The organism is Pseudomonas sp. RIT-PI-q (assembly GCF_001297125.1).
Classification (GTDB): domain Bacteria; phylum Pseudomonadota; class Gammaproteobacteria; order Pseudomonadales; family Pseudomonadaceae; genus Aquipseudomonas.
The window spans coordinates 1-115,343 of sequence record NZ_LHPC01000022.1; the positions used below are offsets into that span (position 1 = coordinate 1).

A 115,343-nucleotide genomic window follows, 5' to 3' on the forward strand; every position below is an offset into this window, starting at 1 on the left:
GGCGCTTGGGTGAAAGGAGGAGAGGCGAAATCTCCCACGGATCTGTACTGCGTCAACAGTCAGAATCGGGCTTTGTCCCTCCTCCTCCCTTCAAGTCCTACCATACAAGCGGGCTTGCCCGCGATGACGTCGGCTCAGGCACTATAAAACCCGGATCAGTCAGCCTCGTTCAAAATCAAACTCCGGTAATGCCCAGGATTGGACCCCGACCACTTGCGAAACGCCTTGTAGAACGAACTCGTATCAGCAAACCCCAACCGCGTAGCAATGTCGGCAAAACTAATGGCAGGCTCGGCCAGCCACACGATGGCCAATTCCTTGCGCACGCTGTCCTTGAGCCCTTGATACGTCTGCCCTTCCTCGGCCAGCCGTCGGCGCAAAGTCGACGCTGACATGCACAGTTTTTGCGCCAGGGCTTCGGTTTCCGGCCAGAGCTCGGCGGGCAGATGCCGCAAATCGTGCTTGATCCGGCTGGCCAGGCTCTCCGGGTCGCGGTATTTGACCAGAATGTTCGCCGGCGCATGGGCGAGGAAACGCTTGAGTTCCTCCTGACTGCGCTTGATCGGCAAATCCAGGCACTCGGCGGAGAAAATCATCCGCGTGCGTGGCCGGTCGAAACGCAGGTTCTCGGAGAACATCACTTGATAGTCGTCGCAAAAATCCGGCTTCGCACAGCGCAATTCGATGGCCAGGATCGGTATCCGCCGCCCCGCCAGCCAGCAGGCGACGCCGTGAACGATCATCCAGTAGGTGAAATACGTGAAGGCGCGACGTGGCTCCTGGTCGTCCTCCAGCAAGACGATTTCCGCCAGGCTTTGCTGGCGAACCAGTTGCGCCGGCAGGTGTTCCAGCATCAATGACAGGAAGCTCAGGCCCGAGGTCAGGCCGGCCGCCAGGCTCGGCTGGACCATGGAACAGCGACAGAGAAATTCCAGGCTGCCGGATTTGAGCTTGCGCGAATCCATGCCGAAAAACTCATCGTCCCCGCGTCGCGCCAGCAATCGCCACAGACGCGCATAAGCAGTGGCCGGGACGCGTGCATCGCTGCTTTCGAGCAGTAACGGGTCGATGCCGACCTTGCTCAACACCTCTACGGTGGCGGCTCCCGGGGCGCAGCTTTGCAACAGCGCTTCACGCACCAGTTGAATGGAGATGGTGTCTTTTTCCGACATTGAGCGAGGCAAACCCTGTTCTTGTTTGAGTGCTGGGCATATTAGCGCACAGCGACGTGGTTCCGTAGGAGCGAGGCTTGCCCGCGAAGAACGATGACGCGGTTTTACTGGAAACACTGCGTCATCGTTCTTCGCGGGCAAGCCTCGCTCCTACAGGGGACGGGGTGATCTTCAGGGTTGTTCAGGTTAGGTTCAGGTAAATGTCAATGCCTGACATTTGAGAATGAGTGTCATTATGTTACAAATTAGCACCCCATCTGATGACGCCACGGTGCTGAATGCTTGTCCCTTTTCTGATCATGCTGCGCGAAGGCATTGAAGCTGCGCTGATCGTTGGCATCATCGCCAGCTACCTCCAGCAGACCGGCCGTGGCCAGTGGATGCCTGCTGTGTGGATCGGCGTATTCCTCGCGGTCGCCCTGGCGCTGCTGGTCGGCGGTGGCCTGGAACTGGTCAGCGCTGAGTTCCCGCAGAAGCAACAGGAACTCTTCGAAGGCGTGGTCGGCCTGGTGGCCGTCGGCATCCTCAGCTCCATGGTGTTCTGGATGCGCAAGGTTGCGCGTTCGATCAAGCATTCGCTGCACGTTTCCCTCGACCACGCGCTGACCGGTTCCAGACATCAGGTGACCGCGCTGATCGCCATGGTGTTTTTCGCCGTCGCTCGCGAAGGCCTGGAAACCGTGTTCTTCCTGCTCGCGGTGTTCCAGCAAAGCGAAGGCCCGGCGGCACCGATCGGCGCCCTGCTCGGCCTGATCCTGGCGATCATCGTCGGCTTCCTGATCTACAGCGGCAGCATGCGCTTGAACCTCGGTGCGTTCTTCCGCTGGACCGGGTTGTTCATCCTGGTCGTCGCGGCCGGGATCCTCGCCAATTCCGTGCAAGCGCTGCATGAAGCCGGGGTCTGGAATCACCTGCAGACCGTGCTCTTCGACTTCAGCGCCGCGCTACCGATGGACGGCCCGCTCGGCTCGGTGCTGGCCGGAATGTTCGGTTACCAGGATGCGCCGACCGTCAGCACCCTCGGGGCGTATCTGATTTATCTGCTGGTGGCGTTGGTGATGTTCTTTCTCCCCGCGCCGCCTCCCCGTAGGAGCGAGCTCGCTCGCGATGATCGTTAACGATGACGCTGCAGGCCTGATGCGCAGTGGCGGGCTCGGGTTTCTCGCGAGCAAGCTCGCTCCTACAGGGGCCGTGTGCGTTGAAATTTTTCCAGTCAGTAAGGGCACCCATGCCAAATCAAGTCCCTCCCCAGGCTTCCCCTCCCCGTGCCTTGCGCTGGGCGGTGGCCGGCTCGGTGATCGTGATGATCGCCGCCGGTGGCCTGTTCTACTACGCCTCGAAAATGGCCGCGGCCAAGCGCCAGACCAACCATGACGAAGTGACAGTGACCATTCACCCGCACAGCTGCGAACCGAATGCCCTGACGGTGCCCGCCGGCCGTGCCGGTTTCCGCATCGTCAACCGCTCGGACCGTGCCGTTGAATGGGAAATCCTCGACGGCGTGCTGGTGCTCGAAGAACGGGAAAACATTGCGCCCGGCTTGAGTCAGGTGATCAACGCCAACCTGTTGCCCGGCGACTACGCCATCACCTGCGGCCTGCTGAGCAACCCGCGCGGCACCTTGCATGTCACCCCGACAGCGGCGTCTGATGCGGCGGCCAAGGCTATGCCTTCGATGGTGGCTTTTGTCGGCCCGTTGTCGGAGTTCCGCGTTTACCTCAGCACACAGAGCACCGCACTGATCAAAGCCGTGACCGCGCTTGAGCAAGCCATCGAAGCTGGTGACCTGAGCCAGGCCCAGGCGCTTTATGTGCCAGCCCGCGCGGCTTATCAACGCGTCGCGCCGGCCGCCCAGCGCCTGGCCGAACTGGACAACAGCATCAACGCCCGTGCCGATTATTTCGAGAAACGCGAGCAGGATCCGGACTTCGTCGGCTTCCACCGGATCGAATATGCACTGTTCCAGCAGCGCAATCTCGACGGCCTGGTGCCGGTTGCCCAGCGCCTTGTCGCCGACGTCACCACGCTGAAGCAGCAACTAATGGCCCAGTCTCTGCCGCCGGAGCAACTGGTGAGCATTCTGGTGCGCAACCTCAACACCCTCGGTGATGTCCGCGCCAGCAGCGGAGAAGAAGAACGCTACAGCCACACCGACCTGAATGGCTTCGCCGCCAACCTCTTCGCCACCCGCAAAGTGGTCGATCTGTTGCGGCCGCTGCTGACCAAGTCCGCCGCCGATTTGCTGCCGACCATCGACAGCGCTATCGCCGCCCTGGACGCCCAACTCAACGGTTTCAAAGTCAACGATGGCTACGCCAGCTACGACACGCTCAGCGCCGATCAGCGTAAACAGATCGCCGACAAGGCCAAGGTGCTGGCCGACGCACTCGATGGAATTGATCCCGCCCTTGGCCTTTCCGGCCTGTAAGCAGAAGACGACTTTTACATGAACGATTCAGAGCAGTTTTCAGCACAACGCCGTCGCGTATTGATGGGCATGGGAGCCGCTGGCGTCGCCCTGGCCGGTTCGGCACTGAGTTGCCCGGCCATGGCCGCCAGCCCCGCGCAAGTGACCGAAGCACCGAGCAGCGAAAAAACCGGCGACCGTCACGCGTTCCATGGCAAACACCAGACCGGCATCGTCACGCCGCGCCCGGCCTCGGGCATGCTGGTGTCCTTCGATGTGCTGGCCAGCGACCGCGAAGACCTGGAGCGCCTGTTCCGCACGCTCAACGAACGCATCGCGTTCCTGATGAAGGGCGGCCCGGTGGCTCAGGTCGATCCGAAACTGCCGCCGGTAGATTCGGGAATTCTTGGCCCGGTGGTGACGCCGGACAACCTGACCATCACGGTGTCGGTCGGTGAATCCTTGTTCGACGAACGCTTCGGCCTGGCCGACGTCAAGCCCAAGCGTTTGATCCGCATGGTCGGCTTCCCCAACGACGCACTGGAAGCCGATTGCTGCCATGGCGACCTCAGTCTGCAGTTCTGCTCCAACACCACCGACACCAACATCCATGCCCTGCGCGACATCGTGAAAAACCTGCCGGACTTGCTCCTGGTGCGCTGGAAACAGGAAGGCAGCGTGCCGCCTCAAGCCCCGGCGAAACCCGGCGTTCCGGCGCAGAGTGCGCGCAACTTCCTGGGCTTTCGCGACGGCTCGGCCAACCCCGATTCCAACGATGCCAAGACCATGGACAGCCTCGTCTGGGTCCAGCCCGGCAGCGACGAACCGGCCTGGGCGGCCAATGGCAGCTATCAGGCGGTGCGGATTATCCGCAACTTCGTCGAGCGCTGGGACCGTACGCCGCTGCAAGAGCAGGAAAGCATTCTCGGCCGGGTCAAAAGCACCGGCGCGCCCATGGGCGGCGAGCATGAAACCCAGGTGCCGGACTACGCCAAGGACCCGCACGGCAAGCTGACCAAACTCGACGCGCACATCCGCTTGGCCAACCCGCGCACCGCCGCCACCCAGGCCAACCTGATCCTGCGTCGGCCGTTCAACTACTCCAACGGCGTGAACAAGAATGGTCAACTCGACATGGGCTTGCTGTTCATCTGCTACCAGGCCGATTTGCACAAAGGCTTCATCGCCGTGCAGACCCGACTCAACGGCGAACCGCTGGAGGAATACCTCAAACCAGTCGGCGGTGGGTACTTCTTCACCCTGCCCGGTGTCACGGGCGACACGGACTTCATCGGTCGCTCACTGCTTGACGCTACACAACCTGCTGTTCAATCAAAAACAACTGCATAACACCCCACACGGAACCGTCCCATGAAAAAGTCGCCACTCGCTTTATTGCTGACCCTTGGCTTGCTCAACACCCCGTTTTCGGCGTTCGCGGCGACAGCGCCGCTGGATCTGGTGGGGCCGGTCTCGGACTACAAGATCTACGTCACCGAACAACTGGATGAGCTGGCCAGCCACACCCAACAGTTCACTGAAGCGGTGAAAAAAGGTGACCTGGCCACCGCGCAAAAGCTCTATGCACCGACCCGCGTCTACTATGAGTCGATCGAGCCGATTGCCGAGCTGTTCAGTGACCTCGACGCGTCCATCGACTCGCGTGTCGACGACCACGAAAAAGGCGTGAAAGCCGAAGACTTCACCGGCTTCCACCGCATCGAATACACGTTGTTCTCGGAAAAGAGCACCCAGGGCCTGGGCGAACTGGCCGACGGCCTGGACAAAGACGTCAAAGACTTGCAAAGCCGCGTGGCCGGCCTGACCTTCCCACCGGAAAAAGTCGTCGGCGGTGCCGCCGCGCTGCTGGAAGAAGTCGCTGCGACCAAGATCTCCGGGGAGGAAGATCGCTACAGCCACACCGACCTATATGACTTCCAGGGCAACATCGACGGCGCGAAGAAAATCGTCGACCTGTTCCGTCCGCAGATCCAGAAACAAGACGCGGCATTCATTGCCAAAGTCGACAAGAACTTCGCTTCAGTGAACAAGATCCTGGCCAAGTACAAAACCCAGGATGGCGGTTTCGAGACCTACGACAAGGTCAAGGAAAACGACCGCAAGGCGCTGGTCGGGCCGGTAAATACGTTGGCTGAGGATTTGTCGACGTTGCGTGGGAAATTGGGTTTGAACTGAGGTTTGGCAATACAACCGGCCTGCGACTGACATCAACAGTCAGTCGCAGGCTTTCCGCTTGGCGGATGGCATCTCCTCAAGGTTTTTCCAAGGACTCCTAAGCCGTCAGCACTATGAAGTTATCGAGTGCCCGGCCAATAGGGCTACCGGTTTTATCCAGCGCATACCATTTTCCATTGTCTCGAATGGCTGTTATCTCGGAACCGTCGACAGTACCGGAGACCTGATTGATAACAGTGTTCATCCGATTGGGTTGCACGGCACCAGCGGCTCCACTGGCAAAACCTCCAAACCATCCCCTGAGACGGTCCAGACTTGTCTGCAGACGTCCAATACCCGTTCCCGTCAATGTAAACATCCCACTCTTGCAGAGCTTGGCGAAACCGCCCACGGTTCTTGCGCCGCCTGCGACAAGGCCTGAAACCCCGTCCAGCGGGTTAACCAATGAAACCGTGGTCTGCCCGGCAAGTTTGATGACCTCAAAGGCCTTGGCTTTGATTGGAGTGATGGACTTCAACACTGTCGACAGTTTGCCCACACCACCGGCCACCGTGCTCAGGCTGGAAATCAGGTCTGTAAAACAACCGAAGGCACCGTTGATGAAACGCATCCGATCCCCCGACCGCAAATCTTCCGTACACCCCACGAACGGAATGAGCTGCAACAGGAAATTCGAGACTTTTTCCCGGTACGCCCGATTCTCTTCTTCGCTGGTGGAGCCTTTTGCTTTTTTTAATAAAAAGTCCCGCTCTCCTTGAAGAAGATTGTCGTTAATGACTCTGTCGACAATGTCCGAGGTCCTCTGTGAGAAGTAACTGTTCGGCACGGCCCCACGGATATTCACTTGCGCTGTGCTGGCGGGAAGGCTTCCACCCAGTTCTTCGATAATCAGCTTGTTTGATTTAGCACCGTCTATCGGCTCGGAACCTTTTGCATAGGCATCAAAGTCAAACCGCAATTCGGTTCCACGTTGTATGTCAGCGTTGACCGACCCTCTTCCGCTCACGTTGACCTTTTTGATTTTCATTTTGCCATTTAGCGGCAAGTCATCCGGTAAATCCGTGCGTTTGATGATTAACATCCGCCCAGGAAACACTTCGAAGTAGCTGACTTTTCTCCGCTCGCCGTCCTGGTATTCAGTGCGCAATAGCGTTCCTTGGCGACCGCGAAAATCTGCCCGGTCCGTTGATGTTTCATCTTCTTTAAGCTTCCCCGTTTCTTCGCGCAACGTAAAAAACCTTACTTCCCCAAATTCAAGGCTCTGACGATCTTCCAGCGGCAAGGTCGCAATCAGGGATTTGGTCGCGGTAATGAAACTTTGCTTTCGTGCATTAAAAAAATCATCCACGGATTTATTGAAAGCGACCTCTAGAGACCCCTCCTTGGGCCAGCCGGAGTCAAAGTCCATATTCGTCTTCTGTACACCACACATTTCCCAACTTCCAGAAGTATAGTCGTTCATATAAGCATCGATGATCGATATCGTGTCCCCCTTATACTCTGTGCCTTTGTCTTCGTGCTGCCGAGGCCCGAGTATTATTTCCTCGATGGGGACCTGAACTACCGCCGGCAGGGATTGCATTTCCGACTCTGCCTCCGTTAGTGCCTTGAATGTTTCTGGAAAGGCAATCCGAAGCTCTAGAGCTGCAACTTCCCTACGCGTATGCAGTTCGAGCTTAAATCCATTCAGCGCCTCAGAAAGATACTTTCTTTGAGTCGCAAAATTCAGCGCTGCTGTCTCGTAGTCCTGGGAAGAGTAAGCGCAATCTGCACGACGTTGTATAACGCCATTCATGACGGCCCATATAATTGAAATATCGGCGGCAAGGCTCTTGAACAACAGTTCCTGCTCGGATGTCGTGGGTTCAAGCAGCGCAAGCGTCATCAACTGGTCAGGGGTCATAATTCTCGAACACCCGGGAGCCAGAACCTCAGCAATGGCGATCCCCAGGCTCAGGGCCATCCAGGCCGCACTGCCCACCTGAATGCCCTCATTGAGATCCTGCGCGAGAAACTCTGGGGCGACATCTGCCAGAAACAAATGCGCAATCAGCGGTGCCGCCAGCGAACTTACGCCCTTGTGTTCGATCAGGTGCTGTTCAATCTCTGTCCGTACCACCGTGAGATCACGCCCCAGGTTTTCTGCCTGGTAAACGTCGTAACCTGCGATGACTCCGGGTTTACCGCAGGCGTCGGGATCGACCACCAGTTTGATCGCCGCCAGCAACAATTTTTGATAGTGCTCGGGCGCAGCCGTTTGCCCGGAACCATACCAGTTCAGTTCCTGGAGCAATTGCTGCCCCCAGGAATCGGCTTGGTCCTTTGCAAACATCTTGCTCAACAACTCATCGGCATTGTTGCGCCTGAATTCAACGGATGTACCGGGCAACAAGTCAGCGCCCAATTCATCAATAATCGAGCTGCCATCGAGCAAAAAATCGTTCGCCTCATAATTGATTTTCGCTCGTTCGGCCGCAGTTAGTCGTACCGGTGACGGGGAGTTCGCCAGCAACTCAGCACCGTAGTCGCCCAGTGGGGTTGCCTGTGGTAATGAAGCTTGTAGCCATCGGATGATGTTGCGGACTTCACCCGCGGTGGTTACAGCGCCAAATCCACTGAAAGACAATATTTGTTTAAAGTCGAAGCGCAATGGAGCGTACAGCGCATTGCCCGTATCACTGACCCTGCTCAGCAAGTTGTTGAACGGTGCAACCAATGAGCGTTGGCGGGTGACCAGGGCCGTCAAATCATGCCATTTTGGAGCATGAACCAAGACCTCGATTTTGTTTTCACTAATCCTGACAGGCAAGGAGTTGAAGTCGATGCGTTCGCGCCCAGAAAGCGCAATCATTTCCGGCAGCGCGAAAAAATCATTCAAATGACGAACAATGGCCAAGCTCTTGTGCGCCAGCGGAGAGTCACTGGCACTTTCACTGTAGTGATCGGACAACGAGAGGTTTCCGTTGTCAGCCTGATCCTTCACCAAACTACCCAATTCATTGATCAGCGTTTCTCGTGCCTTCGCCTCTCTGATCGACTCCTTGGCGCATTGGCATTCTTTATCCAGCTCGACCTTTTCATCGGCAGTGATCTCAGGCCATCCCTGCAGTTTCAGGCGGCTGGCAAGTGCACTGGCTTCCTCGTCTGAAGTCGGCGGCACCACCCCATAAAAATCCAGCATTACGTTACACGGAACAAGTTTCCGATCATCACTCACATACGGTAAACCGAAGTTACCCGGATCAAGCACTTGCCGGGCGGCTAGAACTTGCGCTGATACCCGCCACCATCCTGAGTTATCCCATACGGTAAACGTTTCTGTGGTGCTCACGCCGTTAAGGGTAACGTTGGCTGATATAGAGCATTCTTGAATGTTCAATGTACTCAGTGTCACGCCCTTGGCTTCGAACCATGCAAGCACTTTTGGATCGTTCAAGGCTTGTTTGTAGAGATCCAATGGCTTGTCAATCAAGCTGCCTGGCGTGGCAAGTAAAGGAATATTTTGATTGGCCTCCAATTGTCCGAGCATGAGTGCTTGTAGCGCTCGATCCGCCGGTGCAGTGACATCTGAATCACTCGTGAGGTCGGGCACCCTGGCCGCGCGTTCTTCAGCACGCGTCGTGTGCGGGTTCGATGGAACGCGCTGTAGGTGACGTGGGCTGCTTTGGGTGCCCGAGAGCGACCTGGACACACGGGTTTGTGCTAGAGGATTACGTTCGGATTGAGAGGATGCGATGAAAGAGGTGGTGCTTGCAGCGGCAGATGACGTGACCATCTTTTCAAATTCCTTTTACATGAGTGCATGGCGTCAGCCTAAAACGCACACCTGAAAGGAACTATAAAATTACGCTCTGCCGCTAATGACCCCTGTGCCTGGTTCTCTCGGGCCCTACCCCGTATACGTTTACAAAATCCGATAAAGCAAACGTTCAATCCGCACCCGACTGACGCGCCGGAGAAACTTGGCCACCGCCGCCGGATAATCCAGGAGCGTTTCCAGGTCCTGATAACGCTCGATGCGGCTGGTGTGCTGGAAAATCTGCGCCAGTTCGGTCCGGCGCGGTTCCAGCAGTTCGCCTTTGGGGTCATCGAGCAGCAAGGCGTTTTCCAGGTCGAGACGAAAGGCGCGCGGATTGAGGTTGTTGCCGGTCAGCAAGGTGTAGCGCTGATCGATCCACATGCCTTTGAGGTGATAGGTATTGTCGCCGTCTTTCCACAGGTGCAGGTTCAACTGCCCGCTTTCGATGCTGCGATGATGACGCTTGGCGAAGCGCCGCAAGCTGATCTCATAGAGATACGGCAGTGCCGCGATCACCTTGAACGGTTCACTGGGCGGAATGTAGAAGTCGTTGGCGGTCTTGTCGCCGACGATGATGTCGATTTTCACACCTCGCGCCAGCGCCCGGTTGATTTCCCGGGTCACCGCCAGCGGCAGGTTGAAGTACGGGGTGCAGATCGTCAGTTGATGCTGGGCACTGGCGATCAGTTCGCCAATCACCCGGCTCAACGGGTTGTTCTTGCACACGCCGAGTAACGGACTGACCGACAGACCACTCTTGTCGGTGGTGCCCGTTGTGGTGTCGTAGGCCGCGTACTTGAGGCGGCTGCGCAGGTCGCCAATGTCGTTGCGCAGGCTGCGGGTGGTCGGCGGGTTCGGCAAGTCGAGACGATGCACCGCCTTGGAGGTAATCAGACCATGCTGAACCAGGTGATGCATCGAATCGGCCAGCGCGCGGTTCTGCAGCAGGTGATAACGGTCATAGCGGTACTTGTCGAACTTGTGCAGATAGACGTTGTTCAGGCTCGCGCCGCTGTAGATCACGCAGTCGTCGATCACAAAGCCTTTGAGATGCAACACGCCGAACAATTCGCGAGTCTGTACCGGAACGCCGTACACCGGGACTTCACTGGCATGCGTGCGGGTCATTTCCTGATACCAGGCCGAATTGCCCGGCTGCTTGCCGGCGCCGATCAAGCCGCGTTGGGCACGCAACCAGTCAACGATCACTACCACGTCCAGTTCAGGGCGTGCCAGTTTGGCCGCGTGCAAGGCATCGAGGATTTCCTGGCCGGCCTCATCCTGTTGCAGATAGAGCGCAACGATGTAGATGCGCCGGGTTGCGCTGGCGATTTTTTCCAGCAGGCAACGACGAAACCCGGCAGCGCCAGACAGGATGGTGACGGCATCGGCGGTCAGCGGAAAACTGCGCAGTTTAGGCAGCAGAGGGCGTTTGAAAAGCGACGGCATAGGGCTCGCAAAGGGTCGAATCCGAAGAACCCGAGAGCTTACACCATGGATTGCTTTGGGTCTTGTAGCTGTCCGCTCCGGCCCCATCGCGGGCAAGCCCGCTCCCACAAGGATAGCGCTGTACCTGTGGGAGCGGGCTTGCTCGCGAAGGCAATTTAACAGGCGCTACAAATATCTACTTGACCAAGGAGAACGACCGTTCTACTGTTAGCCACATGAACAAAATTACTAGCAACGACACACGCGACATCATTCTGGATGTCACCGAAAAGTTGATCTATAAAAGTGGCATCGCCGCCACCGGCATGGACCTCCTGGTGAAAACCGCCGGCGTCTCCAGAAAGAGTATTTACCGCTACTTCACCAACAAGGAGGAGCTCACCGTCGCGGCCCTGCAACGCCGCGATGTGCGCTGGATGCACTGGTACAGAAGCGCCGTCGACCAGGCCGAAACCCCGGCCGACCGGCTGCTCAACCTGTTTACCGTGCTCAAGGCCTGGTTCGCCTCCGAAGGCTTCCGTGGCTGCGCATTCATCAACACCAGCGGCGAAACCGGCGACCCGCAAGACCCGGTTCGCCTGGTCGCCAAAGAGCATAAACAGAAGCTGCTCGACTACCTGCGCGAGCTGTGTACCGAACAGGGCGCTGAAGATCCGGAAACGCTGGCCAAACAGCTGCTGATCCTGATTGACGGTGCCATAACCGTGGCGCTTGTAATGGGTGATCTCAGTGCTGCCGATAATGCGCAATGCATGGCGCGAAAGTTATTGGACCTGTAATAACTTGACCAAGCCCGACAATGTGCTTGAACTTTAATTTGAGAGGGAGACTGTCAATGTCTAACGCTGAAGTTCGTCCACCACTGCCGCCATTCACTCGTGAATCGGCTATTGAAAAAATCCGCCTGGCCGAAGACGGCTGGAATTCACGCGACCCGGAACGGGTGTCGCTGGCCTACACCCTGGACACCAAATGGCGTAATCGCGCGGAATTCGCCTACAACCGCGAAGAAGCCAAAGGTTTCCTCACCCGTAAATGGGCGAAAGAGCTGGACTACCGGCTGATCAAGGAACTGTGGGCGTTCACCGGTAACCGCATCGCCGTGCGTTATGCCTACGAATGGCACGACGATTCGGGCAACTGGTTCCGTTCCTACGGCAACGAGAACTGGGAGTTTGACGAGAACGGTTTGATGGCCAACCGGTTTGCCTGCATCAACGACCTGCCGATCAAGGAAAGCGAGCGCAAGTTCCACTGGCCGCTGGGGCGTCGCCCGGATGATCATCCGGGCCTGTCCGACCTGGGCCTGTAAACACCGCCCCTTGTAGGAGCTGGCTCGCCAGCGAAGGCGCCCGCACATTCAACAACGATGGCGAGATAGCCTTCGCCGGCAAGCCGGCTCCTACAGGTTTTTGCGGTGCTTAGGCTACGGCGGTTTGTTTCTGAACGGCCTTGGCTTCCAGCTCACGCACCAGCGGCAAGACCCGCTTGCCGAAGTATTCCACTTCTTCCTGAAAGTGCAGGAACCCCGCCAGCACCAGGTCCACGCCCACCGCTTTGAGCGCCACGATCCTTTCGGCAATCTGCTGCGGCGTGCCGATCAGGTTGGTCTTGAAACCGTCGTTGTACTGCACCAGGTCCTCGAACGTGGACTTCGCCCAGTTACCCTCACCTTCCGGCGACGACCTGCCCGCCTGCTTCGCCGCATCGCCAAAGGCATTCACCGCTTCCGGATCGGCCTGATCGATAATCTGCGCCAGCACCGCGTGGGCTTCTTCTTCGGTGTCGCGAGCAATGACAAACGCGTTCACGCCCACCTTCACCGAATGATTGTTCACTGCAGCCTTGGCGCGGATGTCATCGACCTGAGCCTTGATGCCTTCCGGGGTGTTGCCGTTGGTGAAGTACCAGTCCGAGACCCGCGCTGCCATGTCCCGGGCTGCGCGGGAACTGCCACCCTGGAAGATTTCTGGCTGACCCAGCGGTTTCGGTTTGAGGCTGTAGTTGTCGAAGCGGTAGAAGTCACCGCGAAAGGTGAAGTTGTCCTGGGACCAGATGCCCTTCAATGAGCGGATGAACTCTTCGGAACGGCGATAGCGCTCGTCGTGCTCAAGCCAGTGTTCGCCGATGGCCTGGAACTCACCCTTGAACCAGCCGCTGACGATGTTCCCGGCCACCCGGCCGTTAGTCAGTTGATCGATGGTCGCCAGTTGCTTGGCCGCCAGCGCCGGTTGCCACGGACCTGGCAGAATCGCGGCGATCACTTTCAATTTCGTAGTCGCGGCCAGCAGCGCATGGCTGAAGGCGACCGATTCATGCTGGTATTCGGCACCGTAACCGGCGGTGAAGCGGATCTGGGTCAGGGCGTATTCAAACCCTGCCTCTTCGGCCAGTTGTGCCAGTTTGCGGTTGTAGTCGATGCCCCAGTGGGTGCGTTGCTCGATCTTGCTGACCACCAGCCCGCCGCTGACGTTCGGAACCCAGTAGGCAAATTTGACGGCTTGCTGACTCATTGGCGTGTCCTCTGGACGTATGGGAAGTCTTTGGACAAGAGCAGCAACCGTGCCAGCGCTGAGTCGGGCGTGTGACACGAGTATTTGAAACCGACTGAGAACCCTGTGGGAGCGGGCTTGCCCGCGAAAGCGGTGTGCCAGCCAATACATATGTTGAATGTAAAACCGCTATCGCGAGCAAGCCCGCTCCCACATTTTATTCGTGCGTGTCTGAGGCAATTTGCTGCTGTGCTGTTGGCGCAGCAACAGTTCAAGCCACTTCGAAATCCAGACTCCCCCGTAAATCCTGGCGGCCCTCTCCGGCATGGACTGTGCAATCCCCTTTGGCACTCACTGCCGATCGAAGGAACTGCCCCATGACCGAACACCAGGTAATCAACCCGCTGTCTATTGGTACTGACTATGAAGCATTGGCCGGCAAGTTCCGGCCGATTTTCCAGCGCATCGCCGCCGGTGCCGTTGAACGTGAACAAACCCGCAGCCTGCCCCACGAACCGATTCAGTGGCTCAAGGAGGCCGGTTTTGGCGCCGTGCGGGTGCCGCTTGAATACGGTGGCGGCGGCGCCTCGCTGCCACAACTGTTTGAATTGCTGATCGAGCTGGCCGAGGCCGATTCCAATGTGCCGCAAGCCTTGCGCGGGCATTTCGCCTTTGCCGAGGATCGCTTGAACTCGCCACCGGGGCCGGCCCGCGATCGGTGGTTCAAACGTTTCGTCGACGGCGACATCGTCGGCAACGCCTGGACCGAGATTGGCAGCGTGGCGATTGGCGACGTCATCACCAAAGTCTCGCCGCACGGCAATCAGTGGCGGCTCAACGGTGAGAAGTTCTACAGCACCGGCAGCCTGTTTTCCGACTGGATCGACGTCTACGCCCAGCGCAGCGACACCGGTGGCGACGTGATTGCGGCAGTCCGCACCCGCCAGCCCGGCATCGTCCAAAGTGACGACTGGGACGGGTTCGGCCAGCGCACCACCGGCAGCGGCACCTCGCGGTTTACCGATGCCGAGGTGGAGGCAGAGAACATCATCGACTTCGCTACCCGCTTCAAATACCAGACGGCGTTTTATCAGTTGGTGCTGCTGGCCACCCTGGCCGGGATTGGTCGTGCGGCATTGCGCGATGTGGCGCATCAGGTGCGTGAACGCAAACGCATCTACAGCCATGGCAATGCGCAGCATGTCAGCCAGGATGCGCAAGTGCAGCAAGTGGTCGGTGACATTGCCGCGTGGGTGTATGCGGCCGAGGCCAGCGCATTGAAAGCGGCACAACCGGCGCAGCGGGCCTATCTGGCGCGGTTTTCGGGTGATGAAGAACTGGAGCGCGCGGCCAACGTGGCGGCGGAAATTGAATCGGCCAAGGCTCAGGTGGTGGTGTCGGCATTGATTTTGCGGGCGACCACTGAGCTGTTCAATGCACTGGGGGCGTCGGACATTCGTGAAGGCAAGTCGCTGGATCGGCATTGGCGTAATGCGCGGACGGTGTCTTCGCATAATCCGCTGATCTACAAGGCACGGATTGTCGGTGACTGGGTGATCAACGGGACGGAGCCGCCGTTTGTGTGGCAGATCGGCAATGGGCCTGAGGGTAAGTGATGTAGCGCCTGTCAGTACGCCTTCGCGGGCAAGCCTCGCTCCTACAGGAGCAACGCATAACCTGTAGGAGCGAGGCTTGCCCGCGAAGGCGCCAGACCAGTCGCCGCAGATGTTGGATATCGGTAAGATACCGGCCCTTCCCCGCAGCCCTTTCCTGCGCCCCGCCGAATAAGCCGATTCCATGCCTTTCGAACTCAGCGTTGCCCTCACCACCCTGGCCATTCTGGCCTTCGTCGCTTTCATTGCCGGTTTCATCGACGCCATCGCTGGCGGTGGCGGCCTGTTGACCACCCCGGCGCTGTTGACCGCCGGCCTGCCACCGCACCTGGTGCTGGGCACCAACAAACTCAGTTCGACCTTCGGCTCGGCCACCGCCAGTTTTACCTTCTACCGGCGCAAACTGTTCCATCCCAAGCAATGGATGCACGCCATCGTCGGCACCCTGGTCGGCGCACTGACCGGGGCCGTGGTCGCGCATTACCTGCCGGCAGAATGGTTGAACAAGATGCTGCCAGTGATCGTTTTCGCCTGCGGCGTCTACCTGTTGTTTGGCGGCACGCCGAAAGCGCCGTTGGACAGCGACGCGCCGATCAAGAAAAAGTGGCAATCGACCCAAGGCTTCACCCTGGGTTTTTATGATGGCGTGGCCGGTCCGGGCACTGGCGCGTTCTGGACCGTCAGCAGCCTGCTGATGTACCCCATCGACCTGGTCAAGGCCAGCGGCGTGGCGCGCAGCATGAGCTTCGTCAGCAACATTGCGGCGCTGTCGGTGTTTGTGTTTTCCGGGCAAGTGGACTGGATCATCGGCCTGAGCATGGGCCTGTCGGTGATGGTCGGCGCCTTCTTCGGCGCACGCACCGCCATCAGCGGCGGTGCGAAGTTCATTCGTCCGGTGTTCATCACCGTGGTGCTGGGCTTGACCGTGCGGTTAGCCTGGCAACACTGGTTCAGCGTGGCCTAAGCGCCGCGCCACGTAGACGTCGATCAGGTAACGGGCAATCGATTTTGACGCCGGCAATGGCGGCAGCTCGTGCACGTTGAACCACTGGGCGTCTTCGATTTCGTCCTCCTGACAGACAATCTCGCCACCGGCGTATTCGGCATGAAAACCAAGCATCATCGAGTGCGGGAACGGCCAGCACTGGCTGCCCAGGTACTGGATGTTCTTGACCTCAATCTGCACCTCTTCGCGGACCTCGCGAATCAGGCATTGCTCAGCCGACTCTCCCGGCTCGGCGAAACCCGCCAACGTGCTGTAGACCCCGGTGACAAATCGCGGTGAGCGCGCCAGCAAAACCTCATCGCCACGGGTGATCAGTACGATCATGCTCGGCGAGATGCGCGGGTAATAACGCAAATCGCACGGCTCGCAGTACATCGCCCGCTCACGCGGAACCTGATGGGTCGCCTGCCCGCAGTTCCCGCAAAAGCGGTGCTCGCGCGCCCAGGTGCCGATCTGCGCGGCATACCCCAGCACCTTGTACACCGTGTGATCGCCTTCGAGCATGAACGCGCGCAAGCCTTTCCAGTTGCAGCCCGGCACGTCGCTGTGGCTGCGCAGCTCCAGCAGATACACCGGTTCGCCATCCAGATGACCGATGCCATGTTCAGAGATCACCGACAGGTCCTGACGCTTGAGCCATTCGCGCGGGAACAGCGCGCCATTGTCATCGAACAGAAAACCTTCGGGGCTGCGCGCCACGGCCCAGCCGCCAGGTTGCTCGGTATCCAGTACTGCTGTGGTCCAGCGTGAAGTCATGTTCATTCAATCCAGAAATTCGGGTTTCTGTTTGCTCATATGGGCGGCCAAGGCCACGCGCAAATCGGTGGATTGCAGCATGGCGGCGTTCCAGGTGGCGACGTATTCGAGGCCGTCGTCGATGCGATGGTCACGCATATAGCTGATCATCTCTTTGGTGCCTGTGACGGCAATCGGCGACTTGCTGGCGATTTCGCGGGCAATCCCCATGACGCCGTCGAGCAGGCTGGCGGTGTCGCTATAGACGCGATTGACCAGGCCCATGCCACGCGCTTCTTCGGCGCCGAAGGTGCGACCAGTGTAAGCCAGTTCACGCAGCATGCCGTCACCGATGATCCGCGGCAAGCGTTGCAAGGTGCCGACGTCGGCGGCCATGCCGATATCGATTTCCTTGATCGAGAATTGCGCGTCTTCGGCGGCATAGCGCATGTCGCACGCCGAGATCAAATCAATGGCACCGCCCAGGCAATAACCCTGAATCGCCGCCAGCACCGGTTTGCGGCAATTGTCGACCGCATTGAACGAAGCCTGAAGGGCGAGGATCTTGCGGCGCAGCAGGCGCGCATTGCGCCCTACGTCCTTGCCCAGTTCATTGGCCACGCCGGCCAGCATCATCAGGTCGATGCCGGACGAAAAGTGCTTGCCCGCACCACTGAGGACCACCACCCGGACTTCGTCGGTGTCGTCGACCCACTGGAAAATCTCGATGATTTCGTTCCAGAACGCGGCGTTCATGGCGTTGATCTTTTCGGGTCGATTGATCTGCACATGAGCGATTTTATCGGCGAGTTCGACGGTGAACGCGGTGTACTGAGACATGGTAGTGATCCTTTACCTGGGCAAAAATGAGGCCCGAACTATAACAAGGCATCACACCGGGCAGTAAGGCAGTGGTTCGGCCAAAAGCGGGACTTGGCATGCGCGCACCACAACAGTGCGCAGACCTGATTGGGCATCGCACATTTATATGACGGGCCGAATACTTTTTGAGGCAAAAAGCTAAAAAAACCTGCACTTCGTCGGTGCGTTTTGCCCTTCATTCGGTACGTCCGTACCTCTTTAAACCGATTGTCGAACAATTTTGCCATTTGGTCTCCCCCGCTCTAACTTCTGGCCTAGACTGATTTTCGCGAGTTGAAACCGGTCGGTCACAAAGTGGAAAAAAAGTCGGAACGTTTGCTAGTCGCGACGGGTCACCTAAAAGGAAGGTCCGTTGCGACTGGTGCAATCCTTGCAATGGCTACTCCACCCATACTGCTTCAACGCATTGGGCAGCGCTTGCTAACCAACGCGTAGCGCGTTTGCGCCCGGCCACGGAATTGGCCACGGAACACCGTTTGCCAGACCTAAGAATTAGATCAACAACACGGGAGATTCATATGATCAGTACGGCTTTAGATATTCAGGGAGAACGTGCTCATCAGCAGGTCGGCGAATCGAGCGCCGTGAGTGCTCCAAGTGCTCAAACGATCAGCGTCCCCGGCACCAAGACGCTGGCACCGGTCACCAGTCAGAACCCCAACCGCAAGAAAGTGTTGTTCGTCACCTCGGAAATCGCCGATCTGGTGAAGACCGGTGGTTTGGGCGACGTCTCCGCAGCGCTGCCGAGGGCCATGGCCCAATTGCACGATGTGCGCGTGTTGATTCCCGGTTACCCGCAAGTGCTGCACAGCGAAAACCCGATTCATATCATTGGTGAACTGGGTGGTCATGCCGCATTGCCGCCCTGCAAGATCGGGCGCATGGACATGCCCGACGGCCTGGTCATTTACGTGTTGATCTGCCCTGAACTCTACGAGCGCGAAGGTTCGCCCTACGGCGCCAACAATGGTCGCGACTGGCCGGACAACCACATCCGTTTCGCCCGCCTCGGCCTGGCGGCTGCCGATATTGCCGCCAACCTCGCGCAAATCCACTGGTGCCCGGATCTGGTGCATGCCCATGACTGGCCTGCCGGTCTAGCGCCGGCGTATATGCACTGGCGTGGCCAGCGCACCGCGACGCTGTTCACCATCCATAATCTGGCCTATCAGGGCGTGACCAGTCTGGGCTCTTGCCCGGAGCTGGGCATCCCGATGCACGCCCTGCAACAGGAAGGCATGGAGTTCTACGGCAAGATGTCGTTCCTCAAGGCCGGCATGGCCTATTCGAGCCACATCACCACGGTCAGCGCCACCTATGCGCAGGAAATCACCACCCCGGCCTTCGGCTGCGGCCTCGACGGTTTTCTCGCCGCCAAGACCCAGCAAGGTTTGCTCAGTGGTATTCCCAACGGCATCGATGAAAGCTGGGACGCGGCCACCGATCCGCACCTGTTCTGCCCGTTCAGCATCGGCGACTGGGAAGGCAAAGCGGTCAACGCCGCTCACGTGCGTGATCTGTTTGGCCTGGAAGACTCCGAAGGTCCACTGTTTGCCGTGGTGTCGCGACTGGTCTATCAAAAAGGCCTGGACCTGACCGAAGCCGTCTCCGAATACATCGTCAAATCGGGCGGCCAGATCGCGATCATCGGTCGTGGCGAGCCGGAAGAAGAACAAGCGATGCGCGAGCTGGCCCTGCGTTTCCCTGGCCAGATCGGTGTGCGCATCGGCTTCAATGAAACCGACGCCCGGCGCATGTTCGCCGGCAGCGATTTCCTGCTGATGCCTTCGCGTTACGAGCCTTGCGGCCTGAGCCAGATGTACGCCCAACGCTTCGGTTCGCTGCCGGTGGCACGCAATACCGGTGGCCTGGCCGACACCATTGAAAACGGCGTGACCGGTTTCCTCTTCGACGAATCCACGGCAGAAAGTTATCAAGAAGCGCTGAGCCGCGCGTTCAAGGTATTCGCCTACCCCGACCTGCTCAATGCCATGCGCTGCCGCGCCATGGCGGCACCGTTCAACTGGTGCAAGGCGGTCGAACCCTACGCCGAACTCTACGAGCAACTAGTGACTAAAGCCCTGGGTAAATCGGGCCATAAATAACAAGAGGTTTTCATCGATGCCGTTACGGACCCTTGAGACCTGGCCCCACGGCGCAATCATGCTGGACGCAGAGCACACGCGTTTTGCTTTGTGGGCGCCAGATGCGTTTTTCGTCAGTGTCGAACTGAACAATGGACAATCCTTGCCACTGCTGCCTCAAGCTGATGGCTGGTTCGTGATCAACACCCGCTGCCCCGCAGGCACGCGTTACCGCTACAACATCGACGGCGAGCTGGAAGTGCCCGACCCGGCCTCCCGCGCGCAGGCCGGTGATCTGGATCAGCACAGCCTAGTGGTCGATCCCCTCGCCTACCCGTGGCAACACAGCACTTGGCTGGGTCGGCCATGGAATGAGGCGGTCATCTACGAATTGCATGTCGGTGTGCTCGGCGGCTTCAGGGCTGTCGAGCAGCACCTGGCACGCCTCGTCGAGCTGGGCGTCACTGCGATCGAACTGATGCCGCTGGCGCAGTTTCCCGGCGATCGCAATTGGGGCTACGACGGGGTGCTGCCCTACGCGCCCCAAGCCTCTTACGGCACTCCCGAGCAACTCAAGCACTTGATCGACACTGCCCACGGCCACGGCCTGGCGGTGATTCTCGACGTGGTCTACAACCACTTCGGCCCGGACGGCAATTACCTGCATCGCTACGCCAAGGGTTTTTTCCGCGAAGACAAGCACACCCCGTGGGGTGCAGCCATCGACTTTCGCCGGCGCGAGGTGCGCGACTTCTTTATCGAAAACGCGCTGATGTGGTTGCTGGAGTACCGCTTCGACGGCTTGCGCCTGGACGCGGTGCACGCCATCGAATCCCCGGACTTTCTCCAGGAGCTGGCACAACGGGTTCGCCAGCAGACCGACCCGGCGCGGCATGTGTGGCTCAATGTCGAGAACGAGCACAACCAGGCCAGCCTGTTGGAAGAAGGTTTCGACGCGCAGTGGAACGACGACGGCCACAACGCCTTGCACGTGCTGCTGACCGGCGAGACCGACGCCTATTACGCCGACTATGCCGACAACCCCACCGAACAATTGGCGCGCTGCCTGAGCCAGGGTTTCGTGTTTCAAGGCCACATCAATCGCCATGGCGAAGCCCGTGGCGAGCCCAGCGGTCACCTGCCGCCCAGTGCGTTCGTGCTGTTTCTGCAAAACCACGATCAGATCGGCAATCGCGCCTTTGGCGAGCGCCTGCATCAACTGGCCAACCCCGCCGCGTTAAACGCCGCGACCGCGCTGTTGCTGCTGTCGCCGATGATCCCGCTGATGTTCATGGGCGACGAGTTTTCCGCCGAAGAACCCTTCCTGTTCTTCACCAGTCACCATGGTGAATTGGCGGAACTGGTGCGCGAAGGACGGCGTAACGAGTTTGCAGCGTTCAGCGCGTTTACTGATCCGCACAAACGCGAACGGATTCCCGACCCCAACGCGCCACAAACCTTTGAGGCGTCGCGGCCCAAACTGACCGCCACCCGCCAATCGGCGATGCAAGGGCTGTATCACCAACTGCTGAAAATCCGCCATCGGCAGATTATTCCGCGCTTGCCCGGTGCCCAGGCCTTGGGGGCCGACGTGCTGGCCGAGGGCGCGGTGTCGGCGCGCTGGCTGCTGGGCGATGGCAGTCAACTGCGCATTGACCTGAACCTCAGCGACACGCCTGTGGTCCACACCCCACAGGCCGACGCGTTGCTGTTGTTCGAAACCCCGTCACAGTCGGCCGGCCTGTTGGAACAGGGCACGCTTGCCCCGTATTGCGCGCTAGTCAGCCTCAAGGCCGCAGCCCCTTTGCTACCCCCGGATGGAGAGCGCCAATGAGCGATGCGCAACTGGAAACACTGGCCACTCGAGCAGGCCTGGCCGTCGACTGGATCGACGCCAATGGCCGCCCACAGAAAGTCGCTCCATCGGTGTTACGCGCCGTGCTGACCGGCCTTGGCCACCCGGCCGGCAGCGCCCAGGAAATCGATGCCAGCCTGCAAGAGCTGCAACAGGTGCAAGAGACCCGGCACCTGCCGCCGCTGTTGACCGCGGACTTCGGCGTCGGCCTCAAACTGGCGCATTTTTTTGATCCCGAAACGCCCTGCGAAATCCACCTTGAAGATGGCTCGCGGCTCAATCTGAAACTGGACGCCCAAGCGACGCTGCCCGGGTTGATCCCGGTCGGTTATCAGCACGTCAGCATCGACGGCCAGGAATTCACTCTGGCCGTCGCCCCTACTCGCTGCTACAGCGTTGGCGATGCTGTCGACAGCCCGATCCCGCGCACCTGGGGCCTGAGCGTGCAGTTGTACTCGCTGCGCCGTCCCGGCGATGGCGGTTTCGGCGATACCCAGGCACTGGAAGATCTGGCCCGGGTGGCCGGTGAACGCGGTGCCGAAGCGCTGGCGATCAGCCCGCTGCACGCCATGTTCGCCAGCGACACCCACCGTTACAGCCCTTATTCGCCGTCCAGCCGTTTGTTCCTCAACAGTCTTTACGCCGCGCCGGGCGCCATTCTTGGCGAACGCGCGATGCGCACCGCGATTGATTCGACCGGCCTGGCCGTGGAGCTGAAACGCCTCGAAGAGCTGCCATTGATTGACTGGCCGGTCGCCGCCGAGGCCAAACACCGTCTGTTGCAGGCGTTGTACGAAGGCTTCGTTCAGGGTGAGCATCCGTTGCATGCCGACTTCAGCAGCTACCGCCATGCCGCGGGTGAAGCCCTGGAAAATCATTGCCGCTTCGAAGCCATCCAGGAAGCCCGCGCCACCAAAGGTGAAAGCCTCGACTGGCGCGAGTGGCCCGAGCAATGGCGCGACCCGCGCAGCGCTGCGCTGGCCGATTTTGCCGAAGAGAACGCCACACGTATTGGCTTCTTCGCCTTCTGCCAATGGTTGATCACCCGCTGCCTGGAGCGCGCGCAAACCGCCGCCCGCAGCAGCGGCATGAACATTGGACTGATCGCCGATCTGGCGGTCGGGGCCGACGGCGGCGGCAGCCAGGCCTGGAGTCGTCAGGACGAATTGCTCGCCTCGCTGACCGTCGGCGCACCACCGGACATTCTCAACCGCACCGGTCAGGGCTGGGGCATTTCCGCGTTCTCTCCGGAAGGTTTGGTGCGCCACGGTTTCCGCGCCTTCATTGAAATGCTCCGGGCCAATTTCGCCCATGCCGGTGGCCTGCGCATCGACCACGTCATGGGCCTGCAACGGCTGTGGGTGATCCCCAACGGCGCGTCACCGGCCGACGGTGCCTACCTCTATTACCCGGTGGACGACCTGCTGCGCTTGCTGACCCTCGAGTCCCATCGCCATCAGGCCATCGTCCTCGGCGAAGACCTCGGCACCGTGGCCGACGGCTTGCGGGAAAAACTCATCGCCCGTTCGATCCTCGGCATGCGGGTTCTGCTGTTCGAACAGGACAATACGCACTTCAAGCCGATTCTCGACTGGCCGGACAACGCCCTGGCGACCACCAGCACCCACGATTTGCCCACCCTCAATGGCTGGTGGCATGGCCACGATATCGACTGGAACTCGCGACTCGGCCTGGTCGACGCCACGGGCGAAATCGAATGGCGCCAGCACCGGGAACGGGAACGCGAAGGCTTGCGCCGGGTGTTAACCGAAGACCCGCAAAACTTCCGCGAAGAGTCCCATGAAACCGATCAGGTGCTCGACGCCGCGATTCGCTTCCTCGGTCATACCCGTGCACCACTGGTCTTGCTGCCGCTGGAAGATGCCCTGGGTATCGAACAGCAGGCGAACCTGCCCGGCACCACCGATACCCATCCCAACTGGTCGCGACGCTTGCCCGGCAACAGCGAAGCCTTGCTCGATGACCCGGACGCCGCCCGGCGCCTGGAGCTGCTGGCCTGTGCGCGACTCCAGGCGGCCGAGCGTGACCAATGAATCAAGCGCTCATCCAACCGCTGCGGGCGACCCTGCGGCTGCAGTTTCATAAAGACTTCACGCTGGACGATGCGGTGCCGCTGGTGCCGTATTTCGCCAGCCTCGGCATCAGCCATGTCTACGCCTCGCCACTGCTGAGCGCCCGCGCCGGGTCCATGCACGGCTACGACGTGGTGGACCCGACCACGGTCAACCCGGAGCTCGGCGGTGAAGCCGCATTGCGCCGTTTGGTCAGTGCTTTGCGCGAGCAAAAGATGGGACTGATCCTCGACATCGTTTCCAACCACATGGCGGTTGGCGGTGGCGACAATCCATGGTGGCTGGACCTGCTGGAATGGGGCCGCCTGAGCCCATACGGCGAGTTCTTCGATATACAGTGGCATTCGCCCGATCCGTTGATGGAAGGTCAGTTGCTGCTGCCCTTCCTCGGCAGCGACTACGGCGTCGCCCTGCAGGACGGCACCCTGCCCCTGCGTTTCGATGCCCGGCGCGGCGCGTTTTATGTCGAGCACTATGACCATCACTTCCCGATCTGCCCGACAAGTTACGGCGAATTGCTCAAGGCTGACGAGCAACTGAATGACGAACAGGCCGAGCAGCTCAAACTATTGGCCGACCGTTTCAGCGCGTTGAGCTACCAGACGGATGCCCATAGCCTGGCCAAGCCATTGCAAGCGGAACTGCGCGAACTGGCAAGCGAGCCTGCGATTCTTCAAGCCGTCCAGCGCAACCTGCAAGCGTACGACTCGCTCACCGCGGAAGGTTTTCAGCGCCTGCACGCCTTGCTTGAGCGCCAGAGTTATCGACTGGCGAGTTGGCGCACGGCGGCGGACGACATCAACTGGCGGCGCTTTTTCGATGTCAACGAACTCGGAGGCCTGCGGGTCGAACGCCCGGCGGTGTTCGAAGCCACCCATGCAAAAATCTTCGAACTGGTGGCCGAAGGCCTGGTCGACGGCTTGCGCATCGACCACATCGACGGCCTCGCCGACCCACGGGGTTATTGCCGCAAACTGCGGCGTCGGGTCGATAGCCTGTCACCGGATCGGCACTTGCCGATCTACGTCGAAAAGATTCTCGGCGAAGGCGAAACCCTGCACCGCGACTGGTCCGTGGACGGCACCACCGGTTACGAATTCATGAATCAATTGTCGCTGCTGCAACACGCTCCCGAAGGCGCGCAGGTCTTGGGTGAACTCTGGAGTCGCTACAGCGAACGGCCCGCCGATTTCCGCCAGGAAGCACAACTGGCGCGCCAGCAGATCCTCAACGGCTCCCTCGCCGGGGATTTCGAAAGCGTCGCCCAGGCCTTGCTGCAAGTGGCCCGGGACGACCTGATGACCCGCGACCTGACCCTCGGCGCAATTCGTCGGGCGTTGCAGGAACTGATCGTGCATTTCCCGGTGTACCGCACCTACATCAGCCCCCGTGGGCGCTCCGCTGAAGACGATGTGTTTTTTCAGCAAGCCATGGACGGCGCGCGGCAGACCCTCGGTGAAGCCGATTGGCCGGTGCTCGATTGCCTGGCCGGCTGGCTTGGTGGTGAACCTTGGCGCAAACGCCCGGTGGGTCGTCCGCGCAAGATGCTCAAGCATGCCTGCGTACGCTTTCAGCAGTTGACCTCGCCGGCAGCGGCCAAGGCCGTCGAAGACACCGCGTTCTATCGCTCGGCAGTGTTGCTGTCGCGCAATGATGTCGGCTTCAGCACCGAGCAGTTCAGTGCACCGGTGGCCGACTTCCATGCTGCGTGCAGCAATCGCCTCGAACAGTTCCCGGACAACTTGCTGGCCACCGCCACCCACGATCACAAACGCGGCGAAGACACCCGCGCGCGCCTGGCGGTGTTGAGCGAGCGCAGCGCCTGGTTTGCCGAACAGGTGCCACTCTGGCGGACTCTCGCTCGGCCACTGCGCAGTGACGACCAGATGCCCACGGCGGGTGATGAGTTGATTCTGTATCAAGCGCTCCTCGGCAGTTGGCCGCTCGACTTGCGCAGTGACGATCAATCGGCGCTCGAGAACTACACTCAACGTGTGTGGCAGTGGCAACAAAAAGCCCTGCGCGAAGCCAAGTTGCAAAGCAGTTGGAGCGCGCCCAACGACGCTTACGAACAAGCGGTCCAGCGCTTCCTGCAACAGATGCTGCTGAGCCCCGAAGGCGAACTGTTGCGCAGCGCCCTTGGCAAAGCCGCGAGGACCATCGCGATCCCCGGCGCACTCAACGGTTTGGCGCAAACCTTGCTGCGAATGACCGTGCCGGGGGTGCCGGACCTTTATCAGGGCAACGACTACTGGGACTTTACGCTGGTCGATCCGGACAACCGTCGGCCGGTGGATTACGCCAATCGCCAGCAGGCCATGCAGCGGCCTTTGGACCTGCCCGATCTGTTGGCGAACTGGCGTGACGGGCGTATCAAGCAAACCCTGATTGCGCACGCGTTGAACCTGCGTGCCGAGCATGCCGAGCTGTTTCGGCGCGGCACTTACCAGGCGCTTGAAGTGGTCGGCAGTCAGGCTCACCGGGTGCTGGGGTTTGTTCGAGAGCATGAGGGAAAACGGGCCATCGTGATCGTACCGATACGCTGCGCACACCTGCTGGAAAACAGTGCCGAGCCCAGGATCGGCGCGCTGCAGTGGGGCGATACACGGATCAAATTACCGTTCGCCGCCCCTGACGAAAATCTAAAGGGACTTTTTTCCAGCGTCGCAGTCACACATCACAAGGAACTGATGATCAGTGCCGCGCTGGGGGATTTCCCGGTCAATCTCTTTATCCAAACGACTAACACTTGAGTTCAGTTCAGGAGCATTGCGATGAGTACCGACGATAAACGCGTCCGAGAATTTGCCTATCAGATCTGGGAGTCGGAAGGAAAACCCGAGGGTCAGGAAGCTCGTCATTGGGAGATGGCGCGCAAGCTGGCAGAAGCTGAAGCCCTGGCGCCGAGCAAGTCGCCGAAAGCGCCTGGCAGCAAACCTGCCGCGCCCAAGGCCCCGGTCAGCAAAACCGCGAACGGCAAGGCTGGCGAGCCGAAAACCAAAGCCAAGGCGAAACCAGCCGCGGCTTCAAAAGTGATTCCGCCGGGCGAAAAAGCCGCCGAGAAGAAGCCTCGCGCAGCGCGTAAACCGCCCGCTGTCTGACGCCGCACTTGTTTGCCCTGATTCACTTCGTGGCGAGCCCGCTCGCCACCGAGGACTCGCTCGCCCTGAATTACTGAATCTGTAGGAGCCAGGCTTGCCGGCGAAAGCGCCCGCCAAATCGCCTTCGCCGGCAAGCCTGGCTCCTACAAAAAGAACGACGCGACACCCGTACAAAAGAACGACGCGACACCCGTACCCCTTTTTGCAGGAGCACCTATGACCAGTCCAAAGAATGCCGCGCCAGAACCTCAAGCCGAGGCCTCGCGAATCCGTGAAGGCCTACCCTTCCCGCTAGGCGCGACCTGGGATGGCCTGGGGGTCAACTTCGCCTTGTTTTCCGCCAACGCCACCAAGGTCGAGTTGTGCATCTTCGATGATGCCGGCGAGGTTGAACTGGAACGCATTGAGCTGCCGGAATACACCGACGAGATTTACCACGGCTACTTGCCCGACGCTCATCCGGGGCTGATTTATGGTTACCGCGTCTACGGCCCGTATGACCCGGCCAATGGTCATCGCTTCAACCACAACAAACTGCTGATCGATCCCTACGCCAAACAACTGGTCGGTAAGTTGAAGTGGTCCGAAGCGCTGTTCGGCTACACCATCGGCCACCCCGACGCCGACCTCAGTTTCGATGAACGGGACAGCGCGCCGTTCGTGCCCAAATGCAAAGTCATCGACCCGGCGCACACCTGGGGTCACGACCATCGGGTCAGCGTGCCGTGGGACAAGACCATCATTTATGAAACCCACGTACGCGGCATCAGCATGCGTCACCCTTCCGTCCCCGAGAACGTGCGTGGCACCTTCGCCGGGTTGATGGTCGATGACGTGCTGGAACACATCCGCAAGCTCGGCGTGTCGACCGTGGAATTGCTGCCGATCCACGCCTTCGTCAACGACCAGCATCTATTGCACAAAGGCATGACCAATTACTGGGGCTACAACAGCATCGCGTTTTTCGCCCCGGACCCGCGCTACCTGGCCAGCGGCAAGATCGCCGAGTTCAAGGAGATGGTCGCGCACCTGCACGAAGCCAATCTGGAAGTGATCCTCGACGTGGTCTACAACCACACCGCCGAGGGCAACGAACAAGGCCCGACGCTGTCGATGCGCGGTATCGACAACGCCTCGTACTACCGCTTGATGCCTGACGACAAACGCTTCTACATCAACGATTCCGGCACCGGCAATACCCTGGACCTGAGTCACCCGTGCGTGCTGCAGATGGTCACCGATTCGTTGCGTTACTGGGCCACGGAAATGCACGTGGACGGTTTCCGCTTCGACCTGGCAACCATTCTCGGGCGCTATCACGACGGCTTCGACGAACGTCACAGCTTCCTCGTGGCCTGCCGCCAGGACCCGGTGCTGCGCCAGGTGAAGATGATTGCCGAGCCTTGGGATTGCGGTCCCGGTGGTTATCAAGTGGGCAACTTCCCTCCCGGCTGGGTCGAGTGGAACGATAAATTCCGCGACACCGTGCGGGCGTTCTGGAAAGGTGACGACGGCCAACTGGCGGACTTTGCCAGCCGCATGACCGCCTCCGGCGAGATGTTCAATCAGCGTGGTCGGCGTCCGTACGCCTCGGTGAACTTCATCACCGCCCACGACGGCTTCACCCTCAATGATCTGGTGTCGTACAACGACAAACACAACGAAGCCAACGACGAAAACAATCAGGACGGTAGCAACAACAACCTGTCGTGGAACCACGGCGTCGAAGGCCCGACGGATGATCCCGAGATCAACGAGCTGCGCCAGCGGCAGATGCGTAACTTCTTCGCCACGCTGCTGCTGTCCCAAGGCACGCCGATGTTGGTGGCCGGCGACGAATTCGCGCGCACCCAGGAGGGCAACAACAACGCCTATTGCCAGGACAGCGACATCGGTTGGGTCAATTGGGACCTGAGCGACGACGGCAAGGCCCTGCTGAAATTCGTCAAACGCCTGATCAAGCTGCGCCTGGCCTACCCGATCCTGCGTCGCGGACGTTTCCTGGTGGGCAATTACAACGAGGACATCGGCGTCAAAGACGTCACCTGGCTTGCGCCGGATGGCAGTGAAATGTCCATCGAGCAATGGCAAGAAGCCCATGGCCGCTGCCTGGGCATGTTGCTCGATGGCCGCGCACAGGAAACCGGGATTCGCCGTAAAGGGGCTGACGCCACTTTGCTGTTGGTGGTCAATGCTCATCACGACATCGTCAATTTCCTGCTGCCGGAAGTCCCGGATGGCGGGTTCTGGACCTGCATGATCGACACCAATCAACCGTCGATTCGCGGTCAGGAACGCTTCGAGTTCGGTCACGAATATTCGGTCACCGGCCGTTCGCTGCTGCTGTTCGAATTGCAGCATGAGGAAGAAGAGTGAAATGGACCTCCAGGGCTTTCTCCAGCATCAGCCAGCGGATGACGCCGACACTCAGGCGTTAGGCCGCTGCTTGCGGGCGATGGTGGAGGCGGGTCTCGATCAGCTTCCACTGCCTGGCAGTGGACGGACGCTGGAGCGGTTTCAGCGTCTGGCCGAGGTCGGTGGACATGACCTGGGGTTGTGCAAGTTGTACGAGGGTCACACCGATGCGCTGGCGATTATCCAGCAACTCGGTGGTTCGCCGACGCCCGCCAGCACGTGGGGCATGTGGGCCGCCGAACCGCCACAGGCGCGGGTGCACGTCAGTGCGCAAGGTCAGCGGGTTGCGCTGAACGGGCGCAAGGCCTGGTGTTCGGGGGCGGCGGTATTGAGTCACGCCTTGCTCACGGCATGGGATGAACAGGACCGGCAGCAACTGGTCGCCGTGGCACTGGATCAACCCGGCGTGAGGGTCACCGATCAGGGCTGGCAAGCCGTGGGCATGGGCGCTACCGGTAGCGTCGAGGTGCTGTTCGAAGGCGCCGACGCGCAAGCCATCGGCAACCCCGGTGATTACCTGCAACGCCCAGGTTTCTGGCAAGGCGGGATCGGCATTGCCGCCTGCTGGTACGGCGCCGCGCAGAGCATCGCCGAGCGCCTGCGCCGTCATTGTGCACAACGTGAAGAACCCCACGCCCTCGCCCACCTTGGTGCCGTCGACTGCGCGCTGCATGCCGCTGCCGAGGTGTTGCGGGCCAGCGCGTTGACCATCGACGCCGCGCCTGTGGAGGATGCCGAATTGCTCGCCCGACGCGCCAGGGCGGTGGTCGAACACGCTGCCGAACAGGTCATCCAGCATGTCGGCCATGCACTGGGTGCTGTTCCCTACTGTAGGGATCGGCAGTTCGCCCGGCTGATCGCCGACTTGCCGGTGTTCCTGCGCCAAAGTCACGCCGAACGGGACCTTGCGGCCCTCGGCCAAAAGATCATCAGCGGGACATGGACGTTATGAAAACCAATCCGATTGTCGGTCAGGGCACGCCGCTGCATCGGTGGCAAACCTCCAGCCATCTGGCGCATTTGCCGGTGATCGACATCCTTACATTAGTGCCCGCAGGCGCCCGCGCCGTCATCATCGCGCCACACCCGGACGATGAAGTGCTGGGCTGCGGCGGCTTCCTGCAAGTGCTCGCCGAGGCGGGCCGAGCGCTGCAACTGATCTCGGTCACCGACGGCAGCGCCAGCCATCCCGGCTCCAAGCGTTGGCCGGTGGAACGCCTGAGCACGGTGCGCCCGCAGGAATCGGCCGAAGCCCTGCGCCGTCTCGGCCTGCCGCTGCATAGCCTGCAATGGCGGCGCGGCGGTTTTGCCGACAGTCAGGTGGCGGCGCGGGAAAGCGAATTGAGCGCGTTCATCGAACGTCATCTGCGTCCCAGCGATGTGCTCTTCACCACGTGGCGCGAAGACGGTCATTGCGATCACGAAGCCGTGGGGCGTGCCAGTGCCGAGGCAGCAAAACGCGTCGGCGCCACCCTGCATGAATTGCCTGTGTGGACCTGGCACTGGGCGACGCCGGAAGACAGCCGGGTGCCTTGGCATCGTGCACGCAAAATCCTCCTCGCCCCGGCTCTCGTAGCGCGCAAGCGTCATGCACTCCAGGCCTTTGCCAGTCAGTTGGAGGGCGACCCGCACGTCGGCTTGCCGCCGGTGTTGGCGCCCTATGTGCTGGAGCGTTTGCTGCAACCCTTTGAAGTGGTGTTTCTATGAGCGTCGAGGATCGCTATTTCGATGGTTTGTTCGCCGGCAACGACGACCCCTGGGCGTTCCGTCAACGCTGGTACGAACAACGCAAACGCGCCATCACCCTGGCCGCGCTGCCCCGGCCGCACTATCGCGCGATTTTCGAGCCGGGTTGCGCCAACGGTGAGCTCAGCGCTGAGCTGGCCACTCGCTGCGATCGCCTGTTGTGTTGCGACACTGCAGCCGCCGCCGTGGCGCTGGCGCGTACGCGCTTGAGCCTGTTCGACCACGCCGAAGTCCGCCAAAGCCGCCTGCCGGGGGACTGGCCGCACGAGCAGTTCGACCTGATCGTGCTCAGCGAAGTCGGCTATTACCTCGATGTTGAAGACCTCAAGCAACTGATCGAACACGCCGCACAGTCGCTGACCGCCGACGGCCAACTCCTGGCCTGCCACTGGCGCCCTGCCATCGATGGCTGCCCGCTGAACGCCCGACAGGTCCATGACCTGCTCCATGAGCATTTACCCTTGCCGCGCCTGGTCTTGCATCAGGAAGCCGATTTCCTGTTGGAACTCTGGAGCCGCGAACCGCGCTCCGTGGCCGCTCTGGAGGGTTTGCGATGATTGGCATTTTGATCCCGGCGCATAACGAAGAAGACTTGCTCGAAGCGTGCATTCGCGCGGCCTTGCGCGCCGCGTGTCATGAACGACTGGAGGGTGAAACGGTGCTGGTGCTGGTGGTGCTCGACAGTTGCACCGACCGATCCTCAGAGATCGTTGACAGCTATCCGGTCCTCAGCCTCACGATCGAGGCGCGTAACGTCGGCCAGGCACGCGCCGCGGGTGCACGCTTTCTGCTGGATCGCGGGGTGCGCTGGATTTCCTGCTCCGACGCCGACAGCCTGGTTGCCAAGGACTGGCTGGTGGCGCAACTGTCACTCGGTGCCGACGCGGTATGCGGCACGGTGACGGTCGATCAGTGGAACGCAGCGTTCGATGAGTCGGCGCAAATTCGCTATCACCAGCATTATCAGGCTCGCGATGGCCACCGGCATATCCACGGCGCCAACCTGGGCATCAGTGCCGAGGCTTACCGGCGTGCCGGCGGTTTCGAACCCCTGGCCTGTGATGAAGACGTGCAACTGGTGCGGCAACTTGAACGCTGCGGGGCAAATATTGCCTGGAGTCAACGCCCGCAGGTGCTCACCAGTGCCCGACTAGACAGCCGGGCACGCGGTGGTTTTGGTGATTTTTTGCGCGATATGGTGCAGACCGGATAAAAAAACGGACCAGATGGAACATCGACGCGACGAATAGCGTGACATGAGCAATACTCTGCTCGCGGCAATCCAGGGTTCGGAGTGCTGCGCACGCTATCAACGAGTACAAGGACGTAGCCATGACACCGGTCAGCATCAGCGAAAGCAGCCTGCCAGCACAGATCTGGAACAGCGCCCCTCAACTCGACAACATCCCTGTCATCAGTACCCAGACCCTGGTCCCGAGCGGCGCACGTGCCGTGGTGATTGCCCCGCATCCGGGCGATGAAGTCGTGACCTGTGGCGGCCTGCTGCAGTTGCTCAGCACCCTGGGCAATCCCCTGCAATTGATCTCGATTACTGACGGCAGTGCCAGCCATCCTGGGTCGCAACAGTGGTCGGAGAAACGCCTGAGTGTGTTTCGCCCCCAGGAAAGCGTCGAAGCCCTGCGCCGGCTCGGGTTGCCGATGCACAGCCTGAAGTGGATTCGTGGCGGCTTCACCGATAACGCCCTGGCCGAACGCGAAGTGCAATTGACGCAATTCATCGTGCGCTATTTGCGCCCCGGCGATGTGGTGTTCAGCACCTGGTGCGAGGACGGCAACATCGACCACGACGCCGTCGGGCGAGCCAGTGCCAGGGCCGCCGCCCTGGTGGGCGCGGCGTTCAACGAAGTACCGGTCTGGGCCTGGCACTGGCCGACACGCGACCGGGGGCTGATCCCTTGGAATCGTGCGCGCAAAGTGCGCCTCGACACCTGGACCGTCGCGCGTAAAAGCCATGCCACCCACGCCTACGCCACCCAGCTCGACGGCGAACCGGCCATCGGCCTCGCCCCGCTGCTGCCGCCGGTGTTGCTGGAGCGTATGCGGTTGCCCTATGAAATCGTCTTCATCTGAAGACTTGTAGCAGCTGTCGAGCCTGCGAGGCTGCGTTCGGCTGCGAAGCAGTCGTGAAATCAGGCGATGCGGTGGTTCAGTAAGACCGTGCACTCAGGTTTTACGACTGCTTCGCAGCCGAACGCAGCCTCGCAAGCTCGACAGCTGCTACAAGGGATGCGTGCTGCTACATTTCACTGTAGCGACGAATCGCTCTGAACTGCCCGCCCCCACATCAGTCGCATACATAGGCATCCCTGATTCAGAGGAGTGAACGTGACCAGCGATTCCAAACCGCAGGCCGTCGAAGCGGTCCCCTTGAATACGCCTCCGGCGATTCATCGACTGAGAGTGCTGACGGTCAACACCCACAAGGGTTTTACCGCACTCAACCGACGCTTTATCCTGCCGGAACTGCGTGAGGCGGTACGCAGCACGTCGGCGGATCTGGTGTTTCTGCAAGAAGTGGTCGGCGTACACGAGCGCCACTCGTCCCGGTACAACGACTGGCCGCAAACCTCGCAATACGAGTTCCTCGCCGACAGTATGTGGAGCGACTTCGCCTACGGCCGCAACGCGGTCTACCCGGACGGTCACCACGGCAATGCGCTGCTGTCGAAATACCCGATCCGCGAGTACCGCAACCTCGACGTCTCGATCACCGGCCCCGAACGCCGCGGGTTGTTGCATTGCGTGCTGGACGTGCCGGGGCATGCCGAAGTCCACGCGATCTGCGTTCACCTGAGCCTGCTGGAAAGCCATCGCCAGTTGCAGTTGCAGCTGCTCTGCCAATTGCTTGAATCCCTGCCCGACAATGCACCGGTGATCATTGCCGGCGACTTCAACGACTGGCAGCTGCAAGGCAACGCCGCCCTCGCCCGTCGCGACTACCTGCACGAAGCCTTCGAACGCCACCATGGCCGCCCGGCAAAGACTTATCCGGCGCGGTTTCCGCTGCTGCGCCTGGACCGGATTTATCTGCGTAATGCCAGCAGCCATGAACCACGAATACTGGGGAGCAAGCCCTGGACGCACCTGTCGGATCATTTGCCGTTAGCGGTGGAAGTGCACCTCTGAACGCCTGCACCTGTTATTTCTGACAGTAGATACAGCCAAAAACTATTGCTACGGTAGGGACACGACTCCAGCCGTGTTCCGTTACGGGTGATGGCCTTCCCGATGCTGTCGCGCAACTCGCGCTGCCGAGAGAGTCCGCTGCCTTGCCACTCATGACGAGTGACGGCTCGGGCGTCGATCCATACGCGGGAGACGCGCATGACCGTTCCGACAGCCCTGCCCAAGTACCGCTACAGCGCCTGCGCCGTTTCAATCTGCTTATGCATCGGTTGGCCGCAAGCCACCCAGGCGGCCTGCACCCTCATCCCCAGCGCCGGTAACGACCGTTTCGTCTGTGACAGTGGCAGCAACGGGCCGCTGACGGATCTGTCGGGCAACAACACCCTGACCTTCCCCGCCAATGGCACAGGCAGCATCAACGGAAACGTGACCTTCGGTGCCGGGGCCGACGCAGTCAACATGAACTCCGGCACCCTCGCTGGCACACTCACTCAGGGTGACGGCGCCGACACGTTCAGCATCAGCGCCGGCCAGGTCACCGGGGCCGTCAGCCAGGGCAATGGCGTCGATAACTTCACCATGATTGGCGGAACTATCCAGTCCCTGGCCCAAGGCGACAGCCGCGACTTCTTCGTGATGACCGGCGGCACAATCGTCGGTGCTTTCGAGGACGGCGATACCGCCAGAATGACCGGTGGCACCATCGGCCGGGTCGACATGAAACTCGATAACAACCTGTTCGATCTCTCTGGCGGGCAGATCACTGGCAACCTGGTCACCGGCTTCGGCACTGACACGATCATCGTCTCCGGCGGGCGGATTGGCGGCAACATCAGTGTCAGCGGGGGCAACGACAGCATCACCGTGACCGGTGGCGAGATCGTCGGGCAGATCCGCACCAGCACCGGCAACGACACGTTGGTGTGGGACAGCGGCGGCATCATCCGCTCGGCGATTCTGATGGAGGACGGTAACGACAGTGCCACTTTGCGCAATCTCGGTGAAAGCACACTCGCCCTGACTCCAAGCCTCAACGGTGGCAGTGGCAACGACCTGCTGACCTTCGATCACAGCACGTCAGCCGGCGCTGCCCGTTACCTCAACTGGGAAACGGTCAATCTGAACAACGGCTCGCAGTTCGACCTCAGCGCTAACTTCGTCCTCGGTGACAGCGCCACCGGCACCGGCGTATTCACTATCGATGCCAGCAGCACATTGACCTCGACCCAGGGCAGCATCAGCCCCTTCACCACGGGTCAGCGCGTGACCTTAAACAACGCCGGCGTGATCGACCTGAGCAGTGGCAATACCCGCACCAACGACACGTTGACGGTACAGGGCAATTACGCCGGCAGCGGCGGTCGACTGTTGTTGCAAAGTGTCGTGGGCGACGACAATTCTCCCAGCGACAAACTGGTGGTCAACGATGGAACCCTGACTGGCAACACTGTGATTACCGTCAGTAACCTTGGCGGCGTCGGCGCACTGACGCAGCAAAACGGCATTCAGTTGGTGCAAGCCCAAGGCGCGGCGGTGAGTGAGAACGGGGCTTTTTCGCTCACCGGCGGTTCGCTGTCGGCCGGCGCCTTCGATTACCGCCTGTTCAAGGGCGGTGTCACCGCAGGGACCGAAAACAGCTGGTACTTGCGTTCGGCGGTCATTGCCCCCGCCGTCACGACCATTCCCAACCCAGACCCCACCTTGCCGCCGATCACGGTTGCGGTGGTGGCGATTCCGGTCGCCGCTCTTGTCCCAGCGGATAGCCCTGCGCTGCCGGAACTCCCCGCCGCCGTACCAGGCGCCGCCCCGATCCCACTCTATCGTCCGGAAGTCCCGACCTGGTCGGTATTGCCACCCGCCGCCGCGATGCTGACGCTGACCGCGCTGGGCACCTTTCACGATCGCCAGGGCGATCAACGCCTGCTCACCGAAACCGGTGCCTTCGGCGCAGGCTGGGGCCGGGTCTATGGCAAGAACCTCGACCAGACCTGGGCCGGTACGGTGACCCCACGGCTCGACGGCTCACTCAAGGGCTTTCAGGTGGGTAACGATTTGTTCGGTTCGCATCTGGCCGGCGGACCATTCCAGCGTACGGGCTTCTTCGTCGGTCACAGCCGCTTGCAGGGCGACGTCGACGGTTTCAATGAAGGTTTCGAAGGCAGACGCGCCGGCAAAGTGGAACTTGAAGGTGACAGCGTTGGACTCTACTGGACGCTGACCGACCCTCAAGGCTGGTATGTCGACACCGTGGTGATGGGCACTCGGCTGGACGGCGATAACCACTCCGAGCGCGGCCTCAAACTCGACAACCGCGGCCATGCGCTCACTCTGTCGGCAGAGGCCGGGTATCCCTTCGCCGTGGCGACTGACTGGGTGATCGAACCCCAGGCGCAGGTGATCCATCAAAAAATTTCGCTCGATAGCCAAGATGATGGTGTGTCACGGGTGTCTTTCAATTCCGACGGCAGCTGGACCGGGCGCCTCGGTGCGCGCCTCAAGGGGCGCTATGCAGTCAGCGGTCGCCCCTTGGAACCGTATCTGCGCGCCAATCTGTGGCACACGTTTTCGGGCACCGATACGGTCACATTTGACGGTGCCGATCAAATCCAGACCGAACAAAAGTCCTCATCGGTCGATCTCGGCGCGGGTGTGGTGCTCAGCCTTGCATCGTCCGTCAGCGTCTACGCAAGCGCGGACTACACCAGCAATATCGACAGCAATCAGCTGCGAGGAGTGCTTGGAAACATCGGGGTGCGCGTGAGCTGGTAAGCCGTTAGGCTGCTACCAAACCCCTCTAGCTCGCGGGTTTTTTGACGATTTTTCGAACAAACAAGTACTTAGATGTGTGGCGTAAATCAGTCACTTGCAGTCGTTAAAATACCACTACCACTTATCGGCCATTTTCTTGACGCAGTGGCAGGGGTCTTCTTAGCTACACGGTACTACCCCCGGAATTACCACCAGGGGCAAACCCCCAGACACCCGCAAAAACGGGCGGCCAGCGGCTTGCCTCAATCCATTCGGTCGCCCCTCATTCGGGGTAGGAGAGACGCCAGAGCGAGATACCGCGTGCGATTGCAAGGTAGACCTCCATGAGAACTTCACTCACCCCACAAGAGATCAAAGTCACTTTTTGCACTGTCTCGAGTTCCCTCCTGCTGTGCTCAACCATGGAAGTGCAGGCCTCGCCTGCCGAGGAAGAAACAACCCCCTGGTATCGTCAAGACATCCCGGTGCTCACCTTGCCCACCCTCGCCACAACGTATCCCGGCCGCTTCAGTGCCAATCCCGATTTGCGAAGCTCACACCTGACAATTGAAGATGCCGCGCCTTCGGCCTGGGATCAGCTCTATGGGCAGGCTTCGCGGCAAGCACAGACCGATGTTCTGGCCCAGGGTTTTTCCATCCCTGGCGCAACCGAATTCAAAGGCCCGGCTATCCTGACCCTGCAAAGCAGCAGCGGCCATACGCAACAGGTGGGACTGATCGGCGGCATCAATCAGATCCAGGGCAACAGCAACGGCCTGTTGACCAGTCGCGCCCTTGCTAACCCGGGCAACGACACGCTCAACCTTGAAGGCCAGAGCCTCGGCGCCTACTGGAGCTTGACCGGGCCTGAAGGCTGGCACGTGGATTTAACCGCCAGTGGCGGCCGGGTCAACGGCTACAGTCGCAATGACCAGGGTGCCCGACAAGCCACCGAGGGCAGCGCGGTGACGCTGTCGGTGGAAGGTGGCTTCCCCATCGGTATCAGCGAAAACTGGGTAGTCGAACCGCAAGCGCAGTTGGTCAATCAACGCATTACCCTGGACACGCCGTATGCCGGCTCCGGCAATGCGTCGTCTACTGACCTGACGTCCTGGAGCGGTCGGGTCGGTGCACGGTTGAAAGGTAGTTACGACTTCAACGGCCTGGGGGTCGAACCGTATGTGCGGACCAACTTGTGGCACACGGTCTACACCGGCAACACCGTGACACTGGATCAGGTCGACAAGATCAGCAGTAGCCGCAACTCATCAACGGTTGAGTTGGGTTTGGGACTGGTGGCCAGGGTGACGCCCGCCGTGAGTCTGTACATCAGCGCCGATTACAGCAGTGACGTCGATGACAACGATTTGAATGGGTTGATTGGCAGTTTGGGTGTGCGGATGCGCTGGTGAGCGGTTGGCTGCAAGAGGTGTGTTGTCTGGGCTGACGTCATCGCGGGCAAGCCCGCTCCCACATGGATTTATGTCGTACACAAAACCTGTGGGAGCGGGCTTGCCCGCGATGGCCGCGACGCGGTTCTGGATCAACCCTCCGGCCGCAAGATCAGCACCGCCAACGGCGGCAAATTCAGCACCAGCGAAAGCGCCTGGCCATGGCTCGGCTCTTCCTCGGTAAACGCCCCGCCGCTGTTGCCATAATTGGAACCGGCATACATCGCCGCATCGCTGTTGATCAACTCAGACCAACGCCCGGCGAATGGCACACCCACGCGATAAGCCTCACGCGGCACCGGCGTAAAGTTGGCCACCACCAACACCGGCCGGCCTTCCTTGCTCCAGCGCATCCACGCGTAAACGCTGTTGGTCGCATCGTCGCCGATCAGCCACTGGAACCCTTGAGGCGCGTCATCCTGGTCATGCAACGCCGGCTCTTCGCGGTACAGGCGATTGAGGTCGCCCCCCAGTTTCTGCACACCTTTGTGTTCCGAATACTGCAGCAAGTACCAGTCCAGCTGCTGATCGTGGTTCCACTCGCGCCACTGACCAAACTCGCAACCCATGAACAGCAGCTTCTTGCCCGGATGCGCCCACATGAAACTCAGGTAGGCCCGCAGGTTGGCAAATTTCTGCCAGCGATCGCCGGGCATTTTGTCGATCAGCGAATGCTTGCCATGCACCACTTCATCGTGGGAGATCGGCAGGATGAAACGCTCGGACCAGGCATACACCAGGCCGAAACTCAGTTCGTTGTGATGATGGGCGCGGTACACCGGATCCTGCTGGATGTAGTGCAGCGAATCGTGCATCCAGCCCATGTTCCACTTGTAGTCGAAACCCAGCCCGCCCTGTTGCGTGCCCTGGCTGACACCGGGCCACGCCGTGGATTCTTCGGCAATCACCAGCGCGCCGGGCGCTTCGAGGTCGACCACATCATTGAGGTGGCGCAGGAAGTCGATCGCTTCGAGGTTCTCCCGACCGCCGTGACGGTTAGGCACCCACTCGCCCGCCTTGCGCGAATAGTCGCGATAGAGCATCGACGCCACCGCATCGACCCGCAGGCCGTCGACGTGGAAATGCTTGAGCCAGTGCAGCGCCGAAGCCAGCATGTAGCCATGCACTTCGGTGCGGCCCAGGTTGTAGATCAGCGTGTCCCAGTCCTGGTGGAAACCTTCCTGCGGGTTGCCGTATTCGTACAGCGCGGTGCCGTCGAACTGCGCGAGGCCATGGGTGTCGGTGGGAAAATGCGCCGGCACCCAGTCAAGGATCACGCCGATGTCGGCCACGTGGCAGGCATTGACGAAAGCGGCGAAATCATCGGGCGAACCGTAACGGGCGCTCGGGGCGAATTGCGAGAGCAGCTGATAACCCCAGGAGCCACCGAACGGGTGTTCCATGATCGGCATCAATTCGATGTGGGTGAAACCCAGGTCTTTCACATACGGAATCAGCCGTTCACCCAGTTCGTGCCAGGTGTACTGGCGAGCCACTTCGCCCAGATCATCCAGCTCGCACTGCCAGGAGCCGGCGTGCAATTCGTAGATCGACAGCGGCGCACTCGGCCGATGCCGATCGCCACGCGACTGCATCCACTCCTGGTCCTGCCAGTCGATCTTCAGCGGCGAAGCCACTTTGGACGCGGTATCAGGCGGCAGCGAGGTCGCCAGGGCCATCGGATCAGCCTTGAGCGGCAGAATGCCGTTGGCACCCAGAATCTCGTACTTGTAAGCCTCACCCGCCTGCATCCGCGGGATGAACAACTCCCAGACACCCGTCGGATGGCGCAGGCGCATCGGGTGTCGGCGACCGTCCCAGTTGTTGAAGTCACCGACCACCGAAACCCTTTTGGCATTTGGTGCCCACACCGCGAATCGCACGCCGTCGACGCCATCGACCGTCTTCAGCTGCGCGCCGAGGCAAGCGCTGAGGTCGCGGTGATTGCCTTCGGCGAACAGGTACAAGTCCATCTCGCCAAGCAACGGGCCAAAACTGTAAGGGTCTTCAGACAGCTGCTCGCCGCCGGCCCAACGGGTGCGCAGCAAATACGCCTGGCCCCTGTCGAAGTGGCCGACGAACAGCCCCGGCGTTTGGGTGGCCTCAAGGTTGCCGAGTTCTTCCCCGGAGTCCTTGGCCACCACCTGCACGCTGAGCGCATCCGGCAGATAAGCCCGAATGAATTGCCCGCCGGCACCATCGCCGTGGGGGCCAAGAATTGCAAAAGGGTCGTGATGTTCGGCACGTACCAGCGCATCGATGTCCCGCGCCTTGGGCAGCAGCGCCTCTTTATGATGACCCTGTTCCTTGTTCGAGAAACTCATAACTACTCTCCACCAAGATCGGAAAAGGGTTTAAGCCCACTCAATAGTCCATACAAGCCGTGCAATGGCACCGGCAGCCAAGTGGGGCGATTTTCAGCCTCATACGCCACCTCATAAGCCGCCTTCTCAAGACCGAATAGCGCCAACGCGGCGTCCTCGCCTTCTGGATCTTGCCACGCATGAGCAAGACTAGCTGCCGCCAGCCGATAAGCGTCGACAAATGCTTGTTTTGCTTCATTTAGATAGCGATCGGCCACCCGTTGCCGTGCCGCACGCGCATCGGCCGTGTTATCGACGTTTTGCACATTGATCGCCATTGCTGCCGCGTAGTCGAACGAACGCAACACACCACTGACATCTTTATACGGACTGTGCTTGCCTCGGCGTTCGTGCAGCGGCCGCGCGGGCTCACCTTCAAAGTCGATCAGGTAGGCATCGCCCTTGATGACCAACACCTGACCCAGGTGCAAGTCACCGTGGACGCGAATCCGCAGGCCACCGGCGGCTTTTTTACCCAACTCCTGAACATGGCTGATGATGGCTTTTTTGTTGTCCAGTAAACGGCTGACCAACGCTTTATCCGCCGGGTTCAATTCGCTTTGGTGCTGCTTGAGCAATTTCAGCGCGTGTTCCAGTTGCGCCGCGACATTCTTGGCCGAAGCCAGGGCATCTTTCTGCGTGGTGACTTGCGGCGCGAAATCCGGATTGTCAGTGGGCGCCGCGAGGACCTGATGCATTTCGCCCAGGCGTTGGCCGAGCATGCCGGCAAAGTCCCTCAGCTCGCCGAGGGCGTTGTAGTGCTGTTCCTGCTCGGACATAGCGTCGGCCAGTTCATCACGCAGCGCCCGTTCGAGGTTGTTCTGCGTCCACTCCCAAGCGTCACCCTGGTTGCTCAAGTAACCCTGAGCGATCATCAACAGCGTGTCCTCACCTGTCTCGTCTCGACGAACGACCGAGCCCAGCAGTGGCGAGATATTGCGGTAACCGGCGTGGGTCAGGTACGCACTCATCTCCAGTTCCGGGTGCACGCCCGAGGCGATTTTACGGATCAGTTTCAGCACCAGGCTATTGCCAATCACCACCGAGCTGTTCGACTGTTCGGCGGACAAGTAACGCACCTCCGATTCGCCGGTCAGGCCCAGCTTCGCCAGCTCATCGGTAGGTTCGAAACGGATCTCGCCTGCGCTGGATGGCAAAACGGTGTTGGCCTGCATGCCCTGCAAGACCGCGTGAATGTAGGTTTCAAGGCTAAAGGCATCGGTGATCAAACCGACTTGCCGCACGCGGCGGACCCGTGACAGCGCCAATTGCTGTGGCAAGGCCGCACCGACCTGGTCCTCGGAAATAAAACCAAACGGCAGTTGGTAGCGGCTTGTCTGGCCGCCACTGGTGACGTCGATTTCACTCAACAGCACCGGGTGCTGCGGATCGCCAAAGCGTACGCCGTAGGCGATGTTGACCTTCTCGATGGCCGCGTCCTTGCCGGCAAACCAGCGACGGTTCTGCAACCAGCTCGGCAAGATGCCCTGCTCCAGCGTGTCGCGAGATGGCGCTTCGAGCAGCTCTTCCATGCGTTTTTTCAACACCAGCGTGGTGAAGTCCGGCAGGCTTTGCGCCGGCTCCACGTGCCAGCTCGGCATCTGGTTTTCTGCAGCCAGCGCGAACCAATAGAACCCGTAAGGCGCCAGGGTCAGCAGGAAATTCAGCTGGCCGATGGGTGGGAAAGCATTACCGCCGAGCATCTCCACCGGCACCATGCCGACGTAGGCCGACAGGTCCAGTTCCGCTGCTTGGGCGCTGCGGGACACGTTGGCCACACACAAGATGATCTCGTGCTTGCCGTCCGCCCCGGTGAATTCACGGGTGTAGGCCAGAATCCGTCGGTTGCTCGGCGAGAGCATTTTCAGCGTGCCGCGCCCGAAGGCCTTGGATTGCTTGCGCACGGCAAGCATGCGCCGGGTCCAGTTCAACAGCGAGTGCGGGTCACCGGCCTGGGTTTCGACGTTGACCGACAAGTAACCGTATTGCGGGTCCATGATCGGCGGCAGCACCAGACTGGCCGGGTCGGCGCGGGAGAAGCCGCCGTTACGGTCGATCGACCATTGCATCGGCGTACGCACGCCGTCGCGGTCGCCGAGGTAGATGTTGTCACCCATGCCGATTTCATCGCCGTAATACAGGGTCGGCGTGCCGGGCATCGACAACAGCAGGCTGTTGAGCAATTCCACGCGGCGACGGTCGCGCTCCATCAACGGCGCGAGACGGCGGCGAATCCCCAGGTTGATTCGCGCCCGACGGTCGGCGGCGTAGTAGTTCCACAGGTAATCGCGCTCCTTGTCGGTGACCATTTCCAGGGTCAGCTCATCGTGGTTACGCAGGAAAATCGCCCACTGGCAATTGGCCGGGATTTCCGGTGTCTGGCGCAGGATGTCGGTGATCGGGAAGCGGTCTTCCTGAGCCAGCGCCATGTACATGCGCGGCATCAACGGGAAGTGAAAGGCCATGTGGCATTCGTCGCCGTTCAGGCCTTTTTTATCGGTGTCACCGAAGTACAGCTGAGTGTCTTCCGGCCACTGATTGGCCTCGGCCAGCAGCATGCGGTCCGGGTAGTTGGCGTCGATTTCGGCACGGATCTGCTTGAGGACGCCGTGGGTCTCGGGCAGGTTTTCGTTGTTGGTGCCGTCGCGCTCGATCAGGTACGGAATCGCGTCCAGTCGCAGGCCGTCGATGCCCATGTCCAGCCAGTAGCGCATCACCGACAACACGGCTTTCATGACCTGCGGGTTATCGAAGTTCAGGTCGGGCTGGTGGGAATAGAAACGGTGCCAGAAGTACTGGCCGGCGACCGGGTCCCAGGTCCAGTTGGACTTTTCGGTGTCGAGAAAAATGATACGCGTGCCGTCGTACTTTTGATCGTCATCGGACCACACGTAGAAGTCTCGCGCCGCCGAGCCTTTCTTGGCCTTGCGTGCGCGCTGGAACCAGGCGTGCTGGTCCGAGGTGTGGTTGATGACCAGCTCGGTAATCACCCGCAGGCCGCGTTTGTGGGCCTCGGAGATGAAACGCTTGGCGTCGGCCATGGTGCCGTAGTCGGCATGCACGCCACGGTACTCGGCGATGTCGTAGCCATCGTCGCGGCGTGGCGAGGGATAGAACGGCAACAGCCAGATGGTATTGACGCCCAGATCGGCAATGTAATCGAGTTTGGCGATCAGACCGGGAAAGTCGCCGATCCCGTCGTTGTTGGAGTCGAAAAAAGACTTAACGTGAACCTGGTAGATCACCGCATCCTTGTACCAGAGCGGGTCCTTGATGAAGGTGGCTGCCTTGGGTTTCTTCGCCATTTGAAACTCCTGTTGAATTCAATAACGGCACTGGCGCCCTCTGTAGGAGCTGCCGAAGGCTGCGATCCGTTGATCTTTTGGTGCCTTGAAATGGCAAAAATCAAAAGATCGCAGCCTTCGGCAGCTCCTACAGGGGTTAGCCATTTGCCCGTAAAAAATGTGTCGTCACAGGGATGCGCGGTGTATTCAAGAGGCGGTGATCCGCCAAATGCCGAACGGCTGATGCGCCGGGTCGATGCGCATGAACTGGTACTTGCCGTACCAGGTCCAGCGATGGCCGCTCATCAAGTCTTCGCCCTGGGTGCTGGCGTCGTCGGGCAAACCCATCTCCCACAGCGGCAACTCGAAATTCGCTTCCTGAACGTTATGCGGATCGAGGCTGACGGCCACCAGAATGAAATTGCTGCCATCCGCGCTGCGTTTGCCGAAGTACAGAATGTTGTCGTTCCAGGCGTTGTAGACCGTCAAGCCCAAATGGGTGTGCAACGCCGGGTTCTGGCGGCGGATGCGGTTGAGCTGGGCGATTTCGGCAATGATGTTGCCGGGTGCGTTGAAGTCCCTTGGGCGGATTTCGTATTTTTCGGAGTTGAGGTATTCCTCTTTCCCCGGCACCGGTGCCGCTTCGCAGAGCTCAAAGCCCGAATACATGCCCCACAGACCGGAGCCCATGGTCGCCAGCGCCGCGCGGATCAGAAAACCGGCGCGCCCGGACTCATGGAGAAATGCCGGGTTGATGTCCGGCGTGTTGACGAAAAAGTTCGGCCGGAAGCATTCACGCCACGGCGACTCATTGAGTTCAGTGAAGTAGGTCGCCAGCTCTGACTTGTTGTTGCGCCAGGTGAAGTAGGTATAGCTCTGGGAATAACCGACCTTGCCCAGCCGCGCCATCATCGCCGGGGTAGTGAACGCTTCGGCGAGGAAGATCACTTCCGGGTACAACGCCCGCACATCGGCGATCAGCCATTGCCAGAACGGCAGCGGTTTGGTGTGAGGGTTGTCGACGCGAAAGATCTTCACGCCCTCCTCGACCCAGCCCACCACAATGTCGCGCAATTCGACCCACAGACTGGGAATCGCCTCCGAGGCGTAGAAGTCGACGTTAACGATGTCCTGGTATTTCTTCGGCGGGTTCTCGGCGTATTTGATCGTACCGTCCGGCCGCCAGTTGAACCAGCCGGGATGCTGTTCGAGCCACGGGTGATCCTGGGAACACTGGATGGCGAAGTCGAGGGCGATTTCCAGTCCATGATCAGCGGCCGCCGCGACCAGCCGACGGAAGTCTTCACGGGTGCCCAGTTCCGAGTGAATCGCCTCATGCCCACCCTCGGGGCTGCCGATGGCATACGGGCTGCCCGGATCGTCGGGGCCGGCGGTCAGGGAGGTGGTCGGGCCTTTGCGGTAGCTGCGGCCGATCGGGTGGATCGGCGGGAAGTACAGCACATCGAAGCCCATGTCCTGGATCATCGGCAACCGCGAGTGCACATCGTTGAACGTGCCGTGGCGGGCCGGATCGTCGGTGATCGAACGCGGGAACAATTCATACCAACTGGCGAACTGCGCCAGTTCCCGTTCGACGTCCAGCGGGTATTCCGGGCTCAGGCTCAGGTAGGCGCGATGATCGGCCTCAGCCATCAAATCGGCGCTGCGCTGGTGCATGAACAGCGCGACTTGCTCGGTTTCGAGCAGGCCCGACAATTCATGATGCAGCTGCGCCAGTTGCTCGCTCAGCGGTCCATCGGCGCGTTCGGCGGCCTGCTGGACCATCGTGCGCCCTTCCTGAAGCTCCAGGCTGATCGGCACTCGGGCGGCGTGTTTTTTCTCCAGCTCATAACAGAAGCTGGCGAACTGATCGATCCAGGCTTCGATGCAAAACACATAGCGGCCCTGGCGCGCGACACGAAACTGGCCCTGCCAGCCGTTATTGCCCAGCTCGCTCATGGCTTCGCTCTGCCAGGTCTCGTCGCCATCGGCGCGCCAGCGGATGCGCACCGCCAGTTTGTCGTGACCATCGGCAAACACTTTGCTGCTCACCACCACGTCCTGGCCCACCACGGCTTTAACGGCAAACTGCCCGCCATCGAGGATCGGCATAGTGTTTTCGATTGCGATGCGCGGCAGCAGTAACGCCTGCGACAGCGGCATATGAGGGTTGTAGTTCAGCTCTGTCGGTTTTTCGGCAGTCATCGAGCATCTCTCCTTTACGCCCCATGGACGCTCTTGTGTCTGATGTTCCCTGAATTAACTCACTTAGGTTCCGAGCGACTGACGGCGGTAAAAGTTCACGGGGATTTGCCTGAGCCTTCGGGGGAATCAATTCCATTGCGCGGTGGTCAATCAACTTAAGCACGACTTACGCCAAGTGCCACTGGAGGCTTCAACGATGAGTATTCCGATTCCTGCCCAAACGCCTGATCCGAACATCGACAGTCCAACCATCCCGCCGACCGAGCCTGAGCCGGTTCCTGAGCAAGAGCCGCCGGGAACGACCGCACCGCCGCGCGAGGAACCTCCAACCACGATGCCGCCGGTGATTGTTACACCTGAGTAAAGGGTCAGCGCTATATCCTTCCCGTTAACACGAAGATCGTTTCCTCGCTATGCGGGGGAAACGATCATGTTCGAAATGCCACATATTCCCAATCCTCTGCGCCGGGCTGTCAATCGCTAAGGCGGCAACGTATGAACCCGCTAATACCACGCGCACGTCCCGATCGAATGTTACTTACGGCGCTTGCCCACCCTGCCGAGGCTACCGTCTGTCGCCTTCTTTCTTAAGAAATCATTAACCCGCTCAAAAACAACGCCCGTAGAAACAGAATTCTCCTACTCCGTCCTACGAGCGCGCGTGTTCAGTATTAATCAAATATTCCGAAGTTGTTGGATACCAAAACACCGTATTTTAAGGAGTTTTCAATCGGCCATTCGCACCACGTTTACTTTTAAACATTAAAGCAAACAAATAAGCCTCCAATTCTCTTGCATGAATTTTCCTATTTAGTTGAAAGATATGTCCTACGCACAAAAATCCAAACGCTTGCAGTTAGCCTTTTAAAAAACTAAACATATGGGTGTCACCGATACCGGTGGAACTTCCTCTAATAGCGAGTAATAGCAAAAATGAAAAACGAAGAGCTGGGCGATATTCTTTTCAACTTCGGCGATGAGTCTGATCTTGGCTCATCCCCAAATACAGCCGGAGGCTCCGGCGGTCAAGGCGGATGCGGTGGTAGCGGTGGATGTGGAGGTGGCGGTGGTTGTAGCGGTGGGAGCGGTGGAGGTGGCGGATCTGGAGGTAACGCACTAACCAACCAGACATCTCTCGACAACAACTAAAATTCATCCACCTTAGGCTTTTTTGGTTTAAGCCAGAAAAGCCTTGGAAAGCAAACCAATGAAACTACATATGCAGAACTATGAAATCCTGAATTTCCCCACCGACAACTTGATTATTTCAGAAAAAGGAATAACCAAAATAAACTCACCTTCACTTCTGGCCGCCCTGAACAAATTACAAAGTCACAGGATCATTTCAAAAACAAAACTGAAAGAAATTCTATCGGATCATGGGTTAAATCCAGAAAGCGCTTATGATTTTTTAGAAAAAGCACTTAGCATTAAGGAGGCTATATCGAGTTTGTATTTTGAAAAAACCATCGTGGCGCATGACTGGGGCGAAAGCAGCGATCTTGAGCGTTTATTAAAAAGCGAATTAACTACCCATTTAGAAATACACAAAATATCTGAGGCACTTAAAAAGGTCGTCTCGAAAAAAAGATGTTACATCGTCATTCTTTGCATGAACTATGATTACGATGCTATCAAGAAATTATATTTTGACTTGGTTGATATTGCGCCTGAAAGCGCGATAAGCATTTGTTACCGAGCGGGAAATTCCTACTGCATAAGCCAACCTTATATGCCAAAAATAGGAAATCCGTGTCATTTTTGCAGTATAAACAGACTCATAAATTATGAGGATCACCAAAGCAGCAAGAACACCTGGTCGAAACTTCTTCAGTTTTGCAAAAGCAGACATATCGCAGTGCCTGCAAAGCCTTTAAATATTCTACAGCAGGCGTTAGTTGTAGGCGCTCTAATTAAAAAAATAAAACTACTGACGAACACCGGCAATGAGCATCGCTACCAGGACAACATACTGCAGGAGACTCATATCGATTTCAAGGAGGCTTACTCAAGAGATATTTCGACTTCACATTGGTATATGTGCGACTGCCTGAGGCTACAAAAATGAATTCTGCCCCTCACGATTACTATCTAAAATTCATGGACTCGATTGTACATACAGAGACATTAGATTTTCATACAAAGGGAAACTACACGATTCTTGATGCATTTGAGCACTCCACTCGATTGCACAATATTAACGACCATGAACTTGCCCAGCTAACTGGAAACGAGTTACGTCTCTACCCAGACATGAATTTAACCATTCCCATACATCCTGAAACGGACAACAACAGAATTATCACTCGTAATGATTCAGCTGAACGTTTCTCCAATGCAAGCATCAAGTTCTCTAAAATCGAAGAGCTAATACTGCCTATTCTTTCCTCAAAAAAAAACTCCCATAAAAGAGGTTATCCAAGCGGAGGAGCATTGTACCCTACTGAAGTATTCATTTGTTCGCTCACGGACAACGAAAGCTGGCCTTGCCCAGAAAAAATCTTACACATACTGCCTAACTCAAGGGAGTTCGAGATAGTACAGGGCACGCAAGTAATTGATGATTTAAAGCAAGCAGTTTTATCGGCTCCTGGAAATATCGGCAATCCTAGCATAGCTATTGTCTACGCGATTTACATACCTAAAACACTTTTCAAGTACAGATACCGAGGATACAGACTCGCGCTAATGGAAGTTGGCTCTATTTATATGCTCATAGAGTTGCGAGCCAAACAGCTAGGATTGCGATGCAGATTATGGTCTGCGTACACAGACACGATGCTTAACAAGGCAATTGGCCTAAACCCTACCCTTTTTTTTCCGATGTGCGTGCACTTCATTGGTGAGCAACATGATCTTATATAACCCTAATCATCAGCCAACATTGCCGGGGGCTCTAATTTGCCAGCCAGCTTGCTTACTATCTTTTCCGACTTCTGTTGAGGTAGAAGACCCGTGGCTCAATGGAGGGTCCGGCATAGGAAGCGGATCCTCCTCTTTAAAAGCAGCACTGGGTGAATACTTTGAAAGACGGCATTTTTATATGGAGATCAAGTCCGAACTGGTCGGAAATATTAATCACTCTCTTGCAAAAGAAGAAGTCGCGAAATTCCTCCATGCCTTTTCACAAACTAACGATAGAAATTTGACCTCCGATCAAATTTCCGAGCATGCATTCAATCTAACAAAAGTTTACCGCACATCAGATTTTTCCAGCTGCTATATACCTACAGCATGTATCTCCCTTAACTCTCATCGAATCGAAAGTGAAAATATAATATATCCATTGCGGGACACATGTGGTTGCAGCTTTCACTGGAGCGCGAACCACGCCATTTTCGGTTCTACCCAAGAATATCTGGAGAGACAGTTTCTAGCGAGATTTTGACTTACTAAAAAATGCTTAAATCTAATAAGTCACCATAATGCTAAAACTTTGCTGAACAACAGTCGCGCTCAACCGTTATACAACGCTCTTAGCAAGTCAGGTGAGATTTCCGTCATTGACATTTCTGACCCCAACTATCCCGGCACATGTTTACTGACCGTTTACGGTCAAAAAAACAGAAGGCGTCACATTCAATACTGTGCGGGGATGTCTTATGCAGAAACGCCTAGCGCAGCACTAGAAAAATCAACGCATGAACTATGGCAGACCTATAGATTTATCCACTTATTTAAGACTACTGACAGAAATATCCAAGATGTTAAAGATCCATACTTACGGCATTTTTTGAACGCAACTCCTATAAAACTTTTAAAGAAATAACTTCCGTCGAACCATCTGGCATCGCAAGACAGAACCAGTTGATTGACTTCAGCTTACCTGGTTTTTTATCCGCTTTAAAAACCCAAAAAATTGACGCATACATCTACATCAATACAACAGTAATAAATGGCAATTTGTATTTTTTTTGCAAATTCCTTTCTCCCGATTTGTTTTTGCACATGAACAATTCAAAAAACATTAACATTCACAACGCATATTCCCAAAGCTTCATCAACCAAATACTACCCGATCGAAAAGAAACAATGGTCCCATTCCCATAAAAGGTCACCTATGAATATTTACGCAACGAATCGATGTCTTTCGCTTGCATTACTGCTCATCAAGGAGCAACTAAAAGAACCTATCGCACTTTTCTGGATTATTATTTCTCCAGCAGCGTTATATTATCTGCTTGCTTATTCCAAAGGGAGTTCCTTTCCACTGACAACCAGTTATATCGAAAGTGCATCATGGTTTCTTGCGTATATTTCTTCGAGTGTTGCTTTTTTTGGCTTTTCCTTTTACATCATAGGAAGACGAGAAAGCGGATTCATCAGATCATTCATCTACACACATGAGGCCAAACTCATATTTCTGCTGGCACAATTTTTAGCTTATTCACTAATATCTTTGGCCTATGGCGCTACATTTTATATATTGACATATTTTTCTTTTGGCTCGTTCGAATTACCCGAACTCTTGATTATACTCAGTCGTTTCTATATCTGTTTTGTGCTATTTAGCATACCTGGAATTTTATTGACATTACTACCAATAAACTTTCAGAACGCCAACACTATTTTATCAATAGCGTCATTTATAATGTTGGCATTGGGCATTCTCAACACCCGCCAACCTCACCACGCAATCGATCTAATAAACACCTTCAATCCCTTATGGATTGCCAATAAAATAATGGGTGAAGGGATTGAAAAACATTACCTATTAACATCTGCAATACTACTCTCATTTATTTTGGTATTTTTGATCTCGTTGCGTTTTTTACGTATCAACCCAGTATGGAGCCGTTATTAATGAAAGTTCTAACAGCCAAACATCTTTGCTTCGGATATTCACAAAAAGAACTATTCAATGACGTATCCATCCATGTTACGCAGGGTTCGATTACTGGCCTACTGGGCCCAAACGGGTCTGGAAAAACTACTTTTTTCGACATTTTGTGCGGACTGAAAAATGTAGACAAAGGCGCACTGCACAATAATTTCTCCAGTCAACTTTATCTCTCGCAGACGGTCATGACTCCTCCAGTGCTGCGCATGTTCGATATTTTCAGAATGACCACATTACTGTGCTCGCCGACCCATATATCTCAGGAGCAAGCTTTGAAAAAGCTCAGCACTTGGAGTCCTGAAATAGTTGCCCGATACAAAGAAATCTGGGGGAAAAAATCTTCGGTATGTAGTTACGGTGAAAAACGTTGGTTCTTTACTCTTTCGTTGCTGGCTGTTGAAGCGGAGCTGGTAATACTGGACGAACCGACCGCCGGAGTTGATCCTGAGTTCAGACATTACATTTGGCAATGTCTGCGCGGAGCCGCTAGCGAAGGCACGGCAGTTTTAGTGTCATCTCATAACATCGAGGAAATTTCTAACAACTGTGACAGTTTTTACATGATTAGCCAGCAGCAATTTAAGCCGTTTAGCTCTGGCAAAGAGTTTATGGAGCGCTACGGCGCGAACACTCTTGACGAAGCCTTCATCCGAGCTGCCGCTGAACCCGTCTTCACGCTTTCTTCTCATTCAACTTGAGGGCTCAATCGCCGACTGCTAACCATTATGCTGCCGGGTGATCGTGCTCCCCATAAACAGTGCTCCATCCGCATGAGATACAAGGATCTGCCGAAGGCTGCGCCTACGGAGGATCGCGTTCCAGCATCTTCACGATCTTCGGCATCACGCTGAAAATCGCCAACGCCAGAAACGTGCTGAACACCGCCGTTGCCTCTCTCCCTAACCCGGCCGAAACCCCAATGGCCGCGGTCATCCATAACCCGGCGGCGGTGGTCAGGCCTTTGACGTGGCCTTCGTCGCCTTCCTGGTTTTTCAGGATGGTCCCGGCACCGAGAAAACCGATCCCGGCGATCACACCCTGCACCACCCGACTCATGGCATCGGCCTGGGAGCCGGACATCTGTGGCACCAGCACAAACAACGCCGCGCCGAGCGCCACCAGCATGTGGGTGCGCACCCCGGCGGCCTTGCCCTTTTGCTCGCGCTCGAAACCGAGAATCCCGCCCAGCACGGCGGCCATCAACAGGCGCACGGTAATGCGCGTCAGTTGTGACGCGTCGCCTATGTCGGCGAACTCCGCTTGCAGGGTCACCCAAACCTCATGCCACCACGCGTTCATGCTGTAATCCTTGAGAAGTGCCGAATAGAGGATGGACCGCGCCGACCATTAATCGGTTGCACCGAACGATGACCGCCGGGCGCGCCCTAACACTGTAGAACCCCGCAGAAAAAAGGACGCCTCCATGACCGTGCGCATCGAAAACCAGACCTGCTTTTTCACCACCGAAAACGGCGAAGAAATTCGTCTGTGTCCGGACGTCACCATCATCACCGACTCGGAAAAAGCCATGTCGGCGGTCGAACTCAACAACCAGCGTATCTACATTACCGAAGCAGAAGCCGACGCATTGACCGTAGCAGGCGCCGTCGACGGTCGTAAGCACCTTAAGGCCACGGACAGTGATTCGGTGATTTGACTGACCCTGATCAATAACCCGCCCGGGCGCCTGATATAGGCGTCCGCGCCCCGTTGTGGCGGGTGCATCAAGTTGTCGCAGGCAGCGGATCAACGTCCATCTGATCCGCTTTTTATTGCAATAGCTGAGTCTGTTATGCAAACAGATCGCCGCTCATAGTGCTCACGCCTGATGGAGGCTGATGAGCGAAAGACCATGAGCGATAGAATCCCCGTCCGAATAGTTGAGACCTTCGAGCCTTCGCGTCCCAAGATGAAGGCCAAGTCCAGTGACAACCTGATCCACACCCGCAGCTTTACCGGCTTGTTCCGCACCCTGCGCATGAGCGGCGCGGGGTTTCTGTTTCTGCTGTTTTTCGGCACGGTGTGGTTGAACTGGGGTGGCCGGCAAGCGGTACTCTGGGACCTGTCCGAAAGCAAATTCCACATCTTCGGCGCAACCTTCTGGCCGCAGGATTTCATCCTGCTGTCGGCGCTTTTGATCATTGCCGCGTTCGGTCTGTTTGCGATCACCGTGTTCGCTGGCCGGGTCTGGTGCGGCTACACCTGCCCGCAGAGTTCCTGGACCTGGATCTTCATGTGGTGCGAGAAGATCACCGAAGGCGAGCGCAACCAGCGGATCAAGCTGCAAGCTGCGCCGTGGGGCGTGAACAAACTGATGCGTCGCTCGGCCAAGCACACCTTGTGGCTGGCCATCAGCCTGCTGACCGGCCTGACTTTCGTCGGCTACTTCACACCGATCCGGCCGCTGGCCGAAGAGCTGCTGACCTTGCAAATGGGTGGTGTCAGCCTGTTCTGGGTGTTGTTTTTCACCGGCGCCACGTACATCAACGCCGGCTGGCTGCGTGAAGCGGTGTGCATGCACATGTGCCCGTATGCACGGTTCCAGAGCGTGATGTTCGACAAGGACACCCTGACCATTTCCTACGACGTGGCCCGTGGTGAAAACCGTGGCCCGCGCAAACGTGACGTGGCACCGGTTGAGGTCGGACTCGGTGATTGCATCGACTGCCAGCTCTGTGTGCAGGTCTGCCCGACGGGCATCGACATCCGCGACGGCTTGCAGATGGAATGCATCGGTTGCGCGGCGTGTATCGACGCCTGTGATTCGATCATGGACAAAATGGGCTACGCCCGCGGATTGATCAGCTATACCTCGGAGCACCAGTTGCAGGGTGGCAAGACGCACTTGCTGCGGCCTCGATTGATCGGCTACACGGCGGTGCTGTTGCTGATGATCGGCGCCCTCGCCCTGGCCTTGGTCGAACGGCCGATGGTCTCGCTGGACGTGAGCAAGGACCGTGGCCTGTTCCGTGAGAACAGTCAGGGGCAGATCGAGAACATCTACAGCCTGAAGGTCATTAACAAGACCCAGCAACGTCAGGACTATCGTCTGACGCTGATCGATGGCGACGGTTTCCAGTTGCAGGGCAAGACTGAACTGAGCCTGGCGCCCGGTGAGATTGTCGATGTGCCGGTGTCGGTGGCGATGACCACGGAGCGGCCGAGCAGCAGTTCGCAGAACCTCAATTTCAAGGTGGTCGACAGTGATGAACCGGATATTTATAGCGTGGCGAAGAGTCGGTTTGTTGCGCCGATGAATCGTTGAGCCTTTAGACTGCGGGGCGCCCTTCGCGGGCAAGCCACGCTCCTACAGTACGCAGATGCCTGTAGGAGCGAGGCTTGCCCGCGAAGAAGTCACCTTGATCTTTTTTGAACGAAAACAATCCGGGCAATCGATGAAACGCTACGAAAAATTCGCCGACGACATCGCTGAACTGATCCGCTCCGGCGTCCTCGGCCCCGGCCAGCGCGTGCCGTCGGTGCGCTACGCCAGCCAGACTTACGGTGTCAGCCCGTCCACGGTGTTCCAGGCCTATTACCTGCTCGAACGTCGCGGGCTGATCCGCGCCCGACCGCGTTCCGGTTACTTCGTCAACACCCATGCGCCCAGCCCGTTTTCCGAGCCGGTAATCAGCAGTCAGGTTAACGAGTCCACCGAAGTCGACGTCAGCGAACTGGTGTTCTCGGTCCTCGATTCGATCAAGGACCCCAACACCGTGCCCTTCGGCTCGGCGTTCCCCAGCCCTACCCTGTTTCCGCTGCAGCGGCTGTCCCGCTCGCTGGCCAGCGCCGCCCGGGAGATGGACCCGCGCATGGTCGTCACCGACATGTCGCCGGGCAACCCGCAATTGCGCCGGCAAATCGCCCTGCGCTACATGGTCGGCGGGCTGATGCTGCCCATGGAAGAACTGCTGATCACCAACGGCGCCCTCGAAGCATTAAACCTGTGCCTGCAAGCCGTCACCGAGCCCGGCGACCTGGTGGCCATCGAAGCCCCGGCGTTCTACGCCTGCCTGCAAATACTGGAACGGCTGAAACTCAAAGCCGTGGAAATTCCGGTGCACCCGCGCGATGGCATTGACCTTGGCGTACTGGCGCAAACCCTGGAACGGCACCCGATCAAGGTTTGCTGGTGCATGACCAGCTTCCAGAACCCTATGGGCGCGACCATGCCCGAGGCGAAGAAACGAGAACTGGTGGAACTGTTGCGCAGCCATCAAGTGCCGCTGATCGAAGACGATGTCTACGCCGAGTTGTATTACGGTCAACAGGCGCCGAAACCGGCCAAGGCCTTCGACACCGAAGGGCTGGTGATGCATTGCGGCTCCTTCGCCAAAAGCCTGGCCCCCGGCTACCGCATCGGCTGGGTCGCCGCCGGGCGCTATGCGCAGAAAATCGAACGCCTGAAACTCATGACCTCGCTATGCGCCTCGATGCCGGCCCAGGCCGCCATTGCCGATTACTTGCAACACGGCGGTTATGATCGGCACCTGCGCAAATTGCGCTATGCCCTGGAAGAACAGCAAAGCGCGATGCTCGCGGCCATTGCACGCTACTTCCCGGCGCAGACTCGCGTCAGCCAACCGGCCGGCGGCTACTTTTTGTGGCTGGAACTGCCAGCGCAGATGGATTCGTTGAAATTGTTTCAGATGGCGCTGGCGCAGGGCATCAGCATTGCGCCGGGGCCGATTTTCTCGCCGACGCAGCGGTTCAGGAATTGTATTCGGCTGAATTACGGCAGCCCGTGGGATGAGGCTTGCGAGAAGGCGATGGAAACGTTGGGGCGGATTGTGCGGTCGTTAGTGTTGTGAGTTGAGTAAGCCTGAGCACAAAAAAGCCCTGCTGGCAGAGGCCAGCAGGGCTTGTTCGGGAAGAGCGTTTAAATCTCAATTAACCATAAAAATGTAATCGACACTCATTCGCCAGGTCATTGCTCAATGGCTTTTGAACTTCATCCGATGTCGCTCAACTCCAGTATGCCCGTCCCTCTGACGCCCACGGTAAACTGAACAGCCTGCGGATCCCACATTACCTGTGCACTCGGCAGAAACGTGTCAGAAAAATATAACTGCCCTTCGTTTTCAAGGCTTACTTTATTCGTATAAAGATACGTTGGGCCGTCTATCTGGTTTTGCACTGCCTGCAATACAGCAAGATGAACCGCCGCCTCCAACCCTTCTAAATCAATAACTGATTTTCTACCGACATTCAGCAATCGCTCCACACCCGGCGATACGTTCTCCAAGTAAAATCGGGTGGGACTACCCTCTTTAAGCACTACAAAATTACGAATTGATTGCTTCTCGCCGTCAGTATTCACTATATCTTCCATGCTCAGAAAATACCCATAGAACTTACCAGGCGTTGCAACACGTAACGTATAACGGTCATCTTCCGAACGAAAGTGAATCAATAAAGGTTCATCCTTTTCGCTATCGGCAACTGTCAGGAACCCGCCCTCACTCAGAAGCTGACGTTTGTACTCAAACTGTTGGGAGGGCGTCAGACGCGGCCGCTTCAGCCTGTTCTCCATGAGCTGATAGTTCAACACCAAGGGCTTTCCTTTAAGGAAAAGGTTGGCGATCATCGACTTGTTTTCATCTTCCGCATTCATTTAAATATATCCCTATATAAAGCTGGCATCCTGCCGGCAGACCGCTTAGTTTGCAGCGGCACCTGAATTTTCAACTACGTCACGCTTGCGCCGCTCAAGAACCATCATATCGGCAAGATGGGCTACATTCGCGTATTCTTGAGGAGGTGTCATCGCAGAAAAATTACTATAAATATAATTCAGCACCACGCCGTCCCAAAAAGCAATTTCATCCTTATAAAGATCCATATCACATACTCCACTATTTAGTTTAAGTTATTCGCTTCTTGCGAACAAACAAAAGAATAACCACTTCTTTTTTTAAGTTCAACACTTGCAACCTGACAACCCGATACAGAGCGTGTCAGAAACTCAAGACATTTCACAGCACACAAAAAATAACGCGCCTTGAGATGCAAAGCGCGTCAACTTTTAAAACAGCAACTAAGGACAGGATTATTTTATAGCTAGCGTAGTGATTTATTTTCGAGTTTGATCGACTCGATGATACTAACCGAATGCCAGGTTCAGCGTCCGCCACCCAAATCAACAAACGTCCCGGTCGCATACGAAGCCTTGTCCGACAGCAACCAGACAATTGCCTCAGCCACTTCATCCGGCCGACCACCACGAGCCATCGGGATCGCCGACTCAAGCTTGCTGACCCGGTCCGGATCACCGCTCAGCGCATGGAAATCGGTGTAGATGAAACCCGGCCGCACGGCGTTGACGCGGATACCCTCGCCCGCCACTTCCTTGGACAGGCCGATAGTGAAGCTGTCCAGCGCACCTTTGGATGCCGCGTAATCCACGTACTCGTTGGGTGATCCCAAGCGCGAGGCCACCGAGGACACGTTGACGATGCTGCCGCCCTGCCCGCCATGCTTGGGCGACATGCGCAGGATCGCGTGCTTAGCGCAGAGGATCGGGGCCAGCACGTTGGTCTTGAGGATTTTAAGGATGCGAAATTCGGACATTTCGTCGACCCGGGACTTGTGCCCCACGGTGCCAGCGTTGTTCACCAGTGCCGTAACCCTACCCAACTCGGTGTCTACGCGGTGGAACAGACCGATCACTTCGTCTTCGATGCTGACGTCGGCGCGTACTGCGATGGCTTGCGCACCCAGGGCACGAACTTGCTCCAGCACACGTTGCGCGGCCTCTTCGTCGGCCTGGTAGTTGATACAGATCCGATAGCCTTGTTCGGCGGCCAACAGGGCTGTGGCGGCACCGATGCCGCGGCTGCCTCCGGTGATGACGATGACTTTATCCATGAAAGCTTTCCCCCAATCCAAGCGTAAGCGGTCGGGGCCAAGAATAACCGCCATTGCTGGTTTTTGCATGGGCTCTGGTTCTGTGGTGTCCAGGCCGACGCCATCGCGGGCAAGCCCGGCTCCCACAGGATATGCAAAACCTGTGGGAGTTTTTGCATGGGCTCTGGTTCTGTGGTGTCCAGGCCGACGCCGTCGCGGGCAAGCCCGGCTCCCACAGGATATGCAAAACCTGTGGGAGCGTGGCTTGCCCGCGAATAACGATAACGCGGTGTGTCAGGCGGTGGCGAGTTGTTCTGCGCGATGGATGTCGATCATGAAGCGTTCGGCCGGCAGTGGGTGACCGAGCAGGTAGCCCTGCAACGAATCGCAGCCGAGCTGGGTCAGGAAGTCCTGCTGCGAGTCGGTTTCCACGCCTTCGGCGACGATTCGCAGGCCCAAGGCCTGGCCGAGGGCGACGATGGCGGAAACGATGGCGGCATCGTCGCTATCACGTTCCAGATCGCGAACAAAACCCCGGTCGATCTTCAGCTCGTTGGCCGGCAGGCGCTTGAGGTACATCAAACTCGAATAGCCAGTGCCAAAATCATCGATGGACAGGTCGACGCCCATTTCCGACAGCTCCTGAAGCACCGTCATGCTCGCATCGGCATCGCTCATGGCAGTGGTTTCGGTGATTTCCAGGGTCAGGCTGTTGGCCGGTAAATGGTGCGTGGCCAGGGCCTTGGCGACGCTCTGGACCAGGCCGACGTGGCAGAACTGCAAGGCCGAGAGGTTCACCGCGATGCGCCAGTTGGTGTAACCGAGCACGTACCACTCGCGCATCTGGCGGCAGGCTTCGTTGAGCACCCAGTCACCAATCGGAATGATCAGCCCGGTCTTCTCCGCCAGTTCGATGAACTTGTCCGGCAGCAGCATGCCCTGAGTCGGGTGCTCCCAGCGCAGCAGCGCTTCGGCACCGACCGGCCGGCCATTGGCGGCGTCGAACTTGGGCTGGTAATAGAGGCTGAACTGTTGCTGCTCAACTGCATTGCGCAGGTCTTGCAGCAGTTGCAACTGTTTGCGCGCGTTGCTGTTCATCGAGGCGTCGAAGAAGCTGTAGCCGTTTTTGCCCGCCCCCTTGGCGTGATACATCGCCGCGTCGGCATTCATCAGCAATTCATCGGCGGTTTGACCGTTGCCCGGGTAGAGCGCGATGCCAACGCTGGCAGAGATTTGCAAGTCATGTTCGGCGACCCGGAACGAGCGCGCGATCAGCCCGACCTGACGAGCCGCCAGGTTCAAGGCGTCATTCTGTTCTTCGAGTTGCACCAGCAACACGAACTCATCGCCGCCGATCCGCGCCAGGGTGTCCTGGCTGCGCAAATCTTCGCGCAGGCGCAAGCCCACTTCACGCAACAGCTGATCGCCCATATGGTGGCCGAAAGCATCGTTGACCGGCTTGAAACCGTCCAGATCGATGAACATCAATGCAAAACAGCCGCCCTGCTCCTGCACCCTCGACATCGCTTGATCAATGCGGTCAGCCAGCAACACCCGATTCGGCAGGCCGGTCAGGGTGTCGTGCAGGGCCAGTTGAGTCAGTTCGCGGTTGGCCTCGGTCAGTGAGTGAGCGAGGCCGGCGGTGCGGGCCTCCAGGCGTGCATCGAGAATCGAGGTCAGCAAGGCAATGCTCAACACCGCCAGGGTGGTGACCAGCACCAGATTGTCCAGGCCTTTGCCGTTGAGGCCTGTGATGGCCGCGCCACAGAAACTGCCGTCGGCGAATCGCGCCGCCGCCATGGCGGTGTAGTGCATGCCGACAATCGCGATGCCCATGATCACCGCTGCGCCGCCACGAATCAGGCCGACATACGGGGTGTGCTGGCGCAAGCGGAAGGCAATCCACAACGCGGCACCCGAGGCGCCAACAGCGATGAGCAGCGATGTGCCGAACAGCGTCGGGTCGTAATCGATCCCCGGTTGCATGCGCATCGCGGCCATGCCGGTGTAATGCATGGCACTGATGCCGGCACCCATGACCAGCGCGCCGAACGCCAGTTGCCAGGCCGGCAATCGCGGTTGACTGACCAGCCACAGGGCAAAGCCGCAGGACAAAATCCCGATCAACAGCGATAGAAAAGTAATAGCGACGTCGTAGCCGAGGTCGATGGGGAGTTTGAAGGCGAGCATGCCGATGAAATGCATCGACCACACGCCAACCCCCATGGCAAAGGCCCCACCCGCTGTCCATAGATGCACTGCCCGGCCTTTGGCGGTGGCAATGCGTCCAGTCAGGTCGAGCGCGGTATAGGAGGCAAGAATCGCCACACAAAGCGAGATGATAACCAGCGTGGGGGAATAGCTACCGATGAGCATGAGACTTCTCGCGACTACCCTCCGTACTGCTTCCATTCTCGGAGGGGCAAATCGGGCGATTGTACTGATTGCGTAAAAGAACGCACTGACAAAATTAGCAAAAAGCCATCAAGTCGATGAAACGCTTGTTTGACACCTCTGAGCGACCGCATTCACCTGTAGCAGCTGCCGAGCCTGCGAGGCTGCGTTCGGCTGCGAAGCAGTCGTAAAACCATACAACGCGGTGTGTCAGACAAACCGCGTTTACCGGATTTGCGAGGACTGCGTCCTCGAACGCAGCCTCGCAGGCTCGGCAGCTGCTACAGGAGCCCTATTCTTTTTCGCTTACCTGCAACGCCCCATCCCAGCCACCGCCCAGCGCCGCTATCAACTGCACGCTGGCGATCAGGCGGCTCTGCAACAAGTCCAGCATGTTGCGTTCATTGTTCAACGCCGTGGCTTGAACCACCACCACATCGAGGTAAGCAATCAACCCGGCCTTGTACTGGTTCTGGATCAGGCGCAAGGATTCACGCGCGGCATCCAGCGCCTGTTGACGCACTTCGGATTCGTGTTCCAGGACTTTGAGCTGGACCAGGTAGTTTTCCACCTCACGGAAGCCGTCGAGTACGGTCTGGCGGTATTTGGCCACGGTTTCGTCATAGGCAGCTTCGCTGCGGTCGACTTCCGCCGAACGCTGACCACCGTCAAACAAGGTCATGGCCAGTTGTGGCCCGACCGACCAGAAACGGTTGGGCAGGCTGATCCAGTTGGCGTATGTGCTGCTGCTATAACCACCGTTCATGCTCAACGTCAGGTCCGGGTAGTAGGCAGCCTTGGCCACGCCGATGTTGGCATTCGCGGCGATCACCGAACGCTCGGCGGAGGCAATGTCCGGGCGGCGTTCCAGCAACTGCGAAGGCAAGCCCAGCGGCACCTCGGGCAACACCGGGATGTCCTTGGATTCCGCCAGGTTGAACTCGGCCGGCGCCAACCCGATGAGTACGGCAATGGCGTTTTCGAACTGCGCACGCTGCCAGATCAAATCGACCATGTCCGCCTCGGTGCTCTTGAGCTGAGTCTGTGCCTGAGCCACCGCGTCCTTGCCGGAGACACCGGCGCGGTATTGGTTTTCGGTCATTGTCAGCGAGCGCTTATAGGCCTCGACCGTCGCTTCCAGCAAACGCTTCTGCTCATCGATCACCCGCAATTGCAGGTAGTTCTGCACCAATTCCGACTGCTGGCTCAGGCGCATCGCAGCCAGATCAGCGAAGCTCGCCTCGGCGTTCGCGGTGTCGGCTTGCAACCCACGGCGCAACTTGCCCCAGATATCGGCTTCCCAGCTGACCCCGGCCTGGGCGGTATAAGTGTCGCGAATCCCGCTGGAAGAACTGGTCAGGCTCGAACTGCTGCTACCGGTGCCCTGGCTGGAGCGGTTTTTCCCGACGGTCAGGTCCACCGTCGGAAAAAACGCACCGCGAGCACTTTTTACCAAGGCCTGGGCCTGACGGTATTGGGCTTCGGACTGGGCAACGGTCTGGTTGGAACTGTTGAGTTTTTCGATCAGGCCGTTGAGCTGTTGATCGCCATACAACTCCCACCAGGCACCGCGGGCCAGGGAATCGCTCGGGTTGGCTTGACGCCAACCTGCCGCTTCTTTGTACTGCACCGGATCGGCGGTTTGCGGGCGCTGGTAATCCCGGCCGATGGCGCAGGCGCTGAGCAGCGCCACGCAGAGCGACAGACTCAACAAACGTGAGCCTCGGGCCGTGATCAGCGGTGCGGTCAGGTTGATAAGCGAACGGTCAGTCATAGCGGAGTTCCCAGGGCGGCATCGGTACGCCCCCCACGCCAGTGGTTGAAGCGATGGCGCAGTTTGTCGAGATAGAGGTAAACCACCGGGGTGGTGTAAAGGGTCAGCACCTGGCTGAAGATCAGCCCGCCGATGATGGTCAGGCCCAATGGCTGACGCACTGCCGCACCTTCGGCACGGCCCAGCAGCAACGGCAAGGCACCGAGAAGCGCCGCCAGGGTGGTCATCAGAATCGGCCGCAGGCGTTGCAGGCAGGCGCTGCGAATCGACTCCAGCGGCGCCAGGCCTTGATGGCGTTCGAGCTGCAAGGCCAGGTCGATCATCAGAATCGCGTTTTTCTTCACCACACCGATCAGCAGGAACAAGCCGAGCAACGAGATCAGGCTGAACTCCCCGCCCAGCGCATAGATCGACAGCAACGCGCCAACCCCGGCCGAGGGCAAGGTCGAGAGAATGGTCAGCGGATGGATGTAGCTTTCATACAGCACACCCAGCACCAGATACACCGCCACCAGCGCGCCGAGAATCATCCACGGCTGGCTCTTCTGCGTCGCGGCAAAGGCGTCGGCGGTGCCGGCCATTTTCGCGATGACGTCTTCCGGCAAGCCGACCTTGGCAATCGCCCGCTCGATGGCCGCACTGCCCTGCTCCACCGTCACGCCTTCAGCCATGTCGAAAGAAATGCTTTCCGAGGCGAACTGGCCTTCGTGGCTGACCCGGTCGTCTTCCAGGCTGTTTTCGTAATGGGCGATGGTCGACAGCGGGATCCGCGCGCCGTCGGCGGTGATCACCTGGACCTGTTTGAGGGTGATCGGGTCCTGGGCGTATTTCGGATTGACCTCCATCACCACCTGATACTGGTTGAGGCTGTCGTAAATCGTCGAAATCTGCCGCTGGCTGTAGGCGTTGTTCAGCACCGAAGTCACCATGTCCATGTCGACCCCCAGGCGTTTGGCCTGGTCGCGATCGACAATCAGCGTCACTTGCTGCGCACCACGGCCTTCACGGGCGTCAATGGCCGTCAGTTCCGGCAACGCTTTCAACGCCGTGACGACTTTCGGATACCACTCGCGCAACGACCCCAGATCACCGCTTTGCAGGATGTAGGAATACTGCGCAGTGGTTTGTTCGCGACCGCCACCAAATTGCAGGTCCTGATCGGCCATCAGCATTAGCTGCGCGCCAGCGACCTTGGGCATTTCCTTGCGCAGACGTTCGATGACTTTCTGCGCGGAAATGTTGCGTTCCTTGATCGGCTTCAGGCGCACTAGCATGAAGGCGTTGTTGGTGCCGTTGGTGCCGCCGATGAAACCGGCAACGCTTTGCACCGCGTCGTCCTTGAGCACGGCACGGCGGAAAGTTTCCATTTTCGGCTGCATCACGCTGAACGACAGGCCGTCGTCGCCGCGCACGAAACCGATCAGTTGGCCGGTATCCTGCTGAGGCAAAAACGTTTTAGGAACAACTACATACAGCGCAATGTTCACGCCAATAGTTACAAATAAACTAAGCAACGTCAGCCGGCGATGGCGCAGCACCCAGTCAAGACTGGTCGCGTATTTGCCGACCATCCACTCGTTGGCGCGCTGACTCCAGCGTTGCAGGCGGTTTTCCTGACCCGGCGTATGCGGCTTGAGCCATCGGGCACAGAGCATCGGCGTCAGCGTCAGCGAAACCACCAGCGACACCACGATAGACGCCGCCAGGGTGATGGAAAACTCGCGAAACAGGCTTTCGATGATCCCGCCCATGAACAGGATCGACAGGAACACCGCCACCAGCGAGACGTTCATCGACAGCAAGGTGAAGCCGACTTCCTGCGCCCCAAGGTACGCGGCCTTCATCGGCGGCACACCTTCGTCGATGTGCCGGGAGATGTTCTCCAGCACCACGATGGCGTCGTCCACCACCAAACCGGTGGCCAGGATCAGCGCCATCAGCGACAGGTTGTTCAGGGAGAACCCGTAGAGGTACATCACCGCGAACGTGCCCACCAGCGACACCGGCACCGCCAGGGTCGGAATCAACGAGGCGCGGAAGTTACCGAGGAACAGGAACACCACCAGAATCACCAGCGCCACGGCGATCAGCAGGGTCATTTCCGCTTCGTGCAGCGTCGCCTTGATCACCGGCGAGCGGTCCATGGCCAGGTTGAGTTTGACGCTGGCCGGCAGCACCGCCTGCAACGCCGGCAGTTGCGCCTTGATTTCGTTGACCGTCTCGATGATGTTGGCGCCGGCCTGGCGGTTGATCACCAGCAACACCGCCGCGTCATCGTTGAAGAAACCGCTGTTGTAGCGGTCCTCCACACCGTCGCTGACCTTGGCGACATCCTTCAGGCGCAGGGCCGCGCCGCCGTTGTAATGAATGATCAGCGACTCGTAATCCTTGGCTTTCTCCAGTTGATCGTTGGCCTGGACTTGCCACAAACGCTGGCCGTCTTCGACCGACCCCTTGGGCCGGCGCACGTTGGCGTTGGCGATGGTGTTGCGCACATCGTCCAGGGCCACGCCGTACTGGTTCAGCGCCTGGGGTTCGAGTTCAATGCGCACCGCCGGCAGGGAGCTGCCACCGATCTGCACTTCACCCACGCCCTGCACCTGGGACAGGCTCTGGGACAGAATCGTCGAGGCCAAATCGTAGAGCTGGCCCTTCTCCAGAACATCGGAGGTCAGGGACAGCACCATGATTGGCGCCTGGGACGGGTTGACCTTTTTATAGGTCGGCATGCTGCGCATCCCGCTCGGCAGCAGGTTGCGCGAGGCGTTGATCGCCGCTTGCACTTCTCGCGCCGCGCCATTGATGTCGCGGTCGAGGTCAAATTGCAGGATGACCCGGGTCGAGCCTTGGCTGGAACGGCTGCTCATGGTGTTGACCCCGGCGATGGCGCCGAAGGAGCGTTCCAGCGGCGTGGCCACCGTCGACGCCATCACTTCCGGACTCGCACCAGGCAGACTGGCCTGGACCACAATCACCGGGAAGTCCATTTGCGGCAGCGGCGACACTGGCAACAAACCGAAGCTCACACCGCCCAGCAAAATGATTGCCAGGCTCAGCAGCATGGTCGCCACCGGGCGCTTGATGAAAGGACCGGAGAGGTTCATGGCTGCTCTACCGCTTCCACGGATTCAGAGCGGCGGCCCCAGCGCCGACCGAGACGGTCGAAGTACAGGTAGATCACCGGCGTGGTGAACAGCGTCAGCACCTGACTCACCAGCAAACCACCGACCATCACCAGACCCAACGGCTGACGCAATTCAGCGCCGGAGCCGGTGGCCAGCATCAACGGCACCGCGCCGAACAAGGCGGCCAGGGTGGTCATCAGGATCGGCCGGAAACGCAGCAGCGCCGCCTGGTAAATCGCCGTTTCCGGGTCCAGGCCCTGATTGCGCTCAGCGTCGAGGGCAAAGTCGATCATCATGATCGCGTTCTTTTTCACGATGCCGATCAGCAGGATGATGCCGATGATCGCGATCATCCCCAGGTCATTGCCGCTCAACAGCAGCGCCAGCAAGGCGCCGACCGCCGCCGAAGGCAAGGTCGAGAGAATGGTGATCGGGTGGATGTAGCTCTCGTACAGCACGCCCAGCACGATGTACATGGTCACCACCGCCGCCAGAATCAGCAGCAAAGTGCTCGACAGCGAAGCCTGGAACGCTTCGGCCGCACCCTGGAACTGAGTCTGCACGCCGATCGGCATACCGATGTCTTTCTGTACCTGGTCAATGATTTCCACCGCATGCCCCAGTGCCACGCCGGACGCGAGGTTGAACGACATCATCACCGCCGGGAACTGGCCGATATGGGTAATCGCCAATTGCGCCTGACGCTCCTCCATGTGGGCCAGGCTGGACAGGCGCACCTGACCGCCATCGGTGGTCTTGACGTGAATCTGATTCAACGCGTCCGGGCCGATTTTCTCGCCGGATTGCGACTGCAGCACCACGCGGTACTGGCTGGCCTGGGTGTAGATGGTGGAAATCTGCCGCTGACCGAAGGCGTCGTACAGCGCATCGGTAATGTTCGACACCGAGACACCAACCCGCGATGCCGCATCGCGGTCGATCACCAGATAGACCTGCAAACCCTTGTCCTGCAAATCGCTGGCAACGTCAGTCAGTTCGGGCCGCTGGGCCAGGGCTTCGACCAGACGGCCACTCCACAGGCTCAGCAACTCGGAGTCTGGCGACGACATGCTGAACTGGTACTGCGTGCGACTGACCCGATCTTCAATGGTCAGGTCCTGCACCGGCTGCATGAACAGGCGAATGCCGATCAGCTTGTCTACTTCCGGTTGCAGGCGGGCAATGATTTTAGTGGCGCTGAGGTCGCGCGCGCTGTGGGGCTTGAGGTTGATCAACATGCGACCGCTGTTGAGCGTCGAGTTGTCACCGTCTACGCCAATGTAGGACGACAGACTCTCCACGGCCGGATCGGCAAGAATGACCTTGGCCAATTCCTGCTGCCGTTCGCTCATCGCCGCAAAGGAAATCGACTGCGGCGCCTCGGAAATCCCCTGGATCACCCCAGTGTCCTGCACCGGGAAGAAGCCCTTGGGCACGACCATGTACAGGAACACGGTCAGCGCCAGGGTGCCGATGGCCACCAGCAGAGTCAGCGGTTGATGCTTGAGAACCCACTTTAACTTGCGCCCGTAAGCCGCGATCATCCAATCAATTGTGGCGCCGCTGGCCCGGTAGAATCGGCCCTGTTCTTCTTCCTTGGGCTCACGCTTGAGCAACCGCGCGCACATCATCGGCGTCAGGGTCAGGGACACGACAAGGGAGATCAGGATCGCCACCGCCAACGTGATGGCAAATTCGCGGAACAGGCGCCCCACCACATCGGCCATGAACAGCAGCGGAATCAGCACCGCAATCAACGACAGGGTCAGGGAGATCAGGGTGAAGCCGATTTGCTTGGCGCCCTTGAGCGCGGCATTCAGGGGGCTGTCGCCCTCTTCGATGAATCGGGAGATGTTCTCCAGCATCACGATCGCATCGTCCACCACAAAACCGGTGGCGATGGTCAGGGCCATCAGGGTCAGGTTATTGACCGAGAAACCGGCCAGGTACATCACGCCGAAGGTGCCGATCAGCGACAACGGCACGGCGACCGACGGAATGATCGTGGCACTGGCGCGACGCAGGAACAGGAACGTCACCATGACCACCAACGCGATGGCGATCAGCAGTTCGTGTTGCACGTCGGTGACGGAAGCCCGGATGGTTTGCGTGCGGTCGGTGAGGACCGTGACTTCGAGGCCGGCCGGCAGGTTGTCGGTGATGCTCGGCAGCAAGGCCTTGATCCGGTCGACCACTTCAATGACGTTGGCGCCGGGCTGACGCTGGATGTTCAGCAATACAGCCTGGTTTTCATTCGCCCACGCCGCCAGACGCTCGTTCTCGGCACCGTCGACGATTTCTGCCACGTCCTTGAGTCGCAATGGCGCGCCGTTGGCATAGGCCAGGATCAGGTTGGCGTAATCCTTGGGCGAGGTCAGCTGGTCGTTGGCATCGAGCATCGACACCCGGGTCGGGCCGTCGAAGTTACCCTTGGGCTGGTTGACGTTGGACGCGCCGATCAGGGTGCGCACATCCGACAGGTTCAGGCCGTTGGCCGCAAGGGCTTCGGGGTTGACCTTGATCCGCACCGCCTGACGCTGGCCGCCGGCAATGCTGACCATGCCAACGCCGCTGATCTGGGCGATTTTCTGCGCCATGCGGGTGTCGACCAAGTCATTGAGCTTGGGCAGCAGCATGGTTTTGGAAGTAATGGCCAGGGTCAGCACCGGGGTGTCCGCCGGGTTGACCTTGTTGTACACCGGCGGCGCCGGCAGGTCCTTGGGCAGCAAGTTGGTCGCGGCGTTGATTGCCGCCTGTACCTGCTGCTCGGCGACGTCCATGTTGATGTCGAGGCTGAAACGCAGGGTCAGCACCGAGGCGCCGCCGGAGCTGGTCGAGGCCATTTGGGTCAGGCCGGGCATTTGCCCGAACTGACGTTCAAGAGGTGCCGTCACGGCGCTGGTCATGACGTCCGGGCTGGCGCCGGGGTACAGCGTCATGACGCGGATGGTCGGGTAATCGACCTGAGGCAAGGCCGACACCGGCAGCAGCCGATAGGCGATCACGCCGGCCAGGATAATCGCCAGCATGCTCAGTGTGGTGGCTACCGGGCGAAGGATGAACAGCCGCGAGATGTTCATGCGCCGCCCTTTTTCGCCTTGTCGGTGGTCGCCGGCTCAGTCGCGTTGGCCGCCGATTTGCCTTGCAGGTGCCCGGTCGGGGTGGTCGGTACATCCTGGGTGTCGTTGACCACCTCGACATCGCTGCCGTCCTTGAGGCGATCGGTGCCTTCCAGGACGACGCGATCGCCTGCGGCGAGGCCTTCGGTGATCACAGTGTTATCACCGTCACTGGCGCCGACTTTCAACTGACGGATCTTGACCTTCTTGTCGCCGTCCATTGCGTAGACGAACGTGCCGTTGGTGCCGAACTGGATCGCCGCCGAGGGTGCAAGCACCACGCCCTTCAGGGTGTCGGCCAGCAGGTGAACATTGACGAACTGATTGGGGAACAGCGCCTGATCGCGGTTCTCGTAGCGCGCCTTGAATTTCAGAGTGCCGGTGGTGACGTCGATCTGGTTGTCCAGGCTTTGCAATACGCCGGTGGCCTGCAACTTGGTGTCGCCACGGTCCCAGGCTTCGGCGGGCAGTTTGGCGCCGGTGCGATAGCGGGCCAGCACCACGTCGAGGCTGTTTTCCGGCAAGGTGAAGGCAACGCTGATCGGTTGGGTCTGAGTGATGATCGCCAGCGCCGTGGTGTCGTTGGCCGCCACCAGGTTGCCGACGTCCAGCTGACGCAGACCCACGCGGCCGGTAATCGGCGCGCGGATCCTGGTGAATTCGAGATTGAGCTTGGCGTCGTTGACCGCCGCCTGATTGGTCTTGACCGTGCCCTGGAATTGACCGACCAATGCTTCGGCGGTGTCCAGGGTTTGCTTGGCGATACTGTCTTCGCGGTACAGGCCGCGGTAGCGCTCGACGTCGACCTGGGCGTTTTTCAGTTGTGCCTGATTCTGCAGCAAAGTGCCTTCGGCCTGCAGCAAGGCGTTCTGGTACGGGCGCGGGTCGATTTCAGCCAGCAGATCGCCGGCCTTGACCATCTGCCCTTCTTCAAACGACACCTTGATCAGTTCGCCACCGACACGACTGCGCACATTGATGGTGTTCAGCGCAGTCACTGTACCAAGAGCCTTGTAGTACAGCGGGAAGTCGCCCTTCACCGCTGGCGCCACACGCACCGGGACCGGACCGGACGCCCCGCCGAAACCAGGGCGCATCCCCCCTGACCTGCCGGTGTGCCCGGCCACGGCTTTTTGTCCTGTGCCTTCTTTTGGCGTAGCGCTGCCGGGCCAGAATTTCCAGCACAGGCCAGCGATGACCAACAGGACAAGCAGGCCAAACAGCCAGCGGCGGGGACTACGGGAAGCGGAGGATTGCATTGAATGATCAACCATTGGGCGCGTGGGCTTTTTCTACTGGAGGCTGAACGATAAGCACTGGCGGGTATTAAGCAAAGCGCCTTTACCGGCAATTTACCTTCGGCTTACGTAACAGGATGTTTGGCTAAGACACTGAAGCACAAATGAAAACGGCCTGGACAGGGCCAGGCCGTTAACAATTGTAAAGCCGCGCTTATTTCAATACAGCGAGTGCCGCTTCGTAGTTCGGTTCTTGACCGATTTCGCTGACCAGTTCGCTGTGCAGCACGTTGTCGTTCTCGTCCAGCACCACGACGGCACGGGCGGTCAGGCCTTTGAGCGGGCCGTCAGCGATGGCAACGCCATAGTTCTCGATGAACTCGGCACCGCGCAGGGTGGAGAGGTTCTTCACGTTTTCCAGGCCTTCGGCGCCGCAGAAACGCGCTTGGGCGAACGGCAGGTCAGCGGAGATGCACAGCACGACAGTGTTGGCGACATCATTGGCCTGGGCGTTGAACTTGCGCACGGAGGTGGCGCAGGTCGGGGTATCGACGCTTGGGAAGATGTTCAGCACTTTGCGCTTGCCGGCGAAGGTTGCCAGGGTCGCATCGGAAAGATCACCGGCAACCAGGGAAAAGGCTGGCGCCTTGGAACCGGCTTGTGGCAGTTGGCCGTTGACTTGAACCGGGTTGCCTTTAAGAGTGACTTGAGCCATGAACTGAGTCCTTCTGAACGTTGTTGTGGAGAATTTTGGAGAGGCCGAAGTTAACCACGAAATTGCCCGACGACCTATGGGTGGATACAAATTGTGATATGTCGTCGCACAAACTGGATACATACCTTTTCACAACCAACACAAAACCCTGTGGGAGCCGGGCTTGCCCGCGATGGGGCCTCACATTCAACATCGATGCAGCCTGATACACCGCTATCGCGGGCAAGCCCGCTCCCACAGGGAACGCAGTGTTACTTGAGTAACCTACAGCCTACTGCCCTCTCTCATCGCCACGCGGTGTTCGTGACGAAAGGCAGGCCTGTCCGCGATTTTTATTAAAGCCCTGTCGATTTGGCACCCCGCCACACGACTATAAAGTGACTCATTCAAATCCAGCGGAGAAACCACCATGCGATTCATGATCATCATCAAAGCCAGCCAGGATTCCGAGGCCGGCGTGATGCCCAGCGAAGAACTGCTGACCGCGATGGGCAATTACAACGAGGCACTGGCCAAGGCCGGCGTCCTCCTCGCAGGCGAAGGCCTGCACCCCAGCAGCAAAGGCGCCCGCGTGCGGTTCTCGGGCGACAAACGCACGTTGATCGACGGCCCCTTCGCCGAAACCAAGGAGCTGATCGCCGGCTTTTGGCTGTGGCAAGTGAAGTCGAAACAGGAAGCAATCGACTGGGTCAAGCGCTGCCCCAACCCGATGCCGGGCACCGACGCCGAGATTGAAATTCGTCAGGTGTTTGAGATGGAGGATTTCGGGAAGGAGTTCACGCCGGAGTTGCGCGAGCAGGAAGAGCGGGTGTTCGGGAAGGCGAATAAGCACTGAATTTTTGACTTATCAGCTCAAAACACTGTGGCGAGGACGCAAGTTCCCTCGCCACAAGTCAGGGCTTAGGAATACCGCGTCATCATTCATCCCCGGTAAACCTTACACCTGCGGATCGCGTGGACCTATCAGTTCTGATAGTAGACAACCATTTCATCGGGGAAGAAGCTAAACATTCTTTCCCCGGGAGTGCTTGGGATGCGCGCAATAATACTCTGCCGCTACGCTTACGACCCGCTGGACCGGATCGTCGGAACGCTCCCGCTATCTGGCGCGCAATCCCAATATTTCTACCGCGCAAACCAGTTCGCTACGGAAACAAAGGGATCTCTGAAGCGCTCGATCTTCCAATATGATAATCAGCTCTTAGCGGAACAACAGACCGGTGAGGAATCGGGGAATGCCAATTTGTTTGCGACGGATCAGCAACAATCGGTGGTGCACTTCCTTACTTCGGATTTTCTTCGGTCAATCGTTTATTCACCCTACGGTCACGGCTCCAATGGCAGTGGGTTGCCGAGCCTGCTGGGGTTCAACGGCGAGCGGCGAGATCCGGTGACAGGCTGTTATCTGTTGGGTAATGGTTATCGAGCGTTCAATCCAGTGTTGATGCGATTTAACAGTCCAGACAGTTGGAGCCCGTTTGGCCGCGGCGGACTGAATTGTTACTCTTATTGTTCTGGAAACCCTATCAGCAGAAAGGACCCCAATGGACGATATTGGGCATCTTTAATTAAGGTGTTTCAAAAACCTCTGAAACGGCTAGCTCGAGGTGCGCAACTACCTGTGTTTAGGGCGAACAAACTAAATAACAACCCAATAAACCCTGAGCCGTTAAAGACACCGAATCTGAGCAAGCCTGTGTTGTTCAAAAATACCAGGGAAGCGCGTTTTTTGACCGAACTCAAGGTTTTTCAAGAAGCACTGAAAACTGATCCATTTGAAGTACTGAAAGTAACGAGTGCGCAAGATCTTAAACATCTGGGTGGTGGCATGCCGCGTCGATTTGTCCTAACCGAAAAAGGGGAGATGTTAATTGACCCGTCGATAGATCTTGAGCGACGAGCAATCAATCATGCGATTTTAGCCTCGCTCGGAGGAAGTGAGACAGGCGTCATATCAGCAGGAACGATTTCCGCCAATCCCCAACGAGCAACTATCTGGAATGATTCGGGCCATTTCAAGCCTGACGCCTCAGCGTTAAAACCAGTAGCGATATTCCTGAATAATTTGGGCGTCGAGGTGACCAGTGTCCGAATACGTTGAAGTTAACCTTGCGTTAGTAAACCCTCAGGAAAATCTACTGATCGCACAGTAACCGGCATTCAAACCTTACGGAACACTTGCGAATCACTGGCTGCGGCAAATGTGATAACCAGTGACTTCGCGAGGTAGCTACAAGGGCGGTGATGCACCACCCTGTTGGGGATCCAGCAGACAATTTTGCTGGGTGAACTGGCTATGAATAGGGTGTTGGATAACCTCGATTCACGGTAGCCAGCCCACCACCGCGTCATCGTTCTTCGCGAGCAAGCCCGCTCCCACACTCGATCTCCAGCGATCACAACATCCACGTTCGACGGTGATCCAATGTGGCAGCGGGATTGCCCGCGAAGACGGTTTTTGAGGCAGCCTCGCCATCGAATTGACATCATCTATCACTCCCAACCCAATGATCCGTATTAACTTTTTAGTACACGAAATTGTACACAAATCGAAATAAATCCCTCCCCTGACTGGCCAACTGATGGTTAACTGCTAACTTGAATGGACGCGTCCTACGGCTTGATAGGAAAGAGATTACGCAGTAACGGCCAATAAGTGCCGAGTCGTCCAATGAGCCACCAAGGAACCGGGGAATCATGTCGATGAAATTGGGAACACACGCCTTGTTGTTGGCGGCATCTTTTGCGCCTGTCGTTTGTGCCCTTGCGGACAACGCTGACACCGCCAACAAAAGTAACAACCCGCTGAACCTGGCGCCCGGCGCCAACCTTCAGGATTACTACACGCCCAAGCTGTTCGACAGCAACGCCCACACCAACGACGCCCTGTTGCGCGGCACCTTGCCGATTGCGCCTGGCGATTTCATTGGCGTGCCGCAATTGCTGCGCGCGACACTGCCGATCAGCACCCGCCCCGATCCGCATAACGGTTACAGCACCGGTATGGGCGATCTGAACCTGTTCGATATTTTCCTGCTCAAGACCGATGGCGTGCAGTTGGGCATCGGCCCGCAAATCACTGCGCCCACCGCCGAACAGGATGAGTTGGGCACGGGTAAATGGCAGGCAGGCCTCGCCGCCATTGCGATCGATTCCTCGCGCCGCGGTTTGCTCGGTGCACTGGTGCAATACCAGAGCTCCTTCGCTGGCGACCATGACCGCGCCCACGTCGAAACCGCAACGATGCAGCCCTTCATCATTCATAACCTGGCCAAAGGCTGGTATCTGCGCTCGACCGGCACCTGGACCTTCGACCTGAAAAACGACACCCACTACATCCCACTCGGTTTGGGTGGCGGCAAAGTGTGGAAATCCGGTTCCAATATCCTCAACGCCTTCATCGAACCGCAATGGACCGTAGAGCGCAAAGGCGATGGCCTGCCGCAGTTCACGCTGTTCGCCGGGATCAACGTCACGTTCGGTAAATAAGGAATTCGCTATGCACGTTGCCATCCGCGCAGCCGGTTTCAGCCTGATGACCATGTTCGTCAGCTGTGGCGTGGGCGCTCAGGATCTCGAAAACCCTATTGGTAAAATCGCAATGGAAGGCGAACTGCCGGCCCATGCGTCCATTGCCAAACTGTACGCCGAACTGGATTTTCAACAGGCCACCCAGAGTTATCTGTGGGCGCTGCCGCTGGTTTCCTACGCGCAATGGCAGGAAGAATTCCGCGACAAGCTGGGCGCCCACAGCGGCGACCTGATGGTGCTCAACAGTTACGAAGACAAACTCGGCGTGATCACCGCCAACGCCACCACGCCGTACATCCTCGGCTTCGTCGACCTCAATGAAACCGGTCCGCTGGTGATCGAACTGCCACCCGGCCCGACGGCGGGCGGCGTGGGTGATTTCTGGCAGCGGGCGATCATCGACATGGGCCAGACCGGCCCGGACAAAGGCAAGGGCGGCAAGTACCTGGTGCTGCCACCGGGTGCCGAGCCGCCGGCCGACGCCGGCAAGTATTACCTGGCCAAATCGGAAACCATGAACGTGCTGGTCGGTTTCCGCGTGCTCGATCCGGACCCGGCCAAGGGCAAGGCGCTGGTCGAGCAATTCAAGATGTACCCGTACGCCAAACGCGCCGAGCCGGGCAAGACCAAACTGCTCTCCCCCGGCGGCAAAGCCTGGTCCGGCACCCAGCCCCGTGGTCTGGCCTATTGGGAACGCCTGCACCAGATCATCCAGAAAGAACCGGTCAACGAACGTGACCGTTTCTACATGGCGATGCTTGCCAGTCTGGGTATCGAGAAGGACAAACCCTTCAACCCCAACGACAACCAACGCAAGGCCCTGGAACAAGGCGCGCAGGTCGGCGAGTTGATCGCCAAGGCCAACACCTTCGCCAAGCGTTTCCCTGATTCGCAGTACTGGCCGGACCGCCAGTGGGACACCGTGCTGAACATCGCCGAACCATCGCAACGCGTGGCCTATTACGACCAGTTGTGGGAACGCAGCGCCTGGTTCTACGAAGCGGTGACCAACACCAAAGGCATGGTTTCCAAGACCCCGGGCCTGGGCCAGACCTACCTCGGCGCCTACACCGACGCCAAGGGCAACTGGCTCGACGGTGGCAAGAGCTATCGCCTGCACGTCGGCGCCAATCCGCCGGCCAAGCAGTTCTGGTCGATGACTGTGTACGACATCGACAGCCGTTGCCTGATCGACAATCCGCAGCGCAAGGCTGACTTGTCATCCCGCCAGGACCTGAAAAAAAACGCCGACGGCTCGGTGGATCTGTACTTCGGCCCGACCGCGCCTGCGGGTTTCGAAAACAACTGGGTGCAAACCCTACCGGGCAAGCACTGGTTCAGCTATTTCCGCCTGTACGCCCCGACCGAAGCCTACTTTGACAAAAGCTGGAAACTCGACGACATCACGGCCGTGGAATGACGCCCAAGGGTTCAATAAGGATTTTTATGAATAACCGCATGTTGCTCACCGCACTCTCTCTCACCCTGAGCACCAGCGCCTGGGCCGATTTCACCGCCACTGCGCAAGAAGCCCGAAGCATCGCCAAGGAAGCCTATTTGTACGGCTTCCCGATGGTGGAAATGTACAAGACCCTCTACACCCAGGCCGTGGACAAGAAGAGCCCGAACTTCAAGGCACCGTTCAACCAGATCGGTAACACCGCCAAGGCGTTCACTGCCAAGGACACCGCGTTCGTCACGCCGAATGCCGACACGCCTTACTCCTTCATCTGGATGGACCTGCGCGCCGAACCGTTGGTGCTGACCCTGCCGCCCATCGAAGAGCACCGTTACTACTCGGTGCAACTGATCGATGCCTACACGCTGAACTTTGCGTACCTGGGCACCCGCAGCACCGGCAACAATGGCGGTAATTTCATGATCGCCGGGCCGGACTGGCAAGGTCAGCAACCGCTGAAAATCGACCGGTTGCTGCGCAGTGAAAGCAACATCGCCTATGCGCTGTACCGCACTCAGTTGTTCGATGATAAAGACCTGGACAAGGTCAAGGACATCCAGAAGGGTTACAAGGTCGAGCCACTCAGCCGCTATGTGGGGCACAAGGCCCCGGCTGCCGCGCCAAAAGTCGACTGGCCCAAACCCTTGCCGGGCATGAGTGACACGCCTGACCTGTTCCGCTACCTGAACTTCATGCTGGCGTTCGCCCCGGCGCAGGACGTGGAGAAAGACCTGCTCGCGCGCTTCAAGACAATCGGCATCGAAGCCGGCAAACCTTTCACGTTGACCACGCTCACGGGCGATCAGCGTAAGGCGCTGGAAGACGGTATCGCCGACGCCAAGGCCGAGTTCGAACAGTTCAAAAAAGACCAGGTCGATACTCACCAGGTCAGCAGTGGCGACTTGTTTGGCACCCGCGATCACCTCAAGGGCAACTACCTGTACCGCTACGCCGGCGCCAACATGGGGATCTTCGGCAACTCTGCAGAAGAAGCGAATTACATCGGCTACTTCGTCGACAAGGACGGCCAGCCGGTCGATGCCTCGAAACACGATTACACCCTGCATTTCGACAAGGGCGCCCTGCCCCCGGCCGACGCGTTCTGGTCGCTGACCATGTACAACGGCAAGAACAAACTGCTGGTGGCCAACCCGCTGAATCGCTACCTGATCAACTCGCGCATGTTGCCTGGCCTCAAGCTCGACAGCGACGGCGGGCTGACCCTTTACGTGCAGAACAAGGCACCGGCCAAAGACCTGCAAAGCAACTGGCTGCCGGCGCCAAATGGCCCGTTCTACGGCGTCCTGCGCTTGTACTTGCCAAAACCTGAAGTCGTCAGCGGCCAATGGAAAATGCCGCTGCTGACACCCGTCACCCCACAAAAACAATAAGCGGAGTCCGTCATGGTCAGGCCTTTTGTAGTACGTCCTTTGCTGGCCTTGTGCGTGTTCGGTGCCAGCCCGTTGCTCCTCGCGGCCGAGGGCGGTGTCGGTCGGCCGATCACCGGCCAGCAGGTGTTTTCCAATGCCGGGATCGTGCCGCCGGAACCCGGTTGGGTGATGCCCCTGACCAGCATCTGGTACGACGGTGACCTCAAGGGCAACGCTCAGGTGCCGATCGTGGGCGAACTCAGTACCGGCCTGGACATGAAAGTTTCCTACACCATGGCCAACTTCATGCATATCTGGGACACCGGCAAGAGTCGCTGGAACTACGCCTCGGCCATCGGCGTGCCCGTGCAGTACACCGACATCACGGCGAGCATCACCGGCCCGCGTGGCCGGACCCTGGGCACCGAGGACACCGGTACGCAATTCGCCGACATGCTGGTGACGCCAATCGCTGCCGGTTACCACTTCGATGAGCTCAACCATCTCTCGTTGTCCCTGCCGATCTACGTGCCGACCGGCGCCTACAACGATGACCGCCTGGCCAACCCCGGGCAGAACAATTACACCTTCATGCCCACCGTGGCCTTCACCCACCTGGACGGCAAGGGTGGCGAGTTCACCCTGTCGAGCGGCCTGGAGTTCTACACCGAGAACGATGCCACGGATTATCGCAACGGCAACATCTTCACCCTTGATGCACTGTGGACCCACGGCTTCGGCAACGGCTGGAACGCCGGCCTGGCAGCAGGTTACATCCAGCAGCTCACCGATGACTCAGGGGAAGGTGCCAGCAGTGGCTTTCGCGGACGTTCGGTGGGCGCCGGCCCGGTGGTGGGCTGGGCCGGCAAGTTCGCTGACGCCGAGGCCAACTTGAGTCTCCGCTGGGTGCCGGAGTTCGACACCAAGAACCGGCCCGAAGGCAACGGCATTGCCGTCAATATGACCTTGGCGTTTTTCTAGGAGCTGACCAGGGATGGCCATCAATTCGAAATGGACTTTATGCAGTGTGCTGTTCAGCAGCCTGGCCTGCGCCAGCGGCGACTTGCCGACACTCGGCAGCACACCGGCGCAGCCCGCAGCCAAGGGTGATCCCGAGACCTGCCATCGACTGCAACAGGATTTCGACATCGACCTGAAGAAGGTCGTGGCCGCCGGCTGCGACCCCTCCACCGAACAAATCGCCAAATTGATGGATAACCCGGTGGGCAATCTGGTGCTGCTGTTCAACCAGTTCGACTACACCGCGCTCAAAGGCCCGAACAGCAACGGCACACGGATGCTCGGCAAATACAGCTTCATGCCGACCTTCCCGATTTCCCTCGGCGAAGACTGGAACCTGATCAACCGCTTACCCATCAGCTATGTCAGCGCGCCAGTCAACCACCGCGCCGGCAACCTGATTGGCATGGGCCCCAGCGACATCCTGAGCGACCGTGGCGATTTCACCTCGGTGGTGCAGGATCCGTTCGACCGCACCAGCGGTTTCGGCGACCTGGCCTATGTCGGTGTGTTCTCGCCCAAGGAACCGGTCCGCTTCGCCGGAGGCGGCAAGTTGGTCTGGGGTTTCGGCCCGACCGCGATGTTCCCCACCGCTGAAGAAGACGTGCTCGGCACCGGCAAATACTCCCTCGGCCCGGCGTTCGTGGCGGCTTATCTGGGCGAAGACTGGACCCTCGGGCTGTTCCCGCAACACTGGTGGTCAGTGGGAGGCGACAGTAACCGCAAAGACGTCAGCCTGACCAACATCCAGTACTTCATCCAGCGCAGCATTCCCGGCCCCGAACAATGGCGCATCGGCATGACGCCCAACGTCACCGTCAACTGGAAAGCTGAGGGCGGCAACAAGGTCACCTTCCCGATCGGCCTCGGTGCCGGGCGGATTTTCAACTTCGGCAAGCTGCCGGTGCGAATCTCCGGGGAGATTCAATACTCGGCGATTCACCCGGACGACCTGATCAGCAGTCGCTGGAATTTTCGCTTGTCGTTCATTCCCGTCATTCCGACTTTCATGTTCTGAAGCATGCCTTTGAGTAAGGAAACTTTTATGACCGCACTCCAAGATCTCAAAGCCCTGCATGCGAGCATCGCCGAAGCCGTGCTCGGCCAGGACGAGGTAATCCGGCAGATTCTGCTCGGCCTCTTGGCCAACGGACACCTGTTGCTCGAAAGCCTTCCGGGCCTCGCCAAGACCCGCACGGTCAAAGCCCTGGCCAAGCACCTGGACGCGAAGATGAGCCGCATCCAGTTCACCCCGGACTTGCTGCCGTCGGACATCACCGGTGCCGAAGTGCTGCATCAGGTCGACGGCAAAAACCAGATCCAGTTCCAGCCAGGGCCATTGTTCGGCAACCTGATCCTCGCGGACGAAATCAACCGCGCCCCGGCCAAGGTGCAGGCAGCGCTGCTCGAAGCCATGGAAGAACGGCAAATCACCGTGGCCGGCAACAGCCATGTGCTGCCCGAGCTGTTCATCGTCGTCGCGACGCAGAACCCGATCGAACAGGAAGGCACCTATCCGCTGCCGGAAGCGCAGATGGACCGGTTCCTGATGAAAGTGCTGCTGGATTACCCCAGCGCAGAAAACGAGAGCCAGGTGCTGCGGCTGCTGCGCGATGAAGAACAGGCGTTCAGTGCCAAGACGCCTGCCGTGCAGGGATTTGCGCTGTCCCAGGAGGTGATCTTCGCCGCGCGCCGTGAAGTCAGCGCGATTCACGTGTCGCCGGCCATCGACCGTTACCTGATCGACCTGATCAACGCCACGCGCCACCCGGCCGATTACGACGCCGACCTCGGCCGCTGGATCGCCCTCGGCGCCAGCCCTCGCGGCGGTATCGGCCTGGACCGTTGCGCCCGCGCCGATGCCTGGTTGCAGGGGCAGGATTTCGTCTCTCCAGACAACGTCCGCGCCGTGGTGCATCCGGTGCTGCGCCATCGCTTGCAGTTGAGCTACGACGCGGTGGCCGACGGCGTGACGGCCGATCAGGTGCTTGATCGCTTGCTCGACAACGTCGCGATTCCTGCATGAATACCGACGGTCTGGTCTATGTCTCTCTGGCGCAGTTGATGGCGCTGGAGTTCAAGGCCCATGACCTGAGTTTCCTCGCCCGCCAGCCGCAAGGCAGCCTCCTCGCCGGCAACCATGCCTCAAGGCTGCGCGGTCGTGGGCTGAATTTCGATGAACTGCGCCGCTATCAGCCGGGGGACGATTTGCGCCACCTCGACTGGCGTGCATCGCTACGCACCGGCAAACCGGTGGTGCGCACTTTCACCGAAGAGCGCGACCGCCCGGCGTTAATCCTCGTGGACCAGCGCATGTCGATGTTCTTTGGCTCGCAACGCAGCTTCAAATCCGCGATCGCTGCCGAACTCGGTGCGCTGGCGGCATGGATGGTGTTCAACGCGGGCGACCGGGTCGGTGGCCTGGTGTTCAACGACCAGCGTATCGACAGCGTCGCGCCGCTGCGCAGCCGCAAGCGGGTCGAGGCGTTGTGCAGCCGCATCGCCCAACAGAATCAGCAATTGAATGCCAGCAACCCGGACGCCGAAGGTGAAGACCAGCTCGACAAGGTGTTGCAGCATTGCCTGGCGTTGGCGGGTCACGATCACCTGATCTGCATCGTCAGCGACTTTGCCGGCGCCGGTGAGCGCACTTTGCAATTGATGCGGCAGCTGTCGGCGCACAACGACGTGATCGCCATGCAGGTCTACGACCCGTTGGCGCTAAACCTGCCGCAGAACGGCCGGGTGCTGATCACCCAAGGCCAATTGCAAGTGGAACTGGCGGTTGAGCAGCGCAGTGTGCATCAGCCGTTGGGGGATTTTCTCAGCGGTCGGCTCAGGGACGTCGCCACGTTGCTGCGCCGCAGTCAGGTGCCGCTGATGATGTTCAGCACGACCACCGATGCTCAGGAACAACTGCGCGCCGAACTGGGCAAGCTCAGCGGTGGCCGTCGATGAACCCGAATATTCCGAGCATTGAACAACTCAAGGAGTTGGCGCTGCCGGCACCGGTCAGCTATGTGCCACAGACGTGGGGTTGGTGGGTGTTGCTCGGGTTGCTGGTGATGACCGCGTTGATCGTCGCCGCCCGCCGGTATTGGCAGTGGCGGCGCGACCGTTACCGGCGCGAGGCGTTGGTGCGGCTGGCACAGCTGCAAAAACGCAGTGACGATTTGAATGCGTTGCGCGAGCTTCCAGAGTTGCTCAAACGGGTCGCCCTCTCCATGCCGCACACAAAACCTGTGGGAGCGGGCTTGCCCGCGATGAGGCCCTCACATTCAACGTTTATGTCAACTGCACCGACGCTATCGCGGGCAAGCCCGCTCTCACAAGGGGTTGCGGCGTTAGGGAAAGAGGATTGGCAAGCCTTCCTGCAGCAGCACATCGCTGAGCCATTGCCGGCCGATTTCAGCCAGCAACTGGCAACGCTGGCCTACGCCCCGGATGCCACGTTGCGTGCCCTGCCGAGCGAACAACGCCAACACCTGTTCGACACTTGCAAACTCTGGGTGGAGCGTCATCATGTGGCAGCTTGATTACCCCTGGCTGCTACTCCTGTTGCCCCTCCCATGGTTTGGCTATCGCTACTTGCCCGATTACCGCGAGGCTCGCAGCGCCGTGCGCGTGCCGTTTTTCGGCGCGATGAGCCGCGCGGTCGGCCAGGCACCGAGTCAGGCCGGGGCCCGCAGCAATCGCTGGCAACTGCTGCTGAATCTAGTGGTCTGGGCGTTGCTGCTGCTGGCGGCCTCGCGCCCGGTGTATGTCGAGAAACCCATCGAGCGCCAACAACCGGTGCGTGACCTGATGCTGGCCATCGACATTTCCCAGTCCATGGAAACCACTGACTTCACCGACAGCAACGGCCAGAAAATCAACCGTCTGGCGGCGGTCAAGGACGTGGTGCACGGCTTTATCGACAAACGCAAAGACGATCGCCTCGGCCTGATCGTGTTCGGCAGTGGCGCCTACCCGCAAGCGCCGCTGACCCTCGATCACGCCAGCCTGTCGCTGTTGCTCGACGATACAGGCATCGGCATGGCCGGCCCGAACACGGCGATCGGCGACGCCATCGGCCTGAGCCTGAAGCTGCTCGACCAGGCCCACGAACAGGAAAAAGTGCTGATCCTGCTGACTGACGGTAACGACACCAGCAGCGCCATTACCCCGGATCACGCGGCCTCTATGGCCGCCGCCAAAGGTGTGGTGATTCATACCATCGGCATCGGCGACCCGACCGCTGAAGGCGAAGCCAGGGTCAACCTGCAAGGCTTGCAGCAGATCGCCGAAGCGACCGGCGGAAAATTCTTCCGCGCCGAAGACCGTACCGCGCTGGATCAGGTCTATAGCACCCTCGACAAGCTCACCCCGCACCAGGTGAAAACCCTCAGCCACCAGCCCAAGCGCGATCTGTTCTGGTGGCCGCTGGGCGCAGCGATCGGTTTGCTCGGGGTTTATCACCTGTGCGCCCTGCTGCTTCCGCGCCTGACCATCGCCCGTCAGCGGCGGGAGGCCTGAGATGGACATCAACTTCAGCGACTTGCATTTCCTGCGTCCGCTCTGGCTGTTGCTGACGCCGTTCGGCGCGCTGTTGCCGATGCTTTGGCGCCGCAGTCATGACTTGCAACGACGCCTGCGCAGCAATATCGCCGGGCACTTGCTGCCGCATTTGCTGATCACACCAGAGGATCAACAGCGATTGCGGCCGGTGCATCTGGTGTGTGCACTGTTGATACTGGGCGCGATCGCTGCGGCTGGACCGACCTGGGAACAGGACCGCCCGGATTTTCTGGAAAACCGCGCACCGCTGATCATTGCCGTCGACCTGTCGCCGTCGATGGACGCCAACGACGTGCAGCCCAGTCGACTGGAAGCGGCGAAACACAAACTCCACGACCTGATCCAACGCCGCGCCGGCGCCCGGAACGCGCTGATCGCCTATGCCGGCAGCGCCCATCTGGTGCTGCCAGCGACCGACGATCCAGCGCTGCTCGACACCTTCATCCAGGCCCTGAGCACCGACCTGATCGGCAAACCGGGGAAAGACGTCGGCGCCGTGATCGAGCAAGCCAAACGCCTGCTCGCCGCCGAGAAAACCCCGGGCACCCTGTTGCTGCTCACCGACGGTGCCGACGCCTCACAGCTCGACGGTCTCGACAAGTTATTGGACGGCAGCGCGCTGCAAGTCATTATCCTGGCCGTCGGCAGCGAGGACGGCGGGATCATCCACGATGCCAACGGCCAACCGCGCACCGACAGCAACGGTCGCCCGGCACTCGGCCGTTTCGATCAAGCGGCCCTCAAGCAGCTTGGATCGAAGCTCGATGCGCCGCTGGGCAGCCTGACGCTCAATGACGACGACCTGGACTGGATCGAGCTGCACGCCCAGCAGCATTTCCAGGCGGCCAGCGACGAACAGCGCGAGCTGCACTGGAAAGACGCCGGTTACTGGCTGTGCTGGCCGTTGTTGCTGATTGCTTTCTTTAGCGTGCGCAAGGGTTGGAGCCTGAACTGGATGGCCGGATGGCTGCTGGCGCTGGGCATCGGATTACAACCGGCACCGGCCGAAGCCAATGCGCTGACCGATGCCTTTTTCACCCCGGACCAGCAAGGTCGCTGGGCCTTCGAACACCAGCACTTTCCTCAGGCGGCCGCGCATTTTGTCGACCCGTACTGGAAAGGCATCGCGGCCTACAACGCGGCGGATTTCGACCTGGCACTGGCCAGTTTCGCGCGCCTGCAAACACCCCAGGCGTATTTCTATCTGGGCAATATCTACGTGCGACGTTTCAAGTTCGACGAGGCCATCGCGGCGTACACCCAAGCGTTGAAATTACAGGCGCAATTCCCTGAAGCCACGGCCAACCTGGCGTTGGCGATTGCCTTGCAGAAAGACACCGACAGCGCCGCGCAGAACGCGCCTGAGGTCAAGCCTGACGAAATTAAAATGGACAAGGCGCCGGGCAAGGGTCAGAGCAAGCCGGTTGAGACTGAACAGGCGGCGTCGGATGAACAGTGGTTGCAGAACCTGACCACTTCACCGGCGAAGTTCTTGAAGCAGAAATTCAGTTTGCAGGATCAGGCGGGGGGTAAGCCATGAACCGAGTTGCGGCCTTCGCTGGCAAGCCAGCTCCTACAGGGGATTTGCGGCGCACACAGATCAAATGTGGGAGCGGGCTTGCCCGCGATGGCGGCAGTTCAGCCACAGCAGCAATCAGCACCTTGCTCCTCTGCCTGCTCACCACAGGCGCCCTGGCCGCCGAACCCGAACTGAGGGTCCAGGCCAGCCTGCAACCCACCACCCCACCCATGGTGGGCGGCATTGTCGAACTGCAACTCGACATCCTCACCGACAGCTGGTTCACCAGCGCCCCCACCCTGCCCGACCTCAAGCTGCCCGGCGCGCTGGTCATGCCGCCCGACGGCCACGCCGAGCACCTGAACCAGACACTCGACGGCAAATCCTTCAACGGCATGCGCTACAGCTACCGGATCACCCCGAGTCTGGCTCAGGGCTTCGACATCCCGCCCTTGACCGTGCGCGCCACACCCGGCCAGGCCAGCACCGAGTTGAGCGCCCAGAGCCAGCCACTGCACTTCAATGCGGCGCAACCACCGGGCTTCAAACCCGGTGAACCGGTGCTGGTGGCACAAGCGCTGCGTTTCACCCAAAAGGTCCTCGACTCGGCCACCCCGCTGAAAGTCGGCGACAGCGTCACCCGACAACTGACATTGCAAGCCGACGGTGCGCTGGCCATGTCGCTGCCAACACCGTCACTGGCGGACGTCGCTGGCCTCAGCCGTTACCCGAAAAACCCGCAAGTGAGCAACCTGGATGACGGTCGTGGCAACTTCAACGGCGGTCAACGTATCGATACCGCGACCTATCGGATCGACACCCAAGGTCAATACAGCCTGCCGGCGATCGAGTTGAAATGGTGGGACGCCAGCAGCCAGCAAACCCGTACCGCGCAAGTCCCGGCCGTGACCTTCGAGGCCGTGGCCAACAGTGCTTATCGACCCGTGTTCTCGATCACCGATGACCTGAAAAAACTTGGCCAGCAAAGCCGCCTGCACCTTTCCGAGCATTGGTTTGGCGTATTGGCGTTGCTGGTAATCGTGGCGCTGGCCGCCTGGTTTGCCCGCCCCGTGATGCAGCGTGCGTACCTTGGCTGGCAGGCCCGGCGCGTCGCCCGACACACGATGTGGCTGGAGTCCGCCGATTACGCCTGGCAGCAGATTCCGGCGCAGCTCGATAGCCAACCGCCGCAGTTGAGCGCGCTGTACCTGTGGACCCGGCGCCGGCGCAAGGGCCTGAAACTGACCAACCTGGGCCCGCGCCTGCAAGCACTGTTGCGCGCCTGTTACGGCCGCGAGCCGACCGAAGATCAGGCGCTGCGCCAACTCAAGCAATCCTTGGCTACGCTGCATAGTCAGACCGAAAGCAACAGAGAATCAGCCGCACCGGCACTGCACCCACTCAATCCCGTTCACGAGAAGGATTTCCCATGACGAACCCGATACCGAGCCATCAACGCCACGGACTGAAACTGTTGTTGACCTTGGCGTTGAGCCTGCCGCTGCTGGCCCTGGCTGCCGAGCCGCTGCCTTCGTGGAACGACGGCCCGGCGAAAAAGAACATCATCGAGTTCGTCCAGACAGTCACCGATCAAGGCAACAAGGACTTCGTCAAACCCGAGGACCGCATCGCGGTGTTCGACAACGACGGCACCTTGTGGAGCGAGCAGCCGATGTACTTCGAATTGTTGTTCGCCCTCGAAGAGGTCAAGCGCACCGCGCCGCAACACCCGGAATGGCAAACCACCCAACCGTTCAAAGCCGTTCTGGAAAACGATCACAAGGCGCTGGCCGCCACCGGCATGGACGGCATCCTGAAGATCTTCGGTGCAACCCACACCGGCATGACCACCGACGCTTTCGACGACTACGCCAAGACCTGGCTGACCCAGGCCCGCCATCCAAAGACCGGCAAGCCGTACACCGAGATGATCTTCCAGCCAATGCTGGAAATGCTCGACTACCTGCGCAGCCAGGACTTCAAGACCTACATCGTTTCCGGCGGCGACACCGCGTTCATGCGCGCCTTCGCCGAGAAGGTCTACGGCATCCCGCCGGAGCAGGTGATCGGCACCACGTTCGTCACCGCGTTCCAGTACAAGGACGGCAAAGCGTCGATCGTGCGCACGCCAAAACTGGCGCATAACGATGACGGCCCGGGCAAACCGGAAAGCATCGATGCGGTGATCGGGCGCCGACCGATTCTCGCGTTCGGCAACTCCGATGGCGACCTGCAAATGCTGCAGTGGACTGCCGCAGGGCCGGGTAAACGCCTCATGGGGCTGGTGCATCACACCGACGCCAAACGTGAATGGGCCTACGACCGACAGTCGCAGATCGGCCGTCTGGACAAGGCCCTGGACGAAGCAAAAACCCGTGGCTGGACCCTCGTCGACATGGCCGCCGATTGGCGCCGGATCTATCCTTTCGATGCCGCCAACACTGAGCAAGTGCAATAAAGAAACGTAACGCAGGACCGCAAAAAACGTTTGTCGCCACACAGCGACTCTAGCAAGCAAAAGGAGCAAGTCAGATGACTCGCATACGCACGTGGTTACCGAAGCTCGCCCTGGTGGCGGCCTCGGTAATGGCGATTTCGGCAACTGCCGGGGCCGCTGAAAAACCCAACATTCTAGTGATCTTCGGCGATGACATCGGCCAGACCAACATCAGCGCCTATTCGATGGGCGTGGTCGGCTACAAGACTCCGAACATCGACCGGATTGCCAAGGAAGGCATGATGTTCACCGACTACTACGCGGAGAACAGCTGTACCGCCGGACGCTCGTCGTTCATCACCGGCCAGACGCCGCTGCGTACCGGTCTGTCGAAAGTCGGTATTCCTGGCGCACCGGTGGGCTTGCAGAAACGCGATATCACCATCGCCCAGGCGCTGAAGTCCCAGGGCTACGCGACCGGCCAGTTCGGCAAGAACCATCTGGGCGACCGGGATGAATACCTGCCGACCAACCATGGCTTCGACGAATTCTTCGGCAACCTGTACCACCTCAACGCTGAAGAAGAACCTGAGCGTCCGTACTGGCCAAAAGACGATGCTGCGTTCGTCAAGGCCAACACCCCGCGCGGCGTGATCCACAGTTTCGCCGACGGCAAGATCGAAGACACCGGCGCGCTGACCACCAAGCGCATGGAAACCATCGACGACGAAACCACCGCCGCTGCGCAAGCGTTCATCGAGAAACAGGCCAAGGCGGACAAGCCGTTCTTCGTCTGGATGAACACCACCCGCATGCACGTGTTCACCCACGTACGTGATTCGATGAAGGGCCAGAGCGGCATGCCCGGCAACGAGTACGCGGACGGCATGCTCGAGCATGACGGTGACGTCGGCAAACTGCTGAAGACCCTCGACGACCTGAAAATCGCCGACAACACCATCGTCGTCTACACCACCGACAACGGCCCGAACCAGTTCTCCTGGCCGGACGCGGCGACCACGCCGTTCCGCAACGAGAAGAACTCCAACTGGGAAGGCGCCTACCGCGTGCCGGCGATTGTTCGTTGGCCGGGCAAGATCAAGGCCGGTGAAGTCTCCAACGAGATGTTCTCGGGCATGGACTGGTTCCCGACCTTGCTCGCGGCGGCTGGCGATGCCGATGTCAAAAACAAGCTGCTCAAAGGCTGGGCACCGACCTCCGGCGGCAACAACTTCAAAGTGCACCTGGACGGTTTCAACCAACTGCCTTACCTGACCGGACAACAGCCTAAAGGCGAGCGCAAGGAGTTCTACTACTTCAACGATGACGGCGTGCTGGTGTCGATGCGCTTCGACAACTGGAAAGTGGTGTTCTGCGAACAACGCCAGCCGGGCGGCTTCCGGGTCTGGAGTGAACCGTTCGTGTGCCTGCGGGTGCCGAAAATCCTCAACCTGCGGATGGACCCGTATGAACGCGCCGACGTGGTGTCCGATCAGTTTTATGACTGGAACACCAAAAACGTCTACTTGGCGGCTGTAGCCGTCGGCAAGTCTGCTGAGTTCCTGCAAACGTTCATCGAGTACCCACCGAGCCAGAAACCGGCGAGCTTCAGCATTGACCAGATCCGTGCTGCCGTGGATGCAAAAATCGCTGAAAAAATGAAGAGCCAGCCTGCACAGTAAAACCGCTTGACCGCCGCTCGCCTTCACCGGCGAGCGGCCTTGTTTCAGGAATGTAAACACATTCCCCCTGTAGGAGCTGGCTTGCCAGCGAAGACTGACGTCCAGTCACTGGATGATGTTGCCTGAACCAACGCTTTCGCTGGCAAGCCAGCTCCTACAGGGTTTTGTTTCCAATTCGAATTTTGTACAAGGCAACAGACCCATGTCCACACGTGTCGCCAGCAAGTCGTCGGCCATACCTGCCCCTCACGTCGCCACCCCGGCGCTGCTGATCCCTGCCCTGTTGTTATTCGTCTCCGGTGCTGCGGCGCTGGTCTATCAGGTGTTGTGGATCAAGCAGCTGTCGTTGGTGGTAGGCGTCGAGGTGTACGCCATCACCACCGGGATCAGCGCGTTTTTTGCCGGGCTGGCATTGGGTGGTTTGCTGTTCGGACGTTGGGCCGATCGCTTGCAGCAACCGATCCTGTTGTATGCGGGGCTGGAAGTGCTGGTGGCTATTCTCGGCGTTGGCGCGACTTTCGCCATGAGCCTCGCGGCCGGCCCGTTTGCCTGGCTGGAACAGCATATCGGCGTACTGGCCTGGGTCCTGCCGTTTGCCTTGGTGGGCATTCCGGCGCTGCTGATGGGCGGCACCCTGCCGGTGTTGGTTCGCTCGTTGGCCGCCGATCCGCAGCACCTGGGCAAGGCTGGCGGTCAGCTCTACGCCGCGAACACCGCCGGGGCCATCGCCGGCACGCTGCTGGCGGCGTTCGTGCTGATTGCCACCCTCGGCGTACGCGGCAGCGCCTTGGCGGCGGCGATGCTCAACCTGCTGGCCGCCGCCGGTGCCGTGTGGTTCCAACGCCATCATTCGATGCCGGCAGATGCCCCGGTCAAACACCCCGCCAGCAAAGCGCCCGACCGTCTGGCGCTGTGGCTGTATTCCATTGCTGGCGGTGTGGCCCTCGGTTACGAAGTGGTCTGGTCGCAGGCCATCGTGCAGTTCATGAGCACCCGCACCTACGCTTTTGCCGTGGTGCTGGCGACGTACCTCACCGGCCTGTTTCTCGGCAGCGTGCTGCTGGCCCGTCGGGTTGATCGCCTGCGCGATCCCTGGGGCGTGTTCGGTCTGCTGATCGCCGGTGCGGGGTTGGTCGCCCTGCTGGAAATCGCCCTGCTCGGGCGCTGGCTGGTCGTCGCCCAAAGCGTCGCCGAAGCCTGGGTTTTATCGTTGGGCGCCAGTGAACTGCCGGGCATGAGCGCACGGTTTGCCGTCGCCGCATTGAGCATCGTATTTGTCCCGACCCTGTTGCTTGGCGCGGCGTTTCCCCTGGCGTTGCGCCTGAGCGTCGGCCGCGACCACGTGGGGCGTCATGTCGGCGAGGTGGTGGCGTTCAATACCTTGGGCGGCATCATCGGTGTGATGCTCTGCGGGTTTGTGCTGATCCCGATGCTGGGGCTGGTTCGTACCCTGGGGTTGTTGGCGATTATCGCGGCCGGGATCGGCTACTTCGCGGTGCGCAAGGGTCATGGCGTGAAGAAAGGCCGGCGTCAGGGCGTGATCGCGGTCGGCCTGCTGTCGTTGGCCCTCGCGCTGCTGACCCCGGTGGACAAGCTCGCCAGCCTGCTCCCCGGTGCACGCAACGCGACGCTGGCATTCTACGAAGAAGGTCGCGGCGGCACCGTGGCCGTGGTCACTCAGGGCAAGGGGCAGAAAGCGTTCCAGCGTTTGTATATCCAGGGTGTGTCCAACACCGGTGACGCCATGCCGTCCCTGCGCTACATGCGCATTCAGGCGCTGTTGCCGCTGCTGATCCACAACGGTGAACCGCGCTCGGCGCTGGTGATCGGTTTCGGCACGGGCATCACGGCGGGTGCGCTGACGCGCTATCCAGGGCTGGAACATCGCGTCGTCGCGGAGCTGCTGCCCTCGGTGGTCAAAGCGGCCCCGTTGTTCAAGGGGAATTTCAACGCCGCCGCGGATCCGGCGGTCGATGTGCGGCTGCGCGACGGTCGTCAGGAATTGCTGCGCAACCCGCAACGCTACGACCTGATCACCCTCGAACCCCCACCGCCCTCCGCCGCTGGCGTGGTGAATCTGTATTCCCGCGCCTTCTACCAATTGGCCGCCAGCCGCCTGGAGAACAAAGGCCTGGTCGCCCAGTGGCTGCCGTTACCGACCCAGAACATCGACGACTCGCGCTCGCTGGTGCGCAGCTTCCTCGACGTCTTCCCTTACGCCACGCTCTGGACCAGCGAGTTCCACGAGATGCTACTGGTGGGTTCGCTTGAACCGATCGAACTGGATGCCGCGAAAATCAGCCAACGTTTCCAGCAGGACAGCGTTCGCAGCACCTTGCAGGACGTGGGCATCGGTTCAGCCGCGGCGTTGCTGGCGACCTGGGTGACCGATCGCGCAGGGCTGGAACGTTTCGCCGCTGACGCTCAACCGGTGACCGATGATCAGCCGCGTATCGAATATGCGCCGTGGGTCCGGGCCAAGGAGATCAGCCGCGTGCTGCCGGCCTTGCTCGACCTGCGTATCGCGCCACCGTTGGTGAATGCCGATGCGGGTTTCAACGAGCGGATGAATGCGCACCAGCAACGCCTGATGCAGTTCTATCGGGCGAGTCTGCATGCGTATGACGGCGACCGAGATGCCTGGGCCAGGGATATTCGCGAGGTGATGCGCGGGGATGGGGGGAATCCGTATTACCGGTGGTTTGTCGGGGAATGATTCGGCGACTTTCAGACCGCCATCGCGGGCAAGCCTCGCTCCTACAGGGACCGCGTAAACCTGTAGGAGCGAGGCTTGCCCGCGAAGAGGCCATCAGCCCCAGTACATCACTTGGATTTGAGTTTCAAATACGACTGATGCATATCCGCCGCCCAACCATCGATCACGCCTTTGACGTCATCGGCCTTCATCACCTGAGCGTCGTTCTCCAACGGCTTGCCGGTGCCCTTGCGCACGACCTGGGCCAACATATGATTGTTGCCACCGTCGAGAAACACCGCTTCAGTGGCCAGGTCGGTTTCCTGATCGCGAATGCCGCTGGCGGTGCTGACCGCTGCGGCCACCAGGGCAATCGGAATGACTTCATAAGGCTTGAGGCCTTCGGTCTTGCTGCTGACCGCGGTGATTGCAGCACGCACCACGATCACACCCGGACCAGGACCAGTGGCCAACGGCAAGGATTTACCGATTTCACGCTTGAGCGCCTGATCGTAGTAACCGGTGATGCCGTTCAACGTCGCCTGAGGAATTTTCACCGTCGGTTGAGGCTTGGGATAGAGCTGGGTCGGTTCGACGTAGACGCTGGTGAATTTGCTGATGTCGAGCTTGGGATCGACCCAGCGCATCACCGTGGCACCCGATGGCGACTTGGCTTCCTTGAGCTGGCTGTAGTCCTTGAGAAAGCCCGAATACTGGTCCGGCTCAACGACTTTGCTGGCACAGCCGACCAATCCGATCGAGGCCATGCACACCGTGCTCATCATTAACGCAAGCTTCATGCTGTAACTCCTGTAAGTAGATCGGTAACGGTAAAAGTAAGGGTGGTACAGGTATAGCCAATGCAGAGCTTTTCGTTATGAAAAATCACACTATTCATCTAACGCTACACAGAGATCATAACCGTCATTTGACAGACGCCGGCCATCCGGCAAAGCTGCATCTCGCTTGAACGCGCGCCTGACGGCAAACGCACCTGGACTACGGAAGTCGCAATGCCGAAACATAAAAATAAAACTGTAAACCCGAACCCTGATTCGCAACCGACCTTGATCAATCGCTATCTGTTTCCCGTCATCATCGGCGTTCTGCTGGCGGCCGTCGCGGGCATCGGCTGGTTTCTGCTCAGCAGCCATCCGGCCCCCGTGACCTATGCACCGGTGAGCGCACCGGTGGCTCAGCCGGTCAAACCGCAACCGGTTGCCGCGCTGCCGGCGAAGATGGTCGATGAGCAACAATGCCAAGGCTGCCACAGCGAACAGGTCAAGGACTGGCGAGGCTCGCATCACCAATTGGCGATGCAGCAAGCGAACGCTGAAACCATGCTGGGCGACTTCAACAACGTCACCTTCAAAGCGGAAAACGAAACCACCCGTTTCTCGCGCAAGGACGACGGATTCTGGGTCAACACCCCCGGCATCGACGGCAAGAACGCAGACTTCAAAGTGGCCTACACCTTCGGCATCGCGCCGTTGCAGCAATATTTGATCGAGGTCGGCGAAGGTCGGCTGCAAGCCTTGGGCGTGGCCTGGGATACCGAGAAGCAGCGCTGGTTTCACCTCTATCCGGGCCAGGGCGTGAACTTCAAGGACCCGCTGCACTGGAGCAAGCCGAGCCAGAACGCCAACTTCATGTGCGTCGAGTGCCACACCACTGGCTACAAGCGCAATTTCGATGCGGTGAAAAACACCTTCGACAGTCAGTGGAACAGCCTCGGTGTCGGCTGTCAGGCGTGCCACGGCCCGGCCTCCAATCACCTGGAGTGGACGGCGAAAAAAACTGACCTGATCCACGCCGGGTTTGCCGTCGACCTCAAGGACAAGAACGCCATTGTCGAAATCGAAACCTGTGCCCGCTGCCACTCCCGCCGCGCGCCACTGGGCGATGGTTACACCGCTGGCAAACGCCTGATGGATGACTATCTGCCCAGTGCCCTGACCCGTGAGTTGTATGCCCTGGACGGCAAAATCAAGGATGAAGTGTTCGAACACGGCTCCTTCGCCCAAAGCAAAATGTTCGACAAAGGTGTGCGCTGCAGCAACTGCCACAACCCGCACAGCACCGAGCTCAAGGCGCCGGGTAACGGCGTGTGCCTGCAATGCCACAACACCGCCGGCAAAACCGCCGTTGAAGGTGTCGATGGCAAAGGCTTGCAAGCGAAAAATTACGATTCCATCGAACACACCCGCCACGCCATGGGCCAACCAGGTTCGCAGTGCGTGGATTGCCACATGCCCGGCAAGTTCTACATGGGCAATGACTTCCGGCATGACCACAGTTTCAGCATTCCCAACCCCGAACGGGCGAAAAAGCTCGGCACGCCAGATGCCTGCCTGACCTGTCACCAAGGCAAGGCCGGTGACAAGGACACCGAACAATTCAAGCTCTGGAACACCGCCAACGCCAACGCCGCACAAGCACCGCGTTACGACGAAAGCCTGTGGCTGATTCGCAACGGTCAGCCCGGCGCCGCGCAAGCCCTGTATGAACAGCTGCAACGCAGCAATTTGCCGGCGATTCAACGGGCGACCCTGCTGGCGGAACTGGCGCTGTATCCGAGCGAGCAAGCGCTGAAACTGGCCAGCAAGGACTTGAGCAACCCGGCACCGCAAGTGCGTGAAAGTGCCGTTCGGGCGATCAGCGCGTTCCTGCCACCCCCGGAGCGTGCGCCGTTGTTGACGCCGTTACTGGGCGATCCGGTGAAGGCAGTGCGCATCGCCGCCGCCCGGGATTTATTAAGCGTGGCGCACACCGGTTTGGGCAGTGCCCAGGACAACTGGAATGCGGCCATTGCCGAATACGAAGCGGTGCAGAAGAGCCTGGCCGAACGCGCCGAAGCCAATCTCAACCTGGCCATGCTGTACCAGGCCAGCGGTCGCAGCGGCGAAGTCGAAGCGCTGCTGAGCACGGCCCTCAAGCGTGACCCGGATTTCTACCCGGCGTTGGTGACCCTGGTGCAATGGCTGGAAGCCAGCGGACGTGGCCAAGAGGCGCAAACACTGCTGGCACAGAGCCTCAAAGAACGCCCGGACGCCGCGCTGCTGCAACATACCCAAGGCTTGTCGCTGGTGCGTGCGGGCCAATCGGACCAAGCCATGGCGGCCCTGCGCAAAGCCGCGCAACTGGAACCGCAGAACGCCCAATACGGCTACGTCCTGGCCGTTGCGTTGCACGACAGTGGCAAAATCGACCAAGCCTGCGAAGAGCTGGAACGCTTGTTGAAAGTCCAGCCGGCCAATCGCAATGCACGGCTGGCGCTGATCCAGTACTACCTGCAAAACGGTCAGGAACCCAAAGCCCAGGTGTTGCTGCAAGGCTGGAAGAAAATGAACATGGGTGATCCGGCGTTGAAGTGATCGCGGGCTGATCCGAAGGCCCCTTCGCGGGCAAGCCCGCTCCCACAGGTTTTGCCCGCTCCTTGTGGGAGCGGGCTTGCCCGCGATGGCGTCAGTGCAGGTAAAACTTTTCTCAAGACACGTCGGCCAGAAAACAACTCAACGCCGCCGAAACAACGGCCGAGGCTCAATCACCGAACGCCCATACAACACGCTCATCCCCGCCAATCCCTTGAGCGCATCCTCCGCGGACTTGTCTTCGCGCACTGCAAAGCTGTCAAAACCGCATTGGCGCATATGGCTGAGCTGATCACGCAACACATCGCCGACCGCACGCAACTCGCCGGTCCAGCCCAGTCGCGTGCGCAGCAAGTACGCCTGGCTGTAGGCACGGCCATCACGGAAGCTCGGAAAATCCAGGGCAATCAGCGGCAGCTGCGCAAACCACGGCTTGAGGCTTTCCACCTCATCGTCCGGTCCCAGCCATACGCCCTTTTGTGGTGGACCTTCCAGCCAACGGGCCAACGGCAGAATCACGGCACCCGCCGGCCATTCCTCGTTGGCATCCCTGACCAGGGTCCATGGATCGTCGGCATCAATGCGCGCCACACCTTCTTCAAGTCGCAGCAGGTTGTTCATGCCGACACCTCCAGCAGTTTCGGATAAACCTCCTCTTTGAACGGCTCCAGCCCGATGCGCTGCAAGGTGTCGACGAACAACTCTTCGCTCTCGCGGTAACGGACGAACGTGGCGATGATCCGCTCGATCACCTCGGGTACTTCAGCAGCGCTGAACGAGGGGCCAATAACCTTGCCCAGCGCGCTGTTCTTGCCTTGGGAACCGCCGAGGGTGATCTGATACCACTCGCTGCCGTTCTTATCGACCCCCAGAATGCCGATATTGCCGATGTGGTGATGACCGCAGGCGTTCATGCAACCGGAGATGTTGAGGCTGATGTCGCCCAGGTCATGCAGGTAGTCGAGGTCTTCGAAACGGCCCTGAATCCCTTGCGCGATCGGGATCGACTTGGCGTTGGCCAGCGCGCAGAAGTCACCGCCAGGGCAAGCAAGGATATCGGTCAACAAGCCGATATTGGCGCCCCCCAGGCCTTGCTCGCAGGCCAGGCTCCAGAGCCCGAACAAATCCGCCTTCGGCACATCCGGCAGAACGATGTTCTGCTCGTGAGCGATGCGGATTTCACCGAAACCGAATTGCTCGGACCACGCGGCTACCGCCTCCATTTGTTCGCCAGTGACGTCGCCCGGCGGCGAAGCGATGCCCGGTTTGGTCGACAGCACCACGCTGACGTAACCCGGCACTTTGTGCGGCTGGACATTGCGCGTCACCCAACGGGCGAAGACCGGGTTTTCAGCCAGGCGTGTACCGAACTCCAGATCGGTGTCGGACAGCGCGCGGTAGTCCGGTGCGACAAAGGCACTGGCCACGCGCTCATATTCGACGTCGGTCAACTGCGCCGGGCCGTCCTTGAGGTACTGCCACTCCTCCTCCACTTCTTTGGCGAAGGCCTCGATACCCAGCGCCTTGACCAGAATCTTGATCCGCGCCTTGTACTTGTTATCCCGGCGACCGTGGCGGTTGTAGACCCGCAGCACCGCCTCGCCGCAGGACAGCAGGTGCTGCCACGGCAAGCCCTCGCGGATTTGCAAACCGAGGATCGGCGTACGCCCCAGCCCACCGCCGACGATCACCCGCAGGAGCATTTGCCCGTCCGCGCCCGGATAAAGATAGAGCCCGATGTCATGCATCATGATCGCGGCACGGTCTTGCTCCGCCGAACAAATGGCGATCTTGAACTTGCGCGGCAGAAACAGGAATTCCGGGTTGATGGTCGACCATTGCCGGAGAATTTCCGCCAGGGGTCTCGGGTCGATCATTTCGTCCGCCGCGACCCCGGCAAAGGCTTCGGTGGTGATGTTGCGCACGCAGTTGCCGGAGGTCTGGATCGCGTGCATTTCCACCTGGGCCAGGCGTTCGAGAATGTCCGGCACCTGGGCCAGTTCAATCCAGTTGAACTGCATGTTCTGCCGGGTGGTGAAGTGACCGTAGCCGCGATCGTAATCACGGGCGATGCTGGCCAGCGTACGCATCTGGTTGGCGCTCAGAGTTCCGTAAGGAATCGCCACGCGCAGCATGTAGGCGTGCTTTTGCATGTACAGGCCGTTTTGCAAGCGCAATGGCAGGAATTCTTCCTCGCTCAACTCACCCGCCATGAAACGTTCGACCTGATCGCGAAACTGCGCAACCCGCTCAAACACCAGGGCCCGGTCATAGTCATCGTACTGATACATGTGGCTACCTCATCAGGATTGATCGGGCTCTGCGGCTAATGCCAGTCGGTCAAGTCACAAAAACCTGTGGGAGCGGGCTTGCCCGCGATTGCGGTGGGTCAGTCGACATCTTTATCGAATTTGACTCAGCCATCGCGGGCAAGCCCGCTCCCACAAGGGTCGTGGCGTTCAACCCTTCAACTGTTCGGCATCAGACTTGCGGCTCGTTTTTGAGGTGATGACTATGAACCTGCGGCGCAGGACGTTACAGATTCACCTGAATGCAAAAAAACCATATCAGAGCGCGGCAGATCGCCGCAGGCGTGCGCTCTATCTGATCCGTATAAATGATGTTTTCCTGAGTCTGTTTTGTTTCCGGCGGAGTTTCTACAGTGCATGACAGGCCAGGCCGGGTGGTCTGGCAAGACTTTGCAACCGTGGAAGCATTGACCATGAGCACAACAACTATCGGACAGGCCTACAACTACAAGGTCGTCCGCCAATTCGTCGTGGCGACCATCGTCTGGGGCGTCGTGGGGATGGCGATGGGGGTGTGGATCGCCTCGCAACTGGTGTGGCCCGAGATGAACCTCGACCTGCCGTGGACCACCTTCGGCCGCTTGCGACCGCTGCACACCAGCCTGGTGATTTTCGGTTTCGCCGGCAGTGCGCAATTCGCCGCCAGTTACTACGCGGTGCAGCGCACCTGCCAGGTGCGGCTGTTTTCGGACAAGCTCGCCGCATTCACCTTTTGGGGCTGGCAGTCGGTGATTGTGGTGATGCTGATCACCTTGCCGCTGGGCTACACCACGACCAAGGAATACGCCGAAATCGAGTTCTCCGGCGCGGTGTGGATGACCGTGGTGTGGGTCGCTTACGCCATCGTGTTCTTCACCACCGTGGTACAGCGCAAGACCAAACACATCTACGTCGGCAACTGGTTCTTTGGCGCGTTCATCGTGGTGATCGCCATGCTGCACGTGGTCAATCACCTGGCAATTCCGGTGGACTGGTTCAAGTCCTATCCGGTGTATTCCGGCGCCACCGACGCCATGGTGCAGTGGTGGTACGGGCACAATGCCGTGGGGTTTTTCCTGACCACCGGCTTCCTCGGGATGATGTATTACTTCGTGCCAAAACAGGTCGGGCGGCCGGTGTATTCCTATCGGTTGTCGATCGTGCATTTCTGGGCACTGATCACCCTGTACATCTGGGCCGGTCCGCACCACTTGCACTACACCGCGCTGCCAGACTGGGCGCAGTCGCTGGGCATGGCGATGTCGTTGATCCTGCTGGCCCCGAGCTGGGGCGGGATGATCAACGGCATGATGACGCTCTCCGGCGCCTGGCATAAATTGCGCACCGACCCGATCCTGCGTTTCCTGGTCCTGTCCCCGGCCTTCTACGGCATGTCGACCTTCGAAGGGCCGATGATGGCGATCAAAACCGTCAACGCCCTCTCCCACTACACCGACTGGACCATCGGCCACGTGCACGCCGGCGCGCTCGGTTGGGTGGCGATGATTACCTTCGGTTCGCTGTACCACATGATCCCGAAAGTCTTCGGCCGCGAGCAGATGTACAGCACGCCGCTGATCAACCTGCACTTCTGGCTGGCGACCATCGGCACGGTGTTGTACATCGCCTCGATGTGGGTCAACGGCATCACCCAGGGCTTGATGTGGCGTGCGATCAACGACGACGGCACGCTGACCTACTCCTTCGTCGAAGCCTTGCAGGCCAGCCATCCGGGCTTCGTGGTGCGCTTTGCCGGTGGGGTGTTCTTCCTCAGCGGGATGTTGCTGATGGCCTACAACGTCTGGCGCACCGTACGGGTTGCCGACGTGGCGATGGCCGAACGTGAAGCGCAGATTGCCTGAGGCGGGGAGCTTGAGATGATGGAAGTCGTGCTGAATGTGTTGGGCGTGGTGGGGCTTTGGCTGGCGGTTGAATACTGCCTGAAGCACGAGACGGCGCAGAGCCTGGAGGATGCGAGCCTGATTCCGTTTGCCGATGACCCGGAGGTGGCGCGGCGGGTGGAATTGGCGACGGGGAAGACGGTGAAGGCGGTTGCGCCTGAAGTCGCCAAGCCGGGCTGGGGCAACCTGGAGGTTTGACGCTGATCAATGTAGGAGCGAGCTTGCTCGCGAAAGCGGTGTGTCAGGCAACATCAGTGTTGACTGTGCCGCTTTCGCGAGCAAGCTCGCTCCTACAGGGGTTCTGCGTTAGCTGCGCTCGCGGGGGATCAGGCTTTGCAGTTGCTGCGCCAGGAAGTTCGCGTCGAACGCGAAGGTGTCCGGGTCTTTCAGGCCATTGGTCTTGCGCCACTGCCAGTTGCTGGACGGCGGCAGGCACACCAGCGAAATGCTGCCGTAGCGCGCGGCTGTCAGGCCCATCACGGCCAATGAGATCTGCCCGCCCGCGCCCATCACATCCGGCACGAATTCCACCGGTTTGCCGGCGATCACAATGGACAGCTTCTCGGTCTTGAAGGTCGACGTCTCGACCGGCACGCTCGGACCCGAGGCGACATACGCTTCGCGGCTCACTTCCAGCAGGTTCGGCGCCTGGACCGGTTCCAGCCACTGCTGGATCTGATCGAACAGCTCACCAATGCGCGTCGCCCACACGGCCGATTGCGACTCAAACAGTTGTTTCTTGTGCGCTTCGCTTTCTGCGTAGTGGCGAAGCATCTCACCCAGTTGCTGTACGTCGTCCATTGCGGTGTTCCTTTGGTTGAAGCGGTGCTGCGGACTTTGAGCATGGCAGATGCGCGCTACCGGCGTACGACTAAAAGTGTGAGCGGTAGTGGCTGGGGGTCATGGCCAGGTACTTACGGAAGGCGCTGCCCATGTGCGACTGATGGGCGAAGCCGCTGTCGAGGGCGATGCTGGCCAGGGACAGGTCAGTGGTTTCGATCATCCGCCGTGCCGCTTGAAGCCGTACTTCGACAATGTACGCGTGGGGTGTCAGGCCGATCGCCCGGGTGAAGTCGCGCAGAAAGCGCAGCTCGTTTTGCCCGTAGCTGGCGGCGAGTTGTTCCAGCGTCAGTGGCTGATGGAACTGCTCGGCGATCTGGTCCAGTACGCGGGTGAAGGCCTTCGGTATGGCGCGCTGGGTGGTTTCGGTTTGCCGTTGCGCGAGCCCGACGAAACCCAGGGCGCATTGCTCCAGTGCCAGCGTGTCGGGTTGCGGTGCAAGCAACAGCCGCCGCACCTCCCGGGCCAGACTCAGCGCCTGTCGATTGCCTGCAGACTGCACACGGTGGCCAACGGCGGGCAAATGCTGGTTGGCGAACTGCTCGTCCAGGCGCATCAGCAGGGATTCGCCGCCAGCGGCTGACTCGGAAAACACTTCCACCCCCACCGGGGTGTACGCCAGCACGCCGGGCAGTGTGTCGAAATCGACCCGGTGATCCGAGTCGATCGCGTGCACGCCTTGCTGACGTTCCAGCGTCACGCCCAGGGTTTGCCACTGCGCCGGATCACGCGCGCTATAAGCGGCGCGAGGTAACAATTGCAGGCAGAGTTTGCCGCCCAAGAGGCGCTGACTCAGCAGACCGGGCATGTGAAATTTCCTGATAGATCGAAACCAAGATTCACGGGAGACTCTCAAGCAAAGGGTTGCCATCAACAGGAGCACAGCATGCGGACCATCGGCCTTATCGGCGGCATGAGCTGGGAGTCCAGCGCCGAGTATTACCGCCTCATCAACCAACAGGTGCGCGACCGGCTCGGGCCGTTGCGTTCGGCGAAATTGCTAATGTACAGCGTCGACTTCGGGCCTGTCGAACAGGCTCAGCATGCCGGACGCTGGGACGATGCGGCGCTGATCCTGGTGGATGCGGCGCGGCGGCTGGAGGCTGGCGGCGCTGATTGCGTGGTGCTGTGTACCAACACCATGCACAAGGTGGCCGGGCAGATTCAGGCGGCGGTCGGCATTCCGTTCCTGCACATCGCCGACCCGGCCGGTCAGGCGGCGGTCGAGGCCAGTGCGCTGAAGGTCGGTTTGCTGGGCACGGCGTTCACCATGGAGCAGGACTTCCTGAAGGAACGCCTCACCGCGCAAGGCTTGACCGTGCTGGTGCCGGAGGCCGAGGAACGTCAAGCCGTGCACCGGATCATTTATGACGAATTGTGCGTCGGGGTGATCAGCGAAACGTCGCGCAAGGTCTATCAGCGGGTCATCGAATCGCTGACCCGGCGCGGCGCTCAGGCCATTATCCTCGGCTGTACCGAGATCGGCCTGCTGATCAAACCCGAACACAGCGCCCTGCCCCTGCTCGACACCACCGAACTGCATGCGCAGGCGGCGGTGGCGTTTGCACTGGAAGACTGACCTAAGAGGATTTGGGCATGGAACGCAGACGCGCCATGCTCAAGGTATCGACAAATACACCGTCACGCACCGCGTAATCTCGGAACACGCCTTCAGTTTCGAAGCCGAACTTGCGGTACAAGGCGATGGCGGCTTCGTTGTCGGTGTAGACCGAAAGCTCGACCCGGCGCAGGTTCATCCAGTTGTCGGCGATGTCCAGCGCCGCCGCCATCAATTGAGAGCCAACGCCCTTGCCCTGCCAGGCCTGCGCGACGCCCATGCCAAAGCTGCCGGCATGGCTGCGACGGATGCGCGGAAACTGTTCCAGGGTAATGCTGCCGATCACCGTCCCTTGATGCAGCGCCACCAATTGCACCACCCGCTCGTTGTCCGATACCAGGCGATTGCGCCAGGTCTCGGTGGACGGAAACGGCATTTGCAGGGTTTGGCGGGCGATGACCGGTTCGTGGTAAAGCGCAGCGATGCCCTCGATGTGGGATTCGTTGAGGCGTTCGAGGGTAATGACAGACTCGGTGGCAGTCATGGGTGATTCATCCTTGAGGCAGACATGGCCGCTCACTCTACAACGCAATCTTCCGGTATGGCGAGAACCGATGTGGCCGCGGTGTCAGATGCATTGATGCCGACTGACACTCCCTCATCGCGGGCAAGCCCGCTCCCACACTGGATCGCCGGTAAACACAGAATATGTGTACGACTGAGAGTCAACTGTGGGAGCGGGCTTGCCCGCGAAGGCAGTGGATATGCTGCATTGATGCCGACTGACACGGCCTCTTCGCGGGCAAGCCCGCTCCAACACTGGATCGCCGGTAAACACAGAATATGTGTACGACTGAGAGTCAACTGTGGGAGCGGGCTTGCCCGCGAAGGCGGTGGATATGCTGCATTGATGCCGACTGACACGGCCTCTTCGCGGGCAAGCCCGCTCCAACACTGGATCGCCGGTAAACACAGAATATGTGTACGACTGAGAGTCAACTGTGGGAGCGGGCTTGCCCGCGAAGGCGGTGGATATGCTGCATTGATGCCGACTGACACGGCCTCTTCGCGGGCAAGCCCGCTCCAACACTGGATCGCCGGTAAACACAGAATATGTGTACGACTGAGAGTCAACTGTGGGAGCGGGCTTGCCCGCGAAGGCGGTGGATATGCTGCATTGATGCCGACTGACACGGCCTCTTCGCGTGCAAGCCTGCTCCCACATCTTTAGATTGTGGTCAGCCTTCGAACCATTCCCGGCGTTCGTTGAAGGTGTTGTGGATCAGTTCGACAATCATCTGCACCCCGGCTTCATCCCGGGAGTCGGCATTGACCGCCATCCACACCTGGCGCTGCATCGGCTGACTGAACAGCCCCGGTAACGCGATCAGTCCCCGGTCGAACTGACTCATGTAGTGCGGCAGCAGGCCAATGCACGCGCTACAACGGATCATCTCCAGCATCAATTCGTACGAATGCAACTGCACCACCCCGGCCAGACGCTGATCCACCACGCTGTTCCATGGCCGAAAACTCTCGACCTGTTGATCATGCTGCCATTGCACCAGCATGAAATCGGCCAGGTCATCGAGGCTGTCCGGACGCGACGCCACCCGCGAGTAACGTTTGGCGATGTACGGCGAGTAATCCAGCCGCGCCAGACGCTGCGGTTGGCTGACGGCAAAACTCGGGCCTGGCAACGGCGAGTCGGTGCCGGCCAACCACACCACCACATCGGCACTGACCGCTTGCAAGGACAGCTCGCTGTCCAGGGTGATGATGTCCAGGCGCACGCTGGCGTTGCGCCGCAACAAGGCCACCAGGTCGCGACCGAGAATGTCATGCAGGATCGACTCGGCGACGGCCAGGCGAATCAACGGCTGCTCGATCACCGGCAAGTCGCGCTCGTGGGCAAGGGCAATCAATTGCGCGTGCAGCTGCAGGCCGTCACGACTGAGGGTAAAGCCGTTGTCTGAATGGCTGAACAGCGAGCACTGCAACTGGGTTTCCAGTTGCGCCAGTTGTTTGCGCAGCAGAGTGGCCTTGATGTTGAGACTGCGGGCCGCCTGCATGAAACAGCCGCACCGGGCACTCACCCGAAAGGATTGCGCCAGCACCGGATCAAGCCCTGCCACCAGCGTGCGCCAGGATGGGGTTTTATCCACGGGCGCGCGGTACTCGGCAACGCGCTGACGGCGGCTGGTTTCCATGAATGGCATCGATGACTCCCTGTCTTTCTGTCCCTGAAGGTTTCATCCTGCGTAACCTTCATGAAACGGGTGTGACAACAGGCTCAAGCACTCGGGGTTTGGCGAAAACTCACGGCCAGGCGATTCCAGCTGTTGATGGTGGTGACGGCAATCGTCAGGTCGACCATTTCGCCTTCGTTGAACTGCTCCCGGGCCAGCGCGTAGACATCGTCTGGCACATGGTTTTCAGAGAGCAAGGTGACCGCTTCGGTCCAGGCCAGCGCTGCACGTTCCCGAGGGTTGAAGAAGCCGCTGTCGCGCCACACCACAATCGAATACAGCCGGCGATCGGTCTCGCCAAGACGCCGGGCATCCACCGAGTGCATGTCGGTGCAAAAGGCGCAGCCATTGAGCTGCGAGGCGCGGATCTTGATCAGGTGCAGCAGCGCCGGCTCGATGCTGAGATTGCTGGTCAAGGCCTCCATGGCGATCATGGCTTTCATCGCCTTGGGCGATGCGCTGTAGTAATCCAGACGGGGGTTCATGGGGCAACCTGATTGATCGGACGTATACCTCCAAGGTAGACGCTGATGCGCGGGCGTTACAGATCCAATTCAGCGAAAAACCGCTGCACCACTCAGCCGGCAGACCAATCCGCGGTTTTTCGCCCACGCAACTATTGCGCAGCAGCTCATGCGGGTAATCTGGCGCGACGCACACGCGCCCAAATTGCTCTAGGAGCCACGCCGGTATGGAACTTCATGTTGTCATCAACGGCCGCAAGGACCTGGCAGGCCAGTTGTACAACCAACTGCGCAGTGCCATCGAATCCGGCCGATTGGCAGCCGGCACGCAACTGCCGCCCAGTCGTCTGCTGGCGGAACAGCTGGGCATTTCGCGCAAGACCATTTCTGACACCTACGCCCAACTGACCTACGAGAACTTCCTCACCGGGGTGATCGGCAAAGGCACCTTCGTCAACGCCCGGGCGGCGAAAATCACCCGCAAACAGAGCCATTCCGAGCTGGCGAGTTTTGACGTCATCGAGTCATGGCGCAACCTGCCGGTGTTCCTCCGTCATCCGACCCTGGAAGGCTCGTTGCGCTACGACTTCATTGGCGGCGCCACCAGCAAGGGCCAGTTTCCCCAGGATGACTGGCGGCGCTGCACCTCTCACGCGTTGCGTCAGATCGCCGGTTCCAAGGGCTTCTACAGCTTGCCCGAAGGCCTGCCGGCGCTGCGCAACGCGATCGCACGCCACATCGCGTTTTCTCGCGGGGTCAATTGCCAGGACGAAGACGTGGTGGTGTGCAACGGCGCCCAACAGGCCCTGGACCTGATCTCCCGGGTGCTGACCCGGCCGGGCAGTCTTGTCGCCATGGAAGACCCGGGTTACCCGCCGGCACGCTTGCTGTTCGGCAGCCACGGCGCCACGGTGATCGGGGTGCCGGTGGATGCCGAGGGCATTCAGGTGGACAAGATCCCCAACGGCACGCGGCTGATTTACGTCACCCCGTCCCACCAATTCCCACTGGGCATGCCGATGAGCCACGAGCGCCGGGTGGCCTTGCTCGCCAGGGCCCATGAACTGGGCGCGATCATCATCGAAGACGATTACGACAGCGAATTCCGCTACGAAGGCCGGCCTACCGATTCGCTGCAAAGCATGGACGAACGCGGGATTGTTGCCTACGTCGGGACCTTCTCGAAAACCCTGCTGCCGGAACTGCGACTCGGTTATGCGATTCTGCCGCCGGCGATTCTCGAAGCGGTGATCCGCGCCAAGCAGCTCACCGACCTGCACACCTCCACCCTGCCCCAATGGGCGCTGGCCAAATTCATCGCCGAGGGCTGCCTGCTCAAGCACATCCGGCGCTGCCACACGATCTATGCCGGGCGCCGGGAGCGAATTCTGGCACGCATGGCGGGAGATCTTTCGCCGTGGCTCGAAGCCGTGCCCACCACGGCCGGCTTCCACATGGTGGTTATGTGCAAAAAACCTATGGATATTCCATTAGTGATCGAACTGGCGAAAAAGGTTGAAGTCGGGGTCTACCCGATCGACAGTTTTTTCTACCAGCAAGCGCCAAGGGACGGGCTTTTCCTCGGTTTTGGCGCCATCGAAACCCTCGACATCGACACTGCCCTGGATCGCCTGCGGGACATTTTGCAGCAAGTGGCGTGAGGATTGGTCTGCGTTTTTATCCGGCGATTGGCTATTGGCGGTCCACAGGTGCAGGCCTATCCTGCATAAGCGTTATCCCTCAGTGAGCAGGATTCGTCCGGCCTGATTCAGGAGTGTGAGCAATGTCCAACGAAGTGATCAATACCGTAAAGGTGCAGGCCGCCGCCGGCCGCTCGGATGAGCTGGGTAAGCAACTGCAAAAGATTGTCGAAACCCTGCGCGAACAACCGGGCTGCGATTCCTATATGGTCGACCGCTGCCCCGAGGACGGCAACCGCTGGACGGTCAGCGCCCGCTGGCAATCGGAAGCGGCCATGCAGATGCATTTCAACTGCCCTGAAGCGCAAGGTTTTATCGGCCTGATCGACAGTCGACTGGCCAATAGCGTCGATTTCAACAGCTTTCCGATTGTCTGAAGTAAAGATTAAAAGATCGCAGCCTTCGGCCGCTCCTACAGGTATTTGGGTACACCTGTAAGAGACGTCAGAGGCTGCGATCTTTTTGCGTTCAGCGCGCCTGATTGGTCTCCTCGGCTTCACGAAAATTGGAGGTTTGCCAAGCCACCTGCGCGAACTATCGTGATCCCTGACGACTAACCCACGCAGGTGATGAACCATGAACGCAGTCCGTTTGTTTGCTGCCCCGCTCGCCGTCCTGGCCTTGACCGTTTCCGCCTCGGCATTCGCCCATGACCCTTCGGAAAAAGTCACGGTGTTGCAGGACCAGATGCTGAAAAACGTACCGGGTAAAAAGGCATTGATGATCGAAGTCGATTACAAACCCGGCCAGTCGTCCATCGCGCACAAGCACGAAGGCACGGCCATGGCCTACGTCCTTTCGGGATCGATCACTTCTCAAGTGAAGGGTGAAAAAGCGATCACCTACAAGACTGGCGAATATTGGTACGAACCTGCCGGGTCGGAACACCTGGTGTCGAAAAACGCCAGCGCTACCAAGCCTGCCAAGTTGTTGGTGTTCATGGTGTTGTCGCCGGATGAGAAAGTGTTGATCCCCTTGGAAAACTGATGGCTGTTACGCCAGCTATAAATAATCAGGCTCGAATCATCGATTCGGGCCTTTTTATTGCTCAGGGCAATTAACCGAAGTTGTTTAAACCAAACAAAACTATTGGCCACCTGATAAGTGCGGACATTGGCTGTTTCATTAAGCCATTCCCGGTTTAGTCTGGAGCAACTGCCGTCACCCTGGCGGCAACTTAAACTTCCAACTGAATGCTGTTTCACTGGAGAAACACCATGAAACTCGCGCTTGTCAGTACGTTAACGGTGACGGCTCTTTTAACCGGCTGCTCGATCCCCACGGCACCCTCGGCAGTCTCTTCGCTGGACGGCATCTTTACTCAACCGGTGGGACGCAGCAGCGCCTCGAGTATTCCTAACGGCAGCACTGTTTCGCTGGGCATTGTCTACAGCCGCAACACCCAGACCAACCGCGCCTACCTTCAGGACTACCAGGCCAACGCCGGCACCGGCTTCGGCCAGAGCCTGCTGGTGCAATCGATTCACGATGCCTACGTCGCCACCTCCAAACCCGATATGGCAGTGGACTGGGTCAAGGCATCGTTGCAGCGCCAGTTCGGCTCGGTGACGGTGTACCCGGACATGCAAAGCCTTCGGGCGGCAAAACCGGACGTGGTGGCAATCGTCGACAGCCGCAGTCAATTAATGACATCGCGCAGTTCGGACATCCAGGCCGATGTCAGCGCGGATTTCTATGATTCGAACTTCAACTACATTGGCACTGCACGAGGGCACGATGCCAAGGCGCTTAGTCCTGTATGGGCCGACTACAAACGCAGTGAAGAGATAGTCGCGGACATTAACGAACAACAGAACGTGCAAGTTCGGGCGCTGCAGAAGTTTGACCAGTCGCTCAATAATTTATTGACCAGGCCGACAGATAAAGTGTCGATGATTGATAATACAACTGGCTGGAAGTTGTATTAATTTCAATGGCCCCATCGCGGGCAAGCCCGGCTCCCACAAGGATTGTGTCGAACACATAAGATGCACACGACACAAAACCAGTGGGAGCCGGGCTTGCCCGCGATGAGGCCCTACCAGCCCCCACAAAACCTTCAGACAAAAAAAAAGCCCCGCATCTCTCAATGCGGGGCTGTTTCATTCAACAGCTGATCAGGCAGCCGGTTCCAGCTCTGCGCTAACCGTCGCAGTAACAGGCACTACCGCTTGCCCGCTCAACGCCAGGTCCAGCAGCTCACGGTTGGCCACTGCATACATGGCGTAGTCCGTACCGCTAGCGGCACGCAATTCCACCAGCATGGCGCGCCACCGTTCGATCATGCCTTCGTGCTGATCCATCCACAGCGCCAGGCGTGTTTCCACGTTCTGAGTGCCGTCGCCCTGTTGCAGGACGGAGATGGTGATCGCACGTTGCTGCCAGTCCACATCATCACGGAACGCTTCACGGGCCAGGGCCTGCCAGTTGTTCTCAACCGGCAGAGCACTGATCTGTTGCAAGTACCAGGTGATGTCCAGCGCACTGCCCACGGCGAAGTACGCCTTGGCCACGTCCGCCGGGTTCTGGCCGGTCACGTCGGAAGCTTCGATGATCGGCAGCAAGGTGTACAGGTGAGTCGTGCCTGCAACCATGCGCGCCAGCAACTCAGGAACGCCAGCCGCGACGTAGGCCTGATAACGGGTCTGCCAGCCTTCGCGGGTCGGGCCTTCCAGCAGTTCGTCGAGCTTGAGGCCCAGCGCTGCCAGATGTGGACCGAAGTGCGCGACGTCACGGGCAGCGTTCTGCTCGTTGCGACGGCTGCGCAGGAACCAGCGCGTAGCGCGACGGCCCAGACGCATCAGCTCATCCATCAGCTCCAGTTGTACGTCGGCGGAAACCTGGTAATCCAGGGCTTCAATCTGACGGAACCAGTGCGGGAGGTGGAAGATGTCACGCACGATCACGTAGGCGCCGGCCACGTTCGCCGGGCTCATGCCGGTCGACTCTTTGAGTCGTTGAACGAAGGTGATGCCCATGTGGTTGACCAGGTCGTTGGCGATCTGGGTGCTGACGATCTCGCGCTTCAGACGGTGACGGCGCATGGCTTCGGAGAACTTGCTCACCAGGCTCGGCGGGAAAGCGGTTTCCATGTCGCGTGTCAGGTAGTCGTCGTCCGGCACCAGGGAGTTGAGCAGCGCTTCCTTGAGGTCGATCTTGCTGTAGGAGATCAGCACGGACAGCTCGGCACGGGTCAGGCCATGGCCTTCGGCGACGCGCTCGCTGATCGCTTCTTCCGATGGCAGGAACTCAATGGCGCGATCCAGCTTGCCGCGGCTTTCCAGATCGTTCATCAGACGCTTGTATTCGGCGATGCGCACGTAAGCACGGCGTGCCGCCAGGGACAGGGCCTGAGTCTGCTTGTAGTTGTTGCCCAACACCAGATTGCCGACTTCGTCGGTCATGCTCGCCAGCAACTGGTTGCGTTGCTTGTCGGTCATGTCACCGGCCTGAACCACTTCGTTCAGCAGGATCTTGATGTTTACTTCGTGGTCGGAGCAGTCCACACCACCGGCGTTGTCGATGAAGTCGGTGTTGGAGCCGCCGCCATTGAGGCCGAACTCGACACGACCCAGTTGGGTCATACCGAGGTTACCGCCCTCGCCCACGACTTTGCAGCGCAGTTCGTTACCGTTGACGCGCAGCGCATCGTTGGCCTTGTCGCCGACATCGGCGTGGCTTTCGGTGCTGGCTTTGACGTAAGTACCGATACCGCCGTTCCACAACAGGTCTACCGGAGCCTTGAGCAAGGCATTGAGCAGTTCGGTCGGGGTCAGCTTGTCGGCCTTGATGTCGAAGCGCTCTTGCATCTGCGGGGAAATCGCGATGCTTTTCGCGCTACGGGAGAAGATCCCGCCGCCTTCGGACATGATGCTGGTGTCGTAATCCGACCAGGCCGAACGTGGCAGGTCGAACAGGCGCTGACGCTCGGCGAAGCTGTTGGCCGGCTCCGGGTTCGGGTCAATGAAGATGTGCAGGTGGTTGAACGCTGCGACCAGTTGCAGCTTGTCGGACATCAACAAACCGTTACCGAACACGTCACCGGCCATGTCGCCGACGCCCACCACGGTGATGCTGTCTTCCTGAACATTGATGCCGCGTTCGCGGAAGTGACGTTGTACGCCGACCCACGCGCCCTTGGCGGTAATGCCCATTTTCTTGTGGTCGTAACCGGCCGAGCCACCGGAGGCGAATGCGTCGCCGAGCCAGAAGCCGTAGTCGATGGCGATACCGTTGGCGATGTCGGAGAAGGTCGCAGTGCCCTTGTCCGCCGCAACGACCAGGTACGGGTCATCGTCGTCATGACGCACGACGTTGGTCGGCGGCACCAGAGCGCCGTCTTTCAGGTTGTCGGTGATGTCCAACAGGCCCGAAATGAAGATGCGGTAGCAGGCGATGCCCTCGGCCGCGATATCGTCACGGCTGCCGCCCAGTGGCAAGCGACGTGGCAGGAAGCCACCCTTGGCACCGACCGGTACGATGACCGAGTTCTTCACTTGCTGGGCTTTTACCAGGCCCAGGACTTCGGTGCGGTAGTCTTCTTCACGGTCGGACCAGCGCAGACCGCCACGAGCGACGTTGCCGAAGCGCAGGTGCACGCCTTCGACGCGCGGCGAGTACACGAAGATTTCGAACTTCGGTACGGGCTTCGGCAGCTCTGGAATCTGGTGCGGGTTGAACTTGAAGCTGAAGTAGGACTTGTTCTGACCGTTGGCGTCGGTCTGGTAGAAGTTGGTCCGCAGTGTCGCTTTGATCAGGTCCAGGTAGCGACGCAGGATACGGTCTTCGTTGAGCACCTGGACGTCGTCCAGCGCGGTCAGAATCGCGTGTTCCAGACGCAGCTCAAGGTCGTCGCTGCTTAACTTGCGCGCCAGGTAGAAACGGGTCTTGAACAACCGGGTCAACTCGCGAGCGATGTCGGTGTGGTTGTTCAGGGTGCTGGCGATGTAGCCGAGGTCGAAGCCCAGGCGGATCTGCTTCATGTAGCGAGCGTAGGCACGCAGCAGCGCCACGTCGCGCCATGGCAGGCCGGCGGTCAGCACCAGACGGTTGAACGCATCGTTCTCGGCATCGCCGCGCACGATGTGGACGAAAGCGTCCTGCAAGGTGTCGTTGAGTTGCTGGATGTCGAGTTCCAGGCCTTCGGCGGCAGTGAACGCAAAGTCGTGAATCCAGAACTCGCGGCCTTTGTTGTGACGCAGGCGATACGGGAACTCACCCAGTACGCGCAGACCGAGGTTTTCCAGAATCGGCAATACGTCGGACAGCGCCAGCGGGGTATCGGCGTGATACAGCTTGCAATGCAGTTCGCGCTGACCGGAAACCTGACCCAATGGCTGATAAAAGCTCATCACCAGTGGATTTTTTTCATTCAGGCTCAGCAAGTGCTGCATGTCGACCACGGCCGAATGGGCTGCGAAACGCTCGCGGTAACCGGCCGGGAAGCCTTTCGGGAAGTCAGCCAGCACGTTGGTGCCGTGGGCTTCGCCGAAGCTTTCAACCACCAGGCTGGCGTAGTCGTCCTGCCAGCTGCGGCAGGCTTGCACCACTTCTTTTTCCAGCAGAACCGGGTCGATATCGAGGCGGTTCTTCGGATCGACGCGCAAAATCAGTTGCACGCGAGCCAGCACGGACTCGGAGAAGAAGGTCCAGAACTCGCAATCCGAGGCTTTCAGGCGATCCATCAGCACTTGCTGGATCTTCTGGCGCACTTCGGTGGAGTAGATGTCACGCGGCACGTAAGCCAGGCAGTAGCAGAAACGGCCGTACGGGTCTTTGCGCAGGAACACGCGAATCTTGTTGCGTTCCTGGATCTGCACGATCGACATCACAGTGCTGAACAGTTCGTCGACCGGGGTCTGGAACAGGTCATCACGCGGCAGCACTTCGACCACCTGCGCCAGTTCCTTGCCCAAGTGAGCCTTGGCCTGGAAGCCGGAACGACGTTCGATTTCCTCGACCTTGCGACGGATGTACGGGATGACCCGCACGCTCTCGCCATACACCGACGAGGTGTACAGGCCCATGAAACGGCATTCCTTGATGACGTTGCCGTCGGCGTCGATTTCACGGATCGACACGTAATCCGGGTAAGCCGGACGGTGTACCCGGCTTGGGTGCGCAGCCTTGGCGAACGACAACAGGGTCGGTTCGCGCAGGTAGTTCACGGCGTAGTCTTCGATGCGCAGGTCTTCGTAGGTCAGGCCGGTGCGCAGCAGTTTGGTCAGGCCCAGGAACGAGTCCTGGTCGTAGACTATGTGACCGCCGTCGGCTTCATCGCGAACCACGAATTCTTCATAGCCGAGGAAGGTGAAGTGGTTGCCCACCAGCCATTCCAGGAAGCTTTTGATTTCGGCTTTTTCTTCTGGATCAACCTTGAACTGGCTGTTGTCCAGGCCGGTCAGGATTTCCTGGACCTTGGCTTTCATCGGCTCGAAATCGGCGACCGCAACGCGGACTTCACCGAGAACCTGCTCGAGCTCTTTGCTCAGCACGTTCAATTCGGCCGAGTTGGCGCAACGGTCGATTTCCAGGTACATCAACGATTCTTGCAGAACGTCGTCGCCCTGGGTGCCTTTCGGCAGGATTTCCAGCAGCTCGCCCTTGCTGCCGCGACGCACGCTCAGCACAGTGGTTTGCAGGGTATGAATGCTGTAGCCGCGACGGTTCAGCTCGGTACGTACCGAGTCCACCAGGAACGGCAGGTCGTGGTGCAGCACTTCGACCGCGGTGTGGGTCGACTGCCAGCCGTGGCGCTCGTAATCGGGGTTGTAGACGCGCACTTGCGGTTGCGCGTGATCGAAGCGCTCAAGCAGGCGCCACGCAGAAAGGGTGCAGCCGGCGAGGTCGGACAACCGACGCTGGGTCAGCTCGTCCAGGGAAATGATGCCGAAAAATTGTTCAGCGAACAGCGCCACTTGTGGCAGTGCCTGTTCACTGATGTGCTGCGCCAGTGCCGCTTGCAGTTGGTGCTGGAAGTCGGCTTTGCTGGCTGCGGTGAAGAACGCCATCTGTGGTACTCCGCTTGGGCTTGTTATTGATGGAAGCGTCGCGTGCAAAACCCCTTTCGGGGCGTTCCGTCACCCTGTTCCTGATTCTCGGGCAGAGGAAACAGGGTGACAGGTGGGTGAAGCTGGACGAGACACTCAGGTCACATTCACCTTCCATGAATGGGCATCTGCAAAAACGACTCTGCGATCAATTGCACAATGTCTTTACAGGTATCCATTCGATGCGCAGCTTAACCAGTGCGGCAAGGCCCGTGCTTGCGGTGCTGCGACATATTCGGTCATCGGTACGCTGCTCTCGGCCAATGCCTCGAACAACACTAGCAGTCGTGCAGGAAATTGGGCGTTTTATGCCCGGATTTACGGCACATCCGTACCAGAAATGACCAGTAACACTCCCAGTGTTCACGACACATCCTCTGACACTCAGCCGAGCAGAAATTCCCGGGGGCTGGCAGAATTGCCCTTTGATCGTCTTCACAACGCTCGCCGAGCCAGGAATTTCCCATGCAAATGACCACCTCCCTCTTGATCGTCAACCCGTGCGACGACGAAGAAGACAACATGGCCATGCTCGCCTGCCACAGCGAACAGGGCGAGATGTTCCTGATGACCCGCTACCCCGACGAAGACGAGCTGGAAATCACCCTCGACGGCGAGCCTTCGACGCTGGACGGGGTGAAAGTCACCCTCAGCCCTACCCGCCTGCTGATCGAAATCGCGGCTGGCGATGCTGATGCGCTGAATGGGGATGATTCGCTGGAAATCATTCACAGCACCGATGCGAGCGACCTGGCCGAGGTGGAAGAGACGTTGCAGAACATTCTCAAGGGAACTGGCACTTACATAAGTCAGATTGCCTGATAGACCGCTTTCGCTGGCAAGCCAGCTCCTACAGGTTCGCATCAACCGTAGGAGCTGGCTTGCCAGCGAAGGCGCCCGCAAATCCAACACATCCCTCGAAAAAACACTCACAAGCCTCCCCGGCGCACATTTGCGCAAAATGCCGTTAGTCGCCGCCCCCCGCGATAGATTAAAGTAACGCCCCCAGCCCTGGCGTTATTCGAACGTCTTCGGTCACCCTTTCCAGGAACAGTCATCGATGGAACATCGTGAAGCGCTGCTAGCGCTGCGAACCTTTCTTTCAACGCAGATTCTCGGCCAGGAAAAACTCATCGAGCGCTTGCTCATCGCCCTGCTTGCCGACGGCCACATGCTGGTCGAGGGCGCTCCTGGCCTCGCCAAGACCAAGGCCATCAAAGAACTCGCCGAAGGCATCGAAGCCCAGTTCCACCGCATCCAGTTCACCCCTGACCTGCTGCCGGCCGACATCACCGGCACCGAGATCTATCGCCCGGAAACCGGCAGTTTCGTGTTCCAGCAAGGCCCGATCTTCCACAACCTGGTGTTGGCGGACGAAATCAACCGCGCCCCGGCCAAGGTTCAGTCGGCGCTGCTTGAAGCCATGGGCGAGCGTCAGGTCAGTGTCGGGCGCAGCACCTATGAGCTGTCGCCGTTGTTCCTGGTGATGGCCACGCAAAACCCGATCGAGCAGGAAGGCACTTATCCGCTGCCCGAAGCGCAGCTCGACCGCTTCCTGATGCACGTGAAAATCGGTTTTCCGGACGCGGCCGTCGAGCGCCGCATCCTGCAACAGGCCCGTGGCGAAGCCTTGAACGGTGAAACCAAGCCCGAGCGCCGCGTCAGCCAGCAGGCCATTTTCGCGGCGCGCAAGGAAATCCTCGGTCTGTACATGGCCGACGCCGTGGAGGAATACCTCGTGCAACTGGTCATGGCCACGCGCACCCCGGCCAAGTTCGACCCGGAGATGGCCGAGTGGATCGCCTACGGCGCCAGCCCCCGTGGCTCGATTGCCCTCGACCGCTGCGCCCGCGCCCACGCCTGGCTCGCCGGTCGCGACTTCGTCAGCCCGGAAGATATTCAAGCCGTGCTCTTCGACGTCCTGCGCCACCGCATCATTCTGTCCTTTGAAGCCGAAGCCGCCGGAATTGACCAGGACCGGGTGGTCCAGCGGATTCTCGACGTCGTAGCCGTCGCTTGACCCCGATGAACGCCATCCTGCCGCCGGAACCGGGCATCCGTGTCAGCCTCGCCGAGCTGATCGAGATGCGCCATCGCGTGCGTGAAGTGCAGCTGTTCTCAACGCCGAGCCAGCGCAGCCCGCTGATCGGCTTGCATCACTCCAAGCTGCGGGGCCGTGGCGTCGATTTCGATCAGGTGCGGGTCTATCAGGCCGGCGACGACGTGCGAAGCATCGACTGGCGCGTCACCGCCCGGACCCAGGAACCTCACACCAAGCTGTTCCATGAAGAGCGCGAGCGACCGATTTTTATCATGGTCGAACAGAGCCGTCGGCTGTTTTTCGGTTCGGGTTTGATGTTCAAATCGGTGCTCGCCGCCCAGGCTGCGAGCCTGATCGGCTGGGCGGCTCTGGGCCATAACGACCGGGTTGGCGGGCTGGTGTTCGGCGACAACGAGCACTACGAGATCAAGCCACGACGCAGCAAACAGAGCCTGTTGCAACTGCTCAACCGACTGGTGCGGGTCAATCAGTCGCTACACACCGAAAGCGAAACCGATCGCGATGCCTTCAACATTGCCTTGCGCCGCGCCCGCGAAGTGCTGCGTCCCGGCAGTCTGGTGATCATCATCTGCGACGAACGTGCGTTGACCGAAGGTGCTGAACAACAATTGAGCCTGTTGTCGCGTCATTGCGATCTGTTGCTGCTGCCGGTCTCCGACCCGCTCGATCACGCCCTGCCCGCCGCTGGCCTGCTGCGATTTGCCGAACGCGGTGCGCAACTGGAACTCGACACGCTCAATTACGACCTGCGCCAGACCTACCGCGCCCAGGCCGAAGCCCGGATCGCCCACTGGGAATTGCTCGCACAAAAGTTGCGCGTGCTGCTGATGCCCTTGAGCACCCAGAGTGAAATGGTCGAGCAACTGCGCGAGTACCTGAACCCACAGAAACCGGGGAAAGCTCGATGAGCAGCCTCGATCAACTGCAGCCGCTGATTTCCCCGCCGCCCATCGAATTCTGGCCGCCGGCACCGGGCTGGTGGCTGTTGCTGTTATTGCTGCCGCTGATCGGTTTCGGCCTGTGGCAGTTGCGCCGCTTCCTGCCGAGCAAGCGCCCGATCGTGCGCGCCGAACAACCGCTGGACCCGGTGCGCCTCGCCGCGCTGGCCGAACTGGCGCTGATGCCCAAACCCTACGACGGCGCGCCGGCCGGTGCCTGGTTGCAGCAACTCAACGGTTTGCTCAAGCGCCTGTGCCGCAACCATTACCCCTACAGCCAGAGCCACACCCTCAACGGGCGCAAATGGCTGGCGTTCCTCGATAACCGCTGCCCGGCTGCCGGCCTGACCCGCTGGATG

Annotated in this window: 87 protein-coding genes (1 of these 87 running past the window's edge); 59 read left to right on the forward strand and 28 right to left on the reverse strand. The window is 59.3% G+C overall.

Annotated elements, in window-relative coordinates; translation table 11 throughout:
• Window positions 1-155: 155 nt before the first annotated feature.
• On the reverse strand, window positions 156-1,172 hold the full coding sequence (locus tag AEQ67_RS08415; protein ID WP_059403422.1) for an AraC family transcriptional regulator: 1,017 nt from the start codon (window positions 1,170-1,172) through the stop codon (window positions 156-158).
• 278 nt (window positions 1,173-1,450) lie between these two features.
• Between AEQ67_RS08415 and efeU the strand changes: the two genes are divergently transcribed.
• From efeU to efeO (AEQ67_RS08435), 4 genes are all read left to right on the forward strand, one after another.
• Window positions 1,451-2,290: an iron uptake transporter permease EfeU gene (gene efeU / locus AEQ67_RS08420; RefSeq protein ID WP_059403423.1), complete on the forward strand. Its 840-nt coding sequence runs from the start codon at window positions 1,451-1,453 to the stop codon at window positions 2,288-2,290.
• A gap of 110 nt (window positions 2,291-2,400) precedes the next feature.
• Window positions 2,401-3,600 carry an iron uptake system protein EfeO gene (efeO, locus tag AEQ67_RS08425; protein WP_059403424.1) on the forward strand — a complete coding sequence of 400 codons (1,200 nt, stop codon included), beginning with the start codon at window positions 2,401-2,403 and terminating at the stop codon, window positions 3,598-3,600.
• A gap of 18 nt (window positions 3,601-3,618) precedes the next feature.
• Entirely contained in the window at window positions 3,619-4,929 is a 1,311-nt protein-coding gene (efeB, locus tag AEQ67_RS08430) for an iron uptake transporter deferrochelatase/peroxidase subunit (RefSeq protein ID WP_059403425.1), read from the forward strand.
• 21 nt (window positions 4,930-4,950) lie between these two features.
• The gene (efeO, locus tag AEQ67_RS08435; protein WP_059403426.1) at window positions 4,951-5,775 is read left to right on the forward strand and encodes an iron uptake system protein EfeO; all 825 of its coding nucleotides are present in this window, start codon (window positions 4,951-4,953) and stop codon (window positions 5,773-5,775) included.
• 97 nt (window positions 5,776-5,872) lie between these two features.
• Here efeO (AEQ67_RS08435) and AEQ67_RS08440 read toward each other — a convergent pair whose 3' ends face one another.
• A complete protein-coding gene (locus AEQ67_RS08440; RefSeq protein ID WP_152974817.1) occupies window positions 5,873-9,550 on the reverse strand; it encodes a hypothetical protein in 3,678 nt (1,225 codons plus the stop codon).
• 129 nt (window positions 9,551-9,679) lie between these two features.
• Window positions 9,680-11,023, reverse strand: coding sequence for a CDP-diacylglycerol--serine O-phosphatidyltransferase (gene pssA / locus AEQ67_RS08445; protein WP_059403428.1), 1,344 nt, complete (start codon window positions 11,021-11,023; stop codon window positions 9,680-9,682).
• A 215-nt stretch (window positions 11,024-11,238) separates the two neighbouring features.
• Here pssA and AEQ67_RS08450 point away from each other — a divergent pair, with 215 nt between their 5' ends.
• Window positions 11,239-11,802 carry a TetR/AcrR family transcriptional regulator gene (locus AEQ67_RS08450; RefSeq protein WP_059403429.1) on the forward strand — a complete coding sequence of 188 codons (564 nt, stop codon included), beginning with the start codon at window positions 11,239-11,241 and terminating at the stop codon, window positions 11,800-11,802.
• Between the two features lie 56 nt (window positions 11,803-11,858).
• A complete protein-coding gene (locus AEQ67_RS08455; RefSeq protein ID WP_059403430.1) occupies window positions 11,859-12,335 on the forward strand; it encodes a nuclear transport factor 2 family protein in 477 nt (158 codons plus the stop codon).
• Between the two features lie 109 nt (window positions 12,336-12,444).
• Here AEQ67_RS08455 and sfnG read toward each other — a convergent pair whose 3' ends face one another.
• Entirely contained in the window at window positions 12,445-13,536 is a 1,092-nt protein-coding gene (sfnG, locus tag AEQ67_RS08460) for a dimethylsulfone monooxygenase SfnG (protein ID WP_059403431.1), read from the reverse strand.
• Between the two features lie 356 nt (window positions 13,537-13,892).
• Here sfnG and AEQ67_RS08465 point away from each other — a divergent pair, with 356 nt between their 5' ends.
• Together AEQ67_RS08465 and AEQ67_RS08470 are read left to right on the forward strand one after the other, a co-directional pair.
• Complete coding sequence (locus AEQ67_RS08465) at window positions 13,893-15,131, forward strand: acyl-CoA dehydrogenase family protein (protein WP_059403432.1); 1,239 nt, start codon at window positions 13,893-13,895, stop codon at window positions 15,129-15,131.
• 181 nt (window positions 15,132-15,312) lie between these two features.
• Window positions 15,313-16,092 carry a TSUP family transporter gene (locus AEQ67_RS08470; protein WP_059403433.1) on the forward strand — a complete coding sequence of 260 codons (780 nt, stop codon included), beginning with the start codon at window positions 15,313-15,315 and terminating at the stop codon, window positions 16,090-16,092.
• On the opposite strand, the gene nudC is transcribed toward AEQ67_RS08470, so the two are convergent.
• Complete coding sequence (nudC, locus tag AEQ67_RS08475; RefSeq protein ID WP_059403518.1) at window positions 16,060-16,890, reverse strand: NAD(+) diphosphatase; 831 nt, start codon at window positions 16,888-16,890, stop codon at window positions 16,060-16,062. The two genes, AEQ67_RS08470 and nudC, sit on opposite strands and share 33 nt — an antisense overlap.
• A gap of 6 nt (window positions 16,891-16,896) precedes the next feature.
• Window positions 16,897-17,709, reverse strand: coding sequence for a crotonase/enoyl-CoA hydratase family protein (locus AEQ67_RS08480; RefSeq protein WP_059403434.1), 813 nt, complete (start codon window positions 17,707-17,709; stop codon window positions 16,897-16,899).
• Between the two features lie 560 nt (window positions 17,710-18,269).
• Between AEQ67_RS08480 and glgA the strand changes: the two genes are divergently transcribed.
• The 14 genes from glgA (at window position 18,270) to AEQ67_RS08550 (ending at window position 38,352) form a co-directional block, all read left to right on the forward strand.
• A complete protein-coding gene (glgA, locus tag AEQ67_RS08485; RefSeq protein WP_059403435.1) occupies window positions 18,270-19,856 on the forward strand; it encodes a glycogen synthase GlgA in 1,587 nt (528 codons plus the stop codon).
• A gap of 16 nt (window positions 19,857-19,872) precedes the next feature.
• Window positions 19,873-21,669 carry a malto-oligosyltrehalose trehalohydrolase gene (gene treZ, locus AEQ67_RS08490; RefSeq protein ID WP_059403436.1) on the forward strand — a complete coding sequence of 599 codons (1,797 nt, stop codon included), beginning with the start codon at window positions 19,873-19,875 and terminating at the stop codon, window positions 21,667-21,669.
• Window positions 21,666-23,744, forward strand: coding sequence for a 4-alpha-glucanotransferase (malQ, locus tag AEQ67_RS08495; protein WP_059403437.1), 2,079 nt, complete (start codon window positions 21,666-21,668; stop codon window positions 23,742-23,744). Before treZ ends, malQ begins: the two co-directional genes overlap by 4 nt.
• Window positions 23,741-26,536: a malto-oligosyltrehalose synthase gene (locus AEQ67_RS08500; RefSeq protein ID WP_059403438.1), complete on the forward strand. Its 2,796-nt coding sequence runs from the start codon at window positions 23,741-23,743 to the stop codon at window positions 26,534-26,536. Before malQ ends, AEQ67_RS08500 begins: the two co-directional genes overlap by 4 nt.
• Before the next feature lie 21 nt (window positions 26,537-26,557).
• Entirely contained in the window at window positions 26,558-26,884 is a 327-nt protein-coding gene (locus AEQ67_RS08505; protein ID WP_059403439.1) for a DUF2934 domain-containing protein, read from the forward strand.
• Between the two features lie 216 nt (window positions 26,885-27,100).
• Window positions 27,101-29,260, forward strand: a complete 2,160-nt coding sequence (gene glgX / locus AEQ67_RS08510; RefSeq protein ID WP_059403440.1) for a glycogen debranching protein GlgX — start codon at window positions 27,101-27,103, stop codon at window positions 29,258-29,260.
• A gap of 1 nt (window position 29,261) precedes the next feature.
• On the forward strand, window positions 29,262-30,251 hold the full coding sequence (locus tag AEQ67_RS08515; protein WP_059403441.1) for an acyl-CoA dehydrogenase: 990 nt from the start codon (window positions 29,262-29,264) through the stop codon (window positions 30,249-30,251).
• On the forward strand, window positions 30,248-31,006 hold the full coding sequence (locus AEQ67_RS08520; protein ID WP_059403442.1) for a PIG-L deacetylase family protein: 759 nt from the start codon (window positions 30,248-30,250) through the stop codon (window positions 31,004-31,006). The genes AEQ67_RS08515 and AEQ67_RS08520 overlap by 4 nt, the downstream gene beginning before the upstream one ends.
• The gene (locus tag AEQ67_RS08525; RefSeq protein ID WP_059403443.1) at window positions 31,003-31,602 is read left to right on the forward strand and encodes an SAM-dependent methyltransferase; all 600 of its coding nucleotides are present in this window, start codon (window positions 31,003-31,005) and stop codon (window positions 31,600-31,602) included. The genes AEQ67_RS08520 and AEQ67_RS08525 overlap by 4 nt, the downstream gene beginning before the upstream one ends.
• Window positions 31,599-32,258, forward strand: coding sequence for a glycosyltransferase (locus AEQ67_RS08530; RefSeq protein WP_059403444.1), 660 nt, complete (start codon window positions 31,599-31,601; stop codon window positions 32,256-32,258). The genes AEQ67_RS08525 and AEQ67_RS08530 overlap by 4 nt, the downstream gene beginning before the upstream one ends.
• A 119-nt stretch (window positions 32,259-32,377) precedes the next feature.
• Window positions 32,378-33,136: a PIG-L deacetylase family protein gene (locus AEQ67_RS08535; protein WP_059403445.1), complete on the forward strand. Its 759-nt coding sequence runs from the start codon at window positions 32,378-32,380 to the stop codon at window positions 33,134-33,136.
• 255 nt (window positions 33,137-33,391) lie between these two features.
• Window positions 33,392-34,192: an endonuclease/exonuclease/phosphatase family protein gene (locus tag AEQ67_RS08540; RefSeq protein ID WP_059403446.1), complete on the forward strand. Its 801-nt coding sequence runs from the start codon at window positions 33,392-33,394 to the stop codon at window positions 34,190-34,192.
• 198 nt (window positions 34,193-34,390) lie between these two features.
• Window positions 34,391-36,961, forward strand: coding sequence for an autotransporter family protein (locus tag AEQ67_RS08545; RefSeq protein ID WP_059403447.1), 2,571 nt, complete (start codon window positions 34,391-34,393; stop codon window positions 36,959-36,961).
• Between the two features lie 323 nt (window positions 36,962-37,284).
• A complete protein-coding gene (locus AEQ67_RS08550; protein ID WP_059403448.1) occupies window positions 37,285-38,352 on the forward strand; it encodes an autotransporter domain-containing protein in 1,068 nt (355 codons plus the stop codon).
• Window positions 38,353-38,483: 131 nt separating this feature from the next.
• Here AEQ67_RS08550 and glgB read toward each other — a convergent pair whose 3' ends face one another.
• The 3 genes from glgB to AEQ67_RS08565 form a co-directional block, all read right to left on the reverse strand.
• Entirely contained in the window at window positions 38,484-40,715 is a 2,232-nt protein-coding gene (gene glgB / locus AEQ67_RS08555; protein WP_059403449.1) for a 1,4-alpha-glucan branching protein GlgB, read from the reverse strand.
• A gap of 2 nt (window positions 40,716-40,717) precedes the next feature.
• Window positions 40,718-44,059, reverse strand: a complete 3,342-nt coding sequence (treS, locus tag AEQ67_RS08560) for a maltose alpha-D-glucosyltransferase (RefSeq protein ID WP_059403450.1) — start codon at window positions 44,057-44,059, stop codon at window positions 40,718-40,720.
• Between the two features lie 186 nt (window positions 44,060-44,245).
• Window positions 44,246-46,243 (reverse strand): alpha-1,4-glucan--maltose-1-phosphate maltosyltransferase, encoded by a 1,998-nt coding sequence (locus AEQ67_RS08565; RefSeq protein ID WP_059403451.1) that lies wholly within the window; start codon window positions 46,241-46,243, stop codon window positions 44,246-44,248.
• A gap of 196 nt (window positions 46,244-46,439) precedes the next feature.
• On the opposite strand from AEQ67_RS08565, the gene AEQ67_RS35950 reads away from it, so the two are divergent.
• The 6 genes from AEQ67_RS35950 to AEQ67_RS08580 all read left to right on the forward strand — a co-directional run bounded on the left by AEQ67_RS35950 (window position 46,440) and on the right by AEQ67_RS08580 (window position 51,781).
• Window positions 46,440-46,607: a hypothetical protein gene (locus AEQ67_RS35950; RefSeq protein WP_177333635.1), complete on the forward strand. Its 168-nt coding sequence runs from the start codon at window positions 46,440-46,442 to the stop codon at window positions 46,605-46,607.
• A gap of 855 nt (window positions 46,608-47,462) precedes the next feature.
• Window positions 47,463-48,311, forward strand: a complete 849-nt coding sequence (locus tag AEQ67_RS33395) for an McbB family protein (RefSeq protein WP_161807461.1) — start codon at window positions 47,463-47,465, stop codon at window positions 48,309-48,311.
• Window positions 48,308-49,108, forward strand: coding sequence for a SagB/ThcOx family dehydrogenase (locus tag AEQ67_RS08575; RefSeq protein ID WP_059403452.1), 801 nt, complete (start codon window positions 48,308-48,310; stop codon window positions 49,106-49,108). Before AEQ67_RS33395 ends, AEQ67_RS08575 begins: the two co-directional genes overlap by 4 nt.
• A complete protein-coding gene (locus tag AEQ67_RS34895) occupies window positions 49,095-49,631 on the forward strand; it encodes a YcaO-like family protein (RefSeq protein ID WP_152974818.1) in 537 nt (178 codons plus the stop codon). Before AEQ67_RS08575 ends, AEQ67_RS34895 begins: the two co-directional genes overlap by 14 nt.
• A 672-nt stretch (window positions 49,632-50,303) precedes the next feature.
• Entirely contained in the window at window positions 50,304-51,047 is a 744-nt protein-coding gene (locus AEQ67_RS33630; protein ID WP_082377795.1) for an ABC transporter permease, read from the forward strand.
• A complete protein-coding gene (locus tag AEQ67_RS08580; protein ID WP_059403453.1) occupies window positions 51,047-51,781 on the forward strand; it encodes an AAA family ATPase in 735 nt (244 codons plus the stop codon). The genes AEQ67_RS33630 and AEQ67_RS08580 overlap by 1 nt, the downstream gene beginning before the upstream one ends.
• A gap of 103 nt (window positions 51,782-51,884) precedes the next feature.
• Here the strand turns inward: AEQ67_RS08580 and AEQ67_RS08585 are convergent, their stop codons facing one another.
• On the reverse strand, window positions 51,885-52,382 hold the full coding sequence (locus AEQ67_RS08585; protein ID WP_059403454.1) for an MgtC/SapB family protein: 498 nt from the start codon (window positions 52,380-52,382) through the stop codon (window positions 51,885-51,887).
• Between the two features lie 124 nt (window positions 52,383-52,506).
• On the opposite strand from AEQ67_RS08585, the gene AEQ67_RS08590 reads away from it, so the two are divergent.
• The 3 genes from AEQ67_RS08590 (at window position 52,507) to mapR (ending at window position 55,894) form a co-directional block, all read left to right on the forward strand.
• Entirely contained in the window at window positions 52,507-52,740 is a 234-nt protein-coding gene (locus AEQ67_RS08590; protein WP_059403455.1) for a DUF3203 family protein, read from the forward strand.
• A gap of 195 nt (window positions 52,741-52,935) precedes the next feature.
• On the forward strand, window positions 52,936-54,348 hold the full coding sequence (gene ccoG, locus AEQ67_RS08595; RefSeq protein WP_059403456.1) for a cytochrome c oxidase accessory protein CcoG: 1,413 nt from the start codon (window positions 52,936-52,938) through the stop codon (window positions 54,346-54,348).
• A gap of 130 nt (window positions 54,349-54,478) precedes the next feature.
• Complete coding sequence (mapR, locus tag AEQ67_RS08600; RefSeq protein WP_059403457.1) at window positions 54,479-55,894, forward strand: GntR family transcriptional regulator MpaR; 1,416 nt, start codon at window positions 54,479-54,481, stop codon at window positions 55,892-55,894.
• A gap of 140 nt (window positions 55,895-56,034) precedes the next feature.
• Here mapR and AEQ67_RS08605 read toward each other — a convergent pair whose 3' ends face one another.
• From AEQ67_RS08605 to tpx, 9 genes are all read right to left on the reverse strand, one after another.
• Entirely contained in the window at window positions 56,035-56,697 is a 663-nt protein-coding gene (locus tag AEQ67_RS08605; protein WP_059403458.1) for a hypothetical protein, read from the reverse strand.
• A 45-nt stretch (window positions 56,698-56,742) separates the two neighbouring features.
• On the reverse strand, window positions 56,743-56,925 hold the full coding sequence (locus tag AEQ67_RS08610; protein ID WP_059403459.1) for a hypothetical protein: 183 nt from the start codon (window positions 56,923-56,925) through the stop codon (window positions 56,743-56,745).
• Window positions 56,926-57,203: 278 nt separating this feature from the next.
• On the reverse strand, window positions 57,204-57,950 hold the full coding sequence (locus AEQ67_RS08615; RefSeq protein ID WP_059403460.1) for an SDR family oxidoreductase: 747 nt from the start codon (window positions 57,948-57,950) through the stop codon (window positions 57,204-57,206).
• 273 nt (window positions 57,951-58,223) lie between these two features.
• Complete coding sequence (locus tag AEQ67_RS08620) at window positions 58,224-60,305, reverse strand: putative bifunctional diguanylate cyclase/phosphodiesterase (RefSeq protein ID WP_059403461.1); 2,082 nt, start codon at window positions 60,303-60,305, stop codon at window positions 58,224-58,226.
• A 310-nt stretch (window positions 60,306-60,615) separates the two neighbouring features.
• Window positions 60,616-62,097, reverse strand: a complete 1,482-nt coding sequence (locus tag AEQ67_RS08625) for an efflux transporter outer membrane subunit (RefSeq protein WP_059403462.1) — start codon at window positions 62,095-62,097, stop codon at window positions 60,616-60,618.
• A complete protein-coding gene (locus AEQ67_RS08630) occupies window positions 62,094-65,201 on the reverse strand; it encodes an efflux RND transporter permease subunit (protein WP_059403463.1) in 3,108 nt (1,035 codons plus the stop codon). Before AEQ67_RS08630 ends, AEQ67_RS08625 begins: the two co-directional genes overlap by 4 nt.
• On the reverse strand, window positions 65,198-68,302 hold the full coding sequence (locus AEQ67_RS08635) for an MdtB/MuxB family multidrug efflux RND transporter permease subunit (protein WP_059403464.1): 3,105 nt from the start codon (window positions 68,300-68,302) through the stop codon (window positions 65,198-65,200). The genes AEQ67_RS08630 and AEQ67_RS08635 overlap by 4 nt, the downstream gene beginning before the upstream one ends.
• Window positions 68,299-69,615: an MdtA/MuxA family multidrug efflux RND transporter periplasmic adaptor subunit gene (locus AEQ67_RS08640; RefSeq protein ID WP_059403465.1), complete on the reverse strand. Its 1,317-nt coding sequence runs from the start codon at window positions 69,613-69,615 to the stop codon at window positions 68,299-68,301. The genes AEQ67_RS08635 and AEQ67_RS08640 overlap by 4 nt, the downstream gene beginning before the upstream one ends.
• A 178-nt stretch (window positions 69,616-69,793) precedes the next feature.
• Window positions 69,794-70,294: a thiol peroxidase gene (gene tpx / locus AEQ67_RS08645; RefSeq protein ID WP_059403466.1), complete on the reverse strand. Its 501-nt coding sequence runs from the start codon at window positions 70,292-70,294 to the stop codon at window positions 69,794-69,796.
• Window positions 70,295-70,703: 409 nt separating this feature from the next.
• Here tpx and AEQ67_RS08650 point away from each other — a divergent pair, with 409 nt between their 5' ends.
• From AEQ67_RS08650 to AEQ67_RS08725, 16 genes are all read left to right on the forward strand, one after another.
• Window positions 70,704-71,129: a YciI family protein gene (locus AEQ67_RS08650; RefSeq protein WP_059403467.1), complete on the forward strand. Its 426-nt coding sequence runs from the start codon at window positions 70,704-70,706 to the stop codon at window positions 71,127-71,129.
• 198 nt (window positions 71,130-71,327) lie between these two features.
• A complete protein-coding gene (locus AEQ67_RS08655; protein ID WP_059403468.1) occupies window positions 71,328-72,395 on the forward strand; it encodes an RHS repeat-associated core domain-containing protein in 1,068 nt (355 codons plus the stop codon).
• A gap of 596 nt (window positions 72,396-72,991) precedes the next feature.
• The gene (locus AEQ67_RS08660; RefSeq protein ID WP_059403469.1) at window positions 72,992-73,783 is read left to right on the forward strand and encodes a hypothetical protein; all 792 of its coding nucleotides are present in this window, start codon (window positions 72,992-72,994) and stop codon (window positions 73,781-73,783) included.
• 10 nt (window positions 73,784-73,793) lie between these two features.
• A complete protein-coding gene (locus AEQ67_RS08665) occupies window positions 73,794-75,245 on the forward strand; it encodes a DUF1254 domain-containing protein (protein WP_059403470.1) in 1,452 nt (483 codons plus the stop codon).
• Between the two features lie 26 nt (window positions 75,246-75,271).
• Window positions 75,272-76,675 (forward strand): DUF1254 domain-containing protein, encoded by a 1,404-nt coding sequence (locus AEQ67_RS08670; protein ID WP_082377796.1) that lies wholly within the window; start codon window positions 75,272-75,274, stop codon window positions 76,673-76,675.
• A gap of 12 nt (window positions 76,676-76,687) precedes the next feature.
• Window positions 76,688-77,635, forward strand: coding sequence for a SphA family protein (locus tag AEQ67_RS08675; protein ID WP_059403472.1), 948 nt, complete (start codon window positions 76,688-76,690; stop codon window positions 77,633-77,635).
• 13 nt (window positions 77,636-77,648) lie between these two features.
• Window positions 77,649-78,692 (forward strand): hypothetical protein, encoded by a 1,044-nt coding sequence (locus AEQ67_RS08680; RefSeq protein ID WP_059403473.1) that lies wholly within the window; start codon window positions 77,649-77,651, stop codon window positions 78,690-78,692.
• 27 nt (window positions 78,693-78,719) lie between these two features.
• On the forward strand, window positions 78,720-79,700 hold the full coding sequence (locus tag AEQ67_RS08685) for an AAA family ATPase (protein WP_059403474.1): 981 nt from the start codon (window positions 78,720-78,722) through the stop codon (window positions 79,698-79,700).
• Entirely contained in the window at window positions 79,697-80,632 is a 936-nt protein-coding gene (locus tag AEQ67_RS08690; protein ID WP_059403475.1) for a DUF58 domain-containing protein, read from the forward strand. Before AEQ67_RS08685 ends, AEQ67_RS08690 begins: the two co-directional genes overlap by 4 nt.
• Entirely contained in the window at window positions 80,629-81,210 is a 582-nt protein-coding gene (locus tag AEQ67_RS08695; RefSeq protein WP_059403476.1) for a DUF4381 domain-containing protein, read from the forward strand. The genes AEQ67_RS08690 and AEQ67_RS08695 overlap by 4 nt, the downstream gene beginning before the upstream one ends.
• Window positions 81,197-82,189 carry a vWA domain-containing protein gene (locus AEQ67_RS08700; RefSeq protein ID WP_059403477.1) on the forward strand — a complete coding sequence of 331 codons (993 nt, stop codon included), beginning with the start codon at window positions 81,197-81,199 and terminating at the stop codon, window positions 82,187-82,189. The genes AEQ67_RS08695 and AEQ67_RS08700 overlap by 14 nt, the downstream gene beginning before the upstream one ends.
• 1 nt (window position 82,190) lies before the next feature.
• On the forward strand, window positions 82,191-83,771 hold the full coding sequence (locus tag AEQ67_RS08705) for a VWA domain-containing protein (protein ID WP_059403478.1): 1,581 nt from the start codon (window positions 82,191-82,193) through the stop codon (window positions 83,769-83,771).
• Entirely contained in the window at window positions 83,768-85,183 is a 1,416-nt protein-coding gene (locus tag AEQ67_RS08710; RefSeq protein ID WP_059403479.1) for a BatD family protein, read from the forward strand. The genes AEQ67_RS08705 and AEQ67_RS08710 overlap by 4 nt, the downstream gene beginning before the upstream one ends.
• Window positions 85,180-86,208 carry an HAD family hydrolase gene (locus tag AEQ67_RS08715; RefSeq protein ID WP_059403480.1) on the forward strand — a complete coding sequence of 343 codons (1,029 nt, stop codon included), beginning with the start codon at window positions 85,180-85,182 and terminating at the stop codon, window positions 86,206-86,208. Before AEQ67_RS08710 ends, AEQ67_RS08715 begins: the two co-directional genes overlap by 4 nt.
• A 74-nt stretch (window positions 86,209-86,282) precedes the next feature.
• Window positions 86,283-87,869: an arylsulfatase gene (locus tag AEQ67_RS08720; protein ID WP_059403481.1), complete on the forward strand. Its 1,587-nt coding sequence runs from the start codon at window positions 86,283-86,285 to the stop codon at window positions 87,867-87,869.
• Window positions 87,870-88,071: 202 nt separating this feature from the next.
• Entirely contained in the window at window positions 88,072-90,585 is a 2,514-nt protein-coding gene (locus AEQ67_RS08725) for a fused MFS/spermidine synthase (RefSeq protein WP_059403482.1), read from the forward strand.
• 107 nt (window positions 90,586-90,692) lie between these two features.
• Here the strand turns inward: AEQ67_RS08725 and AEQ67_RS08730 are convergent, their stop codons facing one another.
• Complete coding sequence (locus AEQ67_RS08730; RefSeq protein WP_059403483.1) at window positions 90,693-91,364, reverse strand: DUF3313 domain-containing protein; 672 nt, start codon at window positions 91,362-91,364, stop codon at window positions 90,693-90,695.
• Window positions 91,365-91,577: 213 nt separating this feature from the next.
• On the opposite strand from AEQ67_RS08730, the gene AEQ67_RS08735 reads away from it, so the two are divergent.
• Entirely contained in the window at window positions 91,578-93,938 is a 2,361-nt protein-coding gene (locus AEQ67_RS08735; protein ID WP_059403484.1) for a tetratricopeptide repeat protein, read from the forward strand.
• A 138-nt stretch (window positions 93,939-94,076) separates the two neighbouring features.
• Here AEQ67_RS08735 and AEQ67_RS08740 read toward each other — a convergent pair whose 3' ends face one another.
• A complete protein-coding gene (locus tag AEQ67_RS08740; RefSeq protein WP_059403485.1) occupies window positions 94,077-94,556 on the reverse strand; it encodes a DUF934 domain-containing protein in 480 nt (159 codons plus the stop codon).
• Window positions 94,553-96,226 (reverse strand): nitrite/sulfite reductase, encoded by a 1,674-nt coding sequence (locus tag AEQ67_RS08745; RefSeq protein ID WP_059403486.1) that lies wholly within the window; start codon window positions 96,224-96,226, stop codon window positions 94,553-94,555. Before AEQ67_RS08745 ends, AEQ67_RS08740 begins: the two co-directional genes overlap by 4 nt.
• A 431-nt stretch (window positions 96,227-96,657) precedes the next feature.
• Between AEQ67_RS08745 and ccoN the strand changes: the two genes are divergently transcribed.
• Window positions 96,658-98,085 carry a cytochrome-c oxidase, cbb3-type subunit I gene (ccoN, locus tag AEQ67_RS08750; RefSeq protein WP_059403487.1) on the forward strand — a complete coding sequence of 476 codons (1,428 nt, stop codon included), beginning with the start codon at window positions 96,658-96,660 and terminating at the stop codon, window positions 98,083-98,085.
• Window positions 98,086-98,100: 15 nt separating this feature from the next.
• The gene (locus AEQ67_RS08755) at window positions 98,101-98,322 is read left to right on the forward strand and encodes a hypothetical protein (RefSeq protein WP_059403488.1); all 222 of its coding nucleotides are present in this window, start codon (window positions 98,101-98,103) and stop codon (window positions 98,320-98,322) included.
• 108 nt (window positions 98,323-98,430) lie between these two features.
• Here the strand turns inward: AEQ67_RS08755 and AEQ67_RS08760 are convergent, their stop codons facing one another.
• Together AEQ67_RS08760 and AEQ67_RS08765 are read right to left on the reverse strand one after the other, a co-directional pair.
• Window positions 98,431-98,925, reverse strand: coding sequence for a hypothetical protein (locus AEQ67_RS08760; protein ID WP_059403489.1), 495 nt, complete (start codon window positions 98,923-98,925; stop codon window positions 98,431-98,433).
• 70 nt (window positions 98,926-98,995) lie between these two features.
• Window positions 98,996-99,772, reverse strand: a complete 777-nt coding sequence (locus AEQ67_RS08765) for a helix-turn-helix domain-containing protein (RefSeq protein ID WP_059403490.1) — start codon at window positions 99,770-99,772, stop codon at window positions 98,996-98,998.
• 78 nt (window positions 99,773-99,850) lie between these two features.
• Here AEQ67_RS08765 and AEQ67_RS08770 point away from each other — a divergent pair, with 78 nt between their 5' ends.
• Window positions 99,851-100,543: an aspartate/glutamate racemase family protein gene (locus AEQ67_RS08770; RefSeq protein ID WP_059403491.1), complete on the forward strand. Its 693-nt coding sequence runs from the start codon at window positions 99,851-99,853 to the stop codon at window positions 100,541-100,543.
• A gap of 1 nt (window position 100,544) precedes the next feature.
• Here AEQ67_RS08770 and AEQ67_RS08775 read toward each other — a convergent pair whose 3' ends face one another.
• From AEQ67_RS08775 to AEQ67_RS08785, 3 genes are all read right to left on the reverse strand, one after another.
• Window positions 100,545-101,066, reverse strand: coding sequence for a GNAT family N-acetyltransferase (locus AEQ67_RS08775; RefSeq protein ID WP_059403492.1), 522 nt, complete (start codon window positions 101,064-101,066; stop codon window positions 100,545-100,547).
• A 694-nt stretch (window positions 101,067-101,760) separates the two neighbouring features.
• The gene (locus AEQ67_RS08780) at window positions 101,761-102,741 is read right to left on the reverse strand and encodes a LysR family transcriptional regulator (RefSeq protein ID WP_059403493.1); all 981 of its coding nucleotides are present in this window, start codon (window positions 102,739-102,741) and stop codon (window positions 101,761-101,763) included.
• Window positions 102,742-102,815: 74 nt separating this feature from the next.
• Entirely contained in the window at window positions 102,816-103,256 is a 441-nt protein-coding gene (locus AEQ67_RS08785) for a carboxymuconolactone decarboxylase family protein (RefSeq protein ID WP_059403494.1), read from the reverse strand.
• A 206-nt stretch (window positions 103,257-103,462) separates the two neighbouring features.
• Here AEQ67_RS08785 and pdxR point away from each other — a divergent pair, with 206 nt between their 5' ends.
• From pdxR to AEQ67_RS08805, 4 genes are all read left to right on the forward strand, one after another.
• Complete coding sequence (gene pdxR / locus AEQ67_RS08790; protein ID WP_059403495.1) at window positions 103,463-104,896, forward strand: MocR-like pyridoxine biosynthesis transcription factor PdxR; 1,434 nt, start codon at window positions 103,463-103,465, stop codon at window positions 104,894-104,896.
• Between the two features lie 122 nt (window positions 104,897-105,018).
• A complete protein-coding gene (locus AEQ67_RS08795; protein ID WP_059403496.1) occupies window positions 105,019-105,312 on the forward strand; it encodes an antibiotic biosynthesis monooxygenase family protein in 294 nt (97 codons plus the stop codon).
• Window positions 105,313-105,511: 199 nt separating this feature from the next.
• On the forward strand, window positions 105,512-105,922 hold the full coding sequence (locus tag AEQ67_RS08800) for a cupin domain-containing protein (protein WP_059403497.1): 411 nt from the start codon (window positions 105,512-105,514) through the stop codon (window positions 105,920-105,922).
• A gap of 230 nt (window positions 105,923-106,152) precedes the next feature.
• Entirely contained in the window at window positions 106,153-106,863 is a 711-nt protein-coding gene (locus AEQ67_RS08805; protein ID WP_059403498.1) for a hypothetical protein, read from the forward strand.
• 189 nt (window positions 106,864-107,052) lie between these two features.
• On the opposite strand, the gene AEQ67_RS08810 is transcribed toward AEQ67_RS08805, so the two are convergent.
• Window positions 107,053-111,945: an NAD-glutamate dehydrogenase gene (locus AEQ67_RS08810; RefSeq protein WP_059403499.1), complete on the reverse strand. Its 4,893-nt coding sequence runs from the start codon at window positions 111,943-111,945 to the stop codon at window positions 107,053-107,055.
• 504 nt (window positions 111,946-112,449) lie between these two features.
• Here AEQ67_RS08810 and AEQ67_RS08815 point away from each other — a divergent pair.
• The 4 genes from AEQ67_RS08815 to AEQ67_RS08830 form a co-directional block, all read left to right on the forward strand.
• On the forward strand, window positions 112,450-112,806 hold the full coding sequence (locus AEQ67_RS08815; protein WP_059403500.1) for a hypothetical protein: 357 nt from the start codon (window positions 112,450-112,452) through the stop codon (window positions 112,804-112,806).
• A 238-nt stretch (window positions 112,807-113,044) separates the two neighbouring features.
• Window positions 113,045-114,004: an AAA family ATPase gene (locus AEQ67_RS08820; protein WP_008150800.1), complete on the forward strand. Its 960-nt coding sequence runs from the start codon at window positions 113,045-113,047 to the stop codon at window positions 114,002-114,004.
• A 5-nt stretch (window positions 114,005-114,009) separates the two neighbouring features.
• Window positions 114,010-114,954: a DUF58 domain-containing protein gene (locus AEQ67_RS08825; protein ID WP_059403501.1), complete on the forward strand. Its 945-nt coding sequence runs from the start codon at window positions 114,010-114,012 to the stop codon at window positions 114,952-114,954.
• Window positions 114,951-115,343, forward strand: partial view of a DUF4381 domain-containing protein gene (locus AEQ67_RS08830; RefSeq protein WP_059403502.1) — the 5' portion only. Its footprint extends 102 nt past the window's final position; the window shows 393 of its 495 coding nt (coding positions 1-393); it begins with the start codon at window positions 114,951-114,953; the stop codon falls past the right edge of the window. Before AEQ67_RS08825 ends, AEQ67_RS08830 begins: the two co-directional genes overlap by 4 nt.

Coding starts and splice junctions, on each gene's coding strand:
- AEQ67_RS08415 (WP_059403422.1), bottom strand. CDS start 1,172: ATGTCGGAAAAAGACACCATCTCCATTCAACTGGTGCGTGAAGCGCTG.
- efeU (WP_059403423.1), top strand. CDS start 1,451: ATGCTTGTCCCTTTTCTGATCATGCTGCGCGAAGGCATTGAAGCTGCG.
- efeO (WP_059403424.1), top strand. CDS start 2,401: ATGCCAAATCAAGTCCCTCCCCAGGCTTCCCCTCCCCGTGCCTTGCGC.
- efeB (WP_059403425.1), top strand. CDS start 3,619: ATGAACGATTCAGAGCAGTTTTCAGCACAACGCCGTCGCGTATTGATG.
- efeO (WP_059403426.1), top strand. CDS start 4,951: ATGAAAAAGTCGCCACTCGCTTTATTGCTGACCCTTGGCTTGCTCAAC.
- AEQ67_RS08440 (WP_152974817.1), bottom strand. CDS start 9,550: ATGGTCACGTCATCTGCCGCTGCAAGCACCACCTCTTTCATCGCATCC.
- pssA (WP_059403428.1), bottom strand. CDS start 11,023: ATGCCGTCGCTTTTCAAACGCCCTCTGCTGCCTAAACTGCGCAGTTTT.
- AEQ67_RS08450 (WP_059403429.1), top strand. CDS start 11,239: ATGAACAAAATTACTAGCAACGACACACGCGACATCATTCTGGATGTC.
- AEQ67_RS08455 (WP_059403430.1), top strand. CDS start 11,859: ATGTCTAACGCTGAAGTTCGTCCACCACTGCCGCCATTCACTCGTGAA.
- sfnG (WP_059403431.1), bottom strand. CDS start 13,536: ATGAGTCAGCAAGCCGTCAAATTTGCCTACTGGGTTCCGAACGTCAGC.
- AEQ67_RS08465 (WP_059403432.1), top strand. CDS start 13,893: ATGACCGAACACCAGGTAATCAACCCGCTGTCTATTGGTACTGACTAT.
- AEQ67_RS08470 (WP_059403433.1), top strand. CDS start 15,313: ATGCCTTTCGAACTCAGCGTTGCCCTCACCACCCTGGCCATTCTGGCC.
- nudC (WP_059403518.1), bottom strand. CDS start 16,890: ATGACTTCACGCTGGACCACAGCAGTACTGGATACCGAGCAACCTGGC.
- AEQ67_RS08480 (WP_059403434.1), bottom strand. CDS start 17,709: ATGTCTCAGTACACCGCGTTCACCGTCGAACTCGCCGATAAAATCGCT.
- glgA (WP_059403435.1), top strand. CDS start 18,270: ATGATCAGTACGGCTTTAGATATTCAGGGAGAACGTGCTCATCAGCAG.
- treZ (WP_059403436.1), top strand. CDS start 19,873: ATGCCGTTACGGACCCTTGAGACCTGGCCCCACGGCGCAATCATGCTG.
- malQ (WP_059403437.1), top strand. CDS start 21,666: ATGAGCGATGCGCAACTGGAAACACTGGCCACTCGAGCAGGCCTGGCC.
- AEQ67_RS08500 (WP_059403438.1), top strand. CDS start 23,741: ATGAATCAAGCGCTCATCCAACCGCTGCGGGCGACCCTGCGGCTGCAG.
- AEQ67_RS08505 (WP_059403439.1), top strand. CDS start 26,558: ATGAGTACCGACGATAAACGCGTCCGAGAATTTGCCTATCAGATCTGG.
- glgX (WP_059403440.1), top strand. CDS start 27,101: ATGACCAGTCCAAAGAATGCCGCGCCAGAACCTCAAGCCGAGGCCTCG.
- AEQ67_RS08515 (WP_059403441.1), top strand. CDS start 29,262: ATGGACCTCCAGGGCTTTCTCCAGCATCAGCCAGCGGATGACGCCGAC.
- AEQ67_RS08520 (WP_059403442.1), top strand. CDS start 30,248: ATGAAAACCAATCCGATTGTCGGTCAGGGCACGCCGCTGCATCGGTGG.
- AEQ67_RS08525 (WP_059403443.1), top strand. CDS start 31,003: ATGAGCGTCGAGGATCGCTATTTCGATGGTTTGTTCGCCGGCAACGAC.
- AEQ67_RS08530 (WP_059403444.1), top strand. CDS start 31,599: ATGATTGGCATTTTGATCCCGGCGCATAACGAAGAAGACTTGCTCGAA.
- AEQ67_RS08535 (WP_059403445.1), top strand. CDS start 32,378: ATGACACCGGTCAGCATCAGCGAAAGCAGCCTGCCAGCACAGATCTGG.
- AEQ67_RS08545 (WP_059403447.1), top strand. CDS start 34,391: ATGACCGTTCCGACAGCCCTGCCCAAGTACCGCTACAGCGCCTGCGCC.
- AEQ67_RS08550 (WP_059403448.1), top strand. CDS start 37,285: ATGAGAACTTCACTCACCCCACAAGAGATCAAAGTCACTTTTTGCACT.
- glgB (WP_059403449.1), bottom strand. CDS start 40,715: ATGAGTTTCTCGAACAAGGAACAGGGTCATCATAAAGAGGCGCTGCTG.
- treS (WP_059403450.1), bottom strand. CDS start 44,059: ATGGCGAAGAAACCCAAGGCAGCCACCTTCATCAAGGACCCGCTCTGG.
- AEQ67_RS08565 (WP_059403451.1), bottom strand. CDS start 46,243: ATGACTGCCGAAAAACCGACAGAGCTGAACTACAACCCTCATATGCCG.
- AEQ67_RS35950 (WP_177333635.1), top strand. CDS start 46,440: ATGAGTATTCCGATTCCTGCCCAAACGCCTGATCCGAACATCGACAGT.
- AEQ67_RS33395 (WP_161807461.1), top strand. CDS start 47,463: ATGCAGAACTATGAAATCCTGAATTTCCCCACCGACAACTTGATTATT.
- AEQ67_RS08575 (WP_059403452.1), top strand. CDS start 48,308: ATGAATTCTGCCCCTCACGATTACTATCTAAAATTCATGGACTCGATT.
- AEQ67_RS34895 (WP_152974818.1), top strand. CDS start 49,095: ATGATCTTATATAACCCTAATCATCAGCCAACATTGCCGGGGGCTCTA.
- AEQ67_RS33630 (WP_082377795.1), top strand. CDS start 50,304: ATGAATATTTACGCAACGAATCGATGTCTTTCGCTTGCATTACTGCTC.
- AEQ67_RS08580 (WP_059403453.1), top strand. CDS start 51,047: ATGAAAGTTCTAACAGCCAAACATCTTTGCTTCGGATATTCACAAAAA.
- AEQ67_RS08585 (WP_059403454.1), bottom strand. CDS start 52,382: ATGAACGCGTGGTGGCATGAGGTTTGGGTGACCCTGCAAGCGGAGTTC.
- AEQ67_RS08590 (WP_059403455.1), top strand. CDS start 52,507: ATGACCGTGCGCATCGAAAACCAGACCTGCTTTTTCACCACCGAAAAC.
- ccoG (WP_059403456.1), top strand. CDS start 52,936: ATGAGCGATAGAATCCCCGTCCGAATAGTTGAGACCTTCGAGCCTTCG.
- mapR (WP_059403457.1), top strand. CDS start 54,479: ATGAAACGCTACGAAAAATTCGCCGACGACATCGCTGAACTGATCCGC.
- AEQ67_RS08605 (WP_059403458.1), bottom strand. CDS start 56,697: ATGAATGCGGAAGATGAAAACAAGTCGATGATCGCCAACCTTTTCCTT.
- AEQ67_RS08610 (WP_059403459.1), bottom strand. CDS start 56,925: ATGGATCTTTATAAGGATGAAATTGCTTTTTGGGACGGCGTGGTGCTG.
- AEQ67_RS08615 (WP_059403460.1), bottom strand. CDS start 57,950: ATGGATAAAGTCATCGTCATCACCGGAGGCAGCCGCGGCATCGGTGCC.
- AEQ67_RS08620 (WP_059403461.1), bottom strand. CDS start 60,305: ATGCTCATCGGTAGCTATTCCCCCACGCTGGTTATCATCTCGCTTTGT.
- AEQ67_RS08625 (WP_059403462.1), bottom strand. CDS start 62,097: ATGACTGACCGTTCGCTTATCAACCTGACCGCACCGCTGATCACGGCC.
- AEQ67_RS08630 (WP_059403463.1), bottom strand. CDS start 65,201: ATGAACCTCTCCGGTCCTTTCATCAAGCGCCCGGTGGCGACCATGCTG.
- AEQ67_RS08635 (WP_059403464.1), bottom strand. CDS start 68,302: ATGAACATCTCGCGGCTGTTCATCCTTCGCCCGGTAGCCACCACACTG.
- AEQ67_RS08640 (WP_059403465.1), bottom strand. CDS start 69,615: ATGGTTGATCATTCAATGCAATCCTCCGCTTCCCGTAGTCCCCGCCGC.
- tpx (WP_059403466.1), bottom strand. CDS start 70,294: ATGGCTCAAGTCACTCTTAAAGGCAACCCGGTTCAAGTCAACGGCCAA.
- AEQ67_RS08650 (WP_059403467.1), top strand. CDS start 70,704: ATGCGATTCATGATCATCATCAAAGCCAGCCAGGATTCCGAGGCCGGC.
- AEQ67_RS08655 (WP_059403468.1), top strand. CDS start 71,328: ATGCGCGCAATAATACTCTGCCGCTACGCTTACGACCCGCTGGACCGG.
- AEQ67_RS08660 (WP_059403469.1), top strand. CDS start 72,992: ATGTCGATGAAATTGGGAACACACGCCTTGTTGTTGGCGGCATCTTTT.
- AEQ67_RS08665 (WP_059403470.1), top strand. CDS start 73,794: ATGCACGTTGCCATCCGCGCAGCCGGTTTCAGCCTGATGACCATGTTC.
- AEQ67_RS08670 (WP_082377796.1), top strand. CDS start 75,272: ATGAATAACCGCATGTTGCTCACCGCACTCTCTCTCACCCTGAGCACC.
- AEQ67_RS08675 (WP_059403472.1), top strand. CDS start 76,688: ATGGTCAGGCCTTTTGTAGTACGTCCTTTGCTGGCCTTGTGCGTGTTC.
- AEQ67_RS08680 (WP_059403473.1), top strand. CDS start 77,649: ATGGCCATCAATTCGAAATGGACTTTATGCAGTGTGCTGTTCAGCAGC.
- AEQ67_RS08685 (WP_059403474.1), top strand. CDS start 78,720: ATGACCGCACTCCAAGATCTCAAAGCCCTGCATGCGAGCATCGCCGAA.
- AEQ67_RS08690 (WP_059403475.1), top strand. CDS start 79,697: ATGAATACCGACGGTCTGGTCTATGTCTCTCTGGCGCAGTTGATGGCG.
- AEQ67_RS08695 (WP_059403476.1), top strand. CDS start 80,629: ATGAACCCGAATATTCCGAGCATTGAACAACTCAAGGAGTTGGCGCTG.
- AEQ67_RS08700 (WP_059403477.1), top strand. CDS start 81,197: ATGTGGCAGCTTGATTACCCCTGGCTGCTACTCCTGTTGCCCCTCCCA.
- AEQ67_RS08705 (WP_059403478.1), top strand. CDS start 82,191: ATGGACATCAACTTCAGCGACTTGCATTTCCTGCGTCCGCTCTGGCTG.
- AEQ67_RS08710 (WP_059403479.1), top strand. CDS start 83,768: ATGAACCGAGTTGCGGCCTTCGCTGGCAAGCCAGCTCCTACAGGGGAT.
- AEQ67_RS08715 (WP_059403480.1), top strand. CDS start 85,180: ATGACGAACCCGATACCGAGCCATCAACGCCACGGACTGAAACTGTTG.
- AEQ67_RS08720 (WP_059403481.1), top strand. CDS start 86,283: ATGACTCGCATACGCACGTGGTTACCGAAGCTCGCCCTGGTGGCGGCC.
- AEQ67_RS08725 (WP_059403482.1), top strand. CDS start 88,072: ATGTCCACACGTGTCGCCAGCAAGTCGTCGGCCATACCTGCCCCTCAC.
- AEQ67_RS08730 (WP_059403483.1), bottom strand. CDS start 91,364: ATGAAGCTTGCGTTAATGATGAGCACGGTGTGCATGGCCTCGATCGGA.
- AEQ67_RS08735 (WP_059403484.1), top strand. CDS start 91,578: ATGCCGAAACATAAAAATAAAACTGTAAACCCGAACCCTGATTCGCAA.
- AEQ67_RS08740 (WP_059403485.1), bottom strand. CDS start 94,556: ATGAACAACCTGCTGCGACTTGAAGAAGGTGTGGCGCGCATTGATGCC.
- AEQ67_RS08745 (WP_059403486.1), bottom strand. CDS start 96,226: ATGTATCAGTACGATGACTATGACCGGGCCCTGGTGTTTGAGCGGGTT.
- ccoN (WP_059403487.1), top strand. CDS start 96,658: ATGAGCACAACAACTATCGGACAGGCCTACAACTACAAGGTCGTCCGC.
- AEQ67_RS08755 (WP_059403488.1), top strand. CDS start 98,101: ATGATGGAAGTCGTGCTGAATGTGTTGGGCGTGGTGGGGCTTTGGCTG.
- AEQ67_RS08760 (WP_059403489.1), bottom strand. CDS start 98,925: ATGGACGACGTACAGCAACTGGGTGAGATGCTTCGCCACTACGCAGAA.
- AEQ67_RS08765 (WP_059403490.1), bottom strand. CDS start 99,772: ATGCCCGGTCTGCTGAGTCAGCGCCTCTTGGGCGGCAAACTCTGCCTG.
- AEQ67_RS08770 (WP_059403491.1), top strand. CDS start 99,851: ATGCGGACCATCGGCCTTATCGGCGGCATGAGCTGGGAGTCCAGCGCC.
- AEQ67_RS08775 (WP_059403492.1), bottom strand. CDS start 101,066: ATGACTGCCACCGAGTCTGTCATTACCCTCGAACGCCTCAACGAATCC.
- AEQ67_RS08780 (WP_059403493.1), bottom strand. CDS start 102,741: ATGCCATTCATGGAAACCAGCCGCCGTCAGCGCGTTGCCGAGTACCGC.
- AEQ67_RS08785 (WP_059403494.1), bottom strand. CDS start 103,256: ATGAACCCCCGTCTGGATTACTACAGCGCATCGCCCAAGGCGATGAAA.
- pdxR (WP_059403495.1), top strand. CDS start 103,463: ATGGAACTTCATGTTGTCATCAACGGCCGCAAGGACCTGGCAGGCCAG.
- AEQ67_RS08795 (WP_059403496.1), top strand. CDS start 105,019: ATGTCCAACGAAGTGATCAATACCGTAAAGGTGCAGGCCGCCGCCGGC.
- AEQ67_RS08800 (WP_059403497.1), top strand. CDS start 105,512: ATGAACGCAGTCCGTTTGTTTGCTGCCCCGCTCGCCGTCCTGGCCTTG.
- AEQ67_RS08805 (WP_059403498.1), top strand. CDS start 106,153: ATGAAACTCGCGCTTGTCAGTACGTTAACGGTGACGGCTCTTTTAACC.
- AEQ67_RS08810 (WP_059403499.1), bottom strand. CDS start 111,945: ATGGCGTTCTTCACCGCAGCCAGCAAAGCCGACTTCCAGCACCAACTG.
- AEQ67_RS08815 (WP_059403500.1), top strand. CDS start 112,450: ATGCAAATGACCACCTCCCTCTTGATCGTCAACCCGTGCGACGACGAA.
- AEQ67_RS08820 (WP_008150800.1), top strand. CDS start 113,045: ATGGAACATCGTGAAGCGCTGCTAGCGCTGCGAACCTTTCTTTCAACG.
- AEQ67_RS08825 (WP_059403501.1), top strand. CDS start 114,010: ATGAACGCCATCCTGCCGCCGGAACCGGGCATCCGTGTCAGCCTCGCC.